104 protein-coding genes, 2 tRNA genes and 2 pseudogenes (1 of these 108 only partly in view) are annotated in these 111,491 nt (G+C 72.3%); 54 read left to right on the top strand and 54 right to left on the bottom strand.

From position 1 onward, the window contains the following. Positions 1–376, bottom strand: the 5' portion of a protein-coding gene (locus ACZ6JS_RS11920; protein WP_031156000.1) for a helix-turn-helix domain-containing protein. Its footprint begins 173 nt before the window's first position; 376 of the gene's 549 nt are visible here — the first part of the coding sequence; the start codon lies at positions 374–376; the stop codon falls past the left edge of the window. Positions 377–538: 162 nt separating this feature from the next. Between ACZ6JS_RS11920 and ACZ6JS_RS11915 the strand changes: the two genes are divergently transcribed. Next, positions 539–611, top strand: a tRNA-Ala gene (locus ACZ6JS_RS11915). A 759-nt stretch (positions 612–1,370) separates the two neighbouring features. Continuing rightward, the gene (locus ACZ6JS_RS11910; RefSeq protein WP_469297497.1) at positions 1,371–1,913 is read left to right on the top strand and encodes a LysM peptidoglycan-binding domain-containing protein; all 543 of its coding nucleotides are present in this window, start codon (positions 1,371–1,373) and stop codon (positions 1,911–1,913) included. A 74-nt stretch (positions 1,914–1,987) separates the two neighbouring features. Here the strand turns inward: ACZ6JS_RS11910 and ACZ6JS_RS11905 are convergent, their stop codons facing one another. Continuing rightward, entirely contained in the window at positions 1,988–2,710 is a 723-nt protein-coding gene (locus tag ACZ6JS_RS11905; protein ID WP_469297496.1) for a DUF5324 family protein, read from the bottom strand. 147 nt (positions 2,711–2,857) lie between these two features. Here ACZ6JS_RS11905 and ACZ6JS_RS11900 point away from each other — a divergent pair, with 147 nt between their 5' ends. After that, positions 2,858–3,385, top strand: a complete 528-nt coding sequence (locus tag ACZ6JS_RS11900) for a peptidylprolyl isomerase (RefSeq protein ID WP_469297666.1) — start codon at positions 2,858–2,860, stop codon at positions 3,383–3,385. 154 nt (positions 3,386–3,539) lie between these two features. Then, positions 3,540–4,415 (top strand): rhomboid family intramembrane serine protease, encoded by an 876-nt coding sequence (locus ACZ6JS_RS11895; RefSeq protein WP_469297495.1) that lies wholly within the window; start codon positions 3,540–3,542, stop codon positions 4,413–4,415. A gap of 115 nt (positions 4,416–4,530) precedes the next feature. On the opposite strand, the gene crgA is transcribed toward ACZ6JS_RS11895, so the two are convergent. Continuing rightward, positions 4,531–4,785, bottom strand: coding sequence for a cell division protein CrgA (gene crgA / locus ACZ6JS_RS11890; protein WP_350990365.1), 255 nt, complete (start codon positions 4,783–4,785; stop codon positions 4,531–4,533). A gap of 91 nt (positions 4,786–4,876) precedes the next feature. On the opposite strand from crgA, the gene ACZ6JS_RS11885 reads away from it, so the two are divergent. From ACZ6JS_RS11885 to ACZ6JS_RS11860, 6 genes and pseudogenes are all read left to right on the top strand, one after another. Continuing rightward, entirely contained in the window at positions 4,877–5,650 is a 774-nt protein-coding gene (locus ACZ6JS_RS11885; protein WP_469297494.1) for a DUF881 domain-containing protein, read from the top strand. Next, the gene (locus ACZ6JS_RS11880) at positions 5,622–6,368 is read left to right on the top strand and encodes a class E sortase (protein ID WP_469297493.1); all 747 of its coding nucleotides are present in this window, start codon (positions 5,622–5,624) and stop codon (positions 6,366–6,368) included. Before ACZ6JS_RS11885 ends, ACZ6JS_RS11880 begins: the two co-directional genes overlap by 29 nt. A gap of 89 nt (positions 6,369–6,457) precedes the next feature. Further along, the gene (locus tag ACZ6JS_RS11875) at positions 6,458–6,634 is read left to right on the top strand and encodes a hypothetical protein (RefSeq protein ID WP_030011120.1); all 177 of its coding nucleotides are present in this window, start codon (positions 6,458–6,460) and stop codon (positions 6,632–6,634) included. Next, complete coding sequence (locus ACZ6JS_RS11870; RefSeq protein WP_030839242.1) at positions 6,631–7,269, top strand: aminodeoxychorismate/anthranilate synthase component II; 639 nt, start codon at positions 6,631–6,633, stop codon at positions 7,267–7,269. Before ACZ6JS_RS11875 ends, ACZ6JS_RS11870 begins: the two co-directional genes overlap by 4 nt. Before the next feature lie 137 nt (positions 7,270–7,406). Next, a pseudogene (locus ACZ6JS_RS11865) lies at positions 7,407–8,087 on the top strand (class E sortase); the annotation flags it as partial. A gap of 14 nt (positions 8,088–8,101) precedes the next feature. Further along, a complete protein-coding gene (locus ACZ6JS_RS11860; RefSeq protein WP_469297492.1) occupies positions 8,102–8,827 on the top strand; it encodes a class E sortase in 726 nt (241 codons plus the stop codon). 194 nt (positions 8,828–9,021) lie between these two features. On the opposite strand, the gene pknB is transcribed toward ACZ6JS_RS11860, so the two are convergent. The 6 genes from pknB to ACZ6JS_RS11830 form a co-directional block, all read right to left on the bottom strand. Continuing rightward, positions 9,022–11,058 carry a Stk1 family PASTA domain-containing Ser/Thr kinase gene (gene pknB / locus ACZ6JS_RS11855; RefSeq protein WP_469297491.1) on the bottom strand — a complete coding sequence of 679 codons (2,037 nt, stop codon included), beginning with the start codon at positions 11,056–11,058 and terminating at the stop codon, positions 9,022–9,024. A 199-nt stretch (positions 11,059–11,257) separates the two neighbouring features. After that, positions 11,258–12,718 (bottom strand): peptidoglycan D,D-transpeptidase FtsI family protein, encoded by a 1,461-nt coding sequence (locus ACZ6JS_RS11850; RefSeq protein WP_469297490.1) that lies wholly within the window; start codon positions 12,716–12,718, stop codon positions 11,258–11,260. Beyond that, the gene (locus ACZ6JS_RS11845) at positions 12,715–14,139 is read right to left on the bottom strand and encodes an FtsW/RodA/SpoVE family cell cycle protein (RefSeq protein WP_469297489.1); all 1,425 of its coding nucleotides are present in this window, start codon (positions 14,137–14,139) and stop codon (positions 12,715–12,717) included. The genes ACZ6JS_RS11850 and ACZ6JS_RS11845 overlap by 4 nt, the downstream gene beginning before the upstream one ends. 28 nt (positions 14,140–14,167) lie before the next feature. Next, positions 14,168–15,682, bottom strand: coding sequence for a PP2C family protein-serine/threonine phosphatase (locus tag ACZ6JS_RS11840; RefSeq protein ID WP_469297488.1), 1,515 nt, complete (start codon positions 15,680–15,682; stop codon positions 14,168–14,170). Positions 15,683–15,775: 93 nt separating this feature from the next. After that, positions 15,776–16,279 carry an FHA domain-containing protein FhaB/FipA gene (locus ACZ6JS_RS11835; RefSeq protein ID WP_030839213.1) on the bottom strand — a complete coding sequence of 168 codons (504 nt, stop codon included), beginning with the start codon at positions 16,277–16,279 and terminating at the stop codon, positions 15,776–15,778. Between the two features lie 10 nt (positions 16,280–16,289). Beyond that, the gene (locus ACZ6JS_RS11830) at positions 16,290–17,111 is read right to left on the bottom strand and encodes an FhaA domain-containing protein (protein WP_469297487.1); all 822 of its coding nucleotides are present in this window, start codon (positions 17,109–17,111) and stop codon (positions 16,290–16,292) included. Positions 17,112–17,403: 292 nt separating this feature from the next. Between ACZ6JS_RS11830 and ACZ6JS_RS11825 the strand changes: the two genes are divergently transcribed. The 6 genes from ACZ6JS_RS11825 to ACZ6JS_RS11800 all read left to right on the top strand — a co-directional run bounded on the left by ACZ6JS_RS11825 (position 17,404) and on the right by ACZ6JS_RS11800 (position 22,954). Next, positions 17,404–17,486: transfer RNA gene (locus tag ACZ6JS_RS11825), tRNA-Leu, on the top strand. Positions 17,487–17,733: 247 nt separating this feature from the next. Next, entirely contained in the window at positions 17,734–19,431 is a 1,698-nt protein-coding gene (locus ACZ6JS_RS11820; protein WP_469297486.1) for a sensor histidine kinase, read from the top strand. Positions 19,432–19,440: 9 nt separating this feature from the next. Continuing rightward, positions 19,441–20,100, top strand: coding sequence for a response regulator (locus ACZ6JS_RS11815; protein ID WP_469297485.1), 660 nt, complete (start codon positions 19,441–19,443; stop codon positions 20,098–20,100). Between the two features lie 57 nt (positions 20,101–20,157). Beyond that, a complete protein-coding gene (locus tag ACZ6JS_RS11810) occupies positions 20,158–21,585 on the top strand; it encodes a DUF2252 domain-containing protein (protein WP_469297484.1) in 1,428 nt (475 codons plus the stop codon). A gap of 76 nt (positions 21,586–21,661) precedes the next feature. After that, on the top strand, positions 21,662–22,525 hold the full coding sequence (locus ACZ6JS_RS11805; RefSeq protein WP_469297483.1) for a hypothetical protein: 864 nt from the start codon (positions 21,662–21,664) through the stop codon (positions 22,523–22,525). An 84-nt stretch (positions 22,526–22,609) separates the two neighbouring features. Then, positions 22,610–22,954, top strand: a complete 345-nt coding sequence (locus ACZ6JS_RS11800; RefSeq protein ID WP_030647619.1) for a rhodanese-like domain-containing protein — start codon at positions 22,610–22,612, stop codon at positions 22,952–22,954. 14 nt (positions 22,955–22,968) lie between these two features. Here the strand turns inward: ACZ6JS_RS11800 and ACZ6JS_RS11795 are convergent, their stop codons facing one another. From ACZ6JS_RS11795 to paaA, 6 genes are all read right to left on the bottom strand, one after another. Continuing rightward, complete coding sequence (locus tag ACZ6JS_RS11795; protein ID WP_469297482.1) at positions 22,969–24,111, bottom strand: acyl-CoA dehydrogenase family protein; 1,143 nt, start codon at positions 24,109–24,111, stop codon at positions 22,969–22,971. Between the two features lie 102 nt (positions 24,112–24,213). Then, positions 24,214–25,320, bottom strand: coding sequence for a 1,2-phenylacetyl-CoA epoxidase subunit PaaE (gene paaE, locus ACZ6JS_RS11790; RefSeq protein ID WP_469297481.1), 1,107 nt, complete (start codon positions 25,318–25,320; stop codon positions 24,214–24,216). Then, positions 25,321–25,827, bottom strand: a complete 507-nt coding sequence (gene paaD, locus ACZ6JS_RS11785) for a 1,2-phenylacetyl-CoA epoxidase subunit PaaD (protein WP_469297480.1) — start codon at positions 25,825–25,827, stop codon at positions 25,321–25,323. Further along, entirely contained in the window at positions 25,824–26,561 is a 738-nt protein-coding gene (gene paaC, locus ACZ6JS_RS11780) for a 1,2-phenylacetyl-CoA epoxidase subunit PaaC (protein WP_469297479.1), read from the bottom strand. Before paaC ends, paaD begins: the two co-directional genes overlap by 4 nt. Next, positions 26,558–26,842, bottom strand: coding sequence for a 1,2-phenylacetyl-CoA epoxidase subunit PaaB (gene paaB, locus ACZ6JS_RS11775; RefSeq protein WP_030026914.1), 285 nt, complete (start codon positions 26,840–26,842; stop codon positions 26,558–26,560). The genes paaC and paaB overlap by 4 nt, the downstream gene beginning before the upstream one ends. Next, positions 26,839–27,888, bottom strand: a complete 1,050-nt coding sequence (paaA, locus tag ACZ6JS_RS11770; protein ID WP_469297478.1) for a 1,2-phenylacetyl-CoA epoxidase subunit PaaA — start codon at positions 27,886–27,888, stop codon at positions 26,839–26,841. The genes paaB and paaA overlap by 4 nt, the downstream gene beginning before the upstream one ends. 136 nt (positions 27,889–28,024) lie before the next feature. Here paaA and ACZ6JS_RS11765 point away from each other — a divergent pair, with 136 nt between their 5' ends. Genes ACZ6JS_RS11765 through ACZ6JS_RS11755 form a run of 3 tightly spaced genes read left to right on the top strand, consistent with a single transcriptional unit; the run spans position 28,025 to position 30,680 of the window. Beyond that, a complete protein-coding gene (locus ACZ6JS_RS11765) occupies positions 28,025–28,687 on the top strand; it encodes a DUF5819 family protein (RefSeq protein WP_469297477.1) in 663 nt (220 codons plus the stop codon). Continuing rightward, the gene (locus ACZ6JS_RS11760) at positions 28,684–29,901 is read left to right on the top strand and encodes an HTTM domain-containing protein (RefSeq protein WP_469297476.1); all 1,218 of its coding nucleotides are present in this window, start codon (positions 28,684–28,686) and stop codon (positions 29,899–29,901) included. Before ACZ6JS_RS11765 ends, ACZ6JS_RS11760 begins: the two co-directional genes overlap by 4 nt. Beyond that, positions 29,898–30,680 (top strand): TrmH family RNA methyltransferase, encoded by a 783-nt coding sequence (locus ACZ6JS_RS11755; RefSeq protein WP_469297475.1) that lies wholly within the window; start codon positions 29,898–29,900, stop codon positions 30,678–30,680. The genes ACZ6JS_RS11760 and ACZ6JS_RS11755 overlap by 4 nt, the downstream gene beginning before the upstream one ends. Here ACZ6JS_RS11755 and ACZ6JS_RS11750 read toward each other — a convergent pair. Continuing rightward, positions 30,564–31,580 carry a hypothetical protein gene (locus tag ACZ6JS_RS11750; RefSeq protein WP_469297665.1) on the bottom strand — a complete coding sequence of 339 codons (1,017 nt, stop codon included), beginning with the start codon at positions 31,578–31,580 and terminating at the stop codon, positions 30,564–30,566. The genes ACZ6JS_RS11755 and ACZ6JS_RS11750 overlap by 117 nt on opposite strands. 108 nt (positions 31,581–31,688) lie before the next feature. Between ACZ6JS_RS11750 and ACZ6JS_RS11745 the strand changes: the two genes are divergently transcribed. Next, positions 31,689–32,354, top strand: a complete 666-nt coding sequence (locus ACZ6JS_RS11745) for a MerR family transcriptional regulator (RefSeq protein WP_469297474.1) — start codon at positions 31,689–31,691, stop codon at positions 32,352–32,354. A gap of 10 nt (positions 32,355–32,364) precedes the next feature. Here the strand turns inward: ACZ6JS_RS11745 and paaN are convergent, their stop codons facing one another. Beyond that, the gene (gene paaN / locus ACZ6JS_RS11740; protein WP_469297473.1) at positions 32,365–34,047 is read right to left on the bottom strand and encodes a phenylacetic acid degradation protein PaaN; all 1,683 of its coding nucleotides are present in this window, start codon (positions 34,045–34,047) and stop codon (positions 32,365–32,367) included. Positions 34,048–34,171: 124 nt separating this feature from the next. Between paaN and ACZ6JS_RS11735 the strand changes: the two genes are divergently transcribed. After that, positions 34,172–35,698, top strand: coding sequence for a 3-hydroxyacyl-CoA dehydrogenase (locus ACZ6JS_RS11735; protein ID WP_469297472.1), 1,527 nt, complete (start codon positions 34,172–34,174; stop codon positions 35,696–35,698). Next, positions 35,695–36,282: a TetR/AcrR family transcriptional regulator gene (locus ACZ6JS_RS11730; protein ID WP_469297471.1), complete on the top strand. Its 588-nt coding sequence runs from the start codon at positions 35,695–35,697 to the stop codon at positions 36,280–36,282. Before ACZ6JS_RS11735 ends, ACZ6JS_RS11730 begins: the two co-directional genes overlap by 4 nt. Before the next feature lie 106 nt (positions 36,283–36,388). On the opposite strand, the gene ACZ6JS_RS11725 is transcribed toward ACZ6JS_RS11730, so the two are convergent. After that, entirely contained in the window at positions 36,389–36,958 is a 570-nt protein-coding gene (locus ACZ6JS_RS11725) for an Lrp/AsnC family transcriptional regulator (RefSeq protein ID WP_469297470.1), read from the bottom strand. A gap of 178 nt (positions 36,959–37,136) precedes the next feature. On the opposite strand from ACZ6JS_RS11725, the gene pdhA (ACZ6JS_RS11720) reads away from it, so the two are divergent. From pdhA (ACZ6JS_RS11720) to ACZ6JS_RS11710, 3 genes are read left to right on the top strand one after another with little or no spacing between them, the layout of a single operon-like run. Beyond that, a complete protein-coding gene (gene pdhA, locus ACZ6JS_RS11720) occupies positions 37,137–38,273 on the top strand; it encodes a pyruvate dehydrogenase (acetyl-transferring) E1 component subunit alpha (RefSeq protein ID WP_469297469.1) in 1,137 nt (378 codons plus the stop codon). 47 nt (positions 38,274–38,320) lie between these two features. Beyond that, complete coding sequence (locus ACZ6JS_RS11715) at positions 38,321–39,289, top strand: alpha-ketoacid dehydrogenase subunit beta (protein WP_469297664.1); 969 nt, start codon at positions 38,321–38,323, stop codon at positions 39,287–39,289. Further along, the gene (locus tag ACZ6JS_RS11710) at positions 39,289–40,641 is read left to right on the top strand and encodes a dihydrolipoamide acetyltransferase family protein (RefSeq protein ID WP_469297468.1); all 1,353 of its coding nucleotides are present in this window, start codon (positions 39,289–39,291) and stop codon (positions 40,639–40,641) included. The genes ACZ6JS_RS11715 and ACZ6JS_RS11710 overlap by 1 nt, the downstream gene beginning before the upstream one ends. Before the next feature lie 179 nt (positions 40,642–40,820). Here ACZ6JS_RS11710 and ACZ6JS_RS11705 read toward each other — a convergent pair whose 3' ends face one another. From ACZ6JS_RS11705 to ACZ6JS_RS11660, 10 genes are all read right to left on the bottom strand, one after another. Then, a complete protein-coding gene (locus tag ACZ6JS_RS11705) occupies positions 40,821–41,798 on the bottom strand; it encodes an NAD(P)H-quinone oxidoreductase (protein WP_469297467.1) in 978 nt (325 codons plus the stop codon). A 26-nt stretch (positions 41,799–41,824) separates the two neighbouring features. Then, the gene (locus ACZ6JS_RS11700; protein ID WP_469297466.1) at positions 41,825–42,925 is read right to left on the bottom strand and encodes a potassium channel family protein; all 1,101 of its coding nucleotides are present in this window, start codon (positions 42,923–42,925) and stop codon (positions 41,825–41,827) included. Then, complete coding sequence (locus tag ACZ6JS_RS11695) at positions 42,913–44,208, bottom strand: molybdopterin molybdotransferase MoeA (RefSeq protein WP_469297465.1); 1,296 nt, start codon at positions 44,206–44,208, stop codon at positions 42,913–42,915. The genes ACZ6JS_RS11700 and ACZ6JS_RS11695 overlap by 13 nt, the downstream gene beginning before the upstream one ends. Further along, a complete protein-coding gene (locus ACZ6JS_RS11690) occupies positions 44,205–45,077 on the bottom strand; it encodes an NTP transferase domain-containing protein (protein WP_469297464.1) in 873 nt (290 codons plus the stop codon). The genes ACZ6JS_RS11695 and ACZ6JS_RS11690 overlap by 4 nt, the downstream gene beginning before the upstream one ends. A gap of 168 nt (positions 45,078–45,245) precedes the next feature. Continuing rightward, the gene (locus tag ACZ6JS_RS11685) at positions 45,246–45,785 is read right to left on the bottom strand and encodes a bacterial proteasome activator family protein (protein ID WP_469297463.1); all 540 of its coding nucleotides are present in this window, start codon (positions 45,783–45,785) and stop codon (positions 45,246–45,248) included. Positions 45,786–45,886: 101 nt separating this feature from the next. Further along, positions 45,887–48,649, bottom strand: a complete 2,763-nt coding sequence (locus ACZ6JS_RS11680; RefSeq protein WP_469297663.1) for an FtsX-like permease family protein — start codon at positions 48,647–48,649, stop codon at positions 45,887–45,889. A 101-nt stretch (positions 48,650–48,750) separates the two neighbouring features. Beyond that, positions 48,751–49,497: an ABC transporter ATP-binding protein gene (locus ACZ6JS_RS11675; protein WP_469297462.1), complete on the bottom strand. Its 747-nt coding sequence runs from the start codon at positions 49,495–49,497 to the stop codon at positions 48,751–48,753. 27 nt (positions 49,498–49,524) lie between these two features. After that, on the bottom strand, positions 49,525–50,169 hold the full coding sequence (locus ACZ6JS_RS11670; RefSeq protein WP_469297461.1) for a PadR family transcriptional regulator: 645 nt from the start codon (positions 50,167–50,169) through the stop codon (positions 49,525–49,527). A gap of 156 nt (positions 50,170–50,325) precedes the next feature. Continuing rightward, positions 50,326–50,859: a hypothetical protein gene (locus ACZ6JS_RS11665; protein WP_469297460.1), complete on the bottom strand. Its 534-nt coding sequence runs from the start codon at positions 50,857–50,859 to the stop codon at positions 50,326–50,328. A 148-nt stretch (positions 50,860–51,007) separates the two neighbouring features. Then, positions 51,008–52,648, bottom strand: coding sequence for a protein kinase domain-containing protein (locus ACZ6JS_RS11660; RefSeq protein ID WP_469297459.1), 1,641 nt, complete (start codon positions 52,646–52,648; stop codon positions 51,008–51,010). 230 nt (positions 52,649–52,878) lie between these two features. On the opposite strand from ACZ6JS_RS11660, the gene ACZ6JS_RS11655 reads away from it, so the two are divergent. After that, positions 52,879–54,471 carry a protein kinase domain-containing protein gene (locus ACZ6JS_RS11655; protein ID WP_469297458.1) on the top strand — a complete coding sequence of 531 codons (1,593 nt, stop codon included), beginning with the start codon at positions 52,879–52,881 and terminating at the stop codon, positions 54,469–54,471. Between the two features lie 563 nt (positions 54,472–55,034). Here the strand turns inward: ACZ6JS_RS11655 and ACZ6JS_RS11650 are convergent. Beyond that, a complete protein-coding gene (locus tag ACZ6JS_RS11650) occupies positions 55,035–55,694 on the bottom strand; it encodes a response regulator (RefSeq protein WP_469297457.1) in 660 nt (219 codons plus the stop codon). 326 nt (positions 55,695–56,020) lie between these two features. On the opposite strand from ACZ6JS_RS11650, the gene pdhA (ACZ6JS_RS11645) reads away from it, so the two are divergent. The 3 genes from pdhA (ACZ6JS_RS11645) to ACZ6JS_RS11635 are packed head-to-tail and all read left to right on the top strand — an operon-like array spanning position 56,021 to position 59,629. Next, positions 56,021–57,229, top strand: a complete 1,209-nt coding sequence (gene pdhA, locus ACZ6JS_RS11645; RefSeq protein ID WP_469297456.1) for a pyruvate dehydrogenase (acetyl-transferring) E1 component subunit alpha — start codon at positions 56,021–56,023, stop codon at positions 57,227–57,229. Next, positions 57,229–58,209: an alpha-ketoacid dehydrogenase subunit beta gene (locus tag ACZ6JS_RS11640; protein ID WP_469297455.1), complete on the top strand. Its 981-nt coding sequence runs from the start codon at positions 57,229–57,231 to the stop codon at positions 58,207–58,209. Before pdhA (ACZ6JS_RS11645) ends, ACZ6JS_RS11640 begins: the two co-directional genes overlap by 1 nt. 13 nt (positions 58,210–58,222) lie before the next feature. Further along, the gene (locus ACZ6JS_RS11635; protein ID WP_469297454.1) at positions 58,223–59,629 is read left to right on the top strand and encodes a dihydrolipoamide acetyltransferase family protein; all 1,407 of its coding nucleotides are present in this window, start codon (positions 58,223–58,225) and stop codon (positions 59,627–59,629) included. Between the two features lie 129 nt (positions 59,630–59,758). Here ACZ6JS_RS11635 and ACZ6JS_RS11630 read toward each other — a convergent pair whose 3' ends face one another. The 5 genes from ACZ6JS_RS11630 to ACZ6JS_RS11610 form a co-directional block, all read right to left on the bottom strand. Further along, entirely contained in the window at positions 59,759–60,634 is an 876-nt protein-coding gene (locus ACZ6JS_RS11630; protein ID WP_469297453.1) for an AfsR/SARP family transcriptional regulator, read from the bottom strand. A gap of 257 nt (positions 60,635–60,891) precedes the next feature. Then, positions 60,892–61,191, bottom strand: coding sequence for a hypothetical protein (locus ACZ6JS_RS11625; protein WP_469297452.1), 300 nt, complete (start codon positions 61,189–61,191; stop codon positions 60,892–60,894). 40 nt (positions 61,192–61,231) lie between these two features. Then, entirely contained in the window at positions 61,232–62,062 is an 831-nt protein-coding gene (locus tag ACZ6JS_RS11620) for a hypothetical protein (protein ID WP_469297451.1), read from the bottom strand. Continuing rightward, positions 62,059–62,985, bottom strand: a complete 927-nt coding sequence (locus ACZ6JS_RS11615; protein WP_469297450.1) for an ATP-binding cassette domain-containing protein — start codon at positions 62,983–62,985, stop codon at positions 62,059–62,061. Before ACZ6JS_RS11615 ends, ACZ6JS_RS11620 begins: the two co-directional genes overlap by 4 nt. Positions 62,986–63,097: 112 nt before the next feature. Then, a complete protein-coding gene (locus ACZ6JS_RS11610; protein WP_469297449.1) occupies positions 63,098–63,544 on the bottom strand; it encodes a hypothetical protein in 447 nt (148 codons plus the stop codon). A gap of 439 nt (positions 63,545–63,983) precedes the next feature. Here ACZ6JS_RS11610 and ACZ6JS_RS11605 point away from each other — a divergent pair, with 439 nt between their 5' ends. Further along, complete coding sequence (locus ACZ6JS_RS11605; protein ID WP_469297448.1) at positions 63,984–64,919, top strand: GNAT family N-acetyltransferase; 936 nt, start codon at positions 63,984–63,986, stop codon at positions 64,917–64,919. Between the two features lie 204 nt (positions 64,920–65,123). Continuing rightward, entirely contained in the window at positions 65,124–65,894 is a 771-nt protein-coding gene (locus ACZ6JS_RS11600; RefSeq protein WP_469297447.1) for a hypothetical protein, read from the top strand. A gap of 52 nt (positions 65,895–65,946) precedes the next feature. Here ACZ6JS_RS11600 and ACZ6JS_RS11595 read toward each other — a convergent pair whose 3' ends face one another. Together ACZ6JS_RS11595 and ACZ6JS_RS11590 are read right to left on the bottom strand one after the other, a co-directional pair. Continuing rightward, positions 65,947–66,363, bottom strand: coding sequence for a PPOX class F420-dependent oxidoreductase (locus ACZ6JS_RS11595; RefSeq protein WP_469297446.1), 417 nt, complete (start codon positions 66,361–66,363; stop codon positions 65,947–65,949). A gap of 74 nt (positions 66,364–66,437) precedes the next feature. After that, positions 66,438–67,643 (bottom strand): DUF1266 domain-containing protein, encoded by a 1,206-nt coding sequence (locus ACZ6JS_RS11590; protein ID WP_469297445.1) that lies wholly within the window; start codon positions 67,641–67,643, stop codon positions 66,438–66,440. 102 nt (positions 67,644–67,745) lie between these two features. Here ACZ6JS_RS11590 and ACZ6JS_RS11585 point away from each other — a divergent pair, with 102 nt between their 5' ends. The 3 genes from ACZ6JS_RS11585 (at position 67,746) to ACZ6JS_RS11575 (ending at position 70,853) form a co-directional block, all read left to right on the top strand. Continuing rightward, positions 67,746–68,015 (top strand): glutaredoxin domain-containing protein, encoded by a 270-nt coding sequence (locus tag ACZ6JS_RS11585; protein WP_469297444.1) that lies wholly within the window; start codon positions 67,746–67,748, stop codon positions 68,013–68,015. A 621-nt stretch (positions 68,016–68,636) separates the two neighbouring features. Beyond that, the gene (locus ACZ6JS_RS11580) at positions 68,637–70,514 is read left to right on the top strand and encodes a C1 family peptidase (RefSeq protein ID WP_469297443.1); all 1,878 of its coding nucleotides are present in this window, start codon (positions 68,637–68,639) and stop codon (positions 70,512–70,514) included. A 15-nt stretch (positions 70,515–70,529) separates the two neighbouring features. Beyond that, positions 70,530–70,853 (top strand): hypothetical protein, encoded by a 324-nt coding sequence (locus tag ACZ6JS_RS11575; RefSeq protein WP_469297442.1) that lies wholly within the window; start codon positions 70,530–70,532, stop codon positions 70,851–70,853. Here ACZ6JS_RS11575 and ACZ6JS_RS11570 read toward each other — a convergent pair. Then, entirely contained in the window at positions 70,825–72,024 is a 1,200-nt protein-coding gene (locus tag ACZ6JS_RS11570) for a DUF418 domain-containing protein (RefSeq protein ID WP_469297441.1), read from the bottom strand. The genes ACZ6JS_RS11575 and ACZ6JS_RS11570 overlap by 29 nt on opposite strands. A gap of 215 nt (positions 72,025–72,239) precedes the next feature. Here ACZ6JS_RS11570 and ACZ6JS_RS11565 point away from each other — a divergent pair, with 215 nt between their 5' ends. Genes ACZ6JS_RS11565 through ACZ6JS_RS11555 form a run of 3 tightly spaced genes read left to right on the top strand, consistent with a single transcriptional unit; the run spans position 72,240 to position 75,319 of the window. Next, the gene (locus ACZ6JS_RS11565; RefSeq protein WP_469297440.1) at positions 72,240–72,890 is read left to right on the top strand and encodes a GntR family transcriptional regulator; all 651 of its coding nucleotides are present in this window, start codon (positions 72,240–72,242) and stop codon (positions 72,888–72,890) included. After that, on the top strand, positions 72,887–74,287 hold the full coding sequence (locus tag ACZ6JS_RS11560; protein ID WP_469297439.1) for an MFS transporter: 1,401 nt from the start codon (positions 72,887–72,889) through the stop codon (positions 74,285–74,287). The genes ACZ6JS_RS11565 and ACZ6JS_RS11560 overlap by 4 nt, the downstream gene beginning before the upstream one ends. Positions 74,288–74,332: 45 nt before the next feature. Further along, positions 74,333–75,319, top strand: a complete 987-nt coding sequence (locus ACZ6JS_RS11555; RefSeq protein ID WP_469297438.1) for an AraC-like ligand-binding domain-containing protein — start codon at positions 74,333–74,335, stop codon at positions 75,317–75,319. Positions 75,320–75,349: 30 nt separating this feature from the next. Here the strand turns inward: ACZ6JS_RS11555 and ACZ6JS_RS11550 are convergent, their stop codons facing one another. After that, on the bottom strand, positions 75,350–76,180 hold the full coding sequence (locus ACZ6JS_RS11550) for a maleylpyruvate isomerase family mycothiol-dependent enzyme (RefSeq protein WP_469297437.1): 831 nt from the start codon (positions 76,178–76,180) through the stop codon (positions 75,350–75,352). A gap of 163 nt (positions 76,181–76,343) precedes the next feature. Here ACZ6JS_RS11550 and ACZ6JS_RS11545 point away from each other — a divergent pair, with 163 nt between their 5' ends. Beyond that, positions 76,344–77,123 (top strand): carbon-nitrogen family hydrolase, encoded by a 780-nt coding sequence (locus ACZ6JS_RS11545; protein ID WP_469297436.1) that lies wholly within the window; start codon positions 76,344–76,346, stop codon positions 77,121–77,123. Positions 77,124–77,126: 3 nt separating this feature from the next. Here ACZ6JS_RS11545 and ACZ6JS_RS11540 read toward each other — a convergent pair whose 3' ends face one another. Both ACZ6JS_RS11540 and ACZ6JS_RS11535 read right to left on the bottom strand, forming a co-directional pair. Beyond that, entirely contained in the window at positions 77,127–77,489 is a 363-nt protein-coding gene (locus ACZ6JS_RS11540) for a hypothetical protein (RefSeq protein WP_469297435.1), read from the bottom strand. Between the two features lie 467 nt (positions 77,490–77,956). Then, on the bottom strand, positions 77,957–78,460 hold the full coding sequence (locus ACZ6JS_RS11535) for an LURP-one-related/scramblase family protein (RefSeq protein WP_469297434.1): 504 nt from the start codon (positions 78,458–78,460) through the stop codon (positions 77,957–77,959). A 32-nt stretch (positions 78,461–78,492) separates the two neighbouring features. Between ACZ6JS_RS11535 and ACZ6JS_RS11530 the strand changes: the two genes are divergently transcribed. Then, positions 78,493–79,293, top strand: coding sequence for an ATP-grasp domain-containing protein (locus ACZ6JS_RS11530; protein WP_469297433.1), 801 nt, complete (start codon positions 78,493–78,495; stop codon positions 79,291–79,293). 28 nt (positions 79,294–79,321) lie between these two features. Then, positions 79,322–79,867 carry a DUF4240 domain-containing protein gene (locus ACZ6JS_RS11525; protein ID WP_469297432.1) on the top strand — a complete coding sequence of 182 codons (546 nt, stop codon included), beginning with the start codon at positions 79,322–79,324 and terminating at the stop codon, positions 79,865–79,867. A 71-nt stretch (positions 79,868–79,938) separates the two neighbouring features. On the opposite strand, the gene ACZ6JS_RS11520 is transcribed toward ACZ6JS_RS11525, so the two are convergent. Further along, positions 79,939–80,544, bottom strand: coding sequence for a TetR/AcrR family transcriptional regulator (locus ACZ6JS_RS11520; protein ID WP_469297431.1), 606 nt, complete (start codon positions 80,542–80,544; stop codon positions 79,939–79,941). A gap of 84 nt (positions 80,545–80,628) precedes the next feature. Here ACZ6JS_RS11520 and ACZ6JS_RS11515 point away from each other — a divergent pair. Both ACZ6JS_RS11515 and ACZ6JS_RS11510 read left to right on the top strand, forming a co-directional pair. Continuing rightward, a pseudogene (locus tag ACZ6JS_RS11515) lies at positions 80,629–82,257 on the top strand (ABC-F family ATP-binding cassette domain-containing protein); the annotation flags it as partial. After that, positions 82,254–83,144 (top strand): Vgb family protein, encoded by an 891-nt coding sequence (locus ACZ6JS_RS11510; protein ID WP_469297430.1) that lies wholly within the window; start codon positions 82,254–82,256, stop codon positions 83,142–83,144. The pseudogene ACZ6JS_RS11515 and the gene ACZ6JS_RS11510, both read left to right, overlap by 4 nt. Here the strand turns inward: ACZ6JS_RS11510 and ACZ6JS_RS11505 are convergent. Next, entirely contained in the window at positions 83,141–83,695 is a 555-nt protein-coding gene (locus tag ACZ6JS_RS11505) for a Uma2 family endonuclease (RefSeq protein ID WP_469297429.1), read from the bottom strand. The genes ACZ6JS_RS11510 and ACZ6JS_RS11505 overlap by 4 nt on opposite strands. Positions 83,696–83,857: 162 nt before the next feature. Between ACZ6JS_RS11505 and ACZ6JS_RS11500 the strand changes: the two genes are divergently transcribed. Beyond that, positions 83,858–85,702 carry an NHL domain-containing thioredoxin family protein gene (locus ACZ6JS_RS11500; protein WP_469297428.1) on the top strand — a complete coding sequence of 615 codons (1,845 nt, stop codon included), beginning with the start codon at positions 83,858–83,860 and terminating at the stop codon, positions 85,700–85,702. 42 nt (positions 85,703–85,744) lie between these two features. Here ACZ6JS_RS11500 and ACZ6JS_RS11495 read toward each other — a convergent pair whose 3' ends face one another. From ACZ6JS_RS11495 to ACZ6JS_RS11475, 5 genes are all read right to left on the bottom strand, one after another. Next, the gene (locus ACZ6JS_RS11495; RefSeq protein WP_469297427.1) at positions 85,745–87,037 is read right to left on the bottom strand and encodes a M18 family aminopeptidase; all 1,293 of its coding nucleotides are present in this window, start codon (positions 87,035–87,037) and stop codon (positions 85,745–85,747) included. Positions 87,038–87,138: 101 nt separating this feature from the next. Next, positions 87,139–87,864 (bottom strand): hypothetical protein, encoded by a 726-nt coding sequence (locus tag ACZ6JS_RS11490; protein ID WP_469297426.1) that lies wholly within the window; start codon positions 87,862–87,864, stop codon positions 87,139–87,141. Between the two features lie 168 nt (positions 87,865–88,032). Then, the gene (locus tag ACZ6JS_RS11485; protein WP_469297425.1) at positions 88,033–89,859 is read right to left on the bottom strand and encodes an acyl-CoA dehydrogenase; all 1,827 of its coding nucleotides are present in this window, start codon (positions 89,857–89,859) and stop codon (positions 88,033–88,035) included. Positions 89,860–89,926: 67 nt separating this feature from the next. After that, positions 89,927–90,331 carry an ATP-binding protein gene (locus ACZ6JS_RS11480; protein WP_469297424.1) on the bottom strand — a complete coding sequence of 135 codons (405 nt, stop codon included), beginning with the start codon at positions 90,329–90,331 and terminating at the stop codon, positions 89,927–89,929. After that, positions 90,328–90,534, bottom strand: coding sequence for a hypothetical protein (locus ACZ6JS_RS11475; RefSeq protein ID WP_469297423.1), 207 nt, complete (start codon positions 90,532–90,534; stop codon positions 90,328–90,330). Before ACZ6JS_RS11475 ends, ACZ6JS_RS11480 begins: the two co-directional genes overlap by 4 nt. 113 nt (positions 90,535–90,647) lie before the next feature. Here ACZ6JS_RS11475 and ACZ6JS_RS11470 point away from each other — a divergent pair, with 113 nt between their 5' ends. The 6 genes from ACZ6JS_RS11470 (at position 90,648) to ACZ6JS_RS11445 (ending at position 94,842) form a co-directional block, all read left to right on the top strand. Further along, positions 90,648–91,505, top strand: a complete 858-nt coding sequence (locus ACZ6JS_RS11470; RefSeq protein WP_469297662.1) for a Scr1 family TA system antitoxin-like transcriptional regulator — start codon at positions 90,648–90,650, stop codon at positions 91,503–91,505. Position 91,506: 1 nt separating this feature from the next. After that, complete coding sequence (locus ACZ6JS_RS11465) at positions 91,507–91,689, top strand: DUF397 domain-containing protein (RefSeq protein WP_469297422.1); 183 nt, start codon at positions 91,507–91,509, stop codon at positions 91,687–91,689. A 70-nt stretch (positions 91,690–91,759) separates the two neighbouring features. Further along, the gene (locus ACZ6JS_RS11460; RefSeq protein ID WP_469297421.1) at positions 91,760–92,221 is read left to right on the top strand and encodes an SseB family protein; all 462 of its coding nucleotides are present in this window, start codon (positions 91,760–91,762) and stop codon (positions 92,219–92,221) included. Between the two features lie 36 nt (positions 92,222–92,257). After that, positions 92,258–93,217: an ArsR/SmtB family transcription factor gene (locus ACZ6JS_RS11455; protein WP_469297420.1), complete on the top strand. Its 960-nt coding sequence runs from the start codon at positions 92,258–92,260 to the stop codon at positions 93,215–93,217. Between the two features lie 311 nt (positions 93,218–93,528). Then, on the top strand, positions 93,529–93,717 hold the full coding sequence (locus tag ACZ6JS_RS11450) for a hypothetical protein (protein ID WP_469297419.1): 189 nt from the start codon (positions 93,529–93,531) through the stop codon (positions 93,715–93,717). Positions 93,718–93,846: 129 nt separating this feature from the next. Next, positions 93,847–94,842, top strand: coding sequence for a pirin family protein (locus ACZ6JS_RS11445; RefSeq protein WP_469297418.1), 996 nt, complete (start codon positions 93,847–93,849; stop codon positions 94,840–94,842). A 94-nt stretch (positions 94,843–94,936) separates the two neighbouring features. Here ACZ6JS_RS11445 and ACZ6JS_RS11440 read toward each other — a convergent pair whose 3' ends face one another. Together ACZ6JS_RS11440 and ACZ6JS_RS11435 are read right to left on the bottom strand one after the other, a co-directional pair. Further along, positions 94,937–96,013 (bottom strand): AI-2E family transporter, encoded by a 1,077-nt coding sequence (locus ACZ6JS_RS11440; protein WP_469297417.1) that lies wholly within the window; start codon positions 96,011–96,013, stop codon positions 94,937–94,939. Positions 96,014–96,097: 84 nt separating this feature from the next. Next, positions 96,098–98,260 (bottom strand): ATP-binding SpoIIE family protein phosphatase, encoded by a 2,163-nt coding sequence (locus tag ACZ6JS_RS11435; protein WP_469297416.1) that lies wholly within the window; start codon positions 98,258–98,260, stop codon positions 96,098–96,100. A gap of 156 nt (positions 98,261–98,416) precedes the next feature. On the opposite strand from ACZ6JS_RS11435, the gene aspS reads away from it, so the two are divergent. Further along, positions 98,417–100,234 carry an aspartate--tRNA ligase gene (gene aspS / locus ACZ6JS_RS11430; protein ID WP_469297415.1) on the top strand — a complete coding sequence of 606 codons (1,818 nt, stop codon included), beginning with the start codon at positions 98,417–98,419 and terminating at the stop codon, positions 100,232–100,234. Between the two features lie 91 nt (positions 100,235–100,325). On the opposite strand, the gene ACZ6JS_RS11425 is transcribed toward aspS, so the two are convergent. Then, on the bottom strand, positions 100,326–102,470 hold the full coding sequence (locus ACZ6JS_RS11425) for a VWA domain-containing protein (protein ID WP_469297414.1): 2,145 nt from the start codon (positions 102,468–102,470) through the stop codon (positions 100,326–100,328). A 294-nt stretch (positions 102,471–102,764) separates the two neighbouring features. On the opposite strand from ACZ6JS_RS11425, the gene ACZ6JS_RS11420 reads away from it, so the two are divergent. Further along, a complete protein-coding gene (locus tag ACZ6JS_RS11420; protein ID WP_469297413.1) occupies positions 102,765–104,855 on the top strand; it encodes a PhoX family protein in 2,091 nt (696 codons plus the stop codon). Between the two features lie 54 nt (positions 104,856–104,909). On the opposite strand, the gene ACZ6JS_RS11415 is transcribed toward ACZ6JS_RS11420, so the two are convergent. The 4 genes from ACZ6JS_RS11415 to ACZ6JS_RS11400 all read right to left on the bottom strand — a co-directional run bounded on the left by ACZ6JS_RS11415 (position 104,910) and on the right by ACZ6JS_RS11400 (position 109,819). Next, the gene (locus ACZ6JS_RS11415; protein WP_469297412.1) at positions 104,910–106,178 is read right to left on the bottom strand and encodes a sensor histidine kinase; all 1,269 of its coding nucleotides are present in this window, start codon (positions 106,176–106,178) and stop codon (positions 104,910–104,912) included. Then, the gene (locus tag ACZ6JS_RS11410; protein ID WP_469297411.1) at positions 106,166–106,879 is read right to left on the bottom strand and encodes a hypothetical protein; all 714 of its coding nucleotides are present in this window, start codon (positions 106,877–106,879) and stop codon (positions 106,166–106,168) included. Before ACZ6JS_RS11410 ends, ACZ6JS_RS11415 begins: the two co-directional genes overlap by 13 nt. Positions 106,880–106,916: 37 nt before the next feature. Next, positions 106,917–108,911 carry an FUSC family protein gene (locus ACZ6JS_RS11405; RefSeq protein ID WP_469297410.1) on the bottom strand — a complete coding sequence of 665 codons (1,995 nt, stop codon included), beginning with the start codon at positions 108,909–108,911 and terminating at the stop codon, positions 106,917–106,919. 80 nt (positions 108,912–108,991) lie between these two features. Beyond that, on the bottom strand, positions 108,992–109,819 hold the full coding sequence (locus ACZ6JS_RS11400) for a hypothetical protein (RefSeq protein WP_469297409.1): 828 nt from the start codon (positions 109,817–109,819) through the stop codon (positions 108,992–108,994). Between the two features lie 125 nt (positions 109,820–109,944). On the opposite strand from ACZ6JS_RS11400, the gene ACZ6JS_RS11395 reads away from it, so the two are divergent. From ACZ6JS_RS11395 to ACZ6JS_RS11385, 3 genes are all read left to right on the top strand, one after another. Continuing rightward, positions 109,945–110,427 (top strand): RrF2 family transcriptional regulator, encoded by a 483-nt coding sequence (locus tag ACZ6JS_RS11395; RefSeq protein WP_469297661.1) that lies wholly within the window; start codon positions 109,945–109,947, stop codon positions 110,425–110,427. Between the two features lie 57 nt (positions 110,428–110,484). Next, the gene (locus ACZ6JS_RS11390) at positions 110,485–110,883 is read left to right on the top strand and encodes a RidA family protein (protein ID WP_469297408.1); all 399 of its coding nucleotides are present in this window, start codon (positions 110,485–110,487) and stop codon (positions 110,881–110,883) included. 66 nt (positions 110,884–110,949) lie between these two features. Beyond that, entirely contained in the window at positions 110,950–111,354 is a 405-nt protein-coding gene (locus ACZ6JS_RS11385) for a hypothetical protein (RefSeq protein WP_469297407.1), read from the top strand. The last annotated feature ends 137 nt before the right edge of the window (positions 111,355–111,491 follow it).

Raw genomic sequence — 111,491 nt, 5'->3', positions numbered from 1 at the left:
GCTTGACGGTGGGGGCGCCGGAACCGGTGGTGGTCTGGCCGCTGCTGCTGAGGACGGATCCGCCCTGGGTCTTCTTGATCTCGTCCATGCGGTCGGCCGCTTCCGCCGCGCTGACACTGCCGTCGGCCACCTGTCCGGCGAGGTCCTGGAGGGCCTGGACGCGCTGGACCACGGCAGGGTTTCCGATCTTGGCGCGCTGGCCGCTCATCAGCTGGGACAGCATGGGCGCCGACAGTCCGAGTACGGCAGCGAGCCGGGCCTGGTTGAGGCCCAGGTCGTCTATGAGCCTGCGGAAGAGCGCTCCCAGCGGCTCTCCGTACCAGCTGCGCTGAAGCTCTCTGGCTCTGGCCGTGGCCTCTTGCTGCACTGCGTCCACTCTTACTACTCCCCTTCGCTGGTGCGAACCTCGCGAGCATCTTACGGAGAGTGGTCGCAAGGCGGGAGTCCCTATCATTTTGCGAGATGAGGGGGTAAACCCGGTACTCTGTTCTGCGGAACGACCACATCCCTCCCACGGGACCGGTGTGTCCAGTTCCATGGGGCCTTAGCTCAGTTGGTAGAGCGCTGCCTTTGCAAGGCAGATGTCAGGAGTTCGAATCTCCTAGGCTCCACAGTGAAGTGCCCTCCGACCTGCGGAAACGTTGTCGGGGGGCCTTTTTCATGTCCTGGCGCGGGGTGCCTGCCCGGTCGTACGTCGGGCGGGGGCCCGGGGGCACCGAAGGTCTGCCCGACCGTCCCTCCCCGAGATGCCCCGCCAGGTCCCGGGCGGGGCCCGCGGTGCAGATCCCTCGACCGGGCCGCCCCCGACCTCCGGCTCCCGCGGCTGCGGCCGGCCGGCTACCGACCGGGCCCGCAACGGAGTTGATCGTCCGGGGCCGCAGTTCCTCCCCCGGTCCACCGGGCGGCGGCGTGGAATGAGGCCCTCACCTCGCGGAGGGGCGGGCGATACCGAAAAGGGCGATACCGAAAAGGGCGACGACCGAGGTGCACCGGTAGAGCCGGCAACACTCCGACGTGTCCGCCGGTTTGACCGCCACGGGCAGGGGGCGGCCCTCGGTGAGCGTGCGTGCCCGGCGGCTGCCGCCGCACCGCTGCCGAGGCCTTTCGTCAGCGGATCCGCAGCGCGGCGGCACATTCGAAGGCGGTGCGGGGGACCCGGTGGGGCGGCAGGCCGCCGGGGACCGAGGCGTCCGGGGCCGCGCTCGGGGGGTTCCGTCGTGTCGCACATGCAGGGCCCGGGCCTTCCCAGTGCGTGCCCGCGGCCGCGTCCCCCGGACGGCCCCGTCGCTGGGCCGCCCGCCGCATGGTGGCGGACAGTGGAGGAAGGGCATCGACACAGGGGGGACCCCTCACGCCGGAGGCGTACAGACATGGGACTCTTCGACTTCCTGAAGTCCGACAAGAAGAAGGCGCACGAGAACGCCGAGAAAGCGCAGACTCAGGTGCAGCAGGCGGCCAAGGGGCCTGGCCCCGTCAGGAGCGCCGCGGCCGACGCCGCCTCGGCGACCAGGGCCGCCGCCGAGCGTATGGCGGCCGCCGCCCCGCCCGAGCGCAGGCCCGCCCCCGCGACCCCGACCCCCGGCTCCGCGGCGCACAAGGCGGTGCCCGCACCGCCCAGGCCCGCCGCGATGCCGAAGCCCTCGCCGCCGTCCACCCCGACGGGGGCGGCGCACACCCCCACGCCCCACTCGGCCGCGCACAAGGCGGTGCCCGCGGCCCCGGTGGCCAAGCCGCAACCCACCGCGAAGAAGCGCACCTACACCGTCAAGCAGGGGGACACACTGGCCTCGATCGCCGGCCGTGAACTCGGCAACGAAGCGCGCTGGCGCGAGCTCTACGCCATGAACAGAGGTGTCATCGGCGCCAACCCCGACCTCGTACCGCCGGGCGCGGTGCTGACGCTCCCGTCCTGAACGACACGGGCAAGGGCCCGTTCCCCTCGGGGACCGGGCCCTTGCCCGTCACTCGTCGACCGCCCCGGGGCGGCCTACGGGGCCGAGCCCGGCTCCGGGCCCGCGTCCGCCTCGCGCTCCTTCTCCGCCAGCTCCTCGTCGAAGCTCGCCGGCGCGGCGTCGCGGTCGGACAGCTCGGTCGCCGCGGGCGGCTCGACCAGCCAGTCCGGGTTGGACTGCTGGTCCCACCAGCGCCACGCCAGGTAGGCGCCGGCCGCGAGCAGGCCGACGAGCGCGGCCCCGCGCAGCACCTGGCCGCGGCGGCGTGCCCGCTCGTGCTTGCGCACGAGCTTCTGCACTTCCTTGGCCGTCACCTGGCCGCGCAGCGCCGCCAGTGCCGCGGTCGAGCGCGACGCGGCCTCCTCGGCCACGGGCGTGGCCGCCGCGATGGCGCTCTCGATCCTCGGCTGCGTGTAATCGGCCGCCTGACGGGCCGCCAGCCGCGTCTGGTGGACCGCCTTCGTCGCAGCCCGGTCCACGGGTGGCGGCACGTGCGCCCGCGCCGCCTTCAGACGCGGATGCAGATGGCAGTCGTAGGTCATCCTGGCTTGGCGCGCGGCCCCGGTGGCCGCTTGGGACACCATCGGCGTCAGCCGTTCATTGGCCTCGTGCGCGTAGTGCACCGCAGCGTCCCTGGCGGATTCCGCGTACGGCGCCACCATTTCAGCCGCGTACCGCACACTCTCCCTGGCGCTCTCCGCTGCCAGGCGCGCGCTGTCCTTGCCGGTCACGGGATCCTCCTCCTCGGTGGCGGACACAGTTCACCTTTCCACCCTTTGTCGGATCATGCCTGCCATTGCGTCGACAGGCATGCGTGACAGGGCATACGGGTGGACGATTTCAGTGCTGCGGAGCGCTCCGTGCGACCATCTGGACCGACAGTGATGACTATGGAAGGCAGATCCGTGGCCGAGAAGCTCTACGCCACCCTGAAGACCACCCACGGCGACATCGAGATCGAGCTGCTGGAGAACTTCGCGCCGAAGACCGTCCGGAACTTCGTCGAGCTCGCCACGGGCGCCCGCGAGTGGACCCGTCCCACGGACGGCCAGAAGACCACGGACCCGCTGTACGACGGCACCGTCTTCCACCGCGTCATCAGCGGCTTCATGATCCAGGGCGGCGACCCGCTCGGCAACGGCACCGGCGGCCCGGGCTACGCGTTCGCGGACGAGTTCCACCCCGACCTGGCCTTCACCAAGCCTTACCTGCTCGCCATGGCCAACGCCGGCCCGGGCACCAACGGCTCGCAGTTCTTCATCACCGTCGCCCCGACCGCCTGGCTGACGCGCAAGCACACCATCTTCGGCGAGGTCGCCGACCCGGCGAGCCGCAAGGTCGTGGACGCCATCGCCGCCAGCGCCACCAACTCGCGCACCGAGCGGCCGCTGGAGGACGTGATCATCAAGTCCGTCGTCGTCGAGAAGCGCTGAGGACCGGTCCGCCCCGTCCGGCTCGGGGCCCCGCGCCCCGGGAACCTTTCCGCCCCGGCCCCCCGGGAACCTTTCCGCCCCGCCCGTCCGTACTGGATACGTACCGGACCGGCGGGGTGCACACGCCCTGCCCCGCCGCCGACCGAGGGGACCGATGGACACCGACCGTCTGCCGGGCTGCTACCGCCACCCGGACCGCGACACGGGGATCAGCTGCACCCGCTGCGAGCGCCCCATCTGCCCGGACTGCATGATCAGCGCCTCGGTGGGCTTCCAGTGCCCCGACTGCGTCCGCGAGGGCTCCGGGACCGGGCACCGGCCCGCCGCCAACGCGCCGCGCACCATCGCGGGCGGGGTGGTCGCCGACGACCCCCACCTGGTCACCAAGATCCTCATCGGGATCAACGTCGCGGTGTTCCTCGCCGGGCTCGCGGCCCCGACGATCGTGATCCAGCTCGAGCTGCTCGGCCGCTACGTCGAGTACTTCGGCGCCCCGCTGGAAGGGGTCTCCACCGGCCAGTACCACCGGCTGCTGACCTCGGTGTTCCTGCACGTCGAGTGGTGGCACATCGTCGGCAACATGATCGGCCTGTGGGTCATCGGCGGCCCGCTGGAGGCGGCCCTGGGCCGGGCCCGCTACCTTGCCGTCTACCTGCTCTCGGGCCTGGGCGGCAGCGCCCTCGTCTACCTGCTGACGGAGCCGAACACCCCGACCCTCGGCGCCTCCGGAGCCGTCTTCGGCCTGCTCGGCGCCACGGTGGTGCTGGCGCGGCGGCTGCGGTACGAGATGCGGCCGGTGATCGTCATGGTCGTGCTGATGCTGGTGCTGACCTTCGTCCCCTTCGGCGGCACCCTGAACGTGTCCTGGCAGGCCCACGTGGGCGGGCTGATCACCGGTGCCGTCGTCGGGCTGGGCATGCTCACGCCGACCGCCGCCAGGCATCGCGCACTCGTCCAATGGGGCACCTGTGCGGTGGTGTTTCTGCTGGCAGCAGCCCTGATCATGCTCCGTACGGCGGAACTCACCTGATCACACCGGCGTCAACTCTCCACAGAGTTATCCACAGATCTTCTGTCTTTTCCTCAGGTGTGGATGACGCTGTGGATAACTCATGGGGAGAGCTTCCGTCAGAGGCTGCCGGGTGCTACTTCCACTGCGTGGATACGCCGAATCCCGCCGCGATGAAGCCGAAACCGACCACGATGTTCCAGTTGCCCAGAGCCTCGACCGGCAGCTGGGTCTCGGTCACGTAGAAGACGACGATCCACGCGAGTCCGATCAGGAAGAACGCCAGCATGACCGGGGCGACCCAGCTGCGGTTCGTCAGCCGGATGTTCTGCGGCTGCCGCGCGGGCGGCGGCGTGTAGTCGTCCTTCTTGCGGATACGTGACTTCGGCACGAGGGGCTCTCCTGTCGATGCGCTGGGGACCTTGCCTGCCCCGGGCGTCCGTTAGCGTAGTGGACCTGTGGCGTTGAAGGAGAAGGGTACGTTGAGCAATTCAGACGACTCCTCCGCGGGTCCCCGTCGGCGGGCCAGGCCGGCCCGGTTGCTGACGGCCGCCGTCTTCGCCCTGGCCGGGCTGCTCTTCGTCACCAGTTTCAACACTTCCAAGGGTACGAACATCCGGACGGACGCCTCCCTCCTCAAGCTGTCCGACCTCATCAAGGAACGCAGCCAGGACAACGCGGAGCTGGAGGAGAGCACCGGAGCGGCCCGCCGCCGCGTGGACGCCCTCGCCGACCGCGACGACGGAAGCACCACGGCGCAGGACGAGAAGCTTGCCGCCCTGCGCGCGGCCTCGGGCACCGAGGAGCTCTCCGGCAAGGGCTTGACCGTCACCCTCAACGACGCCCCGCCCAACGCCACCGCCCGCATCCCCAACGTGCCCGAGCCGCAGCCCAACGACCTGGTGATCCACCAGCAGGACCTCCAGGCCGTGGTGAACGCCCTGTGGCAGGGCGGCGCCGAGGGCATCCAGGTCATGGACCAGCGGCTCATCTCCACCAGTGCGGTGCGCTGCGTGGGCAACACTTTGATCCTCCAGGGCCGCGTCTACTCGCCCCCGTACAAGATCTCGGCGGTCGGGGACCCGGCGGCGCTGAAGAAGGCCCTCGCCGCCTCCCCGGCCCTGCAGAACTACCAGGCGTACGTGAACGCCTACGGTCTGGGCTGGAAAGTGGACGAGCACAAGGCGCTGACACTTCCCCCCTACTCCGGCACAGTGGACCTCCACTATGCGAAGCCGGTGGGCACCACCCCGTGACCGGGTCCGTCCCGACGCCGTACTGCGCCTGGCGGTACGGACGTTCAGCGAGGTGTGCCTGACGGCGGGCACGCTGATCGTGCTCTTCGTCGCCTACGTCCTGCTGTGGACCGGCGTGAAGGCGGACCGGGCCGCGGACGGCGAGATGGCCCGCCTGCGCGACGGCTGGGCGGCTTCCGCACCGCAGGGTGCCCCGGCCGCGGCCCCCGGCCCGGCCGCGTCCGCCGCCCCGGAGGAACCGCGCTACCCGGCGGGCCGGGCCTTCGCCGAGATGTACGTCCCGCGCTTCGGGCCGGACTGGGTCCGGCCCGTCCTGGAGGGCACGGACCCCGAGCTGCTGAAGAAGGGCCTGGGTCACTACGCCGCCACAGCCCGCCTCGGAGCCGTCGGGAACTTCTCGGTGGCCGGCCACCGCCGCACCTACGGAGACCCCTTCAAGGACTTCCCGAAGCTGCGCCCGGGGGACGAGGTGATCCTCAAGGACGCGGGCACCTGGTACACGTACACGATCCGGGGCGGGCCCCTGCGCACCCTGCCCACCGACATCGGGGTGGTCGATCCGCTCCCGCGGAAGTCCCCGTTCACGGCACCGGGCCGGTACCTGACGCTGACCACCTGCGACCCGGAATGGGGGCACAGCCACCGGCTGGTGGTCTGGGCGGAACTGACCGGGACGCGTTCCGCCGGCCAGGGCCGGCCGGGGGGTTCGTCCAGGTGACCCCCTCCGCCGGGCCGCTGCCTTTAGTCTGTTGGCGTACCGCCCCAGCGGTGCGTTGGACGAATGTGGACGAAAAGGAATCAGGCGGCATGTACGGCTGGATCTGGCGGCACTTGCCGGGCAACGCGTGGGTACGCGCGCTGATCTCCCTCGTACTGGTCCTCGCCGTGGTCTTCGTGCTGTTCCAGTACGTCTTCCCGTGGGCCGAGCCGCTCCTTCCGTTCAACGATGTGACGGTGGACGAGGGATCGGGAGCCACTCCGTGAGCGCACGCATTCTGGTGGTCGACAACTACGACAGCTTCGTCTTCAACCTGGTCCAGTACCTCTACCAGCTCGGAGCCGAATGCGAGGTGCTGCGCAACGACGAGGTCGCCCTCGCGCACGCACAGGACGGATTCGACGGCGTACTGCTCTCCCCCGGGCCGGGCACCCCCGAGGAGGCCGGCGTCTGCGTCGACATGGTCCGGCACTGCGCCGACACCGGCGTCCCCGTCTTCGGCGTGTGCCTCGGCATGCAGTCGATGACGGTCGCCTACGGCGGCGTCGTGGGCCGGGCCCCCGAGCTGCTGCACGGCAAGACCTCGCCCGTGGTGCACGGGGGCCTCGGCGTGTTCGAAGGCCTGCCTTCGCCGTTCACCGCGACCCGGTACCACTCCCTCGCGGCCGAGCCCGAGACCCTGCCCGACGTCCTGGAGGTCACGGCCCGGACCGAGGACGGGATCATCATGGGCCTGCGTCACCGGGAGCACGACGTCGAGGGTGTGCAGTTCCACCCCGAGTCGGTGCTGACCGAATGGGGTCACCGGATGCTCGCGAACTGGCTGGTCCGGTGCGGTGACGCCGGCGCGGTGGAGCGCTCGGTGGGGCTGGCCCCGGTGGTGGGCAAGGCCGTCGCGTGACGACGGTCGCGCCGTCCGCGCCCACCGAGGGCCGGGCCGCGCGACGCAGGGCAGCTCAGGAGGCCGCGAAACGGGCCGCCAGGAACACCCGGAGGCGGGGCGGGCGGCGGCGCAAGCGGCCGGCATCCGGCGGCCCGGCGGTCATCGCGAGCCGGTTGGGCGGGGAGCTCTTCATCACGGTGGGCCTGGTGATGCTGCTGTTCGTCGCCTACCAGCTCTGGTACACGAACCTCGTGGCGGAACGGACGGCGAACGGCGCCGCCGGCTCCCTGCAGCAGACCTGGGAGAGGCAGCCGGACGGCGGTGCCGCCGCACCGCCCGCCACGGCCTTCGAGCCGGGCCAGGGCTTCGCGATCCTGCACATCCCCAAGCTGGACGTGAAGGTCCCGGTGGCCGAGGGCATCAGCAAGACGAAGGTCCTGGACCGGGGCATGGTCGGGCACTACGGCGAAGGCGCGCTGAAGACCGCGATGCCGGCCGACAAGCAGGGCAACTTCGCGGTGGCCGGACACCGCAACACGCACGGGGAGCCGTTCCGGTACATCAACCGGCTGGTGCCCGGGGATCCCGTCGTGGTCGAGACCCGGGACGCCTATTACACGTACGAGATGACCTCGTCGCTCGCGCAGACGCCGCCGACGAACATCGGGGTGATCAAGCCCGTGCCGGAGGGTTCGGGGTTCACTTCCGAGGGCCGGTACATCACGCTGACCACCTGCACCCCGGAGTTCACCAGCACCTACCGGATGATCGTATGGGGCAGGATGACCGAGGAACGCCCCCGCAGCCAGGGCCCGCCGCCCGCGCTGACCCAGTAAGGACGAATCAAGCAGTGTCTCGTGCCAGCCGCCGCGCCGCGGCCCCGTCCGCCGGCAGCCGCAGTGTGCTCGCCGGGTTCCTGAGCCTGCTGGGCGAGGTCCTGATCACGACAGGCCTGGTGCTGGGCCTGTTCGTGGCCTACTCCCTGTGGTGGACGAACGTCCTCGCGGACCGGCAGGCCGCCGCGCGCGGCGACGAGATCCGCCGGCACTGGCAGGAGCAGGCCCCCGAGCAGGCAGGCCCGGGGGCGCTCGACACCCGGGGCGGGGTCGGCTTCCTGCACGTGCCCGCCATGAAGAACGGCGAGGTGCTCGTCAAGGCGGGCACGGCGCCGGACATCCTCGACGACGGCGTGGCCGGCTACTACACGGAGCCGGTGAAGTCGGCGCTGCCGTGGGACGAGAAGGGCAACTTCTCGCTCGCCGCGCACCGCGACGGGCACGGGGCGAAGTTCCACAACATCGACAAGGTGAGGAACGGCGACGCGGTCGTCTTCGAGACCCGGGACACCTGGTACGTCTACAAGGTCTTCGCCGAGCTGCGCCAGACCTCGAAGTACAACACCGACGTGATCACTGCGGTCCCCAAGGAGTCCGGCAAGACCGCCCCGGGCCGGTACATCACGCTCACCACGTGCACACCGGTCTACACCTCGAAGTACCGGTACGTCGTCTGGGGCGAGCTGGTCCGTACGGAGAAGGTGGACGCGAAGCGGACGCCTCCGGCGGAGCTGCGCTGAGGCAGGCCCGGAACAGGTCGCGGACAGCCCCGAGAGCGACTGCGGCACCCCGGATGCCCCAGGGGCCCCATGAGCCCCGGACAGGCCCGCAGACGGCCGTCTGGCGTCGTTCGTGTCGCAGGGGCGCATGAAAAAGGTCCGGCCCCCCTACACCGAGGGGCCGGACCTTTTCGCCGCAGTCGGCGAGGCGGGTGCTAGCGGCGGCCGCCGCCGGTCAGGCCTCCGAAGAGACCGCCGTTGTTGTTGCCGCCGTCCTGCTGGCCGGCCATCGTGAACACGTTGACGGCCTGTCCCGAGGTGCCCGGAGTACCCGGCTGCGGGTCGGTGCCCATCACGATCGCGTTGTCGTCCGACGGCCCGGTGACGATGCCGAGCCGAAGGTTGGCGCGCTGCAGGTCGTTCTTGTACTGGCCCAGGGTCCGGCCGGCGAAGTTCGGGACGACCGTCGCCTGCGCTGCCTTGGCGATGGTGATGTTCACCGTCTTGTTCTGCTCGAGCTGCTGGCCCGCCGCGAACTGCTGGAAGACGACCGTGCCCGGAGCTGCTCCCGGCTGCTCGGACTCCGTGACGCTGCCGAGCCGCAGGTTGACTGCCTTGAGGGCCTTCTCCGCCTCGTCCTTGGTCTTGCCCTTCAGCTCGGGGACCTCGGACTTGGACTGCTCCTTGGCGACCGTCAGCGTGATGACGCTGTTCTTCTCCGCCTCGGAGCCGGGCTTCGGGTTCTGCTCCAGCACGGTCCCCGGGGTGCGGTCGGACTCCTGGGTCTTGCGGTCGACCTGGAAGCCCTTGTCCTTGAGCGCCTTCTCGGCCTCCTCGTACTTCATGTTGAGCACGTCGACGACGGAGACCTTCGGAGCACCCGAGGAGATGGTCAACGTGACCGTGGAGCCCTCGTCGACCTTGAGACCGGCCGCCGGGTCCTGCTTGCAGACGTTGCCCTTGGGCTGGTCGTCGCAGGGTTGGTCGGCGCCCTTGACCATCTTGAGCTTGGAGTTCACGACGCTCTTCGTCGCCTCTTCCAGGGACTGGCCGACGACCTTGGGCACGGTGGGCCGGTTGTCCGCGGTGTCACCGAAGAGGGAGCGGCCGATGAGGATCGCGCCGACCAGGACGAGGAGGCCGGCCGCCACGAGCAGCACGGTGGACGCCCTGCTCTTCTTCTGGCTCTGGCGGCGGTTCGAGCCCTGGTCGTAGCCGCCGTGGCCCTGGTCGCCGTAGCCGTAGCCGCCGTCGCCCGGGGGCATGGGCGGCATCATCGACGTCTGGGCGCCCGGGTCGGCGGTGCGCAGGGCGGCGGTGGGCTGGTCGTAGCCCTGCGGGCCGTAGCCGTGGCCCTGCTCGTGCGGGTAGCCGTAGCCGGCCGCGCCCATGGCGGCGGTGGCGGCCACGGGCTGGCCGTCGAGGCAGGCCTCGATGTCGGCGCGCATCTCGTCCGCCGACTGGTAGCGGTAGTCGGGGTCCTTGACCAGTGCCTTGAGGACGATGGCGTCCATCTCGGGCGTGATCTCGGGGTCGAAGTTCGACGGGGGCTGGGGCTCTTCCCGTACGTGCTGGTAGGCGACGGCCACCGGAGAGTCGCCGACGAACGGGGGCCGGACGCTGAGGAGCTCGTAGAGCAGGCAGCCCGCGGAGTAGAGGTCGGAGCGCGCGTCGACCTGTTCGCCCTTGGCCTGCTCCGGGGAGAGGTACTGGGCGGTGCCGATGACGGCGGCCGTCTGCGTCATGGTCATGCCGGAGTCGCCCATGGCGCGGGCGATGCCGAAGTCCATGACCTTCACCTGACCGGTACGGGTCAGCATCACGTTGGCGGGCTTGATGTCACGGTGCACGATGCCGGCGCGGTGCGAGTACTCCAGGGCCTGGAGGATGCCGATGCACATCTCCAGCGTCCGCTCGGGCAGCAGCTTGCGGCCCGAGTGCAGCAGCTCGCGCAGCGTGGAACCGTCGACGTACTCCATCACGATGTACGGGATGGAGATGTTGTCGACGTAGTCCTCGCCGGTGTCGTAGACGGCGACGATCGCGGGGTGGTTCAGCGACGCGGCCGACTGGGCCTCGCGCCGGAACCGGGCCTGGAAGGACGGGTCGCGGGCGAGGTCGGCGCGCAGGGTCTTGACGGCGACGGTACGGCCGAGCCGGGTGTCGTGGGCGAGGTAGACCTCGGCCATGCCACCGCGGCCGAGCACGTGGCTCAGCTCGTACCGGCCGCCGAGGCGACGCGGCTCTTCCATAACGTTGCAGCCCTCTCCGTCAGTCCCGACCGCACCTGTGTGTGGTCCGGCGGTGTGCTGTTCGCGCAAAGGCTACCGGCCGATCGTCCGTGATCGGTTCGTGGCCACAGGCTGATACTGGACCGGTACCGTACGCGCGGATCCGGGTCGGATTCAGTGACGTGCGTCACGTCGCCGGCCCGTGATCCCCTGTTCCCCCTCAGCTGTTGAGCACCGCTTCCATGACCGCCTTGGCGACGGGAGCGGCCAGACCGCCACCGCTGATGTCGTCACGGGCGGTGCCTTCGCTGTCCTCGATGACGACGGCGACGGCGACGGGCGAGGTGCCGTCCGAGTTCTCGGCGTAGGAGATGAACCAGGCGTACGGGCGCTTCTTGTTGCCCTCGCCGTGCTGGGCGGTGCCGGTCTTGCCGCCGACCGTGATGCCCTTGATCCTGGCCTTCTCGCCGGTGCCCTTCTCGACGACGTTGACCATCATCTGCTGGACCTTCTGCGCGTTGTCCGCGGACAGCGGCCGGCTCATCTCCTGCGGCTCGTGCTTCTCGATGATGTCCAGGTTGGGAGCCGTGAGGTGGTCCACCATGTAGGGCTTCATCAGCTTGCCGTCGTTGGCGATCGCCGCTGTGACCATGGCCATCTGCAGCGGGGTGGCGGCGGTGTTGAACTGCCCGATCGCGCTCTGCGCGTTGCCGTCCTTGCCCATCTTCTTGTCGTAGACGCTGGCGAAGGCGCGGACCGGAGTGTCGATCTTGTCGTTGTTGAAGCCGAACTTCTCGGCGGTCTCCACCATCTTGTCGCGGGTGACCTTGTCGCCGAGGTTCGCGAAGACGGAGTTGCAGGAGATGCGCAGCGCCTCGTTCAGGCTGGCCTTCTCGCAACCGGTGTGGGAGTTGGGCAGCTGGGTCTTGGTGCCGGGCAGGATGTACGGCTCGGGGGTGTCCGTCGGGTCGTCGATTTCCTTGACCACGCCGTGCTCCAGGGCGGCCGCGGCAGTGACCACCTTGAAGGTGGAGCCCGGCGGGTAGGTCTCGCGCAGGGCGCGGTTGACGAGCTTCTTGTCCTCGCTGTCCTTCAGCTCGTTCCACGCCTTCCCGTCCGCCGTGGAGTTGCCGGCGAAGCTGGACGGGTCGTACGAGGGGGTGGAGACCAGCGCGAGGATGGCACCGGTGCGCGGGTCGATGGCGGCGACCGCGCCCTTCTTGGTGCCGAGCTTCTCGAAGGCGGCCTGCTGCGCGGCGCGGTTGAGCGTGGTGACGACGTTGCCGCCCTGCTTCTTCTCGCCGGTGAACATGCCGATGGTGCGGTCGAAGAACAGCCGGTCGTCGTTGCCGGTGAGGATGCCGTCCTCGAGCGATTCGAGCTGGGTGGCGCCGAAGGCCTGCGAGGCGTACCCGGTGACCGGGGACCACAGCGCCCCGTCCTTGTAGGTGCGCTTGTACTTGTAGTCGCTGCCGTCGGTGACCGTGGAACCGGTGATCGGCTCGCCCTGGACGATGATGTTGCCGCGCTCGGTCGCGTACTGGGCGATCTGGACCCGTCGGTTCTCCTTGCGCGTGCTGAGTTCCTCGGCCTGGACGTATTGCAGCCAGTTCGTCCGGATCAGCAGCGCGAGGACGAGCAGCCCGCAGAACAGCGAGATGCGGCGCAGGGGCTTGTTCATGACGGGCGGACCACCTGGGTCATCTCGGAGTCGGGGGACGGGGCCGGGGCCGGGGCCGGTCGGCGGGCGGTGTCGCTGATCCGGATGAGGACGGCGATGAGGATCCAGTTCGCGAGGACGGAGGAGCCGCCGGACGCGAGGAAGGGCATCGTCATGCCGGTGAGGGGGATGAGCCCCATGACTCCGCCGGCGACGACGAAGATCTGGAGCGCGAAGGCACCGGAGAGGCCGATGGCGAACAGCTTGCCGAACGGGTCGCGGGCGGCGAGGGCGGTGCGGACGCCCCGCTCGATGATGAGCCCGTAGACCAGCAGGAAGGCCATCACACCGGAGAGGCCGAGCTCTTCGCCGACGGTGGAGAAGATGAAGTCGGAGTTGGCGGCGAAGCCGATGAGGTCGGAGTTGCCCTGGCCCCAGCCGGCGCCGAGGACCCCGCCGGAACCGAAGCTCATGATCGACTGGCCGACCTGCTCACAGGCGCCGGAGGTGGCGTAGCAGCCGAAGGGGTCGAGCCAGGCGTTGACGCGGGCCTGGACGTGGCTGGCGAAGGAGGCCACCACGACCGCGCCGCCGACCGACATCAGCAGGCCGATGACGATCCAGCTGGTGCGCTCGGTGGCCACGTACAGCATGATCACGAACATGCCGAAGAAGAGCAGCGAGGTACCGAGGTCGTTCTCGAAGACCAGGACCATCAGGCTCATCGCCCAGATCATCAGGATCGGGCCGAGGTCGCGGCCGCGCGGCAGGTAGAGGCCCATGAAGCGGCGGCTGGCCAGCGCGAGCGCGTCCCGCTTCACCATCAGGTAGCCGGCGAAGAAGATGGCGATGACGATCTTCGCGAACTCGCCCGGCTGGATGGAGAAGCCGCCGACGCTGATCCAGATCTTGGCGCCGAAGACGTCCGCGCCCAGGCCCGGGACGACGGGCAGGATCAGCAGCACCAGCGCACCGGCCATCGAGATGTACGTGAACCGCTGCAGGACGCGGTGGTCCTTGAGGATCAGCAGCACGGCGGCGAACAGGGCGATCGCCAGGGCCGTGTACATCATCTGGCGGGGCGCGGAGGGCGAGAAGGCGCCGAAGCTGAGCTTGGCGAGGTTCTGCAGCCGCTCGGACTGGTCCAGCCGCCAGATCAGGACGACGCCCAGGCCGTTCAACAGGGTCGCGAGCGGCAGCAGCAGCGGATCGGCGTACTTCGCGTACCGGCGTACGACGAAGTGCGCTATGCCGGCCAGGACGGCGAAGCCGGCCCCGTAGACGAACATGCCGGGGGGCAGCTCGCCGTGGATCGCCAGGCCCACGTTGGCGTAGGCGAAGATCGGGATGACCACGGCGAAGGCGAGCAGCAGGAGCTCGGTGTTCCGCCGGCTCGGCAGCTCGATGGCGCCGATGGTGGTCGTATTGGTGACAACGCTCATGGTGTGGCAGGCCCCCTGTGCCCGCGGGCTACTTTCCGCACAGGCCGACCAGCTGCTGCTCCTCGGGAGTCAGGCTGGGGCCGGGTGTCTGGCTGTTCTGCGCCTCGGCGCCTCTGCGCTCTTCGTCCTTCTTGCAGGCGGAGACCTGGACGCCGAGGTCGTCCAGCTTCTTGCGGGCCCCGTCGAGGCTGCCCTCGCTGATGGTGGCCTCGACCAGCTTGCGCTTGAAGGGCGGCAGGTACTTCAGTTCGATGTCGGGGCGGTCGGTCTCCACCTTGGAGAGCTCCAGCGGTCCGAGCTTCGGGCTGATGCCGCGGAAGAGTGCGACGTGCTCGCCCTTCACACCGACGTAGAACTGGGTCTGGGTCCAGCGCCAGCCGGCGTAGAGGCCGCCGCCGACGACACCGGCGACGACGAGCAGGGTCAGTGTGCGGGTGGTCCACTTGCGCCCTTTGCTGCGGCGCCTGCGGGGGTGGTCGTACGTGTCGTCGTAGCCGGAGCCGCCGTCGTAGCCGTCGGCCTCGCCGAAGGAGCCGTAACCGCCGCCGCCCTGGCCGTTGTCGCCGTACCCGTAGCCGGGTGCGTCGCCGCTGCCGGGAGGACCGAAGGCGCCCGCGGGCGGCGGGGCCTGGCGGCCGAGTCCGGAGGCGCGGCCGGCCGGGGTCTGCATGGCGTTGTTGTTGTCGAAGAGCTGGTGCTGGTTCTCGGCGACCGCGCCGACGACCACCGGGGTGTCGCTGACCTGGGCGGCGAGGGTGTCGCCGCTGTCGGTGTCGAGCACGTCGGCGACGATGCAGGTGATGTTGTCGGGTCCGCCGCCGCGCAGCGCGAGCTGGATCAGGGACTGCACGGTCTCGCGGGGGCCGTGGTAGTCGGCGAGGGTCTCCTCCAGGGTCTGGTGGGAGACCACGCCGGAGAGGCCGTCGGAGCAGATCAGGTAGCGGTCGCCGGCGCGGACCTCACGGATGGAGAGGTCGGGCTCGACGATGTCGCCGCTGCCCAGCGCGCGCATCAGGAGGGAGCGCTGCGGATGGGTCGTCGCCTCCTCCTCCGTGATGCGTCCCTCGTCGACGAGGCGCTGCACCCAGGTGTGGTCCTGGGTGATCTGCGTGAGGACGCCGTCGCGGAGCAGGTAGGCGCGGGAGTCGCCGACGTGGACGAGGCCGAGGCGCTGGCCGGTCCACAGCAGGGCGGTGAGGGTGGTGCCCATGCCCTCGAGCTGGGGGTCCTCCTCGACCATGACGCGCAGCTGGTCGTTGGCGCGCTGCACGGCGGTGGCGAGGGAGGTGAGGATGTCGGAGCCCGGGACGTCGTCGTCGAGCTGCACGAGGGTGGAGATCACCTCGGAGCTCGCCACCTCGCCGGCGGCCTGCCCGCCCATGCCGTCGGCGATCGCCAGGAGACGCGGACCGGCGTAGCCGGAGTCCTCGTTCCCCTCGCGGATCATGCCCTTGTGGGATCCGGCTGCGAACCGCAGGGACAGACTCATGTGCACCTGCCCTGTCGACGAAGCTTCCTCCGGGTACAACCGGTCTCGAGCCACACTGCCCACCCTCCGGTCGGGAGCGCGCCCGTGTCCGTGTCCTCGGTGGCACGGATCACCGCCGCGCGCTCGCTCCGCTCGCTCATTCTCGTACTACTTCCGCAGCTCGATGACGGTCTTGCCGATGCGGATCGGTGCGCCCGGCGGAATGGGCGTCGGGGTGGTCAGCCGGGTCCGGTCGAGATACGTGCCGTTGGTGGACCCGAGATCCTCGACGATCCACTGGCCGTCACGGTCGGGGTAGATCCTGGCATGGCGGCTGGACGCGTAGTCGTCGTCCAGCACGATCGTGGAGTCGTGTGCGCGGCCCAGGGTGATCGTCTGTCCGGCGAGGGCCACGGTGGTACCCGTGAGGATGCCCTCGGAGACGACGAGCTTGGTGGGCGCGCCACGACGCTGGCGCTGCTGCGGAGGAGCGGCCTGGCGGCCGCCGCCCTGCTGCGGGGCGCCGCCGGCGCCGCCGCGGCGGGAGGAGCCGCGCTGGGTCACTCTCGTACCGAAGAGATCGCTGCGGATGACCTGGACGGCCACGATGACGAACAGCCACAGAACGGCCAGGAAACCCAACCGCATGACCGTCAGGGTCAGCTCTGACATTGCCCCCGCTTCACCCTTCGGCTTGCCGGTAAATGATGGTGGTGCTGCCCACGACGATCCGCGAGCCGTCGCGGAGCGTAGCGCGGGTGGTGTGCTGCCCGTCCACCACGATGCCGTTGGTGGACCCGAGATCCTGGATCGTCGAGGGCGTTCCGGTCCGGATCTCACAGTGCCGGCGCGATACGCCGGGGTCGTCGATCCGCACGTCGGCTTCCGTGCTTCGGCCGAGTACGAGCGTCGGGCGCGAGATCTGGTGGCGGGTGCCGTTGATCTCGATCCAGTGCCTCCGGGGGCCGCCCGGCCCCGCTCCCGGGGCCGCCGGTCCGGGACCGCCCGGGACGGGTCGGCGTGCGCCGGGTCCGCCCGGGGGCGGGCCTGCGGGCATGGGCGGTGCGGCGACCGGCGGATAGCCGTAGCCGCTCGCCGGGGACGGCGGCGCCCCCTGCGGCTGGGAGGTGCTGGAGGCGAGGGTACGACTGCGGACCCGGTAGAGCCCGGTGTCGAGGTCCTCGGCCTTCTCCAGATGGACCTTGATGGGGCCCATGAAGCTGTACCGCTGCTGCTTGGCGTAGTCGCGGACGAGGCCCGCGAGCTCGTCGCCCAGCTGCCCGGAGTAGGGGCTCAGGCGGTCGTAGTCGCCGGCGCTGAGCTCCACGATGAAGTCGTTGGGGACGACGGTCCGCTCGCGGTTCCAGATGGTGGCGTTGTTGTCGCACTCCCGCTGGAGGGCTCCGGCGATCTCCACCGGCTGGACCTCGGACTTGAACACCTTGGCGAAGGTGCCGTTCACCAGACCTTCGAGTCGCTGCTCGAACCGCTTCAGAACTCCCATGGGGCACCTCCTCCGTCGTTGTCGCCCTGTACTGCTTACTGATCGTATCCACGCGTGGCGGATTCGGGTGGTTCCCCATCGCTCCTGTGAGGACGAGTGTTGGTCCTCACAAGGGATCGTAGGGGCGCTCGAGGAACAGTGTCCCGCACCGGGAGCGGAGTGCGGGAGGGGCAGTCCACGCCGGGGCGTATGCCCCCCGGGAAAGCGATGTGAACCCACCCCGTTCCACGTGCTAATGTTTCGACGTCGCCAGGGGAACGGCCCGAAAGGGAAGACCACTGGGACGCTGCTCGGGCGAGTGGCGGAACGGCAGACGCGCTGGCTTCAGGTGCCAGTGTCCTTCGGGACGTGGGGGTTCAAATCCCCCCTCGCCCACATCGACGAGACGGTCGTCACTGCGAAAGCAGTGGCGGCCGTTTCGCTTTGTCCCGACCGCGTGCCCGACCCCGACCACCGGCGGAGGGTGTTCCGCGTCCGGTGTGTGGCGTCGGTCACGGCGGAGCTCCTCCAGGGGGTAGGGGGCCAACTGCTCCCGAACGATCAGACTTTCGTCGCCGAGGGTGAGACGAAAGAAGACGGCCGGGGCGGCTGCGGGGTGTCTAGGGTCGGGCGCGTGGATGTGATGGCGAAGACACGTGCGGGCTGGGACTGGCTGCGGGGCCCCGAGCCGTGGACGCGGCGGATGCTGGCGGGGGACCTCGCCCTCGCCGGTGTGCTGGCCATCCTCGGACTGGGCGTCGAGGAACTCGACCGGGGGTCGGGGCAGCGGATGCTGCTGAGCGCCGTCGTCCTGCTGGCGCTGGCCCTGCTGCGCCGCCGACTGCCGGCGACGACGCTCGTGGCCGGTTCGGCGCTGAGCGCCGTCCTTCCCGGGCTGTTCTTCGTCCTGCCGCTGCTGGGCTGGTCGGCCGGGCGGCGGATCGTCGGCGTGGGCCGGGCACTCGGCGCCTTCACGCTGGCCTTCGTCGCGTCGATCGCCCTCGGCGTCCTGGACCAGTGGTCGCAGATGCGCCCGCTTCTGGTGATCGTGTTCTCCACGCTGATGTTCCTGGCGGTCACCGTGATGCCGGGGCTGGCCAGCCGGTACTGGTCCCAGCGCCGCACCCTGCTCGCGGCGCTGCACGAGCGCAACGGCCAGCTGCTGCGCGAGCGGGCCATGGTCGCCGGGCAGGCCCGGCTGCGCGAGCGCCAGCGCATCGCCCAGGACATGCACGACAGTCTCGGCCACCAACTGGCGCTGATCTCCGTGCACACGGGTGCGCTGGAGGTGGATCCCGAGCTCACCGACCGTCAGCGGGAGGCCGTGGGCGTGCTGCGGCAGGCCTCGGTGTCCGCGATGCACGAACTGCGTGAGGTGGTCGGGATCCTGCGCGACGGTGTGGAGGCGCCCGCGCCGGTGGAGGAGGCCCAGCCCGCGGCGCGCGGCGTGGCCGGGATCGCGGGCGTCGTGGAGGCGGCTCGGGCCGCGGGGACCGAGGTGCGGCTGACCACCTCGGGGCGGCCGAGGCCGCTGGTCGCGGCGTGCGACCACGCCGCCTACAGGATCGTGCAGGAGGCCCTGACGAACGCCTACAAGCACGCTCCGGGGGCGCCCATCACGGTGGAGCTTCGCTACGAGGACGACTCACTGGTGGTGGAGATCGCCAACGGCCCGTCGGCCGGTCCGGGCGAGGACGTGGTGTCGGGCGGGCAGGGCCTGACGGGACTGCGCGAACGGGCCCGGCTGGTCGGCGGCATGGTGCACGCGGGTCCTGCCGACGGCGGCGGGTTCCGGGTGGCCGGCGTACTGCCGTACGGCACGGAGCCGGCCGGCGCCCAGGACGTGGCCGACGACTTCGGACAGCAGGCGCAGGCGCAGAAGGGCACCCCGCCCGAGGTGCCGGGGCGGCGTGGCGAGCAGCCGCCGATGGACTGGGCGGCGGTGGACCGGGAGTTGGCCGTACGGGTGCCCAGCCGCGCCGGAGCTGTCGCGGTGGGCTGCGGGATCGCCGTCGCGGCGGTGGTGGTGCTGGTGATCGTGTTGGTCGCCGCGATGGTGATGCTGATGGACACGGCGAGCGACTCGATGATCGGCCGGGACGAGTACGACGCCGTGCACGTGGGCGAGGGCGAGACCTCGGTCCGCGACCGGCTGCCCGGGGGCGAGAGCTTCCTGACCGCGGGGGCCGACCGCAAGGGGCCGCCCCGGCCGGAGGGCTCGCAGTGCCTGGTGCTGCTGGCCGACCAGCAGCCCACCGCGCTGACCACGGACCTGGTTTTCCGGTTCTGCTTCAAGGACGGCAAGCTCGTGGACAAGCAGGCGTACGAGGTCAAGCAGTAGGAGCACGGGGTGACAGCCGAAGTGATCAGAGTGGTGATCGCCGACGACGAGCCGCTGATCCGGGCCGGGATCAGGATGATCCTGACCTCGGCGCCGGACATCGAGGTCGTCGCGGAGGCGTCGAACGGCCGGGAGGCGGTGGAGCTGGCCCGCTCGCACGCGCCCGAGGTGCTGCTGCTCGACATCCAGATGCCCGTGATGGACGGTCTGACCGCGCTGGGCGAGCTGCGACGGGCGGCGCCGGAGGTGCGGGCCCTGATCCTGACCACCTTCGGGGAGAAGGAGAACGTGCTGCGGGCGCTGGGCCAGGGCGGGTCGGGGTTCCTGCTGAAGGACTCGGCGCCGGGCGAGCTGATCGGGGCGGTCCGGGCGGCCGCTGCCGGGGACGCCTACCTCTCGCCGGCGGCCACCCGGCACGTGGTGGACCAGCTGGCGTCCGGGAAGGCCGCCGCGCGCGGTGAGGAGGCCCGCCGACAGGTCGCCGAGCTGAGCGAGCGGGAGCGGGGCGTGCTCGCGCTCCTCGGGGAGGGCCTGTCCAACGCGGACGCGGGGCGCCGCCTGCACATGAGCGAGGCCACCGTGAAGACGTACGTGAGCCGGATCCTGGCGAAGCTGGGCTGTGAGAACCGGGTACAGGCGGCACTGCTGGCCAGGGACGCCGGGCTGTAGCCGCTGGCGGGGGACACCGGGCTGTCGATACGGTCAGCCCGTTCTCGAAGCGATCACATGAACGAACGGGTGGGGGCGGCGCCGATGGCGGCGACAGCGGGACAGCGGATTCCGGACGTGGCGGGGTTCGCGCCGCGTGTGGCGGCGGACTCGCCGAAGGCGGCGGGCAAGGCGCTGCGCGCCCGTGTGCCTCGGGCGGCGCACGCAGGATTCACGATGCCGTCCGGACGTCCGGACGCGGTGCGGGCGGTGGAGGAGTCCAACGCCGGGCGGGTGGCCGAGCTGACGCCCATACGGGTCGGCCGGATGGCCGCGAACCCCTTCGCGTTCCTGCGCGGCGCGGCCGGGCTGATGGCGCACGACCTCTCCGGCGGTCCGGTGACGGGCGTCGGCGCGCAGATCTGCGGAGACGCGCACGCGGCGAACTTCGGCCTGTACGGGGACGCGCGCGGTCGGCTCGTCATCGACCTGAACGACTTCGACGAGACCGTTTTCGGTCCGTGGGAGTGGGACGTGAAGCGGCTGGCGGCCTCGCTGGTGCTGGCCGGCCGGGTGGCCGGGGCGGACGAGGACACCTGCCGGGCGGCCGCCCTGGACTCCGTGGGCGCCTACCGGCGGACCATGCGGCTGCTGGCCAAGCTCCCCGCCCTCGACGCCTGGAACGCCATCGCGGACGAGGAACTCGTTTCGCACGCCGACGCCCGCGATCTGCTGGGCACCCTGGAGCGGGTCTCGGAGAAGGCCCGCAACAACACCTCCGCCCGGTTCGCCACCAAGTCGACCGAGACGGGACCGGACGGCGGCCGCCGCTTCGTCGACGCACTGCCCGTGCTGCGCCGCGTCACGGACGGGGAGGCGGCGGCCGTGGCGGCCTCGCTCGGCCCCTACCTGCAGACCCTCCAGGGCGACCGGCTGCCGCTGCTGGCCCGGTACGCGATCCACGACGTGGCCTTCCGCGTGGTGGGCACCGGGAGCGTCGGCACCCGCTCGTACGTGGTCCTGCTCCTGGACCACCGGGGTGAACCGCTGGTCCTCCAGGTGAAGGAGGCCCGGCCCTCGGTGCTGCTCCCGCACCTGCCCGGGCTGGGCTTCACCTCGCCGCCGGAGGAGCACGAGGGCCGCCGGGTCGTGGCCGGGCAGAAGCGGATGCAGGTGGTCTCCGACATCATGCTGGGCTGGACCACGGTGGAGGGGCGCCCGTACCAGGTCCGCCAGTTCCGCAACCGCAAGGGCAGCGTGGACCCGGCGGCACTGGCCCCCGACCAGATCGACGACTACGGGCGGATGACCGGAGCGCTGCTGGCCCGGGCGCACGCGCACAGTGTCGATCCCCGGCTGCTGGCCGGCTACTGCGGGAAGAACGAGGAGCTGGACGAGGCGATGGCGGCCTTCGCCGTGGCCTACGCCGACCGGACCGAGGCCGACCACGCCGACCTGGTGGCCGCGGTGCGGGCCGGCCGGATCGCCGCGGAGTCCGGCGTGTAGGCCGCACAGGCCGCTGCGCGACGGGCGGTGTTTCACGTGAAACACCGCCCGCGCGGGCGGGCCGTACCCTGGCCGGGTGAGCGAGCAGACCGAGCAGCCTGAGCAGACAGTCCCCGGTGCATCCGGCGACTCCGCCATCACCGGTGAAGAGCGTGCCGGGGAACGCCCCGAGGCGCGCCTGGAGCGGGCCGTGCGGGCCGCCGAGCAGGCGCTGATCGAGTTCGAGATCGCGGTGGAGACCTTCCGTGTGGAGGTGGAGAACTTCTCCCGCCTGCACCACCAGAAGCTCGGCCCCATGTACACGCGGCTCGACGAGCTGGACGCGCTGATCGCCGAGGCGAAGGCGGCGCGCACCGGCGATGCCGAGGACCTCCGGCGGGCCCGGGACGCGCGCTCGCTGGTCATGCCGATGCCCGGGGTGGACGAGCTCTTCCACGACTGGCTGGGCTCGGAGGGCATCTCCGACGACGCCGCAGCGATGCTCACCGACCGGCCCGTGCGGCCGCCGGAGCGGGTGCGGCCCTCCGAGGAGGTACGCCGCCTCTACCGCGAGCTGGTCCGCCAGGCCCACCCCGACCTGGCCCAGGAAGAGGGCGAGCGGGAGCGCCGCGACGCGTTCATCGCGCGGGTCAACGCTGCGTACGGGCGGGGCGACGAGGCGCTGCTGCGCGAGCTGGCCGAGGAGTGGGCGGCAGGGCCGGCGCCGGAGAGGGCCGCCCCCGGCGAGAGCGAGGAGCTGTACGCCCGGCTGGAGTGGCTGGCGCGCCGCAAAGAGCTGCTGTCACTCGTGGCCAAGGAGCTGGAGGAGAGCGCGATCGGGTCGATGCTGCGGATGGCCCCCGACGACCCGGACCGGCTGCTGGAGGAGATCGCGGAGCAGCTGCTGGCGCAGGTCTCCGAGCGCGAGGCGGAGCTGGCGGCCGAGCTCGCCGCCGAGTGAGTGCGGGCCTTCCCGCGCGGACGCGGCCGGGGCTGCGGGTCGGATAGGTTGGCCGCAGACCGGTGAAGAGAGAAGGCGACAGTTATGAACTTCGGACCGCTTCCCTCGGTGGATGCCGCCGCGGTGCCCTCCGAAGGCTTTGTCCTCGACGTCCGTGAGGACGACGAATGGGCGGCCGGGCACGTCGAGGGCGCTCTGCACATCCCGATGAGCGACTTCGTGGCCCGCTTCGGCGAGCTGACGGAGGCCGTCGAGGACGGCCGCCGCGTGTACGTGATGTGCCGGGTCGGCGGGCGTTCCGCGCAGGTCACCCAGTACCTGGTGCGCCAGGACATCGACGCCGTGAACGTCGACGGCGGGATGCAGGCCTGGGACGGTGCCGGGCGCCCGATGGTGACGGACAGCGGAAACCCCGCCTTCGTCCTCTGAGACCCCCGAGCAGGTCAGGCCAGGGGGTGGGCGGCCAGCAGGTCGCCCAGGGCCTCCTCGTGCGCGGCCGCCGGGCCCAGCTGGAGCTCCAGCTGCTTGGCCCAGGCGTGATAGCGGTGCAGCGGGTAGTCGGTGTCGGCGCCGAAGCCGCCGTGCAGGTGCTGGGCGGTCTGGACCACCCTTCGCACGCCCTCCGAGGCCCAGATCTTGGCGACCGCCACGTCACCCGCGCTCGGCAGCGGACCGCCTGCGCCGCCCGTGGCGGCATCGAGCCGCCAGGCGGCCTGCCACAGGGTGACCTCCATGGCGCGCAGGTCGATGTAGCGGTCGGCGGCCTGCACGGCGACGGCCTGGAAGGTCGCCACCGGGAAGCCGAACTGCTCGCGCTTGCTGGTGTATCGGCTCGTCATGCCGAGGACGCCCTCGCCCAGCCCGAGCGCGAGGGCGCAGGTGCCGGTGGTGAGGACCTGGTGGAGCCGCTCCCACGCCGCCGGGTCGTCGATCAGGTGGCTGTGCTCCACCCGCACGCCGTCCAGGGCGAGTTCGGCGAACCGCTCCCCGCTGGTGGAGACCTGCTCGGCGAGGGCGAGCCCCTCGGCGGTGCGCGGGACCAGCGCGAGGACGGCCTCGCCCTCGCCGGTGTGCGCCGGTACGGCGATCCAGTCGGCGGTGTGCGCCCAGGGGACGGCGGTCTGGGTGCCCTCCAGGATCCACGCTTCGCCGTCGAGCCGTGCCGTGACGGCGAGTTCGGCCGGATCGTGGCCGGAGCGGCCGTGCGCGGCCGCGGTGAGGACGAGCGTGCCGCGTCCGGCGCCCGGCAGCAGGGCGGCGGCCAGTTCGGGACTGCCGTGCGCCTGGACGGCCATGGCGGTGGCGCAGTGCTCCAGCAGCGGGACCCGGGCCAGCACCCGGGCGGCCTCGCGCAGTACGAGGCACAGGGCGATGGTGTCCAGGCCCGCGCCGCCGTGCTCCTCGGCGAGGACGAGGCCGAGCAGGTCGGACGCGCCGAGCTTGGCCCACAGCGGGCGGTCGAAGTCGTCGGCGACGGCGCCCGGGGTGAGCGCGGGGCTGGGCACGCCGTCGGGTGCGACGTCCGCGAACACGGCTCTGGCCGCCTCGACGGCCGCCCGCTGCTCCTCGGTGAAGGTGAAGTCCACTGCCTGTCCTCCCGTTCTGACCTGACGGGGCGTCAAGATAGAACACGTTCCTGAAAATGGACAGGGGATGGGAGGCCGGCCGCGCAGGGGCCGGGGGAACCTCTAACGGTCGAAGTCGATCTCCACTTCCTCGGTGACCGGGTGCGACTGGCAGGCAAGGACGAAGCCCGCGTCGGTCTCCTCGGCCTCCAGGGCGAAGTTGCGGTCCATCCGGACCTCGCCCGACACCACGAACGCCCGGCAGGTGCCGCAAACGCCGCCCTTGCAGGCGTACGGGGCGTCCGCGCGGTTGCGGAGCACCGCGTCCAGCAGCGACTCGCCGTCCTGGACGGGCCAGGTGCCGGAGCGCCCGTCGAGCCGTGCGGTGACCCGGCCGTGCGTGGCCGCCGCCGAGGCCGCCGCGCGGGCCGGCGCGGGAGTGGTGTCCTCGACGTGGAAGATCTCCTCGTGCACCCGGGTGCGGGCGACGCCGAGCGAGCTCAGGGCGCGCTCCGCTCCCTGCACGAGGCCGTAGGGCCCGCACAGGAACCAGCCCGTGACCTCGGCCACCGGCAGCAGCGCGGGCAGCAGGGAGGCCAGCCGCTCCTCGTCCAGCCGGCCCGAGGGCAGGCCCGACTCCTGCTCCTCGCGGGAGAGGACCGTGACCAGCTGGAACCGCGACGGATAGCGGTCCTTGAGGTCTGCGACCTCCTCCAGGAACATCGTCGAAGCGGCCGTACGGTCGCTGCGCACGAGGCAGAAGCGGGCGTCGGGCCGCGCGGCCAGCAGGCTCGCGGCGATCGACAGCACGGGCGTGATCCCGCTGCCGCCGACGATCGCTGCGTAGTGCCCGGAGGCGGGGGCCGCGGCCGGATCCAGGACGAAGCGTCCGGCCGGGACCATGACGTCCAGCACGTCGCCGGCCGCGATCTCCTTGTGCGCGAAGGTGGAGAACTCGCCGCCCTCCACGAGCCGCACACCGACCCGCAGCAGCGCCGGGCCCGGCCCCTCCGCCGCGGGGGCGGCCGAGCAGATCGAGTAGGTGCGGCGGACCTCGGTGCCGCCCTCGGGGGCGGTACGGCGCAGCGTCAGGTGCTGGCCGGGGGCGTGCCGGTAGTCCTCGCGCAGTTCCTCGGGAACCCGCAGGGTCAGCGCCACCGAGTCGTCGGTGAGCCGGTCGACTTCCGCCACCGTCAGCGGGTGGAACGCGCCGTGGCGGGGGGCGGCCATCTACAGCTCCTTGAAGTGGTCGAACGGTTCACGGCAGGCGGTGCAGCGGCGCAGCGCCTTGCACGCGGTGGAGGAGAACCGGCTCAGCAGCTCGGTGTCGGTCGATCCGCAGTTCGGGCAGCGGACGGACAGGGTCAGCGGGACGGGCCCGCCGGCGGCGTGCGGCCGGGGCGGGGCGATGCCGAACTCGGCCAGCTTGCGGCGGCCCTCGGCGCTGATGTCGTCCGTGGACCAGGCCGGGGCCAGCACGGTGGTCACCCGCACGTCGGGGATGCCGTGGCCGGTCAGGACCCGTTCGATGTCGGCGGACATGGCCTCGATGGCCGGGCAGCCGGTGTAGGTGGGCGTGAGGGTGACCTCCGCATGGCCGTCCTCGTGCATCCGCACCCCGCGCACCACACCCAGCTCGCCGAGGGTGAGCACCGGCAGTTCGGGGTCCGGGACGGATCCGGCCAGCTCGGCCAGCTCGGCCTCCAGGCGGGTGATCGGGGCGTCGGCGGTGGTCACCACGACGCCCCCGGGTGGCTGCGGTGCAGGTGCTGCATCTCGGCGAGCATGCGGCCGAAGGACTCGGTGTGCAGGCCCTGGCGGCCGGCTCCGGCAGCCCAGGCGCCGGTGCGCGGCCCTTCGGGCAGGGCGAGCCCGGCCCGCTCGACGACGCCGGTCAGCGCGGCCAGCCAGCGCTCTTCGAGGGCGGCCCAGTCCACGTCGCCGAGGCCCTCCACCGGCTGGAAGAGTTCCCCGGTGAACTTCCACAGGGCCTGCAGCGCGGCCTGCATGCGGGCGCGGCTCTCCTCGGTGCCGTCGCCGAGCCGCAGGGTCCACTGCTCGGCGTGGTCGCGGTGGTACGCCGTCTCCTTGACGGCCTTGGCCGCGAGCGGCGCGAACGGGCCCTCCCCGCGGGCGAGTTCCGTGTAGAGCTCGTGCTGGTGGACGGAGAAGTAGAGCTGCCGGGCGATGGTGTGGGCGAAGTCGCCGTTGGGCTGCTCGACCAGCTGGAGGTTGCGGAAGGACCGCTCCTCGCGCAGGAACGCCAGTTCGTCCTCGTCGCCGGCCATGGACAGCAGGATGCGCGCCTGGCCGAGAAGGTCGAGCGCGATGTTGGCGAGGGCGACCTCCTCCTCCAGGACGGGGGCGTGCCCCGCCCACTCGCCGAGGCGGTGGGAGAGGATCAGCGCGTCGTCGCCGAGGGCGAGGGCCGCCGCGGTGACGTTGGCTGCGTCGGTGTCGGTGCCGGTCACAGGTGGCTCACTCCCTCCGGGATGTCGTAGAAGGTGGGGTGCCGGTACGGCTTGTCGGCGGACGGGGCGAAGAAGGGGTCCCGCTCGTCCGGCGAGGAGGCGGTGATCGCGGTGGAGGGGACCACCCAGATCGAGATGCCCTCGTTGCGCCGGGTGTAGAGGTCGCGGGCGTTGCGCAGGGCCATCTCCGCGTCGGGGGCGTGCAGGCTTCCCGCGTGCGTGTGCGAGAGGCCGCGGCGCGAGCGCACGAACACCTCCCACAGGGGCCAGTTCTGCGTCATACCCGTGCCTCCTCGTTCTGTCCGGCGTGCTTCGCCGCTTGCTGTGCCGCCTGCTTCTGCGCATACGCGGCGGCCGCGTCGCGCACCCAGGCGCCTTCCTCGTGGGCCTTGCGCCGCTGGTTGATCCGCTGCTCGTTGCACGGGCCGTTGCCCTTGAGCACGTCCCAGAACTCGGCCCAGTCGATGGCGCCGAAGTCGTGGTGGCCGCGCTCCTCGTTCCACTTCAGGTCCGGGTCGGGCAGGGTCAGGCCGAGGGACTCGGCCTGGGGAACGGCGATGTCGACGAACCGCTGGCGCAGCTCGTCGTTGGAGTGGCGCTTGATGCGCCAGGCCATCGACTGCGCCGAGTGCGCCGACTCGTCGTCCGGCGGGCCGAACATCATGAGCGAGGGCCACCACCAGCGGTTCACCGCGTCCTGCGCCATGGCGTGCTGCTCCTCGGTGCCCTTGGACAGGGCCATGAGGAGCTCGAAGCCCTGCCGCTGGTGGAAGGACTCCTCCTTGCAGATCCGGACCATGGCGCGGGCGTAGGGCCCGTAGGAGCAGCGGCAGATCGGCACCTGGTTGGTGATCGCCGCGCCGTCCACGAGCCAGCCGATGGCGCCGACGTCCGCCCAGGTCAGGGTCGGGTAGTTGAAGATCGACGAGTACTTCTGCTTCCCCGAGTGGAGCTTGTCGAGGAGCTCGTCGCGGCTGGTGCCGAGAGTCTCGGCCGCGCTGTAGAGGTACAGCCCGTGGCCCGCCTCGTCCTGGACCTTGGCCATCAGGATCGCCTTGCGGCGCAGCGAGGGCGCGCGGGTGATCCAGTTCGCCTCGGGCTGCATGCCGATGATCTCGGAGTGGGCGTGCTGCGCCATCTGCCGGACCAGGGAAGCGCGGTACTGCTCGGGCATCCAGTCGCGCGGTTCCACGCGCTCGTCCGCCGCCACGGCGGCGTCGAACGCCGCCGCGAGCTGTGCGCCCAGGTCAGCCGTCATGCCCGTCCCGTCCGTCCCGTCCGTCCCCAGGGCCGTGTCCGGGCCCGTTTCCGGGGTCACTGCCACCATGTACGGCCCCTTGTGAGAGTCTGCCGTCCGCCCGACCGACCGATCGTTCGGTTCATACGCTTCAATGGTGAGACGGCGGCCCGTAGGGTGTCAACCTCTGTGGTCAACCCTGTGGACGCCGGACGATCGGGGCGGGATGGATTCGAACGGGCACGAGCTCGCCGAAGAGGCCGCTCCGCCACCCTCCCGAGCGCCCGGAATCGCCGGTCTGACCAGGCCGTACCGGGTCGTGGCCGCCCTGGCGCTGGGCGCCCTGGGCCTCGCCGCCTGCGCCCACCTCGCAATGGTCTTCCTGCACGTGGCCCCCTCCAACACGCTGAGCAAGCGGCACGCCGAAACGATCGACGCCTGGATCTACCCCGAGTTCGAACAGAACTGGAAGCTCTTCGCGCCCAACCCGCTCCAGCAGAACATCGCCGTGGAGGTGCGCGCCGAGGTCCGGACCGCCGGCGGCGAGCTGATCACCACCGGCTGGCGGGACCTGAGCGCCGAGGACGCCGCGGCGATCCGGCACAGCCTCCTGCCGAGCCACACGGAGCAGAACGAGCTGCGCCGGGCCTGGGACTTCTACACCGGCTCCCACGACGAGAACGAGAAGCCCGTGGGCGACCGCGGTGAACTCGCCGAGGAGTACCTGCGGCGGATCGCGGTGAACCGGCTCACGCCGGACCACGAGGGCGGGCGCATCCTGCGGATCCAGATGCGCTCGGCGACGACGGCCGTGCCCGCGCCGAAGTGGAGCACCGAGACCACCGACACCCAGACCTACTACCGGGAGCTGCCGTGGTGGAAGGTGTGAGACGCGCCCGCGCCGCGCTCGCCCGGGCCGTCGCCGAGGTCAGCGGGCGGGCGCTGGGCCCCTACCAGAGCGCCGTCGTACGCATCGGCTTCGCGGGCACCTGGCTTTTCTTCCTGCTGCGGGAGTTCCCCCACCGCGCCGAGCTGTACGGCCCCGACGGGCCGTGGAGCCAGGACCTGGCGCAGCGGCTGCTCGACTCCAACGGCGCCTTCACCGTCCTGACGTGGTCGGGCTCCACCCTGTGGTTCGAGGCCGTGTACGCCGTGTCCGTGCTGGCGAGCGTCGGCCTGCTGCTGGGCTGGCGGACCAGGGCGACGTCCGTGGTGTTCATGATCGGCGTGCTGTCCCTGCAGAACCGCAGCGTCTTCATGGGCGACGGCGGGGACAATGTCATCCACCTGGTCGCGATCTACCTGGTGTTGACCCGGTGCGCGCAGGTGTGGTCGCTGGACGCGCGCAGGGCGCGCATCCGGGGCGCGGCGACGGCCGGGGTTGCCGGGCCCGTGCTGTGGGGGGTGCTGGGGGCGGTCTTCGCGTACGGAGCGGCCACCGGGCGGTTCGGCTACGACTGGCTCGCGGGGTTCGCCGCGCTGTGGGTGGTCTGCGGACTGTGGTGGCTGGTGGACCGCTACGAGCCAGGTGGCGAGGGGCGGGCGGTCCTGGACGTCCTGGCGAACCTGCTGCACAATGCGGGCATGCTGGTGATCATGGCGGAGGTCTGCCTGATCTACGCGACGGCCGGCTGGTACAAGATCCAGGGCTCGCGGTGGCAGGACGGTACGGCGCTGTACTACCCCTTGGGGCTGGACTACTTCACCCCGTGGCCGGCGCTGTCCGAGCTGCTGGCAGGCAGCGGGACACTGGTGATGCTGCTGTCGTACGGCACGGTGGCGGTGCAGGTCGCCTTCCCGTTCACCCTCTTCAACCGGCGGATCAAGAACGTGCTGCTGGCCCTGATGATGCTGGAACACGCGGGGATCGCGGTGCTGCTGGGACTGCCGTTCTTCTCGCTGGCGATGATCTCCGCGGATGCCGTCTTCCTGCCGACCGGCTTTCTGGTGTGGTTCGGTGCGCGGGTCGCCGCCCGGCGGCGGAGCGTCTTTCCGCGGGGCGCCGGCGCCGGGGGCGGCATCCCGGGCGCCCGTGCGGAGCCGGGGTCCGAACCGGCGCCCGAGCCCGAGCCCGCGCCCGGGGGCCGTAGGGTCGGGGGATGAGCGAGCGGGCGGGTGCGGACGAGACGGTGCGGCAGTGGCGGGAGGCCGCCGGGCGGGACGGCCTGGTGCTCCTCGACGGGTTCCACGCGCTCAAGCACGCCCTGCGATTCGGGGCCGAGGTGCGCATCGTGGTCGCCGCCGATCCCGGCGCCGTACGGGAACTGGCCCGCGAGCTGGCTCCGGACGTCGAGGCCGAGGTGGTCCGCCTGGTGCGGCCGGCCGTTCTCGAGGAGCTGCTGCCCCGCGTCCACCCCACCGGGGTCTGCGCCCTCGCCGTACGACCCGACCGGGCCGCGGGCCTCGCGGGCCTGCGGCGGATGCCCAGGCCGGCGCCCGTCGTCGTCCTGGACAACCCCCGCAACCTCGGCAACGTCGGAGCCGTCGTCCGCCTCGCCGCCGGCTTCGGCGCCACCGGCGTGGTGACCCGCGGCGACCTTGACCCCTGGCACCCGAACGTGGTCAGGGCAGGAGCCGGACTGCACTACGCCACCACCGTCGAGCGCCTGGCGCTCGAGGAGCTGCCGCCCGGCCCGCTCTACGCTCTCGACCCGGAGGGCGAGGACATCCGCGGCCTCACCCTCCCGGACGACGCGCTGCTGGCCTTCGGCTCGGAGCGGCACGGGATCTCCCCCGAGCTGCGCGCGCGGGCCGACCACCTGGTGTCACTGCCGATGCGCCCCCAGGTCTCCAGCTACAACCTCGCCACCAGCGTGGCCATGACCCTCTTCCACTGGGGCGGCCCCCCGGCGGGGCCCGACCAGGGCGGCGAGGACGCCTAGGGCTCCCCCGGCCAGGACCGTCGCGGCCGCGCCGAGCGTCGCCCCGTCCGGGTGGACCAGGGACTGGCCGCGCAGCGCCTGCCACGTCAGCAGGGCGAGCACCGCCGCGTACACCGCACCGGCCACGAGGACCAGCCGCACCCGCACCCGTTCGTCGCGCAGCCGGGCGTGGCGCCGGGCGAGCGCGGCCAGGAGCACCACGAGCAGCGGCAGCAGCTGCAGGGCGTGCATGCCGAAGAAGTGCGGGATGCGCAGATCGCCTCCGACGGTGGACCATCCGGTGAGGAACATCCCGGCGCCGCCGTCGGGCACCCCGACGCTGTGCGCACCGCTCTCGGCGAGGTCCGGGCCGGCAGCCCCCCGGCGCTGCTGCTCGGGCGTCGGCAGGACCATCAGGACCCCCAGCGCGGCGCCGGCCAGTGCGAGGACCGTGGAGATCCGGATCGACCACGTCGTGGCCCGGTCGGCGGTCCTGGCGCGCCAGAGCAGGGCGGCGACGACGAGGGTGGCCAGCCACAGCACGGCCACGGTGTTGCCCATGAGCGAGTAGATCCGGGTGTCGAAGGGCGTCGCGTTGTTGAAGTGGCTGCGCACTCCGCGCAGCACCTGCAGGGTGATCAGCGCCATCTCCAGGGCGCAGGCGACGGCCACGACCGTGCCGGCCCACCAGGCGGCCCGGCGCAGGCGCGGCCGGTCCTCGCCCAGCAGCGAGATCATCCAGGCCAGGCTGAGGCAGTAGGCGACGAACGAGACCGCGAACTTGAACGGCTTGGCCCAGATCGGCGCCCCCGTCAGCACGCGGTCGTCGACCGCGAGCCCGACGGCGGAGCCGACCGCCCACAAGGCCATCACCAGGGCGAGGACCACCAGCGGGCGGTGCCGGGTACGCCAGGACGGCATCAGCATTCGAACCCCCGTCATGAATGGATAGCAGCACTGTCTGCTATCTGATAGTGCCACTATCTAGGATGGGGGTGAACCGGGCAAGAGAAATCAGGGTGAACGCACGTGCGCATCGGAGAGTTGAGCCGCCGGACCGGGGTGCCGGTGCCGACGATCAAGTACTACCTGCGGGAGGGGCTGCTGCCCGCCGGGGAGCTGACGAGTCCCAACCAGGCCAGCTACGGGGACGCGCACGAGCGCCGGCTGCGGCTGGTCCGTGCCCTGCTGGAGGTCGGCGGGCTCTCGGTGGCGGCCATCGGCGAGGTCCTCGCAGCCGTCGATGACAAGGACCGGCCGGTGCACGAACTGCTGGGCGCGGCTGCGAAGCGCCTGGTGCCGGAATATCGCGAGGGCGGCGCGACCGGAGGCGACGGTGCGCAGGACGCGGACACCGTCCTGGCGCGGGAGCGGGTGGCGCGGCTGATCGCGGCGCGGGGCTGGCGGATCGAGAGCGGCAACAAGGCCGCAGAGGCGCTGGTGGCCGCGCTCGCCTCGCTCCACCGGGTGGGGCACGCAGACTTCGTGAACCTCCTCGACGACTATGCGGAGGCCGCCGAGCAGGTGGGTCGTACCGACCTCGACTACGTCGCACGGCGGGTGGCCCGCGAGGACCTCGTGGAGTCGGTGGTCGTCGGTACGGTGCTGGGCGACGCGGTCTTCGCCGCCCTGCGCAGGATGGCCCAGGTGGACGCCTCCGCCCGCACGTTCGGGGAGGAGGCGCCCACCGCGTGACGCCCGGCGGCTACGCCTGGCGGCGGACCTCCACCACGCGGAAGCGGTTCGAGACGAAGGCGCCGTCGCACAGCGCGGCGTTGGCCGCCGGGTTCCCGCCGGAGCCGTGGAAGTCCGAGAAGGCTGCGGTCTGGTTGACGTAGACCCCGCCGGTCAGGTTCAGGGAGAGCTGCGCGGACTCCTCCATGCAGACCTCCTCGAGGGCCCGCTCGGTGTCCGGGGAGGTGGTGTAGGCGCCCACGGTCATGGCGCCCTTCTCGCGCACGGTGCGGCGCAGCAGGTCCAGCGCGTCCGCCGTGGAGTCGACGGCCACCGCGAAGGAGACCGGGCCGAAGCACTCGGAGAGGAAGGGCGCCTCCGGGTCCGGCTTGGCGGCGTCCAGCTTGACCATCACCGGCGTCCGGACCACCGCGTCCGGGAACTCGGGGTTGGCGACCTCACGGGAGGCCAGCGCGACCTCGCCGAGCCCGGCCGCCGCCTCCAGGCGGGCCTTGACGTCCGGGTTGACCAGTGCGCCGAGCAGGGCGTTGGCCCGGGCGTCGTCGCCGAGCAGGCCGCCGACCGAGGCCGCGAGGTCGGCCACGACCTCGTCGTAGGACTTGTGGCCGGCATCCGTCGCGATGCCGTCGCGCGGGATGAGCAGGTTCTGCGGGGTGGTGCACATCTGGCCGCTGTACAGCGACAGGGAGAAGGCCAGGTTGGCCAGCATTCCCTTGTAGTTGTCGGTGGAGTCCAGGACGACGGTGTTGACGCCCGCCTTCTCCGTGTAGACCTGCGCCTGCCGGGCGTTGGCCTCCAGCCAGTCGCCGAACTCCGTGGAGCCGGTGTAGTCGATCAGCTTGATCTCGGGACGGACGGCGAGGTCCTTGGCGATGCCCTCACCCGGCCGCTCGACAGCGAGCGCCACCAGGTTCGGGTCGAAGCCGGTCTCCGCGAGGACCTCCCGTGCCACCTGCACGGTCAGGGCGAGCGGCAGCACGGCCCGCGGGTGCGGCTTGACCAGCACCGGATTGCCGGTGGCCAGCGAGGCGAACAGGCCCGGGTAGCCGTTCCAGGTCGGGAAGGTGTTGCAGCCGATCATGAGGGCGATGCCCCGGGGGACCGCCGTGAAGGTCTTGCCGAGCTCCAGCGGGTCCTTCTTGCCCTGCGGCTTGGACCAGTCGGCCCGGCCCGGGACGCGGGTCTGCTCCTCGTAGGCGTAGGCCACGGCCTCCAGGCCGCGGTCCTGCGCGTGGGGGCCTCCCGCCTGGAACGCCATCATGAAGGCCTGGCCGCTGGTGTGCATGACCGCGTGCGCGAACTCGTGGGTGCGGGCGGAGATACGGGCCAGGATCTCGATGCAGACCAGGGCGCGCGCCTCCGGTCCGGCATCGCGCCAGGCGGCCATGCCGGCCTTCATCGCGGGCAGCAGCACGTCCGGGTCGACGTGCGGGTACTCCACGCCGAGCTCCGGGCCGTAGGGCGACTTCTCGGCGCCCGTCCAGCCGTCGGTGCCGGGCTGGCCGAGGTCGAGACGGGTGCCGCGGAGCGCCTCGAAGGCGGCGAGCCCGTCGGCCGGGGCGCTTTCGCCGTACGCCTTGGGGTGCTCGGGATGCGGGGACCAGTAGGCACGGCTGCGGATCGCCGAAAGGGCCTGGTCCAGGGTGGGCCGGTGCTTGGCGGACAGCTGGGGGACGGTGAGCTCGGCGGCCATCAGGGACCAACTCCTCGTTGAGCCGGGCGAAGGAGAGCAGACTGGAGTTAGAGTAACCGAACGATCGGTCGGGACAAGAGGGCCCGGCGGACCTGTGGACAAGTCGGTGCGGGAGGATCAGGACATGACAGCAATCGAGCGGTCCCGCACTGTGGCGGTCGTCGGGGCGGGCACCATGGGCCAGGGCATCGCCCAGGTCGCCCTTCTCGCAGGTCACCGCGTGCTGATCTACGACATCGACGCCTCCCTCGCCGCCGACGGCGTCGGGATCGTGCAGGACCGCGTCGAGCGGATGGCCGCGAAGGGCCGGCTGGACCGGTCCGAGGCCGAGGAGGCCGCCCGCCGGATCACGGCCGCCGGTGGCCTCGAGGACCTCGCCGGGGCCGCCCTCGTCATCGAGGCGGTCGTGGAGAACGTCGGAATCAAGCAGACGCTCTTCGCGGCCCTCGAAGATGTGGTCGGGCCGGACGCGCTGCTCGCCACGAACACCTCCTCCCTCTCCGTCACCGAGCTCGCCGCCGGCCTCGCGCACCCCGGCCGCTTCCTCGGCCTGCACTTCTTCAACCCGGCGCCGCTGCTCCCGCTCGTGGAGGTGGTCAGCGGCTCCGCGACCGACCCCGCGGCCGCCGAGCGCGCCTACCGCACCGTCCTCGGCTGGGGGAAGACGCCGGTACGCTGCGCCGACACCCCCGGATTCATCGTCAACCGGATCGCCCGCCCCTTCTACGCCGAGGCCTTCGCGGTGTACGAGGAGCAGGGTGCCGACCCGGCCACCATCGACGCCGTCCTCCGCGAGAGCGGCGGCTTCAAGATGGGTCCCTTCGCGCTGACCGACCTGATCGGCCAGGACGTCAACGAGGCCGTGACCCGCTCCGTGTGGGAGTCCTTCTTCCGCAGCCCCAAGTTCACCCCGTCCCTCGCACAGCGCCGGCTGGTCCAGTCGGGCCGCCTGGGCCGCAAGTCGGGGCACGGCTGGTACCCGTACGGCCCCGACGCGGTCGCCGCGCAGCCGCACACCGCCGGGCCCGAGGAGGCCCCGGACAAGGTGACCGTCGTCGGCGACCTGGGCCCGGCGGCCGAACTGGCGGACATGCTGGAGGAGGCCGGGATCGCGGTCACGTCCACCGGGCAGGGGGGTCCGTACATCCAGCTGCCCGGGGAGGGCCAGCTGGTCCTCGCGGACGGCAGGACCTCCGTCGAGTTCACGGACGTCGTCTACTTCGACCTCGCGCTCGACTACCGAGGCGCCACCCGGATCGCTCTGTCCGCCAGCGCGGACACCGGCGAGCGGACCCTCTCCGAGGCGATCGGCCTCTTCCAGAAGCTCGGCAAGCAGGTCTCCGTCATCGGCGACGTCCCCGGCATGATCGTCGCCCGGACCGTCGCCATGCTGATCGACCTCACCGCCGACGCCGTCGCCCGCGGCGTGGCATCCGCCGAGGACATCGACACCGCGATGCGGCTCGGCGTCAACTACCCCCTGGGTCCCTCCGAATGGCACGACCGGCTCGGCCGGGACTGGGCCTACGACCTGCTGCACCACCTCGACGAGCGCTGCCCCGGCGGCCGCTACGCACCCTCCCTCGCCCTGTTCAAACTGGGCTACGAGGCCGGCGAGGACGACCAGGACGACACGGGGGAGAACGAGTGACGACGGCCAAGCGGGACACCTACACCCCCGAGACCCTCCTGTCCGTGGCCGTCCAGGTCTTCAACGAGCGCGGCTACGACGGCACCTCGATGGAGCACCTCTCCAAGGCCGCCGGTATCTCGAAGTCCTCGATCTACCACCACGTCACGGGCAAGGAGGAGCTCCTGCGACGGGCGGTCAGCCGCGCCCTCGACGGGCTCTTCGCGGTGCTGGAGGAGCCGGGGGCGGTCCGCGGCCGGGCCGTCGAGCGGGTCGAGTACGTCACGCGCCGCACGGTCGAGGTGCTGGTCTCCGAGCTGCCCTACGTGACGCTGCTGCTGCGCGTCCGGGGCAACACCCGCACCGAGCGGTGGGCGCTGGAGCGCCGCCGCGAGTTCGACCACCAGGTCGCGGACCTGCTCAAGGCCGCCGCCGCGGACGGCGACCTGCGGGCGGACGTGGACATCCGCCTCGCCACCCGCCTCCTGTTCGGCATGGTGAACTCGCTGGTCGAGTGGTACCGCCCGCACCCGGGCACGGGCCCCGAGCAACTGGCCGACGCCGTCGTCCACATGGCCCTCGACGGCCTGCGCACGGCCCGCTGACCGGCGCTGAGCGCCGCTGAGCGCCGCACCGCGCCCCGGGAACGGCCCCCTCCAGGCCCTTCCCGGGGCGCTGTCGCGTCACGGGCCGGACCGCCACCCGTACGGCCTACTCCTCGGCGATCGCGGGCCCGCCGGCCCGGCCCGGACCCGCGTCCATGAGGTCCGTCTCCTCGAAGACCAGCAGGGTGCGCGTGGAGAGGACCTCCGGGATGGCCTGGAGGCGGGTCAGGACCAGTTCGCGCAGGGTCCGGTTGTCCGGGGTGTGCACCAGGAGCAGCACGTCGAAGTCACCGCTGACCAGGGCGATGTGCGCGGCCCCCGGGAGCTCGCGCAGCTGCTCGCGGACCGTGCGCCAGGAATTCTGGACGATCTTCAAGGTGATGTAGGCCGAGGCGCCCTGGCCCGCGCGTTCGTGGTTGACGCGGGCGGTGAACCCGCGGATCACCCCGTCGTCGATGAGCCGGTTGATCCGCGCGTACGCGTTCGCACGCGAGACGTGCACCTGTTCCGCCACCGACCGTATGGACGCCCGGCCGTCCGCCTGGAGCAGCCGCATGATCGAGCGGTCGATCGGGTCCAGGGGGCGGGGAGCGACGGGCGGGACCGCGGGGGCTCCCGGTGCGGCCCCCGCCGGCAGCGGTGCGGAACCCGTTCCGGCCATTTGTTCATCCGGCATTGCCCGATGCCTCCCTCTTCTGGACGTCCTGCGTCCATCCCAGGGCCCCGGCGCCAGTTTGTCCACAGCCTGGAGCCGCCTGTAGCCAAATTGCGCGGACAACCGAACAATCGGTAGGTGAGGGGCCTCACACCCGGGGCACCCCCTGCCCGCTTCCCACGAGGAGGTGTACGCCGCCATGACGGTCCAAGAGCTGCCCGGTGCCGGTGCGTCCCACCGTTCCACCCCGCCGCCCGCCTGGAGGCCCCGTACGGACGCCGCCCCGCTGCTCCCGGACGCCGAGCCCTACCGGGTGCTGGGCACCGAGGCGGCCGACCGGCTCGACCCCGCGCTGATGCGCCGGTGCTACGCCGAACTGGTGCGCGGCCGTCGCTACAACGCCCAGGCCACGGCTCTCACCAAGCAGGGCCGGCTCGCCGTCTACCCCTCCACCGTCGGGCAGGAGGCCTGCGAGATCGCGGCCGCCATGGTCCTCGAGGAGCAGGACTGGCTCTTCCCGAGCTACCGCGACACCCTGGCGGCCGTGGCCCGCGGACTGGACCCCGTACAGGCACTGACCCTGCTGCGCGGCGACTGGCACACCGGCTACGACCCGCGCGAGCACCGCATAGCGCCGCTCTCGACCCCGCTCGCCACCCAGCTGCCGCACGCGGTGGGCCTGGCGCACGCGGCCCGGCTGCGCGGCGACGACGTCGTCGCCCTCGCCATGGTCGGCGACGGCGGCACCAGTGAGGGCGACTTCCACGAGGCGCTGAACTTCGCCGCGGTCTGGCAGGCCCCGGTGGTCTTCCTCGTGCAGAACAACGGCTTCGCGATCTCGGTCCCGCTCGCCAAGCAGACCGCCGCCCCGACGCTGGCCCACAAGGGCGTCGGCTACGGCATTCCGGGCCGGCTGGTCGACGGCAACGACATCGCGGCGATGCACGAGGTGCTGGCCGAGGCCGTCCGGCGGGCCCGGGCCGGCGGCGGCCCGACCCTGATCGAGGCCGTCACGTACCGCATGGAGGCGCACACGAACGCCGACGACGCGACGCGCTACCGCGGTGACGCCGAGGTCGAGGCGTGGAAGGCGCACGACCCGATCGACCTGCTGGAGCGCGAGCTGACCGCACGCGGGATCCTCGACGAGGCGGGCATCACGGCCGCGCGCGACGAGGCCGAGGCGATGGCGGCGTCCCTGCGCGACGGGATGAACGCGGATCCGGTGGTGGAACCGATGGACCTGTTCGCGCATGTCTACGCGGAGCAGACCGACCGCCTGCGGGAGCAGGCGGCCATGCTCCGTGCCGAGCTGGAAGCCGAGGACCAGGCGTGACGACGGTGGCGGCGAAGTCCGCGAAGACGGGGGCCAAGCCCGCGACGATGGCGCAGGCCCTGACCCGGGCGATGCGCGACGCGATGGCCGAGGACCCGGCGGTCCACGTGATGGGCGAGGACGTCGGGACGCTCGGCGGCGTCTTCCGGATCACGGACGGCCTCGCCAAGGAGTTCGGCGAGGACCGCTGCACGGACACCCCGCTCGCGGAGGCCGGGATCCTGGGCACGGCGGTCGGCATGGCCATGTACGGGCTGCGGCCCGTGGTGGAGATGCAGTTCGACGCCTTCGCCTACCCCGCCTTCGAGCAGCTGATCTCTCACGTGGCGAAGATGCGCAACCGCACCCGCGGCGCGATGCCGCTGCCGATCACCATCCGCGTGCCGTACGGCGGCGGGATCGGCGGCGTGGAGCACCACTGCGACTCCTCCGAGGCCTACTACGTGGCCACCCCCGGCCTGACGGTGGTGACCCCGGCGACCGTCGAGGACGCGTACGGACTGCTGCGCGCGTCGATCGCCAGCGACGACCCGGTGGTCTTCCTGGAGCCGAAGCGGCTGTACTGGTCGAAGGCCGACTGGTCGCCCGAGGCGCCGACGGCCGTCCCGGGCATCGGGAAGGCGCTGGTCCGACGTACGGGCACGAGCGCCACCCTGATCACCTACGGGCCTTCGCTGCCGGTCTGCCTGGAGGCGGCCGAGGCGGCCCGCGAGGAGGGCTGGGACCTGGAGGTCGTGGACCTGCGCTCTCTGGTCCCCTTCGACGAGGAGACGGTCGTGGAGTCCGTACGCCGCACCGGGCGCGCGGTCGTCGTCCACGAGGCCGGCGGCTTCGGCGGGCCGGGCGCGGAGATCGCCGCCCGGGTCACGGAGCGGTGCTTCCACCACCTGGAGGCGCCGGTGTTGCGGGTGACGGGCTTCGACATCCCGTACCCGCCGCCGATGCTGGAGAAGCACCACCTGCCGGGAGTGGAACGGATCCTGGACGCCGTGGCCCGCCTGCAGTGGGAGAACTGATGGCGCAGGTAATGGAATTCAAGCTGCCCGACCTCGGCGAGGGCCTGACCGAGGCCGAGATCGTGCGGTGGTTGGTGGCGGTGGGCGATGTCGTCGCCATCGACCAGCCGGTCGTCGAGGTCGAGACGGCCAAGGCGATGGTGGAGGTGCCCTGCCCCTACGGCGGTGTGGTCACCGCCCGGTTCGGCGAGGAGGGCGAGGAGCTGCCGGTCGGCGCTCCGCTGATCACCGTCGCGGTGGGTGCGCAGTCGATGCCCGCCGGTGGCGCGGAGGCCGCGGAGGCCGAAGCCTCCGGCGAGGCGCCCCGACCGCTGATCGGCTACGGCTCGGACCACTCCCGCCCGGCGCGTCGGCGACGGGTGCGACCCGTCACCGCCGCGGTGTCGGCGCCCGCCCCGGCTCCGGCCCCGACCCCGGCCCCGGCTGTGGTCGCCGCGGCTCCGGTGATCCCGGCCGCTCCTGCGGCTCCCGCCGGGCCGGTGCCCGTCATCTCGCCGCTGGTGCGCAAGCTGGCCAAGGACGGCGGGGTGGACCTGCGAGCGCTGCGCGGCTCCGGGCCGGAGGGCCTGATCCTGCGTGCCGACGTCGAGGCGGCCCTGGCCGCGCTGAGGGCGCCCGCTCCGGCTCCCGCTCCCGCCCCCGCGGCGGTGGCGGTGGCGGCGCTGGGCGAACGGATCCCGCTCAAGGGGCTGCGCGGTGCGGTCGCCGAGAAGCTGTCGCGCAGCCGCAGCGAGATCCCCGACGCCACCTGCTGGGTCGACGCCGACGCCACCGAGCTGATGGCGGCACGGGCCGCGATGAACGCCGTGGGCGGGCCCAAGATCTCGGTGCTCGCGCTGCTGGCGCGGATCTGCACGGCCGCCCTGGCCAAGTACCCGGAGCTGAACTCCACCGTGGACCTCGCGGCCAAGGAGATCGTCCGGCTCCCCTCGGTGCACCTGGGCTTCGCCGCGCAGACCGAGCGGGGACTGGTGGTCCCCGTGGTCCGGGACGCGCAGGGCCGCAACCCGGAGGCCCTGTCGGCGGAGTTCGCGCGGCTGACCGAGCTCGCCCGCTCGGGCAAGCTGGCCCCGGCGGACCTGACGGGCGGCACCTTCACCCTCAACAACTACGGGGTGTTCGGGGTCGACGGCTCGACGCCGATCATCAACCACCCGGAGGCGGCGATGCTCGGGGTCGGCCGGATCATCGACAAGCCGTGGGTGCACGAGGGGCAGCTGGCGGTGCGCAAGGTCGTCCAGCTGTCGCTGACCTTCGACCACCGGGTCTGCGACGGCGGCACGGCCGGCGGCTTCCTGCGCTACGTCGCGGACTGCGTGCAATCCCCGGCGGTGCTGCTGCGCAGCCTCTAGGGCCTTGCTTTCGGATCAGGCCGGATCAGGGCGCGGCGCCAGGCGCCCGCGAGCCCGGCAAGATCCTGAAGAGAGGTGCCGGGTGCGCTGTCCCGGGGCTCCGCCCAGGACTGCGGTCCTCGAACGCCGGACGGCCGAATGCGGCTCCGCCGGCGTTCGAGGCGTTCGAGGCGCGGGGGTCACGCCGTGAGCAGGAGTTTGCCCACGTGGGTGCTCGACTCCAGGACCCGGTGGGCCTCGGCGGCCCGAGCCATCGGGAACGCCGCGTGGACCACCGGCCGCACCCGGCCGGCGGCCACCAGCGGCCACACGTGCTCCCGCACGGCGGCGACGATCGCCGCCTTCTCCTCCAGCGGCCGCGCCCGCAGCGAGGTGGCGGTGATCGCCGCCCGCTTCGCCAGCAGGGTGCCGAGGTTCAGCTCGGCCTTGACCCCGCCCTGGAGACCGATCACCGCGAGCCGGCCGTTCACGGCCAGGGCGTCCACGTTCCGCGCGAGGTACTTGGCTCCCATGATGTCCAGGATCACGTCCGCCCCGGCCCCGCCCGTGGCGGCCCGCAACGCGGCCACGAAGTCCTGCTCGCGGTAGTCGATGAGGACGTCCGCGCCCAGCTCCTTGCAGCGCGCCAGCTTCTCCGGGCCGCCGGCCGTGACGGCGACCGTCGCGCCGACCGCCTTCCCCAGCTGGATTGCCATCGTCCCGATGCCGCTGGCGCCGCCGTGCACCAGCAGGGTCTCACCGGGGCGCAGCCCGGCCACCATGAACACGTTGGACCACACGGTCGTGACGACCTCGGGCAGCGCCGCCGCCGTCGCGAGGTCCACCCCGGCCGGGACCGGCAGCAGCTGGCCGGCCGGCACGGCCACCCGCTGCGCGTACCCGCCGCCGGCCAGCAGGGCGCACACCTCGTCGCCCACCGACCAGCCGGACACCCCCGCCCCGAGCGCGGCGATCCGCCCGGAGCACTCCAGGCCCGGATATCGGGATGCGCCGGGAGGCGGATCGTAGAAGCCCTGGCGCTGGAGCACGTCGGCGCGGTTCACGGCGCTCGCCGCGACCTCGACGAGGACCTCGCCCTCGCCCGGTACCGGATCGGGAACGTCTGCCCAGACGAGGGCCTCGGGGCCGCCGGGCTGCTCGATGGTGATCGCATGCATGGCCCGGAGGCTACGCCACGGCGCGGCTACTCGGCAGGACCCAGTGTCGTCCTCGGAGCGGTGGGCGGGACCGCTCGCACGATGGTGATGAGACGGTCCGTCAGCTGGAGCGGGCTCGCGTGCGGGTCGTCGTACGGAAGCAGCCGGTGCCCGCGCAGTACGTTCACGACGAGGTCGTCGGTGTCGCGCACCGACTTGCCGACCTCGGCCTTGCGGACGGGCCGTTCGATGAGGTCCAGGCCGCTGCCCTGCTGGATCAGGTCCTCCATCACGGTGCCCGCACTCGGGCTGAGGACCGAGAGGCCCAGCAGCCGGCCGGCCGCGCTCGCGCTCGTGATGACCGCGTCCGCCCCGGACTGGCGCAGGAGCGGGGCGTTCTCCTCCTCGCGTACCGCGGCGACGATTTTCGCCCCGCGATTGAGCTGCCGGGCCGTCAGCGTGACCAGGACCGCCGTGTCGTCGCGCTGCGTGGCGATGACGACCTGACGGGCCTTCTGGACCTCGGCACGCAGCAGGACGTCCGAGCGGGTGGCGTCGCCGACCACGCCTGTGAACCCTTCCGCGTTGGCCGTGTCGATGACCTTGGCGCTCGGGTCGACGACGACGACCTGTTCCTTCGAGAGGCCGGTGGCCAGCAGCGTCTGCAGGGCCGAGCGGCCCTTCGTGCCGAAGCCGACGACGACCGTGTGCTCGCGCAAGTTCTTCCTCCAGCGCTTCAGCCGCCACTCTTCCCTCGTCCGTTCCGTCAGGACTTCGAGGGTGGTACCGACGAGGATGATCAGGAACAGCACGCGCAGCGGCGTGATCACCAGGATGTTGATCAACCGTGCGCTGTCGCTGTAGGGGACGATGTCGCCGTAACCGGTCGTCGACAGCGACACGGTGGCGTAGTAGAAGCAGTCGAGGAGATCGACCGACTCGTTGGCGTTGTCGTGGTAGCCGTCGCGGTCCAGCCACACGATGAAGACCGTGAGGAAGAGCACGAACAAGGCCATCAGGAGACGCTTGGCGACCTGTCGCAGCGGATGTTCGACGATGCGCTTGGGCAGCTTGATGCGCCGGGAGACGAGTTTCTCGTCGGCCCCGCGGGCCATGGCGTCCTGTCCGGGCAGTTTCACGTGAAACATCCTCCCGAAGCCCACGGCAGATCGAGGACCTCAAGTTCCTGTCCGGACCGGGCGCCCTTGGGCGGTACGACGGCCAGCGCGTCCGCGGCCGCCACGCCGCGCAACATCGCCGGGCCGTGGTAGCGCAGCGGTACAGCGTGCTCGTCGTCGAGCCGGACCGGGATCATCCGGGTGTCGGACGGGTGCCCCGGTACGTCGCTCTGCACGGTCGCGGTGTAGCGCGGGCGCGGGCGGCGGCCCGCGAGGGCGCGCAGCAGCGGCTCGGCGAGGGTCAGCAGCCCGGAGACGGCGGCGAGGGGGTTGCCGGGGAGCCCGACGACGTGCCGCCCGTCCGCCCGGTCGCCGATCCGCGCCAGCAGCATCGGATGTCCGGGCCGGACCGCCACCCCGTCGACGAGCATTCGGGCGCCGGCCTTCTCCAGTACGGAGTGGACGTGGTCGACGGGTCCGGAGGCGGTGCCGCCGGTGGTGATCAGGACGTCGGCGGTGGAGGTGGTGACGGCCTCCAGCAGGGCGGCAGCCCCGGCCGGGTCGTCGCCGAGCGTCCGGGTCCCGGTGACCTCGGCGCCCAGCCGCGTGAGCCAGGGGGCCAGCATGGGGCTGAGGGCGTCGCGGATCAGCCCGTCGTGCGGGCGGCCCTCGGTGAGCAGTTCGTCGCCGAGCACCAGGATCTCCACGCGGGGGCGGGGCCGCGTGGTCAGCCGGTCGTATCCCGCGGCTGCGGCGAGCCCGAGCACGGCGGGGGTGACCAGGGAGCCGGCGGGCAGCAGCAGGTCGCCCGAGCGGCACTCCTGTCCGCGCGGGCGGATGTCCTGGCCGGTGGCGACGGGCCGGTCGGCGTAGAGCTGCCCGGCCGCCTCACGGCAGTGCTCGGTGCGGATGACGGCGGTGGTGTCGGCGGGGATCCGCGCACCGGTGGCGATCCGGACGGCCTCGCCGTCGGCGATCGGCTCCGGCCGGCCGGAGCCGGCGAGGACGCCGCCGCCTTCCCGGACCTGCCACGGGCCGGGGCCGGACACCGCCCAGCCGTCCATGGCGGAGGTGTCGAAGGACGGCAGGTCGGTCAGCGCGTCCAGGGAGGCGGTCAGGACCTCGCCGAGGGCGTTTGGGAGGGGTACGTCGTGGGTGCGGGCCCGTACCCCGGCCCCGGCGCGGAGGGCGGCGTCCCGGGCGCGCGGCCAGGAGACGTGCCGGTGGCCGCCGGAGCCGCCACCCTCGGGGGTGCGGCTGACCAGGGCCAGGGCCTCGTCGAGGGCCTGCTCGGCGGAGTTCGTGGGGGTCATCCCGAGCCGTTCTCTTCGGCGGCGTCGGCCTCTGCCTCGGCGGCCCAGCGCAGCGCCAGGTCGGCGGCCTTGCGGGAGGCCTCGGCGACGGCCTGGGCGGGGTCGGCGCCGGTGGCGGCGGCGTGGGCGGCCGCGTAACCGACCAGGAAGGTGGTCAGGGGCGCGGCGGGCCGGGCGACGCCGTGGGCGGCGTCCCGGGCGAGGTCGAGCAGGGTCTTGGTGTCGACGGCGAGGTCGATGCCCAGCTCGTTCTTGACGGCGGTGATCCATTGCTCCAACACGGTTCCATGCTCTCTGATCCGGGCCCGGGCGGCGGCAAGATCGTCCCAGGTGTCGCAGTCGAACGCGGCGAGTGGCTGAGCGGCGACGGCGGTCAGCTCCAGTTCCGCGGTGAGCGCGCGCAGCGGGAGTCCGGCGAGACCGCCGTGTTCGGTGGCGAGCAGCGCGATCTCGCGCCGCAGGGGCTCGGCCCGGTAGGCGGCGACCAGCGGCTGGTCCCGGCCGTCGGGGTCGCGCAGCATCGCCCCTTCCGTGCCGTGCGCGTCGGGTGCGGCCAGCAGGGCCCGTACGGTGTCCCGGTCGAGGAACGGCAGGTCCGCGGAGAGTACGAGGACCAGTCCCGCGGTGGTCCCGCGCAGCCCGGCGTCCAGCGCGGCCACGGGGCCGCCTCCGGGCGGGTCCTCGCGGGTCCAGCGCACGGGGCGCGCGGTGGGCCGTCGGCCGCCCACCACGACGGTGCTGCGGGCGTCCGGGCAGGCGTCGAGGACGCGGTCGAGGAGCGCCCGCCCGCCGACGCTCAACGCGGGCTTGTCCGCCCCGCCGAGTCGCCGGGCGGCGCCGCCGGCCAGCACGATCGCGTCGTAGCTCATGCCCATGAGTATGCGCGGACCATGTCCCCGGCGCGGAACCGGACTTCCCCGGCGCGGAATCGGACTTCCCCGGCGCTGGTTCGCCGGCCCGGCCGGACAGGGCGACGGGTCCGGCCCGCGCCTCTCGGGGCGTGGACCGGACCCGCGTGTCCTGCAGATCGCCGGAGGCTAGAGGTAAGGGCCCGAGCGGATCGGGCCGTGGCCGCCGTCCTCTTCGTCGTCGTGCGGGCCGCCGGCCGGAAGGGCGCGGCGCATCTGCTCCAACTGGGCCCGCGCGGCCATCTGCTGCGCGAACAGAGCCGTCTGGATGCCGTGGAAGAGGCCCTCCAGCCAGCCCACCAACTGGGCCTGCGCAATGCGCAGTTCGGCCTCGGAGGGGATCGCCTCCTCGGTGAACGGGAGGGACAGGCGCTCCAGTTCCTCCACGAGCTCCGGGGCCAGTCCGTCCTCCAGCTCCTTCACGGAGGCGGCGTGGATGTCCTTGAGCCTGACCCGGCTCGCCTCGTCGAGGGGCGCGGCGCGTACCTCTTCCAGGAGTTGCTTGATCATGCTGCCGATCCGCATGACCTTGGCGGGCTGTTCGACCATTTCCGTCACCGGGACCTCGCGCGACTCGTCATCGGCGTCGCCGACCGCCGTCCCGTCCTGTCCCACGATCAGGACGTGCGGGGGACTGTCCTGCGACCGTTCACTCCTCGGCATCTCCATGCCGTCATTGTCTCGCACACCTTCGTTCTCACACGGTGTGCCCCCGTACAGTCGTGATCCACCCTGTACGGGGGCACCGGTCCCGGGTACGGACCCGGTGTTCAGCCTGCCGCGCGGCGGGCCAGCGCACCGCTGGAGCGGGTGACCAGAGCGGCCAGCACGGCCGCGCCCACCGGAACCACCACGAGCAGCCCGGCGAGGGTCTCCCACGGCACGGAGATCGGCACGTAGGGGACGGCCTCCCGCATCGACGCGTAGCCGTTGTCGAGGGAGTTCCGGTACAGCGCCTCCAGCTCCCGCCGCTGCACCAGGCGCAGGCCCACCGCGGGCAGGATCCCGGCCGCGGTGCCCAGGACGACGCCCATCAGGGCGACCACCCCGCACTGGAAGCCGCTCAGCGTCCGCCGTACCCGGGGCGCCGCGCCCACGGCCGCCAGGGTCTTCAGATCGGCCTCGGCGTCGGCCTGGGCGAGCCCCGTGGCGATGCCGGCCGCTCCGATGGTGACCAGACCCGCGAAGACGGTCAGGGCGAGCAGCGCGAGGCTGTCGTTGCCCTGGTAGCCCTCTTCGATGCGCACGACCGCCTCCACACCCATGCGGTCGATCTCACCGGCGATCCGCTGCCGCTGCTCGCTGCTCGCCGTGCCGTCGAGGGTGAAGTAGGACCCGGACGGGACGGTGGCCAGCCCCGCGGCCTTGGCCGCCGCCGGCGGCAGGACCAGTTCGAGGCCCCAGCCCTTGACCGACTCGGGCGCCAGGTGGACGGGCAGGACCTTGTCCTCACCGGGCGGATCCTCACCGACCGGCGGGAAGGGGTCGACACCCTCCTTGACGAGGACGGTCCGCAAGGTGATCCTGCCGTCCTTGACCTGGCGCCTGTCGAAGGCGACGGCCCGTCCCTCCTTGAGGGCGGACACCGAACGCGGGTCGGTCACCGCCAGCACGCTCAGCAGCTTCTCGTCGGCGACGACCACGGGTTCGGGCGCGGAGCGCCCGGTGTCCGCGCAGCGCCAGTCCTGGCGCAGCTCCCGGGCCTGTGCCTCGGTGAAGGCCCCTGTGTCCGCAGGGGTGTCGTGGAGCGGACAGCGCTGCTCCTTCGGCTTGATGATCTCGATGCGTCCGCAGCCGGGTTCCGACGAGAACGACTCGCAGTTCGGCATGCCGGCGACGAGCCGGTCGACGTCCGCCCGCACCGCCACCGGGAGTTCCTTGGAGAGCGCCTCGCGCAGCGCGGGAACCTCCTTGTGGGCGCTGTTCTCCCGGGCCTCCAGCATCCCGGTGCCGTGCGGCAGGTCGGCGACGTACTCGTGCCGCATCTGCAGGTCCCGGCTGTGCTCGTACGTGGCCACCGCGACGGTGCCGGCGACCGCGGCCAGCACCGCGGCCACGGCGGGCGCCGTGCGCCCCCGGTTGCGTACGGCGTCGCGCAGCGCGAGCCGCGGAGACAGCGGCAGCCGGCGTCCGAGCCGGCCGAACAGACCGACCAGGACCGGGGTGAGGGCGACGAAGCCGAGTTCGGCGATGGCGCTGCCGCCCGCGACGACGGTGGAGCCCATGCTCGACGTGGTGCCGTACAGGGCGATGGCGGCGCCGCCGGCGACGGCGACCAGGCCCAGCACCGGCAGCACCCGGTTGGCGCGGCGCACCCCGCGGCGGCCGGTCAGCGAGGCCAGCACGGTCTGCCGGGAGGCGGTGACGGCGGGGACGATCGCGGACAGCAGGCCGGTCACCACGGCGAGCAGGGCGATGCCGACCAGTTCCAGGGGGCGGAAGTCCAGGCCGCCGAACCGGACGCCGAGCTGCTCCTCCAGCACAGGACGCAGCGCGATGGTGAGCGCCACGCCGACGACGGTGCCGACGACGGCGGACACGGCGCCGATGACCAGGCCGCCGGAGAGCACGATGGAGCGGATGTGGCGCCGGTCGCCACCGTTGGCGCCGACCAGGCCGAGCTGCCTGCGCGAGCGGCGGGCGCCGACCGCGAAGGCCGGTCCGGCGAGCAGGCAGATCTCCAGCATGGCGAGGCCCACGACGGTGGCGGCGACGGCCACGTCGGAGGCCGAGCCGCCGTCCTGCAGGAACCGCTCCTTGCGTTCCTGCTCGAAGAGCGGCACGTCGGCGTCGGCCGGCGGGTCGAGGTGCACGGCTCGGGAGACGACCAGCAGGGACTTGGTGTTGGCCGCCTTCACCATGTTCCACGTGAAACCGTCGCCGCCGACCTTGACCAGGTAGCTGTCGTTGGGCCGGATCCCGACGCCTCCGGCAGCCTTGAGCGCCTGGTCGAGCGGGGCGAGCAGGGTCCCCGGCGGGGCGAGGATCTCGCTGTTGCCCAGGTCGCTCGGAAGCTCGTACGCCCCCACGATCTTGTACGAGGTGTTCGCGCCGCGCGGAGTGACCGTGGAGCCGACATAGAGGCCGGAGTTGCGCAGGAACGCGGTGGTGGCGGCGACCTCGCCGGCGCTCTCGGGCAGCCGGCCGCGGTCGAGCGTGAACATGCCCGCCACCAGAGGGCTCCGGGTGTCGACTTCGTGCAGGTCGGTGTCGAGGAGCCCGTGCCGGGTGCGGACCTTGCCGTAGCCCGTGGAGTCCTTGAGCACCTGGGTCCCGGCCGGGAGCTGGGACCGGTCCAGCTCCTGCGGTGCCTCCCGCCCCGCCGACGGGTCGGCGACGGCCTTGTCGTAGCCGCCGACCGGCACGAACGTGGTGCCGTCGGGTATCTGATAGATGGGCAGGCCCAGGTCGAGGAGGCGCACCCGGGCATCGGCCGTCCCGATCTGCCGCGAGAGGGCCTGCTCGGTCGAGAGTTCGGCGCTGCGCAGGGTCAGGTCCGCGGCGCTCACGCCGACGATCGGCAGGGCGATCATCGCGAGGACCAGGCAGCTGCGGCCCTTCGCACGCCAGGCATCGCGGCGCGCGATGCGCAGGGCCGCGACCCAGGAGTGGTACCAGCCTTGGAGCGGTGAGGTCACTGGCCGCCCGCCTGCCCCGAGAGGAGGGAGTCGGCGTGGCTGCGCGTGGTCTCGTCGACCACGCTGCCGTCGCGCAGGAAGACCACGCGGTCGGCCCACGCGGCGAAGCGCGGCTCGTGCGTGACCAGGACCCCGGCCGCGCCGGCGTCGCAGCGGGAGCGCAGCAGGGCCAGGACGGACTCGCCGGTCTCCGAGTCGAGGGCGCCGGTCGGCTCGTCGGCGAGGACGAGGCGGCGGTCGCCCACGAGGGCGCGGGCGATGGCCACGCGCTGCTGCTGCCCGCCGGACATCTCGTCGGGGAAGCGGTCGGCGAGCGAGCTCAGGCCCATCTCCTCCAGCGCGGCGAGCGCCGAGGCCCGGGCCTTGCGGGCGGAGGTCCCGTCGAGTTCCCGGGGCAGAGCCACGTTCTCGGCGGCGGTCAGGGCCGGGATCAGGTTGTAGTCCTGGAAGACGTACCCGATGCTGCGGCGGCGCAGCGCGGCGAGCTGCTTGCGGCTGGCCGCGGTGATGTCGGTGCCCTCGACCAGCACCCGGCCGCTGGTGGGGACGTCGAGGCCGCCCGCGAGGGTGAGCAGCGTGGACTTGCCGGAGCCGGAAGGGCCCATGACGGCGACGAGTTCGCCGGGGTACACGGCGAGGTCGATGCCGCGCAGGGCGTGCACTTCGGTGGCCCCGCTGCCGTGGGTGCGGACGAGCCGCTCCAACTGCAGTACGGGTTGCTGGGGCTGGCGCTGGTCGGGCATGAAGGGGTCCCCCCTGGGACGGTGGTTTCAGGCGCGCCGTGTGCGGGCGGTGCCGGGCCGGGTGGTGGTCGGGGCCGGGGTCTCGGCGGCCTGGGTAGGTTCGGGCGCGGCGGCTCTCCGGTCGGCCGGCAGGGAGAGCCGGACGAGCCGGGCTTCGCAGTGGTCGAGCCAGCGTGCCTCGGCCTCGGTCTGGAAGATCAGCTGCTCCAGGACGAGCAGCCACGCGACGTCGTCGCGTTCGCCGGAGCGGCCGCTCTCCACCGCCGCGAGTGCGGTGGCCTTGAGCCGCGTGTAGTCCTGCATCGCGCGGATCGTGGCGTGCCGCTGGGACTGGATGACGGCGCGGATGTCCACGCCCGGGGCGCCCACCGCCATGGCGAGCTTGATGGACAGCTCGTCCCGCGGCGGGTTGGCCCGGTCGACCGGGCGCTCGTACCACTCGCGCAGCTCGGCGCGCCCGGTGTCGGTGATGGCGTAGAGGGTGTGTCCCGCGGCGTCCTCGCCGCCGGGTGCGACGAGGCCGTCGCGTTCGAGCCGGGCGAGGGTCGTGTAGACCTGCCCGACGTTGAGCGGCCAGGTGGAGCCGGTCCGGGATTCGAACTCGGTGCGCAGCTGTGAGCCGTACCGAGGACCCCGTTCCAGGAGGGCGAGCAGCCCGTGACGGATCGACATACTCGGTATGTATACCGAGTATGTTCACGCAGGGCAACCATCCTGGGGCCTACGCCCAGAGGGGGACGGTGCCGGGCCGTCCCTTCCGGATCGGGCCGGGCCGTCCGTCCGTCCGGATCGGGCCGGGCTCGCGGCGCCAGGATCCGGCAGGGGCGGCTAGGCGCCGCGGCGCAGCCGTACGCCCAGATAGCCCAGGCCCAGACCCATCAGGGCGAATCCGGTGCCCAGCGGCAGTATGTGCGCCGCCAGGTCCGCGGCGCGGTCGTTCGGCTCGGTGCCGAGCGCGGTGACGTTGTCACGCGCTGTCGGGGCGGCGGCGGAGGGTCTCGCCGGCGAAGGCGGAGAGGGCGGGGGCGGCGGTGTGGGCTCGGTCCGCGGGCGCACGGGCAGCGGTCGGGAGGCGATCACCAGCTCCGGATCGGCCGGCTCGCCGACCGGCCGCCCGGGCCGCTCGCGGCCGACCCCGGCGGCGCTGCCCGCGAGCTCCTCGCGGGTGTCGTCGCCCCCGTCCCCCTCGTCGGCCGTGACGCGCACCGGCTGGGCCGTGAACGGGAGGGCGCGGGGGCCGTGGGCGTGGTCGGGGTGGGCCCGTGCGAGGGGGCCGGCGTACACGGAGGCGGCCGGTGCGAGGGCGGCTGCGGCGAGCGCGGCGCAGGCCAGCCAGTGCGAAGGACGGAAGCCTTGGATCACGGGGAGCCCCTCCCGTCCCGAGCGGCCGGCGTGCTCGCTGGAGTCAGCGATATGCGCTCAGATTTACATAGTGGAGCAAAAGCGGCATCCCGGGCGCCCAATCGGGTGCCCGGGATGCCGGTGTGTCGTGAGGCCGCTCCGTCAGCGGCTACTCCGGATTGCCGGTGGACACGGTGAGCGTGTACTCCGTGCCCTCCTTGTTGATCTTGTCTCCGGCGGCCGGGGACTGGCTCAGCACCGTGTCCTTGCCGTACACGGCCTCGTCCTTGGGGACGATGGTGTACTTGCCGCCCGAGGCCTGGATGCAGGCCTTCACGGACAGCAGGTTCTTGTACTTGAGGTCCGGCGCCGAGTACTTGCCGGCCTCGCTGTAGTGCTTCGTGGGCTCCGAGCACTTCTTCGGGTCGATCGTGCGCGTGACGTCGGGACCCTTGAACCCGGCCTTCGCGGACGCGGACGTGGAGGCGCCCGGATCGGCCGTGGTGCCGCCCTTGTCCTTGTCGTCCCCGTTCATCGAGATCGCCGCGATCAGGCCGCCGACCGCCAGCAGCGCCACCGCGATCGCACCCACGACCACCGGCATGTTCCGCTTGCCGCCGGAGTCGGACGGGCCCGCCGAGCCCGTCGGGGAGATCGTGTACGGGGGCGGGGTCTGCGCGTACTGCTGCTGCGGCGGGGGCGTGTGCGGGTAGGCGTAGCCGCCCTGCGTGTGAGGCTGCGGGGCGGGCGTCGGCGCGTACGGGGCGTGCGGCGACGGGTAGGGCTGCTGCACCGACTGCGGCGGGGCCTGGAAGCCGGACTCCACCGGCGGGAACACCGCCGAGGACACCCCCGCGCCGCTGCTCAGCGGCCCGTGGCCCTGCACGATGACCGGCGCCCCGGCCTGTCCGGAGCCCAGCACTCGAGCGACCTCGTCGCCCATGGCCGCGGCCGTGGGGAAGCGCTCGTTCGGGTTCTTCTTCAGCGCCCGCGCCACCAGCGCGTCCATCGCCGGGGTCAGCGACCGGTTGATGGAGGACGGGGCGACCGGCTCCTCCTGTACGTGGGCGTACGCGATGGCCAGCGGTGAGTCCGCGTCGAAGGGGATCCGGCCCGTCAGCAGCTGGAAGAGCATGATGCCGACCGAGTACAGGTCGGAACGGGCGTCGACGCCGCGTCCCAGGGCCTGTTCGGGCGAGAGGTACTGAGGGGTGCCGACGACCATGCCGGTCTGCGTCATCGAGGTGACCCCCGACTGCATGGCGCGGGCGATGCCGAAGTCCATCACCTTGACCACGCCGCGCTTGTTCACCATGACGTTGCCGGGCTTGATGTCGCGGTGGACGAGCCCCATCTCGTGGCTGGTCTCCAGCGCGGCGAGCACGTCGGCCGTCACCTTCAGCGCCTTGTCCGCGGGCATGGCCCCGTGCTGCCGGATGTCCGCCTCGAGCACCGACCCGAGCGGCCGGCCCTCCACGTACTCCATGACGATGTACGGCATCACCGCGCCGTCGCCCGAGCGGCCGCCGCCGAACGTCACTTCGCCTTCACCGGTGTCGAAGACCGAGACGATGTTCGTGTGCGACAGTTTCGCTACAGCCTGGGCCTCGCGGCGGAAGCGCTCGCGGAAGGACTGTTCCCGGCCGAGGTCGCTGTGCAGGGTCTTGATGGCCACCTGCCGGTCGAGCGCCGAGTCGTACGCGAGGTACACAGAGGCCATGCCGCCGGCGCCCAGCAAGTCCCTTAGCTGGTAACGGCCACCGGCCAGAGAGCCGCCCGCGTACTGGCCCTGAGTGCCGTCCTGGCTCATGACTGTTGCTTCCCCTCGGGATGTGCCTTCACGCCTCTGGCCGGGCGCACGTGGCGCCCAGTCTGCCCCAGGGCAAGCACACGTCAAGCCAGGTGCCCGTTCCGTGACCACACGTGCACAGGGTGGCCTTGTCCGAACGGTGACCGGTTCTGAGGCTGTAGCGTTCACCGGAGCACCAATAAAGAGGACTACCGCTGAGCGGCGGCCGAGAGAGACGACGGCGAGGACTGATGGCACCCGAACCCGAGGGAAACGGCGCCGGGATGACCGATGGTCCTGAGCACTGGGGCGACGGTGGCCTGGTGGGCGACGGCCGTTACCGGCTGACGCACCGACTGGGCCGCGGCGGCATGGCGGAGGTCTTCGCCGCCGAGGACGTGCGCCTGGGCCGCACCGTCGCCGTGAAGCTGCTGCGCGCCGACCTGGCCGAGGACCCGGTGTCCAAGGCCCGCTTCACGCGCGAGGCACAGTCCGTCGCCGGCCTCAACCACCACGCCGTCGTCGCCGTGTACGACTCGGGCGAGGACCGGGTCGGCCCGAACACCGTGCCGTACATCGTGATGGAACTCGTCGAGGGCCGCACCATCCGCGACCTGTTGATCAGCGCCGAGGCCCCGGGCCCCGAGCAGGCGCTCATCATCGTCTCGGGCGTGCTCGAAGCCCTCGCCTACTCGCACCAGCACGGCATCGTCCACCGCGACATCAAGCCGGCGAACGTCATCATCACCGACGCCGGTGCCGTGAAGGTGATGGACTTCGGTATCGCCCGCGCCCTGCACGGCGGGCAGGCGACGATGACCCAGACCGGCATGGTCATGGGCACCCCGCAGTACCTGTCGCCGGAGCAGGCCCTCGGCAAGGCCGTCGACCACCGCTCCGACCTGTACGCGACCGGCTGCCTGCTCTACGAACTCCTCGCGCTGCGTCCCCCGTTCACCGGCGAGACCCCCCTCTCGGTGGTCTACCAGCACGTCCAGGACGCGCCCGTGCCGCCCTCGCAGCTGCCGGAGGGCCACCACATCCCGCAGGAGCTCGACGGCCTCGTCATGCGCTCCCTCGCCAAGGACCCGGACGACCGGTTCCAGAGCGCCGAGGAGATGCGCGGGCTGGTCCAGTACGCGCTCCAGATGCTGCACGACCAGGGCCCGAACACCGGTACCTGGAACACCGGCCCGGTCACCATGTCCCTGCCGCACGGGCGCGGCGGCGTCGCCGCCACCACGGCCATGCCCGTGGGCGGGAACGGCGGGGGGCAGCGGTACACCTCGAACGCCTCGACCTCGCAGTTCCAGCAGCCGATGGTGCCGCCGCTGAACCCGGACGACGGCACGGCCTTCCCCGGTGCCCCCGGCGGCCACGGCGGCGGCCACAGCGGCGGCTACGAGGCCTACGACGACCGGCGAGGCAACGGCGGCGGCCGCTGGAAGATGTGGCTGTTCGCGGTGCTCGCGATCGTCGCGATCGCGGGCGGCGTGGCCTACGCCGTCAACAGCGTGGGCGGCAAGGGCGGCCAGAAGCAGGATCCGGGCACCACCCAGACCTCCCCCAGCGCCAAGCCGAGCCTGTCCGACTCGCCGGACCCGACGCAGTCGCGCCAGACCACGGACAACACGCCGACGAACAACGACACCCCGCCGCCGGCGACCCGTACCCGGACGCAGACCGCCAGCCAGGCGCCCACGGCGACGGCGTCGCAGTCGCCGACCCCGACGGCGACCAAGAGCAGCACGGCGACCGCGACCGCCTCGCCGACCAAGACGGCCACGGCGACCGCGACGGCGACCAAGTCCCAGCCGCCGCCGGGTCCCGACAGCGCGGAGTAGCGCGCAGCGAGCACCCGGCGGGCCCGGCGGAATCGATTTCCGCCGGGCCCGTCCGCATGCGCCCCGTCAGAGGGCCTGCCCGCGGAGCCGATCGGGATTCCCGATACCGGCGAGCGAGTGAACGGTGAGGAACTGCAGTGCGATTCCCGTGCAGACGGGTCGAACGCCGCGCCGTCAACGAAATGCGGATCCGGACCGAAGAGTGCCGGTTCTGCCGTGGTCACCTCGGCGGCCTCCGCCGTTACGGTGAACTGCACCCCGCCCGGCGGCGAGAGTCGGGGAATTGAAATTGACGACCCCGTACGACACCACGCTTCTGTTGCATGCCCGGCGGTGGCTCAAGCCTGCGTGCATTCTCGGCCCGCCCCCGGCGTCCACCACGATGTGGCGGGCGGCGCGAGCGCGCGCACACCGGTGGCCACGCGCCCGTAGGGCACCCGGCGCAGCAGCCCGAGGGCGTGGAGATCCGCTGGGGAGATGCGGCCACCCTCCGGCACCGGCACCTCGCCGGGAAGGGGGAGCCGGCCCCGGGCGCCTGGGAAGCTGGCCCGCGAAGAGACGGCCTAGCGCTGCTCGGCCTGGAGGCGGGCCACGTACGCGGCGGCCTGGGAGCGCCGCTCCATGCCCAGCTTGGACAACAGGCTGGAGACGTAGTTCTTGATCGTCTTCTCGGCCAGGTGCAGGCGCTCGCCGATCACGCGGTTGGTCAGGCCCTCGCCGATCAGATCGAGGATCCTGCGCTCCTGCTCGGTGAGGCTGGCGAGACGGTCGTCGCCCCTGCCGCCCTTGCCGTCGCGCAGCCGCTCCAGTACGCGGGCGGTGGCCACCGGGTCCAGCAACGACTTGCCGGCGGCGACGTCACGCACGGCGCTGAGCAGCTCGTTCCCGCGGATCGCCTTGAGCACGTAGCCCGAGGCGCCGGCCATGATCGCGTCGAAGAGGGCCTCGTCGTCGGCGAACGAGGTCAGCATCAGGCACTTGACGTCCTCGTTCCCGGAGCGCACCTCGCGGCACACCTCCACCCCGCTGCCGTCCGGCAGCCGGACGTCGAGGACGGCCACGTCGGGCCGGGTGGCGGGGATGCGGACCAGCGCGTCGGCGGCGGTGCCGGCCTCGCCGACGATCTCGATGTCCTGCTCCACCGACAGCAGCTCGTGGACGCCCCGACGGACCACTTCGTGGTCGTCCAGGAGGAATACCTTGATTTTTCCGTCTTCGCGCACGAAGTCAGTTTCACACACTCACCCCTTCCCTGCCGGAGTTACCCGGGATAACGTGCCGTTGTTCCCGGCCCCTGCAAGGCTGTGACCAGTGGTTGTTCCCGCCTCTGCGGATTTACTTGGAAATCCAAGCAAAAACGCAGGTCAAACGGGGTTTCGCAGTTATGCGGCGCACTGGGTAACGTGCATTGCGCAGGGCACTCGCCGGGACGCCTGTCACGCCTGAATCCCGTACGCGACGCGCACCCACCCCGTGCGCTCGTTACGGATGCAGGTGAGCCGCACTGGACCCCGGAGAACCCGGGTGCCGGACCGACGGAGGAGCACAAGTGACCGTGGAGAGCACTGCCGCGCGCAAGCCGCGACGCAGCAGCGGCACCAAGCGGGCGGCAGGTGCGGCGAGCGCCGCCAAGCCCGCCGCTGCCACCGCGCAGACGCAGGACGCCGAACCTCAGCTCGTACAGCTGCTGACGCCCCAAGGGGACCGGGTCGACAACGCGGAGAACGCGGAGTTCGCACCTTTCGTCGCAGACATCACCACCGAGGACCTGCGCGGCCTGTACCGCGACATGGTCATGACCCGCCGCTTCGACGGTGAGGCGACCGCCCTGCAGCGGCAGGGCGAGCTGGGCCTGTGGGCCTCGCTCCTCGGCCAGGAGGCCGCCCAGATCGGCTCCGGCCGGGCGCTGAACGACGCGGACTACGTCTTCCCGACCTACCGCGAGCACGGAGTGGCCTGGTGCCGCGGGGTCGACCCGACCAACCTGCTCGGGATGTTCCGCGGTGTGAACCACGGCGGCTGGGACCCGAACACCAACAACTTCCACCTCTACACGATCGTCATCGGCTCCCAGACGCTCCACGCGACCGGGTACGCGATGGGCGTGGCCAAGGACGGCGCCGACGCAGCCGTGATCGCCTACTTCGGCGACGGCGCGTCCAGCCAGGGCGACGTGATGGAGGCGTTCAACTTCTCCGCCGTCTACAACTCCCCCGTGGTGTTCTTCTGCCAGAACAACCAGTGGGCGATCTCCGAGCCGACCGAGCGCCAGATGCGCGTGCCGCTCTACCAGCGCGCCCAGGGCTTCGGCTTCCCCGGCGTCCGCGTCGACGGCAACGACGTCCTGGCCTGCCTGGCCGTGACCCGCTGGGCCCTGGACCGGGCGCGCCGCGGCGAGGGCCCGACCCTGGTCGAGGCGTTCACGTACCGCATGGGTGCGCACACCACCTCCGACGACCCGACGAAGTACCGGCGGGACGAGGAGACGGCGGCCTGGGAGTCCAAGGACCCGATCCAGCGCCTGAAGGCCCACCTGCTGGCCACCGGCGGCGCCGACGAGGCGTTCTTCGCCGAGCTGGAGGCCGAGAGCGAGGCCATGGGCAAGCGCGTGCGCGAGGCCGTGCGCGCCATGCCCGACCCGGACACCATGGCGATCTTCGAGAACGTCTACGCGGACGGGCACGCGCTCGTCGACGAGGAGCGCGCACAGTTCGCCGCCTACCTCGCGTCCTTCGAGCCGGCCGAGGAGGGTCACTGATGGCTGTCGAGAAGATGTCGATCGCGAAGGCGCTCAACGAGTCGCTGCGCAAGGCCCTGGAGCAGGACCCGAAGGTCCTGATCATGGGTGAGGACGTCGGCAAGCTGGGCGGTGTCTTCCGGATCACCGACGGCCTGCAGAAGGACTTCGGCGAGGAGCGGGTCATCGACACCCCGCTCGCCGAGTCCGGCATCGTCGGCACCGCCATCGGCCTGGCCCTGCGCGGCTACCGGCCGGTCGTGGAGATCCAGTTCGACGGTTTCGTCTTCCCCGCGTACGACCAGATCGTCACGCAGCTCGCGAAGATGCACGCGCGCGCCCTGGGCAAGATCAAGCTGCCGGTCGTCGTGCGCATCCCCTACGGCGGCGCCATCGGCGCGGTCGAGCACCACTCGGAGTCCCCGGAGACGCTGTTCGCGCACGTCGCGGGCCTGAAGGTGGTCTCCCCGTCGAACGCCAGCGACGCCTACTGGATGCTCCAGCAGGCGATCCTCAGCGACGACCCGGTGATCTTCTTCGAGCCGAAGCGCCGCTACTGGGACAAGGGCGAGGTCGACACCGAGGCGATCCCCGGTGAGCTGCACAAGTCGCGCCTGGTGCGCGAGGGCACGGACCTCACCCTGGCCGCCTACGGCCCGATGGTGAAGGTCTGCCTGGAGGCGGCGGCCGCCGCCGCCGAAGAGGGCAAGTCGGTCGAGGTCCTGGACCTGCGCTCGATGTCCCCGGTCGACTTCGACGGGATCCAGGCGTCGGTGGAGAGGACCCGCCGGCTCGTGGTCGTCCACGAGGCGCCGGTCTTCCTCGGCGTGGGCTCGGAGGTCGCCGCCCGCATCACGGAGCGGTGCTTCTACCACCTGGAGGCGCCGGTACTGCGAGTGGGCGGCTTCCACGCCCCCTACCCGCCGGCCCGCCTGGAGGACGAGTACCTGCCGGGCCTGGACCGGGTGCTCGACGCCGTCGACCGCTCGCTGGCGTACTGAGGAGCCACGTTCCATGACCATCCGCGAATTCAAGATGCCCGATGTGGGCGAAGGCCTCACCGAGGCCGAGATCCTCAAGTGGTACGTCCAGCCGGGTGACACCGTCACCGACGGCCAGGTCGTCTGCGAGGTCGAGACGGCCAAGGCCGCCGTCGAGCTGCCGATCCCGTTCGACGGCGTCGTGCACGCGCTCCTCTTCGAGGAGGGCACCACGGTCGACGTCGGCCAGGTCATCATCTCGGTGCAGACCGGCTCCGGCGAGGCCGCCGAGGCCCCGGCCCAGGAGATCCCCGCCCCCGCCGAGGCCGAGGAGGCCGCCCCGGCGGCCCGCCAGCCCGTGCTCGTCGGCTACGGCGTCGCCGAGTCCTCCACCAAGCGCCGGCCGCGCAAGGCGACGCCGGCGCCCGCCGTCGCCGGGCAGAACGGCACCGCGGCCCCGGTGGCGGCCCCCGCCGCCCCCGCCCCCGCGGCGCCCGCGGTCCCGGCGCAGCCGACCGGTGAGCGTCCGCTGGCCAAGCCGCCGGTCCGCAAGCTCGCCAAGGACCTGGGCATCGACCTGGCCTCGGTGGTCCCGACCGGTGACGGCGGCGTCGTCACCCGGGAGGACGTCCACGCGGCGGCCGCCGCGGCGATCGCCCCGCAGGCCGCCCCCGCGGCCGCGGCCCCGGCTGCCCCGGCGCCGGCGGCCGAGGCCGTCGCGGTGTCCGCCGCCCCGGCGGCGCGGGAGACCCGCATCCCGGTCAAGGGCGTCCGCAAGGTCTCCGCCCAGGCCATGGTCGGCTCGGCCTTCACCGCGCCGCACGTCACCGAGTTCATCACCCTCGACGTGACCCGCACGATGAAGCTGGTCCAGGAGCTCAAGGACGACCCGGACCTCGCCGGTCTGCGGATCAACCCGCTGCTCCTGATCGCGAAGGCCGTCCTGGTGGCCATCCGCCGCAACCCGGACGTCAACGCGTCCTGGGACGAGGCGGCCCAGGAGATCGTGCTCAAGCACTACGTCAACCTGGGCATCGCGGCGGCCACCCCCCGCGGGCTGATCGTCCCGAACATCAAGGACGCCCACGCCAAGACCCTGGGCGAGCTGTCGCAGTCCCTGTCCGCGCTGGTCGCCACGGCCCGTGACGGCAAGACCTCCCCGGCCGACATGCAGAACGGCACGATCACCATCACCAACGTCGGCGTCTTCGGCGTCGACACCGGTACGCCCATCCTGAACCCCGGCGAGTCCGCGATCCTCGCGGTCGGCGCGATCAAGCTCCAGCCGTGGGTCCACAAGGGCAAGGTCAAGCCCCGCCAGGTCACCACGCTGGCGCTGTCGTTCGACCACCGTCTCATCGACGGCGAGCTCGGCTCCAAGTTCCTCGCCGACATCGCGGCGGTCCTGGAACACCCGCGCCGGCTGATCACCTGGTCGTAGTGGACGCGAGCACGACACCGACGGCCGGTCTCCCCCGAGGAGGCCGGCCGTCGGTCGTGCGTCTTCGTCTTCTTTCTCGTCCGCGCGGACGATCGGAGCGTGTCCGGGACACCCCGGTGTCAGGACGCGCTAGGGCCGAGATTTGTGGAAGCGCGCCAATCCGAGCTGGCTGCCCTTTAGGCGGCGCCACTCCGTCGACCCCGCCGATGGATTCGGCAGTCCCAGTTCGGCGGTTCTTGCGAGTTCACGGAAGTCCGCGCTGGGTTCCGCTCCCAGTTCTCTGCGCAAGGTCCGCCGGTATTCGTGGAAGGCCTTCAAGGCCTTTCCGGGCGCTCCGTCCGCCAGGAACGCGTGGAAAAGCAGTCGTTGGGCGTTTTCATTCAGCGGCTGCCATTCGCTCAGGTAGGAGGCGTGCAGGAGCGCCGAGCGGATCTGCTGGTGCTGCAGGAGGGTTTCGGTCGCCTTCTCGAGGGCCTGCGTCCGGCGGCGGTCCCAGTGCAGCCGGTGCTCATTGGTCCATTCGGCCACGACGTCGGTCAGCAGCCGCCGGTGGAGGACGAGGAGTTCACTGTCCCGCGGGCGCTCACCGGCGAGGATGCGGTCGATCGTGACGCCGGCGCACTGGTGGTCGCTGTACAGCCGGTCGTCGACCGCGATGGATTCCCCGCGGACGGTGAGCACGCCGTACGGGAGGACCTGCTGGCATCGCCACAGCAGACGGCTGAGCCTGCGGCGGGCGGTGCGCGCGTCGAGATCGGGCCACAGCGCCCGCAGGACCGCCGGGCGCCGCACCTCCCGGCGGTGGCTCAGGTGGACGAAGGCGAGGAGTTCGGCCGCCTGGGGCGCGAGGCGTTCGTTCTGCCGGTCCTCGAAGTGGATTCCGTCCTCTCCGAGGATTTGGAGGGCGAGTTGCCCGGGCACGGGGCCCGGATCCCCTCCGGCGTCCTGCCGCGGGGCTCCGCGGCTCTCATGTATCTTCTCGATTTCTCCACGGAATTCGGTCATGTGGTGACTCCCCCGTAATGAGGGGAGGGGCCTGCCACAGAGGGCGGGCCCTTCCCCCGGTGGCTGCGCTGCCCGGCATGGTCAGTGCCTTCGTCGTGGCGGCCCGCAGCCCGATATTCATGAATGCGTTGCCAGGATTCTCATCCGGTTTCGATCTTATCCGCGCAAGATGCAGATCCCGAGGTGTGCGTCCGCAATGCCGGTTGATCCGGACGCACTCTGTCTGATCTTCGGCGCATCTGGCCGAAAGGAACGCGTCAGAAGAGCATCCTGATCCAGTTGATCATTCCGAGGAGGAGTACGAGCACCACCCAGGCAGCGGAGACGCCCAGCGCCTTGTTCCCGCGCGCCGCCTTCACGCACTCCGAGATGCCGTAGAGGGCGGCCAACGCCCCCAGCCCGCCGATCCCGGCAGCGCACACGTAGGCCCATGTCGCGTCGGGGAACCCGCGCAGGAGCAGGAAGGCGACGAGCAGGGGCACGATGGGCCACGAGTGGCCGCTGAGCGAGCCGTTCTCCTGGCGGTCGGTGGAGGGGGTCGTTCGTCGATCGGTCATTTCTTTCACCTGATCATCGTTTGGGGGCTGGGCGGCGGACTCAGACATCCCGTCTCAGGACGGCGCGCAGGGCGGCGGAGGCAAGACAGCCCACCCATCCGGCGAAGGCGGCCAGACCGGCCAGGCGCCGCATCACGTCGAAGTCGGACGACGCGACGGATTTCTGGGCGGACCCGAAGGGCAGCCAGTTCGCCAGCCCCTTGACGGGATCCAGCGCGTCGACGGCGTGGAAGGCCACGAAGACGGCCGTCTCACCGATGAGCGGGACCACCAGCCACAGCGCCAGCGCGAGGGCCGTGGACCGGGTCAGCGCACCCAGGGCGATGCCGGCCACGGCGCACAGCACGACCACGCCCGGGTACGGGAGGACCGCCAGGAACAGGTCGCCGAAGGGCGGCGCCGCGGTCACCAGCCTTCCGCCGCTGACCGCTGTTGCGGTGACGACGACGACGGCGACGCTGATGCAGGTGAACGCGGCGGCCGCACCGCTCATGACGACGGCCTTGGCGAGCAGGACATCCGTCCGCCGGGGTACGGCGACGAAGACCGGGCGGATCGTCGCGTACCTGTGCTCGTGGGTCATGCCGAGGATGCCCAGGATCCCCGCCACCAGGCCGAGGAGGGGGATCCCGGTGAACTCCGCCGCGATGTTGAGGTTCTGGAGCGCGAGGTCGGCCCCGATGCCGGACCCCTCCGGCAGGCCCCGTACGTCCATCCCCAGGGAAAGCCCGAACAGGAGCGACAGCCCCGAAATCCAGCCCGCCGCCCACTTGCTCGAACGCAGCGTGCGCAGGCGGATCCACTCGTACATGACCGCCCGGTTCAGGTCCCCCTTGTTCTGGGGGCGCGCCGGCTGTGTGGTCGTCGTCATCGCGTGCTCCCGGCCATCTCGGTGGCTTGACGGGGTCCGAATTCCACCGCGGCGCCGGTCAGGGAGAGGTAGGCCTCTTCCAGGGAGCCGTGGCGGGTGGACAGTTCGAGGACCATGGCCCGTTGTTCCCAGACGATCTCGGCGACGACCTGTTGGCTGATGCCGGCGAGGGTGAGCGCTTCGCCGTCCGTGGTGATCTCGGCTCCGGCCTCGCGCAGCGGTGCCACCACACGGTCCGCGTGCGGGGTGCGCAGTACGACCTGTCCCGCGGTGTGCTGCCGGACGAACTCCTCCACCCCGGCCTCCGCGATGAGGCGTCCCCTGCCGATGACCACGAGGTGGTCGGCGAGCAGTGCCATCTCGGTCAGCAGGTGGCTGGAGAGGAAGACGGTGCGGCCTTCGTCGGCGAGTGAGCGCAGGAAGGTGCGCAGCCAGGTGACCGTCTGGGGGTCCAGCCCGTTCGCGGGCTCGTCGAGGATGAGCACCTTGGGGTCGCCGATGAGGGCGGCGGCGAGGCCCAGGCGCTGGGCCATGCCCAGGGAGAAGCCCTTGGGCGGTTGGTCGCCCACGGCTTCGAGGCCCACGGTCCTCAGGCACTCGTCGGCACGGCTCGCGGGGACTCCGGAGAGAGCCGCCAACGACAGCAGGTGGTTGCGCGCCGAGCGTTTGGGATGGAAGCTGCGGCTGTCCAGCAGCGCGCCGACGACCCGGCTCGGATCGGGCAGGGCGGCCAGCGGGCGGCCGTCGTAGAGCGTCTCACCCTCTCCGGCGGCCAGACCGAGCATGAGTCGCATGGCCGTCGACTTGCCGGCGCCGTTGGGGCCGACGAAGCCGGTCACCGCTCCGGATGGGGCGGTGAACGTCAGGTCCTCGACAGCCGCCTTGTCGCGGAATCTCTTCGTCAGGCCGCGTGCCTCGATCACGTCCGGTCACTGCCCCTCTCTTCGGTCGAGCTTGTCCTTGGCAATGGCGAAGCGGCCGATGGGATAGGGGGTATCCCATCGGCCGCGTACCGCACGGGTGCGGCAACTGCTATCAGCCGATGAAGTCCCGGACGATCGAGTAGATCTCGTGGATCGTGTAGCCGACCTCGATGGCCTTGCGGACGAGCCACGGGACGACGCGCTCGTAGACTTCCTTGAACTTGGTGTAGCCGGCCCTCGCGGCGTCGACGAGCTTGTTCCAGGCGCTGGCGCCGAGACCCTTCAGCTTGCCGATCACCCAGGCGATGCCACCGGGGGTCTGGGCCTGGCCCTCCACGGCCGCTGCGCCGACGGTGCCGGCCGTGGCCGCACCCGCCGCGGACGCGGAGTTCAGGTTGACGTCGGCGGCAGAGGTCACCGCGCGGTGCGTGTCGACTACCTGGACCTGCGCCGGAGCCTTGGCGGGAGCGGTGCCGGCCGCACTGGCCATGGGCGCACCCGCACCGATGAGAGCACCCGCGAGTACGACGCTCGCTATGAGTCGCTGGTTCTTCTTCACAGAGGTCTCCACAAGTTGTGAACCCAACCGTTCCGGCCGGTCGGCCGGTGGCTGGCACAGACTTGAACCCCGGGATCTCTGACGGGTGCTCCAAGCGTCGCCGAATGACCTTCCTCATGTTCGTATCCTCGCCCGGTGGTGTCTCCCGGATGTCTCCGGCCGGGCAACACCGCTGGCAGGAGAGGTAGTCGGACAGGTTCCGGATTTGCGCAGAAACTGCTCCGGGACGCGTCGGGCCCGATGCAGGGCACACCTCGGACGGGACGGTCCACCGGGGAGGACGCAACCGCGGCGGCCGGGGTTGAGACGTGCGACGACAGGGAGCGCACGACGAGGGGCGGGGCCGGCGTCCGGAGTCCGATCGGGCCGGGACGCCGACCCGGCGGTCGCCCAAGGTAATGGCGTGGCCCGCGAATTCGGTGTGTGTGATCATCTGCGGATGCTCTTTCGCGCTGCCACCGCAGGCCCCGCAGACCTGGATCGCGCCGTCGCCCACCCGGCCGACGGCCCCGTCCCCGCCCTGACCGCCGAGAAGATCCGCGAGGAACTCGCCGGGAACCGGATCCGCCCCGAGTGGGTCTGGACCGCCGAGGACGGGAACGGGCGGATACTGGCCCGTGCCCTGTGGTGGGGCAGGGCCGACAGCGAGCTGCCCATCGCGCTCGACTGCCTCCAGGTGGGAGTCGGCGTGGCCGACCCGGCCGGCGTCGCCGCCGGGCTGCTGGACGCCGGGCACGCGGCCTTCGGCGGGCTCCCGGGGTACAACATCTCCCTGCCCCGCGGCTGGCGGGACGACCCGGAGCTGGCCGCGGCGGTCGCCTGGCGCCGGGAGGCCGCGCACCGGACCGGGCTGACGCGCGAGATCGAGCGCCTGCGTTACGAGTGGACGCCGGCCGCCGGGACGGCGGAGCCCACCGGCCGGCTCGTCTTCCGCGAGGGTAGCGACGAGGAGATGCTGGACGCCTTCGTCCGGCTCTCCCAAGGCAGCCTCGACCTGGCCACACGGCACGAACTGGAGCTGATGGACGCCGAGCAGCTGGCCCGCGAGGACTTCGACTTCTACCTCGACTGCCCCGGAGAGCGCTCCTGGTGGCGCCTGGCCCACCTGCCCGACGGCCGTCTCGCCGGTCTGGCCGTGCCCTCGGCGACGCCGTACCACCGCAACGTCGGCTACCTGGGTGTCGTACCGGAGCAGCGCGGCCAAGGCCTGATCGACGAGATCCTCGCCGAGATCACCCGCTTCCACGCGGGGCAGGGCGCCGAGCGCATCACCGCGACCACGGACACCGTGAACCTGCCGATGGCCGCCGCCTTCGACCGCGCCGGCTACGAGGTCACCGAGATCCGCCTCGTGCTGGAAGCCCCGGCACGGTGAACCGGGCCGCCCTCGCGGCCCGGGCCGCCGGCCCGCGCGCCGTTCCAGGACGACCCCGGTCACGGTGGCCGGCACGAGCCGCAGCCTGAGCGTCCCGGCAGCCGCCTCCGCCGTCACCCGTACCCGCTTGTGCGTCAAGGGCTCCGTGTGAGGCCGGCCCGCGCCCCCGGGGAGGTAACCTGCCGCCCGGGGAAGGGGGCAGGGGTGTCCATCGCCGAACTGCAGGTCTACTCCGTCGAGAAGGCCGACGTCACCGGTGGCGTGTGTGTGGTCCGCTGCATCGGCGGGGTGGCCCGCGCCGGGCAGGTCTACGCCGTCGGCGCGTCCCGGATGGGCCTGCGCCACATCGAGCGGGGCGGACGGCCCGTCGGCTCCTTCGACGCCGGGCACACCGCGAAGGTCCACTTCAGCGGCGCCATCGTCGGGCTGCTCTCCCGCGGCCAGGTGCTGACCTCGGTGCCGCCGGACGGGCACTCGCTGGAGGACCTGGAGGCCTGGCTGGCCACCGGTCCGCCGCTGCGGGACGAACCGCACCCGCGGACGCTGCGCGTCCTGGCCGGGGTGCGCATGCGCGACGACCGGCTGCCGGACGGGATCCGGCTGCGCTGGGGCCGGGTGGCCCTGGCCGCCACCCACCGCTGCGCGGCGGCCGAGGGCACGCCGGAGTTGGTCCGGGCTCCCGAACTGGCCTGTGTGAAGTGCTACTTGATCGACGAGTTCGGGCCGGGCCCGGACCGCGGCGGCGACCCGGCGGCACTGTGCCGGGACCTGCTCGCGCTGGTCGACCTGACCCCGGCCCAGGCGGCGGCGCAGGGCCGCGCCTGGCGCGACCTTCCGCACCACCGCATCCGGCACCTGCGCCGCATCAAGTCCCTGATCCCGTGGCTCGCGGTGCTCCGGCCCCACCTCGTGGAAGACGATCCGCTCGCGGCGGCGGTCGATGCATGGGTGCAGGCCAGGGCCCTGCTTCCGTAGGCCGCGGGGGTGGCGGCCCGAACCACGTGATCACGGACCTGCCGGGGCCGTGTCAGCCCTGGCGGGTGGCGTTGCCGAGGACCTTGGTCGGGGTGATGCGGACGATCACGCGGACGTCCTCGGGCGGGGCGTCCAGGTACTCCTTGCCGGCGCCCGGGCCCATGTACTCCTCGGCGATGCGGACGGCCACCGCGCGGCCGACGTCCTCGGTGACGGTGGCCGTGCCGCGGATCTCCGCGTAGAGGAAGGGGTTGGCGAGGTCGAAGACGGTCAGGCCGACCCGGCCGTCGCGAACGATGTTGCGCTCCTTGCGGCGGCCCTGCTCGGTGGAGATCAGCAGGTCGCCGCCGTCGCGGGTCACCCAGATCACGGAACTCTGCGGGCTCCCGTCGGGGTTGATGGTCGACAGGACGGCGGGGTGCGGCGCGTCGAGCAGCGCTCGCACGGTTTCGTTCAGCTCAACAGTCATGAGGCTGAGGCTAGTTGGGGGGCCGTGCGGGACGCGGGCGGACTTCGCCCGGGCCGCCGACTAACCGAGGTCGGTCACTTCCAGGGGATGTTGAGCCAGGGGCTCGCCGGGTCGGTGGTCAGCGTGACATGGGCGGCGAGGGCTCCCGTGTACCAGGTGCCGAACTCCTCCTCGTCGAAGTGCAGGCACCGGCCGAGGACGTACCCGGCGGAGAACTCCTCCCACGAGCGGTACGTCTGGCGGGCCGCCTCTCCGGCGCGCAGTACGGCCTTCTCGCCCTCGTGCAGGGTGCCGTAGCGGCAGCCGATGCCCCAGCGGGCCATCTGGGAGGCACGGCCGAGGTCCCAGGCCTCGACGGAGCGGACCCAGCCGTCCTCGGGCAGCAGTCCGTCGGCCCGGAAGCGCTGTTCGTAGCGGGCTATCCGGCCTATGAGGCGCTTGACGCCGGCTATCTCCCCCTCGACCTCGGCGGTCGGGCGCGGCCGGGCGACGGTGACCCCGTCGGGGGTGAGCTGCGGCTCGGCGGAGCGTTCGGCGTTGCGGCGCATGCTCGCCTCGGCGGCGTGCCGCCAGTGCTCGACGTCCACGGGCCCCGCGAAGTCGGAGGCCAGGACGCGGCGGACGCGGAGCGCGAACTCCCACACGGGGCTGACCACCGTGGTGCTCAGGAGCTGCTCGAGGGTGGCGAGCCAGTCGGCCCGGTCGGTGATGCCCCAGCTCTTCGCGACGCGGCGGCGCTCGTGCCGGTAGCCGCCGCCGTGGTAGGCGAGAGCGTTCCAGAACTCGCCGTTGCCGACGGCGAGATGCCCGCCGATGGCGAGGCCGTGGGCGATGTCCCCGTGCAGGGGGCCGCCGGTGAAGAGGGCGTGGACCTTGAGCTCGGGCAGCCCGTAGCAGGGCGCTGCGTCCGCGTGCGCGCGCCAGCGGGCCAGGTCGGCGGGGGTGGTGGTGAGGTACGCCTCGGCGGGGGAGCCCGGGTTCACGGCGAGGAAGGCGGGGTCGTCGGCGGCCCACACCTCGGAGAACCAGCCCAGGCTCCGGGACTCGAAGACCGTCTCGGGGGTGGGCGCGGGCAGCATGCCGGCGGTGCGGACGACGAGCATGCGGTCCGGGGTGGGGTGGAAGAAGACCGAGTCGGGGTGCGCGTCCGCCTGCACGCGGGGCTGCACCAGGTAGAGCCGGGCGCGGGCGAGCACGTCGAAGTACGCGGCCCAGTCCCCGGCGTTCTTGGCCTCGTACAGCTCTCGCTCGATGACGCTCGGCGCGATCCAGGTGCCCATACGGGGACCTTATACGGACCCCTCCACGGGCAAGTCGGCCATTCCGCCTTCCCGGGGGTACTGTCGTTCCGGGGGTGGCAAGTCGGGCGAAAGGGCGGGGACATGGGGCGGTTCGCTTCCAGGGGGGCCGGTGGCCCCGTCACCGTGTACTGGCGGCCCGGATGCGTCTTCTGCGTCAAGCTCCGTACGCAGCTGCGGGCGGCCCGGATCCCGTACCGGAAGGTCAACATCTGGCGGGACCCGGACGCGGCGGCCTTCGTCCGCGCGGTGGCCGACGGCAACGAGACGGTCCCGACGGTGGTCGTCGGCAGCCACCCGCCGATGGTGAACCCGTCCCTGGCCCAGGTCAGGCAGGCCCTCGCCGACGGGTGACCCGGCCTGATCGGCGTGGTCGGGCCGCGTTTGCGGGCCGAACGGCCCACCGGCGACGCGCATCCCGTGGAGCGGGCCTGACCGGGTCCTGCCCCCGGGGCAGGAGCGGGCGGCGGTGCTCGCGGGCGTCGCCGACGGGCCGGCGGTCGCCGGGATCCGGGACCGGCTGCGCGCCGCCGGACTGCTGGGACGCCCGCGCTCCCGCCCCACCGCGGCCGGGCGGCGCGGGGTCGCCGCGGCCCGGGCCGGAGGGTGCGTGGCCCGCGTACGTCTTCGACGGCCCGCCGGCGGTGGCCGATCGCATGCTGCGGCGCGTCGTCCAGGACGAGGCTCCCCTGCCGTCCGGCCCGGCCGGCACCTCCTCCGGATGGGGAGGCCCTCGACCGCGGCGACCACCACGAGCACGGGCACGGCCACGACGGCGGGTCGTGCGGCGTCGGCGGGGGCGGCGGTGCGGACTGATGCGGGTCCGATCCGGCCCGTCGGCACGCTCCCCTCGTGCCACCGCGCGACCGCGCGGACCCCCTTGACGGGCTCCGGCGGCGGAGGGACGCTCCCCGGATCTCGGATCCGAACGGTTGCAGCTGGGGGGCCGCCATGCCGCAGGAGTCTGTTCAATCGGTGGGGGAGTTGCGTGCGCAGCTGATCGCGCGGGGGGCGCGCTGGTCGGTCCTGGAGCACCTCTTTGACGAGGAGCCGGTGCCGCGGCCGTCATTGGGTCTGGAGGCCGGGGCCAACCTCACGCCCGCCGAGGACGTGGGCAGGATCGACCTGCGGGCGATCATCGGGCACGCCGGCGGCAACCCGCACCTGACCCGGCGCCGGGCCGCCCACGGGCTGCTGGCCGACGCCGTGGAGGGGGCGCCCGTCCTCGGTGCGCGGCCGGCCGCCGTCGACTGGCGCAACCGCTGGGGCCGGCCCTGGATCACCAAGGTCAAGGACCAGAACCCGTGCGGCTCCTGCTGGGCCTTCGCCGCCGCCGGCCTGGTGGAGTCCATGGCCCGCATCGAGCACGGCGTCTGGGCGGAGCGCTCCGAGGGGGACGTGCACGACGGCCTGCGCTTCAGCTGCGGGCAGGGCAGCAACCCGGAGACCGCCCTCGACTGGATCAAGGTCAACGGTGGTCTCGCCGACCCGCACTGCTGGCCCTACAGCACCCCGCCCCCCGGGTTGCCGGCCGCCCGCCGGGACGCCTGGCGCGCCGAGTACACGCCCAGCTGGGACCGGTCCGGCCGGACCGTCCGGATCTCCGACTACGTCCGGCTCGGCGATGTCGAGCAGCAGAAGGTGTGGCTGGACACCGTCGGCCCGCTGACCGCCTGCTTCGACGTCTACGACGACTTCTTCGGCCTCGGCTCCGGGGTCTACCACCGTACGAGCGACCGTCTCGCGGGCGGGCACTGCGTGCTGGTCGTCGGCTACGACGACGCAGCGGGCTGCTGGCTGTTCAAGAACTCCTGGGGCACCGGCTACCACGTCGGCGGCTACGGCCGGATCGCCTACGGCGAGGTCGACATCGACCACTGGGCCAAGTGCGGGCTGCACGGAACCAACCCCGACCCGTGGACCAAGCGCCGCCTGCACACCGGCAACGTCTACGAGAGCGGCAACGGCCGCGCCCACCGCAACTTCGAGCTCCTCGCGACGACCACGGGCGCCCGCCTCCAGCACTGGTGGCGCGAGGGCGACGCACCCTTCGCCTGGGCCCGCGCGGGCACCTTCGCGGGCGACGCCTCCGGCCAGCCGGCCTTCACCGGGACCACCTACAACCGCAACATGGAGTCCCTGCACGTGACCACCGGAGGCCGGCTGCGCCACTGGTACTACGAGCAGTCCGCCGGGGTGTGGCGCGACGGCGGTGTCTTCGGCCCGGGGGACGCGGCCGTCGGCTCCACCCCGGCGTTCATCCAGAGCGACTACGGCAAGCCCGGCAACTTCGAGGTGGTCGTCCGCACCGCCGACGGCCGCCTGAACCACTGGTGGCGGATCAACGGTGCCCCCTGGACCTGGAACGACGGCGGTCGCTTCGCCTCCGGCATCGCCCACTACGGCCCCGCCCTCGTCCAGACCCGCTCCCGCCACCTCGACCTGGTCGCCGCCCGCACCGACGGCCGGATGCAGCTGTGGTGGCGCGACGACCCGGACGGTTTCGCCTGGCGGGCCGGGGAGGTCTTCGGCAGCGGTACGCCGGCCACGTCGGCGCCCTGCCTGATCGAGGGCCAGTACGGGGCCGCCGACGAGGACACCGCCGGGAACTACGAACTGTGCGTGGCCGTGGCCGGAGGGCAGGTGGAGCACTGGTGGCGCGGCAACGCGGGCGGCTCGCCCTGGCGGCGCAGCGCGGTCTTCGGCCATGACGTCGCCGCGGTCACCGGGATGCTCCAGGGCAGCTTCGGGTTCAATCTGGAAGTCGTCGTCCTGCGCACCGACCGCCGCCTCCAGCACTGGTGGCGCGACGGCGCGGGCTGGCACGAAGGGCCGGTGATCGGCCCCGTCTGAGAGGACCGGGCGGGCGTGGAGGTACGCAGGGTCGTGCTGCGGCCCGGTGAGCGGTACGAGCTGCGGCTCACCGGGCGAGGCGCGCGCGGGTACGTGTGGAACTGGCAGGTCACGGGCGACCCGGACGTGGTGTCGGTGGCGCCGGGACCTGTCCGGGCGGGCGGTGCGGCGCCCGGTGCGGCGGTGGAGCTCAGCTATGTCGTCCGGGCCCGGCCCCCGGGCGGGGGCCGGGCCCGGATCCGTTTCGCACAGGTCCGGCCGCCCTACCCGGACGAGGCCCCGTACGACGAGTTCGTGCTGGACGTGGAGGTCACGCCGGGGAGGGGCGGCGCGGGCTGAGCACCGCGTGCTGCAGGGCCTCCAAGGGGCCGCGGTCGAAGCGGCGCAGCCACAGCCGCGATCCGGCGGCCAGGACCAGGCTCACAGCCGCCCACAGGCCCATCACCCACCAGGGGCCGCTGCCGCCGAGCCGGTCGGCCAGGCCGAGCCCGATGCCGTAGCAGAGCAGCATGCAGAGCAGGTTCTGGGCGACGTAGCAGGACAGGGCGGTGCGGCCGACGGAGCCGAGGGCGTGGGTCACGGGGGCGGCGACCCACAGCCGGTCCAGGGCGATGCCGATCAGGCCGATGTAGCCGAGGGCGAGCAGCGGCGCCGCTCCGTAGCGGCCCAGCACGAAGAGGTCCTCGCCGCCGAGGGTGGCCGCGGCGTTCAGCGGCAGCCCGAGGCCCAGGCCCCAGGCGGCCAGCCGACTGCGGATGCGGCGGCCTTCGGCGGTGCCGGTGAACGCGCCCGCGCGGTGGAGCCGTACGCCGAGCAGGAAGAGGAGGACCAGCAGCCCGAAGGAGAAGACGGGCTCGATGCGCAGCGCCACGACGTTCTCCAGGCGGAAGGCGACCTGGGCCGCGTAGCCGCCGTGGGCGTACAGGTCGACGGCGGCCGGCCCGGGCCCCTCCGGTCCCTTCGAGGAGGTGTCCGAGGCGCTGATCGCGGCCAGGGTCACCAGCGTGACCAGCGCCAGGTGCACGCCGCCGGCCGTCCACATGGCCACGCGCCGGACCTTCTCCGAGCGGGCCAGCAGCCAGGCGACGAGCAGGGCGGTCACGGCATACCCCATCAGCACGTCCCAGGCGAAGACGAGGACGAAGTGGACGGTTCCCTCGACGAAGAGGAAGGCGGCGCGCTTGGGATAGCGGCCGGGCCACCGTTCGCCGCGGCGGGCGGCGGAGTCGAACTGGATGGCCAGACCGACCCCGAACAGGACCGTCAACAGGGCGAGGAACTTGCCGTCCGCGAGGAAGCGGAAGACGGTTTCGGCGATGTTCGCCGCCGAGGGGTCCGAGATCGGGTCGGGCGCCCCCAGACCGCCCTTGAGCACGCCCCACTCCGAGCCGGGGGAGGCGAAGATCCAGACGTTGGTCATGAGCGTGCCGAGGATGGCGGCGCCGCGCAGGACGTCCAGCAGGGGGAGCCGGGTGGTCGTGCGGACCACCGGGGCGAGGGTGTCGGCCATGACTCCAGGCTCCCGGCGGGGCGGGCCGGGTACGTCCTGCGGGTGGACGAAGGTGCGGTACATCCTTTGGTGCAGGCGGGGGCGGTCGAGGTCGCAGGAGGCGAGGGCCCGTCTCCTGCCGCGGGCCGATGTCCTGCCGCGGCCGGTGTCCCGCCGCGGGTCCACATCCCGGACGGGGCCACGGCTTGCACCTCTGTTGTATCTATGCTGTGCGCATGCCCGCCGCCTCCAGCACCGCGACCGCCGCCGAACGCGTCTACCAGCACGTCAAGCACGGTGTGCTCGACCGTCGCTACGAAGGCGGCATCCTCCTCACCGAGGGCGAACTCGCCGAGGCGGTCGGGGTGTCCCGGACCCCGGTCCGCGAGGCGCTGCTGCGCCTGGAGACCGAGGGGCTGCTCAAGCTGTACCCGAAGAAGGGCGCGCTGGTCCTGCCGGTCTCCGCGCAGGAGATCAACGACGTCCTCGAAACCCGGCTGCTGGTCGAGGAGTTCACCGTACGCAGGGCCGTGCCGGCGCCGGCCGGCCTGCTGGACCGGCTCGAGGCTCTGCTCGGCGAACAGCGCCGCCACGCCGCAGCGGGCGACCTCGCCGCGATGATGGCGGCGGACCGGGGCTTCCACGCCGAGATCGTGCGCAGCGCCGGGAACCAGATCCTGTGCCGGCTCTACGACCAACTGCGCGACCGGCAGCTGCGGATGGGCGTGGCCCTGCTGCACGCCCACCCCGACCGGCTGGAGCGGACGCTGGCCGAGCACGCCGAGATCCTGGACGCGTTGCGGGCCGGCGACGCCGGGGCGGCCGCCGCGGCGGTGCGCGGGCACATCGGCCGGGTCGAGTCGCTGGTGCGGGGGCCGGGCCGGTGAGCGCCGGCCGGACGAGCCCGACCCCGGCGGCCGCGGCGGCCAGGGGCGCCGGTCCCGAGGACCCGCCGGGCGGCGGGAAGGCCGTCGCCGTCTGGTGCATCGGCGTCGCCGTCTATTTCGTGGCGGTGATCTTCCGTACCAGCCTGGGCGTGGCCGGTCTGGAAGCGGCGGACCGCTTCCACGTCAACGCCTCGGCCCTGGCCACCTTCTCCCTGCTCCAGCTCCTCGTCTACGCGGGCATGCAGGTCCCCGTCGGCCTGATGGTGGACCGGCTCGGCACCAAGAAGGTGCTGACGCTGGGCGCGGTGCTCTTCACCGCGGGGCAGCTCGGCTTCGCGCTCGCCCCCTCGTACGAGACGGCCCTCGCCGCCCGGGCGCTGCTGGGCTGCGGCGACGCGATGACCTTCATCTCCGTGCTGCGGCTCGGCACCCGCTGGTTCCCGGCCCGGCGCGGGCCGCTGATGGCGCAGCTGGCCGGGCTCGTCGGCATGGCGGGCAACCTCGTCTCCACGCTCGTGCTCGCGCCCGTGCTGCACGGGGTCGGCTGGAGCGCGGCCTTCGCCGGCAGCGCGGCGGCCGGACTGGTCGTCCTGGTGCCGCTGGTGCTGTTCCTGCGCGACCACCCTCAGGGGCACGGGCCTGCGCCCGCGGCGCGCACGGGCGGCGCGGGCTTCGTGCGCCGCCAGATCAAGGAGTCCTGGAGCGAACCCGGCACCCGGCTCGGCCTGTGGGTGCACTTCACCACGCAGTTCCCCGCCATGGTGTTCCTGCTGCTGTGGGGCATGCCCTTCCTGATCGAGGCGCAGGGTCTGACGCGGAGCACCGCGGGCGGGCTGCTGACGCTGGTCGTCGCCTCGAACATGGCGCTCGGGCTGGTCTACGGCCAGATCATCGGCCGCCGCCAGTCCTCGCGGATACCCCTCGCACTGGGGACGGTGGCCCTGACGGCCCTGCTGTGGGGTGCGGTCCTGGCGTACCCGGGCGGGCACGCGCCGATGTGGCTGCTGATCACCCTGTGCCTGGTGCTGGGCGGCTGCGGCCCGGCGTCGATGATCGGCTTCGACTTCGCCCGCCCGGCCAACCCGGCCGAGCGCCAGGGCACCGCCTCCGGGATCACCAACATGGGCGGCTTCATCGCCTCGATGACGACCCTGCTGACGGTGGGCGTCCTGCTGGACGCCACGGGCGACGACTACCGCATCGCCTTCTCGACGGTCTTCGTCCTCGAAGCGCTCGGCGTCAGCCGGATCCTGAGCCTGCGCCGCCGCGCACTGTCCCGCGAAGCGGCCCGCGGCCGCGTCACCGTCCCCGCGCAGGCGGCCGGGCCGGTGGGGGAACCGCAGCCTCGGCCCACCGCGTGTCCCCTGCCGGAAACAGCAGGGCGCGAGACGCCGTAGGCGGCCCGTCCGCCCGGACCGGCGCCGGGGAGGAGGACTGCCGGAATGTGGACGAGGATCTCCTCCGCCGCCGTGCCGGCGGCGGAGCGGTTCGAGTGGTTCACCGACATCGTCGCCGACTCCCTGATGCCGACGGCCCTCAGCAGCGAACGCTCCGCCGACTTCCAGGCGGCCGCGGCCGTACTGGACCTCGGCGCCGCGCAGGTGTCGTCCTTCGACTACTCCCGGGTGCGGTCCCGGCGCACTCCCGCGCTCATCCGGCGCGGCGACCCCGAGCAGTACCACCTGGCCCTGCTCACCCGCGGCCGGATGTGGATGTCCCAGTGCCGCAACGACGCGGAGCTCTCCCCCGGCGACATGATCCTCTGGGACACCTCGCACCCCTTCGAGGCCGACTGCCGCCCCGGCAAGGGCACCCTCAACGCCCTGGTCGTCCAGCTCCCCAGGGCCGCGCTGCCGCTGCGGTCCGGCCGGGCCGACCGGCTGCTGGGCCGGCGTATCGCCGCCGACAGCGGCATGGCCGCCGTCCTGGCGGGGTTCATCACCTCGCTGGGAGCACACGGCTCCGAATGCGGGCCGCGAGAGCTCCGCCGGCTCGGCGGCGTGGTCACGGACCTCGCCGCCGCCTGCCTCGCGCAACACGTCGACACCTACGGTGAACTGCCCGCGGAGACCCGCGCCCGCGCCCTGCGCCGGCGGATCGACGCCTTCATCGACCACAACCTCGCCGACCCGGCGCTCACCCCGGGCCTCATCGCGGCCGCGCACGGCATCTCCGTACGCGGCCTGCACCTGCTCTTCCGTGACGAGCCCGAGAGCGTCGCCGCCACGGTTCGGCGCCGCCGCCTGGAGCGCTGCCGCACCGACCTGGCCCGCCCCGAACTCGCCGGCCGACCGGTCCACGACATCGCCGGCCGCTGGGGCTTCGCCAACGCCCCCGCCTTCAGCCGCGCCTTCCGGACCGCCTACGCGATCAGCCCGGCCGAATTCCGCCGCACGGCCGCCCGGTCCGTGCGGCCGCGGACCGCCTGAGCGGCCCGCAGCCCGGACGCACCTACGGGGTCACGGGGTCACGGAGAACTGCGTCAGGATGGCCTCCGCCAACTGTGCGTCGCCCTCCACCTTCACCCGGTCGGCCACCGTGTGCGCCCGTACCCGGCCCGCCGCGAGCCGGACGTACGTCTCCCAGTCCAGGGTCAGCGTCACCGCCGGGCCGAGCGAGGGGGACTTGTCGACCGTGCCGCGGCCGTCCGCGTCGACCCGTACCGTCCGCATGAACTCCAGCTGACCGTGCACGTCGATCACGACCGCCGAGTTCGCCGGCGCTCCCGCACGCTTGGCCACCACCTTCGGCAGCCCGGCCAGCAGGATGTCCCGCGCCACGTACGCGCCCGGCGCGTCCCAGTTCCCCGGCGCCCCCAGCGCCCACCGCAGGTCCTGCTCGTGGATCCACACGTCGAACGCCCGCAGCCGCAGCGCCTGTTCCAGGGTCACCTGGTCGCCCAGCGGACCGCGCACCATCGTGTCCGGATCCCGCTTCTCGTTGCGCAGCTGCCGCGCCCGGCGGATGACGGTGTACTCCAGCTCCGAGGTCATCTCCGGCGCGGTGTGGTGGCGCCGTACGTCGACCTGCACCTCCATGTACCGGCTGAACTCGTCCACCACATGCCGCAGGTCCCGCGCCACGGTGTGGATCGGCCGGGGGTCCCCGAGCTGCTCGCACTCGATGCCGATGATGTGGGAGACGACGTCGCGGACCGACCAGCCGGGGCACGGCGTCGCCCGGTTCCACTCGCCCTCCGCCAGGGGGAGGACCAGCTCGGATATCGCCTCGATCGAGTGCGTCCACGCGTCGGCATAGGGCTGAAGACTGGGATGCGGATGGACGGTCAACGGGACCCCTCGCGGTGCTGTTCAGTGGCGTCGTTCAGTGGCGCGTTTCGGAAGCAGTGGACTCAGTTTCCAAAACTACGCTGCCTGTGAGCACCCCGGCAGTGCTTTCGTGTGACGATTCGTAGGCCAGAGTTGACGGCTTGAACGCCAGGACGGTGGTAGTGTGCGCGCCTCGCTGATCCAAATCGCAGTGAACGAGGGCGAGTCGGTGTCTTCCCGGCGCGCCCGCGTGGCCGATCTCGTACGGGAACAGGACGAGTCCGATCTCGTCGTGCTGCCGGAGCTGTGGACGGTCGGCGCCTTCGCGTACGAGCAGTTCGAGACCGAGGCCGAGCCGCTGGACGGGCCGACCTACGAGGTCATGGCCGAGGCGGCGCGCGACGCGGGGGTCTGGCTGCACGCGGGCTCGGTCGTGGAGCGCGCGGGCGACGGCTCCCTCTACAACACCGCACTGTGCCTCTCCCCGGCCGGCGAGCTGGCCGCCACCTACCGCAAGATCCACCGCTTCGGCTTCGACCAGGGCGAGGCGGTCCTGCTGTCCGCCGGCGAGTCCCTGACCACGGTGGAGCTGCCGGAGCAGACCCTCGGCATCGCCACCTGCTACGACCTGCGCTTCCCGGAACTGTTCCGCGGCCTGGTCGACGCCGGGGCGACGACGATGATCGTCGCCGCGGGCTGGCCCGCGCGCCGCCGCGCCCACTGGACTCTGCTGAACCGGGCGCGCGCCGTGGAGGACCAGTCGTACGTCCTGGCGTGCGGGCTGGCCGGCACCCACGCGGGAGTGGAACAGGCGGGGCACAGTCTGGTCGTGGACCCGTGGGGGGAGGTCCTGGCGGAGGCCGGCCCCGGCGAGCAGGTCCTCACGGTGGACCTGGACCCGGCCAAGGTCGCCGACACCCGCAAGCAGTTCCCGGCGCTCAAGGACCGCCGCCTGGGCCGCTGAGGGTCAGCCGGCCAGGAACCACGGCGCGACCGCGAGGACGGTGGGAACGGGGCAGGCCAGCGCGCCGAGGAGCAGCATCCTCGTGGACGCGGCCATCTCGCGCAGACGGGAGGTGCGGGCCAGGGCGACGAGCGCGGCGGCCCCCGCCGGTATCAGGAGCAGCAGCAGGAGCAGCCCGCCGGCGGGGTGCCCGGCCGCGGCGGTCCAGAGCAGTGCGATGCAGGCGAGGCCGCCCACCCAGGAGACCGAGAGGGCGGTGACCGCCCACAGCAGGCCCGCGAGCGCGACGACGGCGGGCCGCTCCTTGCGGACCGGCTTCGCGGGCTGCCACGGACCGTACAGGGCGGCGTAGGTGCTGGGGTTCACCGTGGTTTCCTTCCGTGGTGCCGAGGGGTCCGTCCGGGGGACGCACCCGATCCTCGCCGCCGGGCGGCCGCCACGGCATGAGCGCGGGTGCTCAGCCTCCCGCGGACCGCGTACTCAATTCCGCCCCCGGCCCACCCCTGGCCCCGGGCCCGGCCCGCCCCCGGCCCACCCCTGGCCCCGGTGCGGCCCGGCCTCGCCTCCGGCCCGTTCCGCCCCATGCGCGGCCCGGCCTCGCCTCCGGCCCGTTCCGCCCCATGCGCGGCCCGGCCCGCCCCGTGCGGCCCGGCCGTCCCCCATGCGCGGCCCGGCCCCGGCGCGGCCCCGGCGCGGCCCGCCCCGGCGTGCCTCCGCCCCGGCCTGCCTCCGGCTCGGCCCCGGTGCGGCCCGCCCCCGCCTCCGGCTCGGCCCGCCTCCGGCCCGGCTCGGCCTGCCCCCGGCTCGGCCCCGGTGCGGCCCGGCCGTCGTGCTCAGTCCGGGAGGGCGTCCTCCCGCTCCTTCTCGGCCATCCGGATCACGCACACCGCGACCGCGACCAGCAGCGCCGCGTCCGTGTCCTCCCGGACCACGTCCACCGCGTAGGTCTCCCGCACCCGGTACCACTGCCGGGAGACCAGCGCGAGCAGCTCCCCGTCGTACTCGATCTTGAACTCCCGGTCCAGGATCCGCCCGCTCACGTCGAGCTCCGTGCCCTCGACGAGCGTCACGCGGAAGTGGTTGCGCAGCAGCGAGAAGCGCTTCCTGCGGATCACCGCGAGCCGCCGCTCGTCGCGCTCCAGGGTCATCGCGTCGCGGAAGCCGAAGAGCTTCTCCCTCAGGGTGATCAGGATCCGGCCGTCCGGATCCTTCAGCTCCAGCGTGTCCCGGAACCGCAGAGCCTTCCCGTCGACGAGGAAGGCGTGCCGTCCGTCCTCGTCCTCGATCCAGTAGTCGTCCCCGATGGCCAGCATTTTGTCCCGAACGAGGTATTTCATGCGCTGATCAGTGCCCGCGATAGGTTGCCCCCATGCCACTCCTCTATGTGACCGACCTGGCGTACCCGGCACGCGGCCGCCGCTACTGCGACGAGGACATATTCCTCACCTCGCGCCTGCGCGAGCACTTCGACCTGGCCCTGTGCCACCCCGCCGACGCGCGCTCCCTGATGCCCGGCTTCGACGCCGTGGTCGTCCGCAACAGCGGGCCGGTCCTGCACTACCAGGAGGAGTACGACGCCTTCCGTGCCGCCGCCCTCGCCGCCGGCACGCCCGTCTACAACCCCCTCACCGGCCGCGCCGACATGGCCGGGAAGCAGTACCTCCTCGACCTGACCGCCGCCGGCTACCCGGTCATCCCGACCGTCGACGACCCGGCCCGGCTCGCGGAACTGCCGCAGGTGCCCGAGTACGTGGTCAAGCCGAAGCAGGGCGCCGACTCCATCGGCCTCGCCTTCACCGCGACACCGGCCGGTGAGGCCGGGGCCGTGCTGATCCAGCCGCGCATCGACTTCGCGTACGAGGTGTCCTTCTACTTCGTCGACGACACCTTCCAGTACGCGCTCCACGCCCCCGATCCGGCCCGCCGATGGGAGCTGCGCCCCTACGAACCGACCGGCGAGGACCTGGCCTTCGCCCGCGCCTTCGTCGAGTGGAACACCCTCTCCCACGGCATCCAGCGGGTGGACGCCTGCCGGGCCCCCTCCGGCGAGCTGCTCCTCGTCGAGCTGGAGGACCTCAACCCGTACCTGTCCCTGGACCTGGTCCCGGCGCAGGTCCAGGACGCCTTCGTCGGTGCGCTCACGAGATCCCTCCGTTCCTTCCTCGGCTGATGTCAGTGCCGGCTGCCAGGCTCTTCCCATGGACAAGCAGACGTTCTGGCAGGTGATCGAAACGGCCCGCGCGGACACGGCGGCGGGTGCGGACGAGGGGGAGGACGTGGTGGCGCAGCGGGCCGCCGAGCTGCTCGCGGACCGTCCGCACGCGGAGATAGCCGCCGCCCAGCAGGTGCTGTGGGACCTCCTCGCGGAGTCCTACCGCAGCCCGCTCTGGGCCGCCGCCTACATGATCAACGGAGGCTGCTCGGACGACGGCTTCGACTACTTCCGCGGCTGGCTCCTCACCCAGGGCCGGGCGGTCTTCGACGCCGCCCTGGCCGACCCGGACTCCCTCGCGGAGCACCCCGCGGTCCGCGAGGCGGCGGCCGAGGGCCTGGAGCTGTGGGACGAGGAGGCCCTCTCGATCGCGTGGACCGCGTACGAGCGCGCCACCGGCCGCGAGCTCCCGGCGGAATCCTTCACGATCAGCTACCCGCCCCTGGACCCGTCCTGGGACTTCGACTTCGACGACACGGCCGAACTGGCGACCCGACTGCCGCGCCTGAGCGCGCTGTTCGACCACGCGTAGCGGTACGGCGGCGGACGCCCCGGCCGCCCCTCGGCGCCCCGCCCCCGCACGCTGCGGGGGCGGGGCGCCCGTTACGTCCCGCTGAAGGCGCCGGCCCGGGCCGCCAGCGCGGCGGTGCGGGCGGCGGCGGCCGGGAGGTGCGGGTCGGGGGCCGTGCCCAGCAGCACCAGCTCGTGGTACATCGGCGCGGTCGCCGCGACCAGCAGCTCCCGGGTGCGGGTGCCCGGCGGGAGTTCGCCCCGCTTTTCGGCACGGACCGCGACCACCGCGCAGCGCGCGTGCCGGTCCTCCCAGAAGGACCGCAGGGCCCGTGCGGCCTGCGCCGAGCGGAACGACGCGGCGATCAGCGCCGTGGTCAGCGGGGGGTCGGCGGTGACCCCGGCCAGGATCTCCTCGTTCAGCGCCGTCAGGTCTCCCTCCAGCGTTCCGGTGTCCGCCGGCTCCCAGCCGTCGTCGGCCGCCGCGTCCAGGAGGTCGGCCAGCAGCCCGCCGACGTCCTGCCAGCGGCGGTAGACGGTGGTGCGGTGCACGCCCGCCCGCTCGGCCACGGCGTCGACGGTGAGCGAGTCGTACCCGTGCTCGACCAGTTGTGCCCCCGTGGCCTCGAGGACCTGGGCGCGGACCCGGGCGCTGCGGCCCCCCGGACGTGAACCGCTTGCGGGTGTGGTGGATGACATGGCAGCATTCTAACGCAACAGCTGTCGCTTTAGGGAGATCTCACGCACCCCACGACCGGAACCACCCGGACCACCCACCCGACCCAGCTCACCCTTCGCACCGTCACCAAGTCCTACGACGGCCGCCTCGTCCTCGACGCCGTCGACTGCTCCTTCGTGCCCGGCGAGCGCACCGGGATCATCGGCGAGAACGGCTCGGGCAAGTCCACCCTGCTCCGCCTCCTGGCCGGCCTCGAAACCCCCGACCAGGGCACCGTCACCGTCCGCGCCGCCGGCGGCATCGGCCACCTGGCCCAGGAGGAACACCTGCCCGGCCACCTCACCGTCCAGGACGTCATCGACCGCGGCCTCATGGACCTGCGCACCGTCGAGGCCCGGATGCGCGCACTGGAGCGGGCCATGGCCGAAGGCGACGAGAGCGGCCTGCCGGAGTACGGCGACCTGCTCACCGCCTTCGAACTGCGCGGCGGCTACGACGCCGACGCCCGCCTGGAACGCGCCCTGCACGGCCTGGGCCTGGTCACGCTGGACCGCGAACGCCGCGTCGGCGGGCTCTCCGGCGGCGAGCGGGTCCGGCTGCGCCTGGCCGCCCTGCTTGCGGCCTGCCCCGAGGTCCTGCTGCTCGACGAGCCCACCAACCACCTCGACGACACGGCCCTGACCTGGCTGGAGGAGCACCTGCGCGGCCGCGCCGGCACCACCGTCGCCGTCTCCCACGACCGCACCTTCCTCGACCGTGTGACCACCACCCTCGTCGAGGCGGACGCAGACACCCGCACCCTCACCCGATACGGCGGCGGCTACGCCGGCTACCTCACGGAGAAGGCCGCCGAACGGGCCCGCCGCGCCCAGGCCCACGAGGAATGGCGCGCCGAGACCGAGCGGCTGCGTGAGAGCGCCGCGACCACCGCGCGGCGCGTGGCCCCGGGCAGGGCCGTCAAGGACGGCAACAAGATGGCGTACGACCGGGCTGCCGGACGCGTCCAGCACTCCCTGGCCGGCCGGGTCCGCAACGCGCAGGAACGGCTGCGCCGGCTGCTCGCCGAGCCGGTACCGGCTCCCGCGGCACCGCTGAGGTTCACCACCGTGCCGCGGACCGCCGACAGCGCGTCCGACGGCGCGTCCGGCAATCCGGCCGACAACCCGGCCTGCCCGGTGCTCGAAGCCCGGGGCATCACCGTCCACGGCCGCCTCCACCCGCTCGACCTCGCCCTCTCGGCGGGCGACCGGCTCCTGGTCACCGGACCGAACGGAGCCGGCAAGAGCACCCTGCTCCGCGTCCTCGCCGGTGAACTCGCCCCGGACAGCGGCCTGATCATCCGACGGGGCCGCACCGGCCACCTGCCGCAGCAGCCCGACCCCGGCCCGGCGCGCCGCACCGCCCGCGAGGCCTTCGGCCCCGAGGGTGCCGAACGGCTCCTCTCCCTCGGGCTGTTCGCGGCCGACCGGCTGGACACCCCCGTCGGGAAGCTCTCCACCGGGCAGCGCCAACGCCTGGCGCTGGCCCGCCTGGTGACGCGGCCGGCCGACGTGCTGCTGCTCGACGAGCCGACGAACCACCTGTCCCTCGCGCTGGCCGAAGACCTCGAATCCGCCCTCGACCGCTACCCGGGTGTCCTGGTCGTCGTCAGCCACGACCGCCGGCTGCTCGACCGCTGGCGCGGCGCTCGCCTCGACCTCACCGCCCCCGCGCCCCTGCAAGGAGCCCTGTGACGAACACCCCCGCCGTCATTGCCGTGGCCACACCCGGCGAAGGCCCCTACTCGCTCACCGCCGGACCCGACGGCGCCCTGTGGACCACCCTCGTGCACGCGGGCGCGCTCGCCCGGGTCACCACCACCGGCGAGGTCACCCGGTACGACACGGGAGTCGCCGACTGCGGGCCCTCCGTCATCACCCCGGGCCCCGACGGCGCACTGTGGTTCACCCGCGCCCGGGACCACCGCATCGGCCGCGCCACGGTGTCGGGGGAGGTGCGGGCGTACGACCTGCCCACCCCCGGCAGCGGCCCGTTCGGCATCGCCGCGGGCCCCGACGGCGCGCTCTGGTACACCGCCCTGCACACCGACCGCATCGGCCGCATCACCGCGGCCGGCGAGGTCACCGAATACCCGCTCCCGGTCCGCGACGCCTTCGCCTCCTTCGTCACCCCCGGCCCGGACGGGGCGCTGTGGTTCACCCTCAACCGCACGAACGCCGTCGGCCGCATCACCACCGACGGCCGGATCACCCTCCACCCGCTGCCCACCCCGGGCGCCGGCCCCGTCGGCATCACGGCCGGCGCCGACGGCGCGCTGTGGTGCGCGGAGATCGGTGCCGGGCGGATCGCCCGGATCACCACCGCGGGCGAGGTTACCGAGTACCCGCTGCCCGACCCCGCCTGCCGCCCGCACGCCATCACTGCGGGCCCGGACGGCCGGTGCTGGTTCACCGAGTGGGGCACGAACCGGGTGGGTGCGATCACCCCCGACGGCCGCATCGAGGAACACCCCCTCCCGTCCCCCTGCGCCGAACCCCACGGCCTCGCCTTCGGCCCCGACGGAGCCCTGTACGTGGCCCTGGAAACGGGCCAGATCGCCCGCCTGCCCCTGCGGTCCTAGAGCCCACCGGTGTCGAGGTCGACCCCGAACGGCTCCGGCAGCCGCACGACCGTCCCGAACGGATGCGGCCCGTCCACCTTCGTGTAGCCCAGGCTCCCGGGCTCGGCGAACAGCGTGACGGACCGCTCCAGCCGGTCGACCAGCAGATAGAGCGGCGCACCGTACTCGGCGTACCGCTTGCGCTTCACGATGCGGTCGGTATCGGCATGGGATTCGGAGGTGATCTCGACGACGAGCAGCACTTGATCCGGCAGCAGCGCGCCCCCGCCCTTGGCCATCGCCCTCGGCACGACAGCGAGATCGGGGATGTACCAGTTCGGTGAGCCCGGCAGGTCCAGGTTCCCCGAGCCGGTGACGCACTCCAGTTCCTTGACCCGGGGGCGGATCTGATCGCGGATCTCTTCCACCGCGTTTTCGTGGTCCCAGCTCGGCGTCACGGCGCTGATGACCCCTTCGACGATTTCGGCGCGGTCTCCACTGTGGTGCTGGATGGCGTACTTCAGCGCGCGCTCGGGATCGATGCCCTGGCTGTAGTCGTGCGCGGTGGTCATTGCGGACGCCTCCCTTTCTTCCCGTGCCCAGGCTCCCACGGGCTCCCGCCCCCCGTCGTCACCCCCGCGGGTGCTCGTTCCGTACGGGTCGGACGGGTCGGTGCGGCGCATTGTCGTACGGGCGTGACGGGACGGTTCACGGGCGGATGGCAAGCTTGAAACATGAACGATGCTGCCCCGGCGCCCACCCCCGCGCCCGCACCCCGCAAGCGTGCCCGTGTCCGTGCCCCCGAGCTGATCGGCAAGGGTGGCTGGTTGAACACCGGCGGGAAGGATCTGACCCTCGCCGACCTGCGAGGTAAGTGCGTTGTCGTGGATTTTTGGACCTTCTGCTGCATCAACTGCCTGCACGTCCTCGACGAGCTGCGCGAGCTGGAGGAGAAGCACCGCGACACCGTCGTGATCATCGGTGTGCACTCGCCGAAGTTCGTGCACGAAGCCGACCACGCTGCCGTCGTCGACGCCGTCGAGCGCTACGAGGTGCACCACCCCGTCCTCGACGATCCCGAGCTCGCCACCTGGAAGCAGTACGCCGTGCGCGCGTGGCCCACGCTCGTCGTGATCGACCCCGAGGGGTACGTCGTCGCCCAGCACGCAGGCGAGGGGCACGCGCACGCCATCGCCAAGCTGGTCGAGGAGCTGGAGGCCGAGCACGAGGCCAAGGGCACGCTGCGGCGCGGGGACGGGCCGTACGTGGCGCCCGAGCCCGTCGCGAGCGACCTGCGCTTCCCGGGGAAGGCGCTGCTCCTGCCCGGCGGGAACCTCCTGGTCTCGGACTCGACGCGGCACCAGCTGGTGGAGCTGGCCCCCGACGGGGAGAGCGTCGTGCGCCGCATCGGCAGCGGCGAGCGCGGCTTCGCCGGGGACAGCTTCAGCGAGCCGCAGGGGCTGGCGCTGCTGCCCGACGGCAGGGTGGTCGTCGCCGACACCGTCAACCACGCGCTGCGCGTCCTGGACCTGGAGACCGGAGCTGTGGAAACGGTCGCCGGCACCGGGCGGCAGTGGTGGCAGGGCTCGCCGACCGCCGGGCCGGCCCTCGAGGTGGACCTGTCCTCCCCGTGGGACGTTGCCTGGTGGCAGGGCAAGGTGTGGATCGCCATGGCCGGGGTCCACCAGCTGTGGACCTGGGACCCGGCGGAGGGGACCGTCGAGGTCGCCGCCGGCACCACCAGCGAGGGGCTGCACGACGGACCGGCCGCCGAGGCCTGGTTCGCCCAGCCGTCCGGGCTCGCCGCCGCCGGGGACCGGCTGTGGATCGCCGACTCCGAGACCAGCGCCCTGCGCTATGTCCACGCCACCGACACCGGCTACGCCGTCACGTCCGCCGTCGGCACCGGCCTGTTCGACTTCGGGCACCGGGACGGGGACGCCGCCCGGGCCCTGCTCCAGCACCCCCTCGGGGTGACGGCCCTGCCCGACGGGTCGGTCGCCGTGTGCGACACGTACAACCACGCGCTGCGCCGCTACGACCCCGCCACCGGGCAGGTCTCGACGCTGGCGACCGACCTGCGCGAGCCCAGTGACGCCGTGCTGGTCGGCGAGGACATCGTGGTCGTCGAGTCAGCCCGGCACCGCCTGACCCGGCTGAGGCTCCCGGAGGAGGCGGTACGGGTGGACGCGGTCGCGCACCGGACCCAGCGGGCCGCCACCGAGGTGGCGCCCGGCACGCTGCGCCTGGACGTGGTGTTCCGGGCCCCGAGCGGGCAGAAGCTCGACACCCGCTACGGGCCCTCCACGCGCCTGCTGGTCTCCTCGACCCCGCCCGAGCTGCTGGCGGCCGGTGAAGGAGCGGGGACCGACCTGTTCCGGGAGCTGGAGCTGAACCCGGACGTCGCCGAGGGCGTGCTGCACGTCTCGGCGATGGCGGCGTCCTGTGACGACGACCCGGCCAACGAGTACCCGGCCTGCCACGTCCACCAGCAGGACTGGGGCGTACCCGTCAAGGTCACCGCCGACGGCGCCGCCCGGCTCCCCCTCGTCCTCGCCGGGATGGACGACGAGGGCTGAGACCGCTCCCCGCCTTCCTGGAGGGGCGGCCGGCCCTCCGGCTCAGCCCTCCAGGAAGGCCACCAGGGCGTTGGCGAGGAGGTACGGGTCGTCCGCGCCGCACAGTTCGCGGGCGCTGTGCATCGAGAGGATCGCGACGCCGATGTCCACGGTCTGGATTCCGTGCCGGGCTGCCGTGATCGGGCCGATCGTCGTGCCGCACGGCATCGCGTTGTTGGAGACGAACGTCTGCCACGGGACGCCGGCCCGCTCGCACGCGGCGGCGAACACCGCGCGCCCGCTGCCGTCGGTGGCGTACCGCTGGTTGACGTTGACCTTCAGGATCGGGCCGGCGTTGGCCCGCGGGTGGTGCGTCGGGTCGTGCCGCTCACCGTAGTTGGGGTGCACGGCGTGCCCGGTGTCGGAGGACAGGCAGATGGTGCCGGCGAAGGCCCGCGCGCGGTCCTCGTACGAACCTCCGCGTGCGAAGACTGAACGTTCCAGCACGTTGCCCAGCAGAGGGCCGTCCGCGCCCGTGTCCGACTGCGAGCCGTTCTCCTCGTGGTCGAAGGCGGCCAGCACCGGGATGTGGTCGAGCTTGCCGGCGCCGGACACGGCGGCCAGCGCCGCGACCCCTGCGTGCACGGACAGCAGGTTGTCCATGCGGGGGCCCGCCACGAGCTCGCGGTCCCGGCCCAGGTAGGAGGGCGGCTCGATCGAGTGGACCATCAGGTCCCAGCCGGCCACCGAGCCGTGCTCCAGGCCCTCTTCCTCCTCCAGGAACGCGATGAGGTCGCCCTCGTGCGGATCGCCCAGGCCCCAGATCGGCTGCATGTGCCGCTGCTTGTCGAGCTTGAGCCCGTCGCTGTTCACCGACCGGTCCAGGTGGACGGCCAGTTGGGGCACGCGCAGCAGCGCCCGGTCGATGTTCACGAGGCGCTCGGTGCCGTCGCGCAGGGTCAGCCGCCCGGCCAGGCCCAGGTCCCGGTCCAGCCAGGTGTTGAGCAGGGTGCCGCCGTAGATCTCGACCGCGATCTGCCGCCAGCCCTGTGAGCCCATGTCGGGGAGCGGCTTGACCCGCAGGTTCGGCGAGTCGGTGTGGGCGCCCACGATGCGGAACGGGGTGTGCGCCGCCGCGCCTTCGGGGACGTACCAGGCGATGAGCGCGCCGCCGCGGAGCACGAACTTGCCCCCGGTGCCCGAGTCCCAGGCGTCCGTCTCCGACAACTGCCTGAAGCCTGCCTTCTCCAGCCGCTCGGCCGCGTTGGCCACGGCGTGGTACGGCGACGGACTGGCCGTCAGGAAGGTCATCAGATCGTCGGTGTGGCCGCGGTCGAAGCGGGCGGGAGAGCTCATGTGGTTCACCTTAACGACGGTCGTGTTCGCCATGGCCGGACTGCGACGGATGGCCGGAGGTCAGGGTCCACAGGGCGGGTGATCTGCGGTCCCGTTGGTTCTCAGCCCGGCGGACGCTCGAATCTGCGCTGCAGTTGCCTGCGCTCGCCCCGGCGGATGCGCGGGAGCATCTCCGGGGTCTGCGGGGAGCGCTGCGCGCGTCTTCTGCGTCCGGCGCAGAAGATACAGGCCTCGCCGGGAGGTGCGTCGGGGTCGATGGGGGCGCCCGGGTGCTCGGAGCAGCCCGAGGCGTTGCGCGGGCGGGACAGTTCGCGGGCGACGATGAACGCGCGGTGGAGGTCGTCGGCGATGCGGACGAAGTCCTCGGCGGGCGAGGACAGGCCCAGGTGGAACCGCTGGTCCTCGACGGTGCGCAGGTGGGCGCGCAGCGCGTGCAGCGTGTACGGGCCGTCCGGTACGGGGTAGCCCAGGCGCCGCTGCTCGCCGGCGGGGGCGGGGGGTCCGCCGCGGTGGCGCTGTCCGAGGCGTCTGCGGTCGTTGCAGATGAGGCAGCGGCCCCAGCCGTCGGGGGCCTCGGGGTCGAGGGCGCCGTTGGGGTGTTCCGGGCAGCCGGTGTAGCTCTTGGCGGGGGCCAGTCCGGCGGCCGTCTGGAAGGCCACGTACAGCGCGTCGGCGATGGTGTCGTACTCGGCGGGGTGGGCGCCGTCGTAGAGCTCGCGCAGGTGGTCGCCGAGGCTGCCCAGGCTCGCCTGCAGCTCCTTGAGGGCGTACGGCCGCCCGGTGGGGACGGAGTACCCCCTGCTGCCGTGCTGATCCTGTGGACTCATGCCTACGAGCGTCCCATGAACGACTGACATCGGGGAAAGCCGCAGTACAGGGCGCCGGCGCCGGTGGTTGCCGGTGCCCTTGCACGCGGCAGCGGCCGGGTCCCTGTGCGGGGGACCCGGCCGCTGTGCGGGTGCGGCGCAGCGGTGCTGCGGTCGGCGCAGGGTGCCTTAGAAGGCGGCCTCGTCGAGCTCCATGAGGGTGTTGTCGACGGCCTCGGCCAGCTGGCGCTGGACCGAGACGCCCGGGAGGACCTCAGCGGCGAAGAACTTCGCGGCGGCGATCTTGCCGGTGTAGAAGGGGACGTCCTTGGCGGAGGCGGTCGCGAGCTTCTCGGCGGCCACGGCGGCGCCCTTGAGCAGCAGGTATCCGACGACGACGTCACCGGAGGCCATCAGCAGGCGGGTGGTGTTCTGGCCGACCTTGTAGATGTTCTTGACGTCCTCGCCGGTGGCGGTGAGGTCGACGATCATCTGGCCGACGATGGCCTCCAGGTCCACGGCGGCCTTGGCGAGCGCGTCGCGGGCGCCGGCCAGCTCCTCGCCGCCGACGGCCTCGGCCAGGAACTTCTTGATCGTCTCGGAGAGGATGTTCAGCGAGGCGCCCTGGTCGCGGACGATCTTCCGGAAGAAGAAGTCCTGGCCCTGGATGGCCGTGGTGCCCTCGTACAGGGTGTCGATCTTGGCGTCGCGGATGTACTGCTCGATCGGGTATTCCTGCAGGTAGCCGGAGCCGCCGAAGGTCTGCAGGGACTGCGCGAGCTGCTCGTAGGACTTCTCCGAGCCGTAGCCCTTCACGATCGGCAGCAGCAGGTCGTTCAGGCCGATGAGGGAGGAGGCGTCCTCGCCGGCGGCCTGCTTGACCTGGATCTCGTCCTGGACGGTCGCGGTGTACAGGACGAGGGCGCGCATGCCCTCGGCGTAGGCCTTCTGCGTCATGAGCGAGCGGCGCACGTCGGGGTGGTGCGTGATGGTGACCTTGGGCGCGGTCTTGTCCATGAAGTTCGCCAGGTCCGGGCCCTGCACGCGCTCCTTGGCGTACTCCAGCGCGTTGAGGTAGCCGGTGGAGAGGGTGGCGATGGCCTTGGTGCCGACCATCATGCGGGCGAACTCGATGATCATGAACATCTGGCGGATGCCGTCGTGCTTGTCGCCGATCAGCCAGCCCTTGGCGGGGTGCTGGTCGCCGAAGGTCATCTCGCACGTGTTGGAGGCCTTGAGGCCCATCTTGTGCTCGACGTTCGTGGCGTAGACGCCGTTGCGCTCGCCCAGCTCGCCGGTCTCCCAGTCGAAGTGGAACTTCGGGACGAGGAAGAGGGACAGGCCCTTGGTGCCGGGGCCGTGGCCCTCGGGGCGGGCGAGGACGTAGTGGAGGATGTTCTCCTCCATGTCGTGCTCACCGGAAGTGATGAAGCGCTTCACGCCCTCGATGTGCCAGGAGCCGTCCTCCTGCTGGATCGCCTTGGTGCGGCCGGCGCCCACGTCCGAGCCGGCGTCCGGCTCGGTGAGGACCATGGTGGAGCCCCAGCGCTTCTCGACGGCTATCTGCGCGATCTTCTTCTGCGCCTCGTTGCCCTCCTCGTGGAGGACGCCGGCGAAGGCAGGGCCGGAGGAGTACATCCACACGGCGGGGTTCGAGCCGAGCAGGAGCTCCGCGTAGGCCCAGACGAGGGAGCGCGGGGAGACGGTGCCGCCGATCTCCTCCGGGATGCCCAGCCGCCAGTACTCGGAGTCCATGAAGGCCTTGTAGCTCTTCTTGAAGGAGGCCGGGACCGGCGCGGTGTTGGTCTCCGGGTCGAAGACCGGCGGGTTGCGGTCGGCGTCCGCGAAGGACTCGGCCAGCTCGTTCTCGGCGAGACGGGCGATCTCGGACAGGACGCTCTTGGCGGTCTCGGTGTCCATCTCCTCGAACGGTCCGGTGCCGTACTGCTGGTCGCGTCCGAGCACCTCGAAGAGGTTGAACTCGATGTCGCGGAGATTCGACTTGTAGTGCCCCATGGCGACGGCTCCGTTAAGGCTCGGGGAGACAGGTTCCTCGTACATACCAATCGGTAACGTCATGATGCTACCCGTGGGTAATAACGGCAACCCTCCCGTCCGCAGTGTGACCAGGGTCAAGCTCGCACCAGACCGTCTTGGTGCCGTGCCCGGTCGTCACGCCCCACCGCACGGCCAGGGCGTCGAGCAGGGCCAGCCCCCGCCCGGCCTCGTCGTTCCCGGCCGCCTGCCGTCGTACGGGCCGGGTCCCCGGTGCCGGGTCGGTGAGCTCGACCCGCGTACGGGTTGCCCTTCCGCTGATCCGCAGGGTGACGGGCGTGCCCTCGCCCAAGTGGCGGACGACGTTGGCCAGCAGTTCGGTGACGCACAGCTCCGCGTCCCCGGAGTCCGCGCCCAGGTGCTCGCGCACGGCGTGCCGCAGCATGGGGGCCGCCCGGGCGGAGGCGGGCAGCCGGATCGTGAGGTCGTTCACGACTTGGCCAGGACGGCGGCGATCCGCTGCGCGGTGGCCGCGTTGCAGTTGCCGAGGGTGATGAGCGGCGGTGAGCCGTGGCGCCCGGCGTACGAGGGCAGGTGCAGGTCCAGCGAGGGCAGGGTGATCCCGTGCGCGGCGAGCGCGGTGCGCAGCGCGTCGAGGGCGGTGATGGCCTCGCGGTCGTGGGGGTGGTCGCTCATGGGGATGCCGTTCCTGTGCGGAGTGTGACGAAGTCCTCACAGGCTGGCGCCCTTCCGCCTACCGTGGGAAGGGTTTCGGGACCACTGTGCGAAGTGTGGAAGGCGGGCCGATTTTGGCTGCGCGTAAGGACATTGACGGCTCCGAGAGTGTTCCCGCCTTCTACGGCAAGGAACTTCGCTGGAGGCGGGAAGAGGCGGGCTTCACGCTTCAGCAGACGGTGGCAGGGAGCTTCTACGGAGCCACGTACCTGAGCGAGATCGAGCGCGGCCAGCGGCGCATGCCGGTGGACCTGGCCTGCCACGTCGACCGCGTGCTGAGGACCGACGGGTTCTTCGAGCGGCGCTGCGAGGACGTCCGGAAGGCCCGGTGTGTCGGCCATGCCAAGTATGCCGAGAGGGTTCTGGAAGCCGAGAAGCTTGCGGAAACCATTGAGGAGTGGAGCCCGACCGCGCTCCCCGGCCTGTTGCAGACGGAGGCGTACGCGCGGGCACTCGCGGGAGCGGAACGCCCCTTCGAGCCGCGGGAGGAGACCGATGTCAAGATCAGGGCCCGACTGGCGCGGGCCGATCTTTTCGAGGGCGCCCAAGGGGTGCCCGAGTACTGGGTGATCCTGCACGAGTCGGTGCTGCGGCTGCCGGTCCTTCCGCACCAGCAGATGGCAGATCAGCTCGGCCACATTGCGGCCTTGGCGCGGCGCAAGCGGATCGTTCCACAGATCGTCCCGTGGAACGCTGGAGCTCACCCCTTCATGGCGGCGGGAACCGTCCTCATCCTGACGTTCGGCAACGCACCGCCTCTCGTGTACACGGAGTCTCTGCATAGCGGTGTCACCCTCGACGATCCAGCCCTCGTGAAGCGTTACCGAAGGTCGTACGATCTGCTGAGGGCCGCCGCGCTACCGCCTAAGGCGTCCCTCGCCATGATCGAGGCGGCCGTAGAGGACTACCGAAATGGCAAGCAGCCGAACTGACTTGACCGCAGCGCGGTGGCGTACGAGCAGCTACACCAACAGCGACGGAGGTACCTGCGTCGAGGTCGCGGACGGCCTTGCCGGGCTGGTCCCCGTCCGGGATTCCAAGAGGCCCGACGGCGGTGTCGTCGTCGTCACCGCGGCGGCCTGGGCCCCCTTCGTGGCCGCCGTCAGAGCCTCCTGACCGCACCCCGCAGGGGAGGGGTGGCCGGTACCGGCCGGTATGGGCCCGGCCGCTCGGTAGGGTGGGCCGCATGTACGGCTACGACCAGAACCCGGGCGCCCAGCAGCAGGGCTACGCGCAGCAGCCCCCGCAGGGCTACGCGCAGCAGGCACCGCCGCTGTACCCCGAGCCGTCCCCGCCCTCCCTCACGGACGCCGTACGCGCCTTCACCACCGGGTCGCTGTCCGCCGAGGACTTCCAGCAGATCTTCGCGACCTCGAAGGTCTACTGCCCGCGTGGCGAGACCCCGGGCTTCCTGGCGCTGCACAACACGCAGCACCCGGTCATCCCCATGTTCACCACGCTCAAGGAGCTGCGCCGCTACGCCGGCAAGGAGTCCAAGTACTTCGTCATCACGGGCGCCGAGGTGATCGACCTGCTGCCGACCGGCTACGGCTTCGTCCTCGACATGGAGGGCGACCACCGGATGGTCTTCGACGCGAAGGCGGTCGAGCAGATGGTCGACTTCGCGATGCGCCGCATGTACGGCTAGACGTCGTACGCCGTAGCCGCACGGGGGGCGGGCTCGATGCTGAGGGTGCACTTCACGGCCGAGGACCTGCTCAACGTCACCTTCGCCGACGGGCCGCTCCCCATGGTGGAGCTGGCGATGGCCCTGGTGGCCTGGCAGCGCACCGACGAGGCGGCGGTTTTCGGCCGCTGGCGGGCGAGCTTGGGCCGGGAGCTCCCCGCACGGGTGCGGCCCCTGCTGGACCTGCTGCGGCCGGACGGTGACAACCCCGAGTTCGTCGAGCCGTTCGCGCGCACCCTGCAGGAGGGCCTGGCCGCCGTACGGGGGGCCGAGCCGTCGCTGACCGGCGAGCAGCTGGCCCGCGCCGCCGCCCGGGCACCGGGTCCTGATTCCTGGCTGCGGGCGCTGTGGCGCCGGGACCGCGAGGCGTGGGACCAACTCGAGGATGCGCTCACGACGGCCCACGAGAGCGTGGTGGCCCCGCACTGGGCCCGGATCCGGCAGTCCTTCCAGGCGGACATCGCCTGGCGCACCCGGCTGCTGGCCGCCCACGGCATCAAGGCGTGCTTGGCCAGCACGCATTCGGCGGCCGCCTGGTCGGGGACCGTCTTCGAGGTGGCCCGGCCGCCGCACTACGAGGTCCGCCTCGGCGGGCGCGGGCTGATCCTGATGCCGTCGCCGTTTTGGACGGGCCGCCCGCTGGTGGCCGCGCACCCGGACGGGCCGCACGTCCTGCTCTATCCGGCGATGACGCCGCTGCCGCTGGTCGGCTCCGCACCCGCGGAAGGTGCGCTGGACGCGCTGCTCGGCCGGACCCGGGCGGCGGTGCTCCAGCAACTGGTGCAGCGGCGCACGACCAGCGAACTGGCCCGGGACCTCGACATCAGCCTTCCCTCGGTTTCGGAGCACACCCGCACCCTGCGCGCGGCCGGTTTGATCACCACCGAGCGGGACGGCAAGGCGGTCCTGCACTCGGTGACGGGCCTGGGCGCGGACCTCCTCCACAGCGGGGGCTGAAGGTTTCGGCGACGCCCGAAATCATCGCGCCCGGGCCGGCGGCTCCCGAGTATCGGTGCTGCGGGGAGAACCCGCTCCCACCGATCAGGGGAGAGCGCGATGGCACGTCCGTCCTTGGGCACGAAGCTCGCGGCCGTGGCGGCGACGGGGGTGACGGCGCCGGGTACGGGGGTCCTGGCGGCGTCTCCGGCCCACGCCGCATGGCGACCGCCGATCCACGGCCGCGACTCCGGGGAGGTCTGCATCCACCCGACGGACGCGAACGGCGACGCCACGTGGAACGGGGACCGCCCCTCCCACCGGTACGCCCGGTGGGGCGGCCACGCCCCCACGAGCAGTACAACCGGCACTACGTGGTCAACAACCGGACCGACGGCTGGACCGGCTCCCTGTGCTGGGACTCGGCCGGCAGGAACTGCGAGAACCACCGGATCCCGCCGGGCGTGACCTGCCTCGCCAACCTGACGCCGTTCAACTCGATCGGCTTCGACACGCCGTAGTCGGGGGAACCGGCAGGTCGGAGCGCGAGCGGCCCCCGGGGGAATGTCCCCGGGGGCGGCTCGCGTTGTGGGGGTGTGGCAGAAAGTTCGAGTTTCAACTAAACTCGGATTCAGAAGGAGGTCCTGACCATGCCCGCAGTGACTGTTGAGAACCCGTTGACGCTTCCGCGCGTGGCCGAGCCGCAGGCCGTCGTCCCGCGTAAGGTGCTGGCCGTCGTCTCCGCTCCCAGTGGGTTCGAGGGTGAGGGATTCCCGGTGCGGCGCGCGTTCGCCGGGATCAACTACCAGTACCTCGACCCGTTCATCATGATGGACCAGATGGGCGAGGTGGAGTACGCGCCGGGCGAGCCGAAGGGCACGCCGTGGCACCCGCACCGAGGCTTCGAGACCGTCACGTACCTGATCGACGGAACCTTCGTCCACCAGGACAGCAACGGCGGCGGCGGAGTCATCAACGGCGGCGACACGCAGTGGATGACGGCGGGTTCGGGCCTGCTGCACATCGAGGCGCCGCCGGAGTCCCTCGTCGTCAGCGGCGGGCTCTTCCACGGCCTCCAGCTGTGGGTGAACCTGCCGGCCTCCGACAAGATGATGCCCCCGCGCTACCAGGACATCGGCGGCGGCAAGGTCACCCTGCTGTCCACCCCGGACGGCGGGTCGCTGCTCCGGGTGATCGCCGGTGACATCGACGGCCACGAGGGCCCCGGCATCACCCACACGCCCATCACGATGATCCACGCGACCGTCGCACCGGGTGCGCAGATCACCCTGCCGTGGCGCGAGGACTTCAACGCCCTGGCGTACGTGATGGCCGGGCGCGGTACGGTCGGCGAGGACCGCAGGCCCCTCCACACCGGGCAGACGGCCGTCTTCGGCGAGGGCGGATCGCTCACCGTGCGGGCGGACGAGTCCCAGGACTCCAACGCCCCGGACCTGGAGATCGTCCTCCTCGGCGGGCGTCCGATCCGGGAGCCGATGGCGCACTACGGGCCGTTCGTCATGAACAGCAAGCACGAGCTCCAGCAGGCCTTCGACGACTTCCAGGCGGGCCGCCTGGGCCGCATCCCCACCACCGCCCGCACCGGTCTCGGCCACCGCGGCGCGGGTCAGGCGGACGAGGACTGACACCGCCGGCGCCGCGAGGCGCCGAGGCCGCGCCGCACCACGGGCCGCGCCCCCTTCCCGGGGGCGCGGCCCGTGGCGTCGTCCCGGCGCCCCGTCAGGCGGGGTCCGCCGGGTCCTCGGGCTGCGGCTGCGGCTCGGCTTCGGCGTAGCGGGCCCGGAGCTCCGAGATGACGCCGAAGACCGCCGCGGTCAGCGGCACCGCGAGGAGCATGCCGAGGATCCCGGCGACGCTCGCCCCCGCGGTGATGGCCAGCATCACCACGGCGGGGTGCATCTGCACGGTGCGGCTCTGCACCACGGGCTGCAGTACGTACCCCTCGATCATCTGGACCAGCAGCACCAGGCCCAGCGCCCACAGGCCGATCACCCAGCCGCGGTCGGCGAAGGCGACGAGGACCGCGACGGCGCCCGACAGGATCGCGCCGAGGTAGGGGATGTAGGCGGTCACGAAGACCAGGGCGGCCAGGCCCAGCGCGCCCGGCACGTCGAGGATCAGCAGGCCCACACCGATCAGCACGCCGTCGATCAGGGCCACGAAGGTGGTGCCGCGCATGAAGCCCTCGACGGCCTCGAAGGCGCGCCGGCCCATCGCCTCCATAAGGTCGCCGGAACGGCTCGGCACGATCGAGCGCAGCGTGCCGACGGCCCCGTCGGAGTCGCGCAGGAAGAAGAAGATCAGCACCATCGCCAGCAGGACCATCGCCAGCATCGAGCCCACCACGCTGAGCCCGGCGACCACGCCGGACGCGGCCGTGCTGCCGAACTTCGCCAGCAGGTCCTTGGAGTTCGCGGTGATGTCCTCCAACGAGGTGCCCACCGCCCCGAAGTGCTCGGCGAGCATCTGGCCGGCCCGTCGCAGCGCGTCGATGATCTGGTCGCCGGTCTCGATGAGCGCGAGGACCACGATGTACGCGGCTCCGCCGACGACGGCGGCCACGGCGAGACAGGTCAGCGCCGCGGCCAGCGAGCGGTTCACCCCCATGCGCACCAGGCGCCGGTGCATCGGCCCGAGCAGGGCCGTGCCGAGCACGGCCAGCAGGACGGGCGTGACGACGGTCTGGAGGACGGTGCACAGCCACACGCCGACGGCGAGGACGGCGGTGGCCAGCAGGACGACGGCGCACCAGGCGGCAAGCCGCCGCACCGGTTCGGGGAGCAGGGAGTTCGGCACGGCGTCATCCAACCACGGGCCCCGCGGCGGCTCCGGGCCCCACCCGCCCGGAGTTCTTCCGCCCGGAGTCCTTCCGCCCCGGTTCTAGGGGCTGTCCGGCTGCTTCGACTGCTCGTACAGCTCGAACCAGATCGACTTGCCCTCGCCGCGCGGGTCCACGCCCCACGCGTCGGCCAGCATCTCCATCAGCAGCACCCCGCGGCCGCTGGAGGCCATCTCGCCCGGATGCCGCTTGTGCGGGAGCTCGTCGCTGGAGTCGGCGACCTCCACGCGCAGTCGGCGCCCGCCCAGCTCGCCGACCGCCTCCGCCACCAGCAGCGCGTCGCCGTCGGTGTGCACCAGGACGTTGGTGACCATCTCGGAGACCATCAGCACCACCGCGTCGAGCTGCTCCGCGTCGGCCCAGTCGTGCAGCAGCTCCCGGACCTGCCGGCGGGCGCCCGCGATGCGTTCCGGTTCCGCCTGGGCCACGGTCAGCATCGTGCGGCGGGCCGGGCGGACGGGGTGCGCCACCGGGCTGCCGCAGCCGCGGGCCGCGCCCTCGCGGCACAGCAGGACCACGGCTATGTCGTCCTCGCGGCGGTCGGCCAACGGCCCGGTGGTGTGGTGCGAGGACGGCCCGTGCACGGCCTGCACCAGCAGGTCGGCCAGCGCTTCGAGATGCCCGGCCTCGTGGCCGCCGGCCTCGTGCGTGTCGCCCTCCAGGACCGCGCGCAGCCGGGCCCAGCCGGTGTCCAGGTCGTGCCCGCCGGTCTCGATGAGCCCGTCGGTGCAGAGCATCATCGTCTCGCCGGGCTCGAGGGTGAACCGGGTGGTCGGGTAGTCGGTGTCGGGGACGATCCCGAGGGGGAGCCCGCCGGCGGTGGGCCGCATCAGCACCGTGCCGTCGTTCATGCGGACCGCAGGGTCGGGGTGGCCGGCACGGGCCACCTCCAGCGTTCCGGTCTGCGGGTCGCACTCCACGTACAGGCAGGTCGCGAACCGCGGGCTCCGGGCGTCGCAGTCGTCCTCGGCGCCGGACTCGGGCCCGCTCAGCCCGGCGAGGAAGCGGGAGGCGCGCGAGAGCACCGCGTCCGGCCGGTGCCCCTCGGACGCGTACGCGCGCACGGCGATCCGCAGCTGGCCCATCAGCCCCGCCGCCCGCACGTCGTGGCCCTGCACGTCGCCGATGACCAGCGCGAACCGGCCCGACGGCAGCGGGATCATGTCGTACCAGTCGCCGCCGACCTGGAGGCCGCCGCCCGTGGGGACGTAGCGTGCGGCGATCCGCATGCCGGGGATCTCCGGGCCGAGCTGCGGCATCATCGACCGTTGCAGGCCGGTGGTGAGTTCCCGCTCGGACTCGGCCACACCGGCCCGCTGGAGGGCCTGGGCCAGCATCCGGGCCACGGTCGTCAGGACGGACCGCTCGTCGGGAGAGAAGGACGCGGGCTGCTTGAAGGCGGCCATCCAGGCGCCCATGGTCCGCCCGGCCACGATCAGCGGCAGGAAGGCCCAGGACACCCGGTCGAAGCGCTGCGCGAGCGGCCAGGTGGCCGGGAAGCGCCGTCTGTAGTCGTCCGGGGTGGGCAGGTAGATCGCCCGGCCGGTACGGACGACCTCCGCCGCCGGATAGTCCGTCTCCAGCGGCATGTCCGTGAAGGGGCCCTCGTCCCCGGCGTCGTGCCCGTGGTGCCCGATGACGGACAGCCGGTCCCCGGCCACGCCGAAGACGGCCAGTCCGTCGGGGTTGAAGCCCGGCATCGACAACGAGGCCGCGACCCGCAGCACCTCCGCCGTGGAGCGGGCCTCCGCCAGCGCCCGGCCGGCGTCCAGCAGAAAGGCCTCGCGGGAGCGCCGCCAGTCGCCGGTGATGGGCGTGTGCACGGCGGTGGTGCCCGGCTGCGGCTCGGCGATCTCCTGGATGGTGCCGATCAGCTCGTAGTCCAGGCTCCCGTCGGCGGACCACCTCTCCAGCGGTTTGGAGCGGCTGCGCACGGTCCGCATGACCCGGCCGTCCACGTCCATGATCCGCAGTCGGGCCTCGGCGAGGGTGCCCTCGGCGACGGCCAGGTTCACGACACCGTTGATCTCGTTCCAGTCCACGGGATGGAAGCGGGACCGTACGGCCACCTCCGGCAGGACGACCGGTTCGGCGGGCAGCCCGAGGAGCCGGGCGGCCTCCCCGTCGAGGGAGACGGTCCCGGAGGCGTTGTCCCATCGCCACAGACCCGTCGCGACGGCGGCCAGGACATCCTCGGTACGCACCCGGTCATCTTTACAGGTCATATCCGTTACGTGCCTGTTCGACGGTGACCGGACGCATTTGCGCAGGCTGACGGTAGTGCCCGACCCGGCATCCTCCCGGACGGTAACCTTGGGACGGTTGAATCCACCCTGGTATAGCGAAGAACTGGATGACTGATGCATCGGTACAGGTCCCACACCTGCGGCGAGCTCCGCGCCTCTGACGTCGCCGCCGACGTCCGACTGAGCGGCTGGCTGCACAACCGTCGAGACCTGGGCGGCATCCTCTTCATCGATCTGCGTGACCACTACGGCATCACGCAGCTGGTCGCCCGCCCCGGCACCGCCGCGAACGAGGCCCTCAGCAGCGTCTCCAAGGAGACCGTCGTCCGCATCGACGGCAAGGTCGTCTCCCGCGGCGCGGACAACGTGAACCCGGACCTGCCGACCGGCGAGATCGAGATCGAGGTCTCCGAGGTCGAGGTGCTCGGCGCGGCCGGCCCGCTCCCCTTCACCATCAACACCGACGACGGTGTGAACGAGGAGCGCCGTCTGGAGTACCGCTTCCTCGACCTGCGCCGCGAGCGCATGCACCGCAACATCATGCTGCGCTCGGCGGTCATCGCCTCGATCCGCTCGAAGATGGTGGCCCTCGGCTTCAACGAGATGGCGACCCCGATCCTCACCGCGACCTCCCCCGAGGGCGCCCGTGACTTCGTGGTGCCGTCCCGCCTGAACCCGGGCAAGTTCTACGCCCTGCCGCAGGCCCCGCAGCAGTTCAAGCAGCTGCTGATGATCTCCGGCTTCGACCGGTACTTCCAGATCGCGCCCTGCTTCCGCGACGAGGACGCCCGCGCCGACCGCTCGCCGGGCGAGTTCTACCAGCTCGACGTGGAGATGTCCTTCGTCGAGCAGGAGGACGTCTTCCAGCCGATCGAGCGCCTGATGACCGAGCTCTTCACCGAGTTCGGCGGCGGCCGCGAGGTCACCTCGCCGTTCCCGCGGATCCCCTTCCGCGAGTCGATGCTGAAGTACGGCAACGACAAGCCCGACCTGCGCGCCAAGCTGGAGCTCGTCGACATCACCGACGTGTTCGCCGGTTCGGAGTTCAAGGCGTTTGCCGGCAAGCACGTGCGCGCCCTGGCCGTCCCGGACACCGCAGCCCAGCCGCGCAAGTTCTTCGACGGCCTGGGGGACTACGCGGTCTCGCTGGGCGCGAAGGGCCTGGCCTGGGTCCGCGTGGGCGAGGACGGTTCGCTGTCCGGCCCGATCGCCAAGTTCCTCACCGAGGAGAACGTCAAGGTCCTCACCGAGCGCCTGGGCCTGGTCCCCGGCCACGCCGTGTTCTTCGGCGCCGGCGAGTTCGACGAGGTCTCCAAGATCATGGGCCCGGTCCGGGTCGAGGCCGCCAAGCGCGCCGGCCACTTCGAGGACAACGTCTTCCGCTTCTGCTGGATCGTCGACTTCCCGATGTACGAGAAGGACGAGGAGACCGGCAAGATCGACTTCTCCCACAACCCGTTCTCCATGCCGCAGGGCGGCATGAAGGACCTGGAGGAGAAGGACCCGCTCGACATTCTGGCGTGGCAGTACGACATCGTCTGCAACGGCATCGAGCTGTCCTCCGGCGCCATCCGCAACCACGAGCCCGAGGTCATGCTGAAGGCCTTCGAGATCGCGGGCTACGAGGCCGAGACCGTCGAGCGCGAGTTCGCGGGCATGCTGCGCGCGTTCCGCCTCGGCGCCCCGCCGCACGGTGGCATCGCCCCGGGCGTGGACCGCATCGTGATGCTGCTGGCCGACGAGCCGAACATCCGCGAGACCATCGCCTTCCCGCTCAACGGCAACGCGCAGGACCTGATGATGGGCGCGCCGACGGTCCTCGAGGAGGCCCGTCTGCGCGAGCTGAACATCGCGCTGCGCAAGCCGGTCGAGACGAAGGCGGCCGACGCGAAGCCGGTCGCGGAGTCCGTGCACCCGGACGCTGCGCGCTGAGCGGTGGCCGGCAGGCAGCCACGTGAACGGGTAGCCATGTGAAAGGGCCCGGGGTCGACGACCCCGGGCCCTTTCGGTGTCCTTGCCGTGTCTAGAACTTCTCCAGGACGCCCTTGAGGAGCGCCGCGGAGGTCAGCTCGGCGGGGGCGGGGCCGGCGTGGAAGAAGCCGGCGTTCTCGGCGTCCAGCTTGCGCAGGAAGTCGAAGGCCTTGGAGTCGTGGTCACCGAAGGCCACGAACTGCCAGTGGATGCCGGGGGCCGTGGTGGCGGCCTCGGTCAGCGCCTGCCGGGCGGGCTGCCGGTTGTCGGGGGCGCCGTCCGTCTGGAAGACGACCAGGGCCGGGCCCTCACCGCCGTCCTTGCGGTAGTGCTCCACGACGGCCTCGACGGCCACGTGGTAGCTGGTGCGGCCCATCCGGCCGAGCTCGGCGTGGCGGCCCTCGACCCATGACCCGTAGTGGGTGTCCAGGGTCAGGTCGGCCGTGCCGTCCACCTCCGTGGAGAAGAACACGGTGTGCACGGTCGCCTCGTCGTCCAGGTGCGCGGCGAGGGCGAGGGCGTGGTCGGCGAGGTACTGGGCGCTGCCGTCCTTGTAGAAGCCGCGCATCGACCCGGAGCGGTCGAGGACGAGGTAGACCTTGGCGCGGGCGCCGGCCTTCCCCTTGCTGCGGAGCACCTGGCCGGCCGCCTTGTACGCGGCGGCGACCTCGGGCGCCCGACGCCGCACGGCTGCCGCCGCATGGGCGGGCCCGGCCTGCGTCTCCGCCTCGGGCGCGGCCGCCTCCTGCGTCTCCGCCTGCTGGTCCCGGGCCTCCGGCTCGGCGGTTTCGGCCTGCGGCGCCTCCGCGACGGCTGCTGCCGCCTGGGGCTCGGCCTCGTCGGCTGCGGGGGCCTGCGGCTCCGCCGGGGCGGCCTCGGCCTGTTCTGCCTCGGCGGTCGGGGCCGCGTTGTCGGCGTGCGCCTGCGGCGCGTCCGCGTCGGTTGCTGCCGTCTGGGGCTCGGCCTCGTCGGCTGCGTCGGCCTGCGGCTCTGCCGGGACCTCGGCCTGTGCCTGGGGCTCCGCCGGGGAGGCCTCGGCCTGTTCTGCCTCGGCGGTCGGGGCCGCGTCGTCGGCCTGCGCCTGCGGCGCTTCGGCTGCCGCCTGCTCGTCCCGGGCCTCCAGAGCGGCGGTCTCGGCCTGGGGCTCCGCCGGGGAGGCCTCGGCCTGTTCTGCCTCGGCGGTCGGGGCCGCGTTGTCGGCCTGCGCCTGCGGCGCTTCGGCTGCCGCCTGCTCGTCTCGGGGCTCCGGAGCGGCGGTCTCGGCCTGTTCTGCCTCGGCGGTCGGGGCCGCGTTGTCGGCGTGCGCCTGCGGCGCGTCCGCGTCGGTTGCTGCCGTCTGGGGCTCGGCCTCGTCGGCTGCGTCGGCCTGCGGCTCTGCCGCGACCTCGGCCTGTGCCTGGGGCTCCGCCGGGGAGGCCTCGGCCTGTTCTGCCTCGGCGGTCGGGGCCGCGTTGTCAGCCTGCGCCTGCGGCGCTTCGGCTGCCGCCTGCTCGTCCCGGGCCTCCGGAGCGGCGGTCTCGGCCTGCGGCTCCGCCGGGGAGGCCTCGGCCTGTCCTGCCTCGGCGGACGGGGCCGCGTCGTCGGCCTGCGCCTGCGGCGCTTCGGCTGCCGCCTGCTCGTCCCGGGCCTCCGGAGCGGCGGTCTCGGCCTGCGGCTCCGCCGGGGCGGCCTCGGCCTGTTCTGCCTCGGCGGTCGGGGCCGCGTTGTCAGCCTGCGCCTGCGGCGCTTCGGCTGCCGCCTGCTCGTCCCGGGCCTCCGAAGCGGCGGCCTCGGCCTCGTCGGCTGCGTCGGCCTGCGGCTCTGCCGCGACCTCGGCCTGCGCCTGCGGCGCGTCCGCCCCGGCCGCCTCGGCCTTGTCCGCAGGAGCGGCAGTCTCCGGCTGCTCCGCAACAGGGGCGGCAGCCGCGACGGGGGATCCCGGGTCGGGCTTCGCCGCAGGCGAGGCGCGGCGGGCCTCCGGGACGGTGGGGTCGGCGGCCGGGGCAGGGGCCGTCAGGACCGTGCCGGGCTCGCGGTCCCGCGAGGACTGCGGGGGAACCGTCGGATTGTCGAAGGACGCCGCCACGAGTTCGGCGGCGGCATCCAGGGGGGTGCGTTCCGCCTGGTTCGGGACAGCCGCCGAAGTGGCGTCCGAATTTTCCGGAACCGGTTCCGCAGACCGTCCGAACACCTTGCGCAACAAGCTCCGAATACCCATGGGCCAGGCCTTTCGCATGAGTGCGTGCGTCATTTGTCCGTGCTGCGCGGTTGATCCCTGCCCAGAGTGGACACGTAAGGTTATCGGCCGCCCGGCTGGATCTTCGGGAGGGGCGCCTTTCGTGGCGCCCGGCTCCCAGAGGTGATCACGCCGCTCCCGAACTGCCGCTCCGACGTGCCGGGTTCACCAACCGTTCATCCCCGCGCCGCCGCTTCGGCGCAACCCGGGCCTAGCGTCGCGGCTGGATTGTTCCGACACGTTGTCGGCGGCCACGCAGCTACTCGGAGGACACTCGTGCGCAAGCTTCTGCCGTTCATCGGCAACCCGCATGGGAGCGGCCGTTCCGCTCTCACCTGTCGTTACCGCTGTGGCGACGCCTGCTTCCACGAGGTGCCGAACACAAGCGACAACGAGTACGCGGGCGATGTCATAGCCCGCGCCTACTCCCGCCGCTCGATGCTGCGCTCCGCCGCCGTCGTGACGGTCGCCACCGCCGCCGGATCCGCCGTGGCGCTCAGCGCTCCGGGGCAGACCGCCAACGCGGCCCCCGCCGCCGACGCCGCGGCCGCCGGTGCGGGCAAGAGCGGTGAGGCCGCCCGCGGCCTGCGCTTCAAGGCCGTCGCGCCCAACACCGACGACAAGGTCACCATCCCCGAGGGCCACGAGCAGAACGTGGTCATCCGCTGGGGCGACCCGATCATCAAGGGCGCCCCGGGCTTCAACGCCGACAGGCAGACCGCCGCCGCGCAGGCCGGTCAGTTCGGCTACAACAACGACTTCCTGAGCCTCCTGCCGCTCGGCGGGGACTACGAGCGCCAGCAGCTGCTCGTGGCCAACCACGAGTACACGGACGAAGTCCTGATGTTCAAGGCGTACGACCCGGCCAACCCGACCCGTGAGCAGGTCGAGATCGCCTGGGCCGCGCACGGCCTGTCCGTGGTCGTCGTCCAGGAGGACCACCGCAGCGGCAAGCTGACCGCGGTCTCCCGCCACCACCTCAACCGCCGCTTGACGGCCACCAGCGAGTTCCGGATGACCGGTCCGGCAGCGGGCGGCAACCTGCTGAAGACCTCCGCCGACCCCACCGGCACCAAGGTGCTCGGCACCCTCAACAACTGTGCCGGCGGCACCACCCCGTGGGGCACCACCCTCCACGGCGAGGAGAACTTCAACCAGTACTTCGGCAACGCCGGCCAGGTCACCGACCCCACCGCCGCCGCCCGCCTGAAGCGTTACGGCGTGACCACCGGCGCCACCGAGCGCAAGTGGGAGCGCTTCGACAAGCGCTTCGACGTGGCCCAGGAGCCCAATGAGTCGCACCGCTTCGGCTGGGTGGTCGAGCTGGACCCGTACGACCCGAACTCCGTCCCGCGCAAGCGCACCGCCCTGGGCCGCTTCAAGCACGAGGCCGCGCAGCCCCGTCTGACCGAGGACGGCCGTCCGGTGATCTACATGGGCGACGACGAGCGCTTCGACTACTTCTACAAGTTCGTCTCCTCGAAGCGGATGAAGAAGGGCAATTCGCGCGCCGCGAAGGAGCACAACCTCACGCTGCTGGACGAGGGCACCCTCTACGTCGCCAAGCTCACCGGCGACTCCCCGGCCGCCGAGCTCGACGGCACAGGCAAGCTTCCCTCCGACGGCGAGTTCGACGGCTCCGGGGTCTGGATCAAGCTGGCCACCGGCAACGTCTCGCACGTCGAGGGCATGACCGCCGAGGAGGTCTACGTCTTCACGCGCCAGGCCGCCGACAAGGTGGGCGCCACCAAGATGGACCGCCCCGAGGACGTCGAGCCCTCCCCGCGCACCGGCCGCGTCTACGTCGCGCTGACCAACAACACGGACCGAGGCAAGCCCGGTAAGGCGGAGGGGGCGACCGAGGCCAATCCGCGCAACCTGAACAAGCACGGCCAGATCCTGGAACTCGCCGAGAACTTCGACGACCCGGCCGGCGACGGATTCGCCTGGCGTCTCTTCCTGGTCGCCGGCGACCCCAACGACCCGGCGACCTACTTCGCGGGCTTCCCGAAGGACAAGGTCAGCCCGATCTCCTGCCCGGACAATGTGGCCTTCGACCCGCACGGCAACCTGTGGATCTCCACCGACGGCAACCAGCTCGGCTCCCACGACGGCCTGTTCGGCGTCGCGACGAGCGGCGAGCGGCGCGGTGAGCTGAAGCAGTTCCTGACCGTGCCGCGCGGCGCCGAGACCTGCGGCCCGATCATTCAGGACAAGCGCGTCCTGGTGGCCGTCCAGCACCCGGGCGAGATCGACGGCGCGTCCGTCGAGAAGCCGCAGTCGGTGTGGCCCGACGGTCCCGGCAAGATCGTCCGCCCGGCCGTCGTCTCGGTCTGGCGCAAGGACGGCAAGAACATCGGCGTCTGATCCGTATCGCCCGTGCAGGGCCGGTGTTTCACGTGAAACACCGGCCCTGCACGGTCAACTGCCGTCCGGCAGCCGTCCGACGGGCAGCCTGAGCGTCGTCAACGCGCCCCCGTCCGGGGCGTTGGCGAAGCTCAGCGCGATCTCCAGCACCGCCGCCTGTCCCGCCACGATCGTCAGTCCCAGCCCGTGGCCGCGCCCGCGCCCGGGGTCTCCTGTGCGGAAGCGCTGCGGGCCCTGCGCGAGCAATTCGGGCGGATAGCCGGGCCCGTGGTCGCGGACCGTGACCACCGGGCCTTCCACGGTCACCTCGATCGGCGGACCGCCGTGTTTCTCGGCGTTGACCAGGAGGTTCGTGAGGATCCGGTCGAGGCGCCGCCGGTCGGTGAGCACCGCCGCGTCGCGGACCACCCGGACCGCGACGGCGGGTCCGGCTCCCGCCACGGCCCGCTCCACCGCCCGGCCGAGTTCCACCCGCGCGAGGTCGGCCCGCTCCACGCCCGATTCGAGCCGGGAGATCTCCAGCAGATCCTCGGTCAGCAGGTGCAGGGCCTTCAAGCGGTCGTTGATCATCTCTTTGGGGCGGCCCTCGGGCAGCAGGGCCGCCGCGGCGAGCGAGCCGGTGAGCGGGGTCCGCAGTTCGTGGGCGACGTCCGCGGTGAAGCGCTTCTCCGCCTCCAGCCGCTTTTGGAGCGACCCGGCCATCAGGTCCAGGGCCTGTGCCACGTCCCGTACCTCGTCCCGGTCCCGGGAGCGGCGGCCCGACCGCCGATCGTCCGCGCGGGTGGGGAACCCGACCCTCGCGTCCAGGTCCCCGGCGCTGATCCGGCGGGCCACGGCGGCGGTCGTCGCGAGCCGTCGGCTGATCCGGTCGGCGAGGAAGAGGCCGGCCAGCGCCACCACGCCGGCGGCCAGCGCGGCGGAGGCGAGGATCGCGGTGTCGATGTCACGCAGCCGGTCGCGGGTGCCCTCGAAGGGGATCCAGACGGCGAGGGCCTGCTGGTCGGCGGGGGCGGCGGCCCACATGACGGGCTTGCCGTCGTAGGCGCCGACCATGCTGCCGGTGTCGCCACGGCCGACCAGGTCACGCAGTGGGCGCGGCAGTTGGGGCGGGTCCAGGACGATGTTCACGTCGCCGTGCGTGGTGCCGTACTCGTAGTGGCTGAGGGCGTGTTCCAGGGCCGTGCCCGCGTCCTTGCGGACCTCGCCGACGATCTGTGCCGCGACCACGTTGTGCACGAGGATCCCGAGTGCGGCGGCGACCATGCAGCACACCGCCGTGGTGGTCAGGGCGATCTTCCAGCGGAGGCTGCTCAGCGCGTGCATCGCTGCGCGTCCGGGCCGAGCGGTACGCCGGTGAGGGAGGGGCAGTCGTCGAGGGTGAGCTGGCTCAGGTTCATGATCCCGGCCTTCGGGTCCCACACGTAGTCGGAGACGGCGACGTAGGCGGGGTTCGACGTGGGCTCGCGGACCGCCAGGTGTTCGGCGGCCACCTCCACTCCCTCCAGCACCGCCCGCAGGGACAGGATCCGGGCGATCCTCCCGTCGTTCTGGACGGTGTAGACGCGCAGCTCGCTCAGCCGGCCGTCGATGTCCAGGGCGGTGATCAGCTCCTCCCGGCCGTTGCCCGTCAGGTCGTGGAAGACCGGGGGCCGTACCGGGCAGCGGGGGCCGCCGTCCACAGCCTGTGTGCAGAGCGCGAGCCGCCGGACCCCCCGGGGGTCGACGAGCCGGCCCGTGCCGCCGTCCTGTTCGGTGGCGGAGGTGACGTCGGCGCGTACGACACTCACCGGGTTCACCCCGCGCATGCTCAGGTCCGGTGCCTTGGGCAGGCCGGGGACCACGGAGGCGGTGCCCGTCTTCTGGGCCGGGTCGGGAGGATCGGGGCGGATGCCCTTCCACAGGCTCTGCGGGGCGTGCACCGTGCCCTGGTCGCCCTCGCTCTGCAGCCCCTCCACGTCGGCGCACCCTGCCAGGGCCAGGGCCAGGGCCAGGGCGAGGGCCAGGGCGGCCGGGGCGCGGTGCATGGTCCGATGCTCCCCCGTCCGGGGCCGCACGGCCCGGTCAGCGCTCCGGCTGGGTGATGGCCCGGGCGGCCGCGAGCTCCTGGTGGACGGGGGCCAGGACGCCCGACCCGTCGCCCTCCGGTTCGCCCTCGACCCGTACCGGGACGGTGCTGCTGCGCACCCGGCCGGCCAGTTCGCGCAGCTGCCGCGCGATGGACGCGACCTCCTCGGCCGCGGGGGGCGGGGCGCCGTGGTCGACGCGGACCCGGGCGGCGGTGGACGCGTCCACGATCCGCTCGACGGCGACCACCAGCGGCCACCACGCGGCGGCCCGGGTACCGGTCGGCGGCGGCTCGGTCAGCGCCCGCTGGAACTCGCTGCGGACGCCCGACAGGTCGCGGTAGAGCCGTCGGCGGGCCTGGAGGCGTGCGGTCCGGGCTGCCGCGCGAGCAGCGTCGTCCGCGGCCGGTGCAAAGGCCCGTTCCACGTAGCGGGCGGCGTCGTCCACGGTCTCGGCGAGCCTGTCCCCGATACGGGTGTGCCAGCTCTCGGGCCACAGCAGGTATCCGGCGACCAGGGTGATGGCGCAGCCGATCAGGCTGTCCAGCAGCCTGGGGCGGATCAGGTCGAAGCCCTGGTGGTTGAGCAGGTCCGACAGCAGCAGGATCACCGGGGTGATCGCGGCGGTCTGGAAGGCGTAGCCCTTGGCGGAGAAGACCTGGATCAGCGCGCCGAGCAGCACCATCACCGGCACGTCCCACCAGCCGCGCGGTACCTCCGCGAGCACGGCGGCGGCGACGACCAGCCCGATCGCGGTGCCGAGGGCGCGCAGCAGGGCACGGGAGAACACCGAGCCGAAGTCCGGTTTGAGGACGAAGGTGACGGTCAGTGCGATCCAGTAGGACCGTTCGAGTTCGACGACCGACACGAGTGACTGGGCGAGGCCGATGCACAGGGCGAGCCGCAGCCCGTAGCGCCAGGAGGCCTCGGACATCATCATGTCGCGTACCGCCCGCCGGGCGCGCACCTTCAGCGCGGCGGGCCGGCCGAGGCGGTCGTCCACGTTGTACGGGTCCGCTTCGGGCAGGTGCACGATCGTCGCGGCATGACGCAGCGCCGCGTCGACGGCCCGTTCGACGGGCGTGCGGGCTTCGGGCAGGTCGAGTACGGGTGCGGTGGTGCGGCCCTCCTCGACGGCGGTCGCGAGCCCCCGTACGGCCGCGGGGATCTCGGGGGGCAGCGGTCGGCCGCGCAGGTGTGCGGCCGGTGCGGCCTCCACCAGCGGGATCACCACGTTGAGCTGGGCGAGCATGCGGACGAGGGACTGGCTGCGGCCGTGCACGCGGGCCCGGCGGCCCAGGATCAGGTCGTAGGCCTGGTCGAGTTCCTTGGTGACCCGGCGGCGGTGCTCGTCATAGAGGTCGCCGGGGCCGCCGGCGGCTTCCAGGGCATCGGCGAGGGCCCGGTAGGCGGCGGCGACCGCAGCCCGTTCGGGGCGGCGGCCGCGCAGCGGCCAGCCCAGCAGGGTCAGTGCGAGGACGAAGAGTCCCCCCGCGCTCAGCAGCAAAGGGGCGATCCACCAGGGTTGCGGCATCGGGAGCCCGGCGCCGACGACGGCGTTGAGCAGGAGCAGCAGGCCGGACACGGAGGCGACCGTGCCGATGGAGGAGATCATCCCGGAGACCAGGGCGATGAGGGTGAGCACACCGACGGCCAGCCAGCCATGGCCGTAGACGAGGGTGCCCAGGGCCACGCCGACGGCGCCGAAGACCTGCGGGACGGCGATGTTCAGGACGCGCATCCGGTAGGCGTCGGCGGTGTCGCCGATGACCCCGGACAGGGCGCCCATGGACGCGAGCGCGCCGTATTCGGGCTCGTTCAGCGCGAAGCCGACGGCGAGCGGGACGGACAGCGCGAACCCCGCTCGTCCCGCGGCCGCCCACGGGACGGGCGCGGTGGTCGGCTTCAGCCCCTCGAGCAGCCAGGCGGGCGGGGCCAGCGGGTGGTGCCGGGCTCGCCGCGACGATATGTGTTCGGTGCGTTCGGTGCTCATTCCCGCTTCCGTGCCGCCGCTCGCGAATCGGTTCTTCTGGTCTCTTCTGGGTCGTTCTGCGCGTGTTGTACCTTCCGAGCTTATGGGGTGCGGCGCAGTCGTCCCGTCACCCATGCGGCGAGAGCCGCCGCGAGCCCGATCAGCAGCACGACCCAGGCGGTGGTCCGCAGGAATGCGGTGAGGGCGTCGTACACCGCGCCGGCCGCGGCACGGTCGATGTCGGCGGGCAGGTCGTCCAGGGTGAGGCGGCGGCACACCTCCACCGTCAGCCACAGCAGTCCGGCCCCGACCGCCAGTCCCAGGCCGGTGGCGATGACGGCCCGGCGCCGCCGGACGGCGACCGCCACGGCCGACACGGCCAGGACCAGGGTCAGTACGGGGAGCCAGACGCCGGCGATCTCGAGCATGCGAAACCCCTTCCGGAGGGCGCCGAGGTTGTCGTACTCCATGACCTCCACGGACAGCCGCGTCACCGGGATGCGGTCCGCGAAGGGCACCTGGTCGGCGACGAGTTCGCTCTTGATCTGCGCGACGACGGGCGCGAGGTCGATGGTGACGGCGTTGCCGCGGCCGGTGGTGAGCGCGTGGAGGAAGGCGGCGTGGGCGGCGCGGTTGGCGGCGTCCCAGGCCGTGCTGTAGGCGGGGGTGTCGGCGAAGGAGCGCAGCGCCTCACCGAGCAGGGCGTCGACCCCGGACTGGAAGGGACCCGCGTCGATCTGCCCGGTGAGGGCGCGGGCGGTGTGCGTGACGACGACCTCCTGCACGGCGGGGTTCTCGGCGAGGGGGGCCATGGCCGCGGTGTAGCGGTCCGCGTCGCCCAGCTCGCGGTCGGCCCAGTACGCGACGGCGCTCGCGGGCACGAGGAGGGCCACGAGCACGATGAGTACCGCCGACAGGATGGTGCGCACGTCACCAGGGAAAACGGGGACGGGCCGGCGCGCGAGCGGTGTTGCTGCGGGCGGGTGGTGGGCCGCCGGACGGCGTGGGATCCTTGCCCTCCCTATTCTGGACATCTAATATCCAGATTATGAGGATGAGTGAGGGCGTCGAGTGGGCCCTGCACAGCTGCGTCAACCTGGCCTGGAGCGGACCGGACCGTGCGGTCTCCGCGGCGCGGCTCGCCGCGTGGCACGACCTGCCCGCGGCCTACCTCAACAAGCAGCTGCAGGCGCTGGCCCGGGCGGGCATCCTCACCTCCAGCCCCGGTCCGCGGGGCGGCTTCCGGCTGGCCCGCCCGCTCGCCGCCGTCTCGCTCATGGACGTGGTCGCCGCCGTCGAGGGGCCCGAGGAGGCCTTCCGGTGCGCCGAGATCCGCAAGCAGGGGCCCGGCGCGGGCGCACCGGCGCCCGACGGCGCGGACGCCGCCGACTGCGCCATCGCGCACGCCATGACCCGGGCCGAACTGGCCTGGCGCAAGGCCCTGGCGGCCCAGAACCTCGACGAGATCCGGCAGCAGGCCGAACGGCAGGCCCCCGAGGCCCCGCAGCGGCTCAGGGCCTGGCTCGCCGCACAGTAGCGGCAGACGCCGCACGCACCGACACCCGACACGGACCCGGAGATCAAGGAGCTCGGCATGACGCGCAGCATCATCAACCCGGCAGGACTCCACACCCCGACCGACTACGGCTACAGCCACATCGTCTCCGCCCCCGGCGAGCAGGTCTTCATAGCCGGCCAGTACGGCTCCGACGAAAGCGGCCTCGTCGTCTCGGACGACTTCGCGGACCAGGTGGCACAGGCCTTCGCCAACCTCCGCACCGCCCTCGCCGCGGCCGGCCTCGGTCCCGCCGACGTGGTCCGCATCGGCACCTACATCGTCGATCACGACCAGCGGAAGCTGGAAGTGCTCCTGAAGCACCTGCACGCCACCTGGGGCACCGAGCTTCCCGCGCAGACCCTCATCGGGGTCGCCGCCCTGGCTTTGCCCGGCATGCTCTTCGAGATGGACGCGGTGGCGGTGCGCACGCCCTGACCGCTGATCCACTTGCCGGTCGGCGGCGGCGGGTGTGCCCTGGAGGATGGGAGAGAGGAGCCCGTCATGGCACATGCGGCACCCGCTGCGCCCAGGCAGCACCGGCAGATGGCGGACATGACCCACCTGAGCAAGGGCGCCTACGTGAGGCCGCTGCTCCTCGGACTGGTCTACGGGGTCTGGTGCGCGTTCATCGACCGCCAGGAGGGCCCGGTCACCGCGGCCAACGTCTTCTACGGCATCCTCTGCGGCGTGATCTTCGCGGGCATGATGTTCGGCCTGGCCAGGGTCGGCCCGCGGATGATGCGCGAGCTCCACGCCGCCGCCTACGGAGCCTTCGGCGGCATCGCGGTGGGCTACCTGTACAGCGTCACCGACGAGTCCATCCTCCAGTCCGTGGTGATAGGCCTGGCGGTCGCCGTGGGCGTCGGCGCCACCGCCTTCTACCGCTACTACACGCACGAGGACTGAGCAGGGCCGGCCCGGCCGGCCTCACAGGGGCGGGGGGGGGGGGGGGGGGGGGGGGGGGTGGGGGGGGGGGGGGGGGGGGGGGGGGGGGGGTGTTTTCGGGGTCGTCTGCGCTTCCTCGACGGGAAAAGGGGGTTAGT

This window comes from Streptomyces sp. NPDC046349 (assembly GCF_055587885.1).
This window is presented reverse-complemented; position numbering and strand designations above follow the sequence as displayed.

Bases quoted from the DNA above. Each gene is read 5' to 3' on its own strand.
- ACZ6JS_RS11830 (WP_469297487.1), bottom strand. From the start codon at position 17,111: ATGGGAGTTCTGAAGCGGTTCGAGCAGCGACTCGAAGGTCTGGTGAAC.
- ACZ6JS_RS11635 (WP_469297454.1), top strand. From the start codon at position 58,223: ATGACCATCCGCGAATTCAAGATGCCCGATGTGGGCGAAGGCCTCACC.
- ACZ6JS_RS11385 (WP_469297407.1), top strand. From the start codon at position 110,950: ATGGCACATGCGGCACCCGCTGCGCCCAGGCAGCACCGGCAGATGGCG.
- paaA (WP_469297478.1), bottom strand. From the start codon at position 27,888: ATGGTGGCAGTGACCCCGGAAACGGGCCCGGACACGGCCCTGGGGACG.
- ACZ6JS_RS11750 (WP_469297665.1), bottom strand. From the start codon at position 31,580: ATGCCGTCCTGGCGTACCCGGCACCGCCCGCTGGTGGTCCTCGCCCTG.
- ACZ6JS_RS11585 (WP_469297444.1), top strand. From the start codon at position 67,746: ATGGGGCGGTTCGCTTCCAGGGGGGCCGGTGGCCCCGTCACCGTGTAC.
- ACZ6JS_RS11835 (WP_030839213.1), bottom strand. From the start codon at position 16,279: ATGTCAGAGCTGACCCTGACGGTCATGCGGTTGGGTTTCCTGGCCGTT.
- ACZ6JS_RS11565 (WP_469297440.1), top strand. From the start codon at position 72,240: ATGCCCGCCGCCTCCAGCACCGCGACCGCCGCCGAACGCGTCTACCAG.
- ACZ6JS_RS11555 (WP_469297438.1), top strand. From the start codon at position 74,333: ATGTGGACGAGGATCTCCTCCGCCGCCGTGCCGGCGGCGGAGCGGTTC.
- ACZ6JS_RS11670 (WP_469297461.1), bottom strand. From the start codon at position 50,169: ATGTCGATCCGTCACGGGCTGCTCGCCCTCCTGGAACGGGGTCCTCGG.
- ACZ6JS_RS11690 (WP_469297464.1), bottom strand. From the start codon at position 45,077: ATGAGCTACGACGCGATCGTGCTGGCCGGCGGCGCCGCCCGGCGACTC.
- ACZ6JS_RS11810 (WP_469297484.1), top strand. From the start codon at position 20,158: ATGAACGAACGGGTGGGGGCGGCGCCGATGGCGGCGACAGCGGGACAG.
- ACZ6JS_RS11755 (WP_469297475.1), top strand. From the start codon at position 29,898: ATGAGCGAGCGGGCGGGTGCGGACGAGACGGTGCGGCAGTGGCGGGAG.
- ACZ6JS_RS11475 (WP_469297423.1), bottom strand. From the start codon at position 90,534: ATGAGCGACCACCCCCACGACCGCGAGGCCATCACCGCCCTCGACGCG.
- ACZ6JS_RS11455 (WP_469297420.1), top strand. From the start codon at position 92,258: ATGCTGAGGGTGCACTTCACGGCCGAGGACCTGCTCAACGTCACCTTC.
- ACZ6JS_RS11715 (WP_469297664.1), top strand. From the start codon at position 38,321: ATGGCGCAGGCCCTGACCCGGGCGATGCGCGACGCGATGGCCGAGGAC.
- ACZ6JS_RS11485 (WP_469297425.1), bottom strand. From the start codon at position 89,859: ATGGGGCACTACAAGTCGAATCTCCGCGACATCGAGTTCAACCTCTTC.
- ACZ6JS_RS11695 (WP_469297465.1), bottom strand. From the start codon at position 44,208: ATGACCCCCACGAACTCCGCCGAGCAGGCCCTCGACGAGGCCCTGGCC.
- ACZ6JS_RS11425 (WP_469297414.1), bottom strand. From the start codon at position 102,470: ATGGGTATTCGGAGCTTGTTGCGCAAGGTGTTCGGACGGTCTGCGGAA.
- ACZ6JS_RS11495 (WP_469297427.1), bottom strand. From the start codon at position 87,037: ATGAGCTCTCCCGCCCGCTTCGACCGCGGCCACACCGACGATCTGATG.
- ACZ6JS_RS11820 (WP_469297486.1), top strand. From the start codon at position 17,734: ATGGCGAAGACACGTGCGGGCTGGGACTGGCTGCGGGGCCCCGAGCCG.
- ACZ6JS_RS11725 (WP_469297470.1), bottom strand. From the start codon at position 36,958: ATGCCGGATGAACAAATGGCCGGAACGGGTTCCGCACCGCTGCCGGCG.
- ACZ6JS_RS11570 (WP_469297441.1), bottom strand. From the start codon at position 72,024: ATGGCCGACACCCTCGCCCCGGTGGTCCGCACGACCACCCGGCTCCCC.
- ACZ6JS_RS11535 (WP_469297434.1), bottom strand. From the start codon at position 78,460: ATGAAATACCTCGTTCGGGACAAAATGCTGGCCATCGGGGACGACTAC.
- ACZ6JS_RS11405 (WP_469297410.1), bottom strand. From the start codon at position 108,911: ATGAGCACCGAACGCACCGAACACATATCGTCGCGGCGAGCCCGGCAC.
- ACZ6JS_RS11605 (WP_469297448.1), top strand. From the start codon at position 63,984: ATGCTCTTTCGCGCTGCCACCGCAGGCCCCGCAGACCTGGATCGCGCC.
- ACZ6JS_RS11680 (WP_469297663.1), bottom strand. From the start codon at position 48,649: ATGATCGCCCTGCCGATCGTCGGCGTGAGCGCCGCGGACCTGACCCTG.
- ACZ6JS_RS11845 (WP_469297489.1), bottom strand. From the start codon at position 14,139: ATGAGCGTTGTCACCAATACGACCACCATCGGCGCCATCGAGCTGCCG.
- ACZ6JS_RS11460 (WP_469297421.1), top strand. From the start codon at position 91,760: ATGTACGGCTACGACCAGAACCCGGGCGCCCAGCAGCAGGGCTACGCG.
- ACZ6JS_RS11395 (WP_469297661.1), top strand. From the start codon at position 109,945: ATGAGTGAGGGCGTCGAGTGGGCCCTGCACAGCTGCGTCAACCTGGCC.
- paaN (WP_469297473.1), bottom strand. From the start codon at position 34,047: ATGGCCGCCGAGCTCACCGTCCCCCAGCTGTCCGCCAAGCACCGGCCC.
- ACZ6JS_RS11700 (WP_469297466.1), bottom strand. From the start codon at position 42,925: ATGTTTCACGTGAAACTGCCCGGACAGGACGCCATGGCCCGCGGGGCC.
- paaE (WP_469297481.1), bottom strand. From the start codon at position 25,320: ATGGCCGCCCCCCGCCACGGCGCGTTCCACCCGCTGACGGTGGCGGAA.
- ACZ6JS_RS11595 (WP_469297446.1), bottom strand. From the start codon at position 66,363: ATGACTGTTGAGCTGAACGAAACCGTGCGAGCGCTGCTCGACGCGCCG.
- ACZ6JS_RS11590 (WP_469297445.1), bottom strand. From the start codon at position 67,643: ATGGGCACCTGGATCGCGCCGAGCGTCATCGAGCGAGAGCTGTACGAG.
- ACZ6JS_RS11625 (WP_469297452.1), bottom strand. From the start codon at position 61,191: ATGACCGATCGACGAACGACCCCCTCCACCGACCGCCAGGAGAACGGC.
- ACZ6JS_RS11630 (WP_469297453.1), bottom strand. From the start codon at position 60,634: ATGACCGAATTCCGTGGAGAAATCGAGAAGATACATGAGAGCCGCGGA.
- ACZ6JS_RS11655 (WP_469297458.1), top strand. From the start codon at position 52,879: ATGGCACCCGAACCCGAGGGAAACGGCGCCGGGATGACCGATGGTCCT.
- ACZ6JS_RS11525 (WP_469297432.1), top strand. From the start codon at position 79,322: ATGGACAAGCAGACGTTCTGGCAGGTGATCGAAACGGCCCGCGCGGAC.
- ACZ6JS_RS11765 (WP_469297477.1), top strand. From the start codon at position 28,025: ATGGATTCGAACGGGCACGAGCTCGCCGAAGAGGCCGCTCCGCCACCC.
- ACZ6JS_RS11490 (WP_469297426.1), bottom strand. From the start codon at position 87,864: ATGAGTCCACAGGATCAGCACGGCAGCAGGGGGTACTCCGTCCCCACC.
- ACZ6JS_RS11505 (WP_469297429.1), bottom strand. From the start codon at position 83,695: ATGACCACCGCGCACGACTACAGCCAGGGCATCGATCCCGAGCGCGCG.
- ACZ6JS_RS11800 (WP_030647619.1), top strand. From the start codon at position 22,610: ATGAACTTCGGACCGCTTCCCTCGGTGGATGCCGCCGCGGTGCCCTCC.
- ACZ6JS_RS11735 (WP_469297472.1), top strand. From the start codon at position 34,172: ATGACAGCAATCGAGCGGTCCCGCACTGTGGCGGTCGTCGGGGCGGGC.
- ACZ6JS_RS11530 (WP_469297433.1), top strand. From the start codon at position 78,493: ATGCCACTCCTCTATGTGACCGACCTGGCGTACCCGGCACGCGGCCGC.
- ACZ6JS_RS11640 (WP_469297455.1), top strand. From the start codon at position 57,229: ATGGCTGTCGAGAAGATGTCGATCGCGAAGGCGCTCAACGAGTCGCTG.
- ACZ6JS_RS11895 (WP_469297495.1), top strand. From the start codon at position 3,540: ATGGACACCGACCGTCTGCCGGGCTGCTACCGCCACCCGGACCGCGAC.
- ACZ6JS_RS11620 (WP_469297451.1), bottom strand. From the start codon at position 62,062: ATGACGACGACCACACAGCCGGCGCGCCCCCAGAACAAGGGGGACCTG.
- ACZ6JS_RS11850 (WP_469297490.1), bottom strand. From the start codon at position 12,718: ATGAACAAGCCCCTGCGCCGCATCTCGCTGTTCTGCGGGCTGCTCGTC.
- aspS (WP_469297415.1), top strand. From the start codon at position 98,417: ATGCATCGGTACAGGTCCCACACCTGCGGCGAGCTCCGCGCCTCTGAC.
- pdhA (WP_469297469.1), top strand. From the start codon at position 37,137: ATGACGGTCCAAGAGCTGCCCGGTGCCGGTGCGTCCCACCGTTCCACC.
- ACZ6JS_RS11880 (WP_469297493.1), top strand. From the start codon at position 5,622: ATGCGAAGCCGGTGGGCACCACCCCGTGACCGGGTCCGTCCCGACGCC.
- ACZ6JS_RS11410 (WP_469297411.1), bottom strand. From the start codon at position 106,879: ATGCACCGCGCCCCGGCCGCCCTGGCCCTCGCCCTGGCCCTGGCCCTG.
- ACZ6JS_RS11910 (WP_469297497.1), top strand. From the start codon at position 1,371: ATGGGACTCTTCGACTTCCTGAAGTCCGACAAGAAGAAGGCGCACGAG.
- pknB (WP_469297491.1), bottom strand. From the start codon at position 11,058: ATGGAAGAGCCGCGTCGCCTCGGCGGCCGGTACGAGCTGAGCCACGTG.
- ACZ6JS_RS11390 (WP_469297408.1), top strand. From the start codon at position 110,485: ATGACGCGCAGCATCATCAACCCGGCAGGACTCCACACCCCGACCGAC.
- ACZ6JS_RS11660 (WP_469297459.1), bottom strand. From the start codon at position 52,648: ATGAGCCAGGACGGCACTCAGGGCCAGTACGCGGGCGGCTCTCTGGCC.
- ACZ6JS_RS11705 (WP_469297467.1), bottom strand. From the start codon at position 41,798: ATGCATGCGATCACCATCGAGCAGCCCGGCGGCCCCGAGGCCCTCGTC.
- ACZ6JS_RS11875 (WP_030011120.1), top strand. From the start codon at position 6,458: ATGTACGGCTGGATCTGGCGGCACTTGCCGGGCAACGCGTGGGTACGC.
- ACZ6JS_RS11675 (WP_469297462.1), bottom strand. From the start codon at position 49,497: ATGCCCGACCAGCGCCAGCCCCAGCAACCCGTACTGCAGTTGGAGCGG.
- ACZ6JS_RS11685 (WP_469297463.1), bottom strand. From the start codon at position 45,785: ATGGAGATGCCGAGGAGTGAACGGTCGCAGGACAGTCCCCCGCACGTC.
- paaB (WP_030026914.1), bottom strand. From the start codon at position 26,842: ATGACGCAGAACTGGCCCCTGTGGGAGGTGTTCGTGCGCTCGCGCCGC.
- ACZ6JS_RS11710 (WP_469297468.1), top strand. From the start codon at position 39,289: ATGGCGCAGGTAATGGAATTCAAGCTGCCCGACCTCGGCGAGGGCCTG.
- ACZ6JS_RS11415 (WP_469297412.1), bottom strand. From the start codon at position 106,178: ATGCACGCGCTGAGCAGCCTCCGCTGGAAGATCGCCCTGACCACCACG.
- ACZ6JS_RS11445 (WP_469297418.1), top strand. From the start codon at position 93,847: ATGCCCGCAGTGACTGTTGAGAACCCGTTGACGCTTCCGCGCGTGGCC.
- ACZ6JS_RS11520 (WP_469297431.1), bottom strand. From the start codon at position 80,544: ATGTCATCCACCACACCCGCAAGCGGTTCACGTCCGGGGGGCCGCAGC.
- ACZ6JS_RS11500 (WP_469297428.1), top strand. From the start codon at position 83,858: ATGAACGATGCTGCCCCGGCGCCCACCCCCGCGCCCGCACCCCGCAAG.